This is a genomic window from Desulfocastanea catecholica (assembly GCF_054657295.1).
In genome coordinates this window covers 57,537-172,879 of sequence record NZ_BAAHYZ010000006.1, presented here as the reverse complement: position 1 = coordinate 172,879, position 115,343 = coordinate 57,537, and the positions used below count along the sequence as shown (strand labels likewise).

General features: G+C 48.7%; 102 protein-coding genes and 1 tRNA gene (2 of these 103 cut by a window edge). 59 read left to right on the top strand and 44 right to left on the bottom strand.

Annotation, left to right across the window (positions count from 1 at the left end; genetic code table 11):
* Nucleotides 1-1,124 carry the 3' end of a gluconeogenesis factor YvcK family protein gene (locus ACYQ8U_RS07765; RefSeq protein WP_459944966.1) on the top strand. Its footprint begins 1,153 nt before the window's first position, so the window shows 1,124 of its 2,277 coding nt (coding positions 1,154-2,277); its start codon lies beyond the left edge, outside the window; it ends in the stop codon at nucleotides 1,122-1,124.
* A 53-nt stretch (nucleotides 1,125-1,177) separates the two neighbouring features.
* Here the strand turns inward: ACYQ8U_RS07765 and ACYQ8U_RS07760 are convergent, their stop codons facing one another.
* Together ACYQ8U_RS07760 and hrpA are read right to left on the bottom strand one after the other, a co-directional pair.
* Entirely contained in the window at nucleotides 1,178-1,309 is a 132-nt protein-coding gene (locus ACYQ8U_RS07760; protein ID WP_459944965.1) for a hypothetical protein, read from the bottom strand.
* 8 nt (nucleotides 1,310-1,317) lie between these two features.
* On the bottom strand, nucleotides 1,318-5,073 hold the full coding sequence (gene hrpA, locus ACYQ8U_RS07755) for an ATP-dependent RNA helicase HrpA (RefSeq protein WP_459944964.1): 3,756 nt from the start codon (nucleotides 5,071-5,073) through the stop codon (nucleotides 1,318-1,320).
* A 109-nt stretch (nucleotides 5,074-5,182) separates the two neighbouring features.
* Here hrpA and galU point away from each other — a divergent pair, with 109 nt between their 5' ends.
* Both galU and priA read left to right on the top strand, forming a co-directional pair.
* Nucleotides 5,183-6,055 carry a UTP--glucose-1-phosphate uridylyltransferase GalU gene (gene galU / locus ACYQ8U_RS07750; protein ID WP_459944963.1) on the top strand — a complete coding sequence of 291 codons (873 nt, stop codon included), beginning with the start codon at nucleotides 5,183-5,185 and terminating at the stop codon, nucleotides 6,053-6,055.
* Nucleotides 6,052-8,583, top strand: a complete 2,532-nt coding sequence (priA, locus tag ACYQ8U_RS07745) for a replication restart helicase PriA (RefSeq protein ID WP_459944962.1) — start codon at nucleotides 6,052-6,054, stop codon at nucleotides 8,581-8,583. The genes galU and priA overlap by 4 nt, the downstream gene beginning before the upstream one ends.
* Nucleotides 8,584-8,604: 21 nt before the next feature.
* On the opposite strand, the gene ACYQ8U_RS07740 is transcribed toward priA, so the two are convergent.
* Complete coding sequence (locus ACYQ8U_RS07740; protein ID WP_459944961.1) at nucleotides 8,605-10,155, bottom strand: sensor domain-containing diguanylate cyclase; 1,551 nt, start codon at nucleotides 10,153-10,155, stop codon at nucleotides 8,605-8,607.
* Nucleotides 10,156-10,382: 227 nt separating this feature from the next.
* Complete coding sequence (nhaD, locus tag ACYQ8U_RS07735) at nucleotides 10,383-11,816, bottom strand: sodium:proton antiporter NhaD (RefSeq protein WP_459944960.1); 1,434 nt, start codon at nucleotides 11,814-11,816, stop codon at nucleotides 10,383-10,385.
* Between the two features lie 224 nt (nucleotides 11,817-12,040).
* On the opposite strand from nhaD, the gene nhaR reads away from it, so the two are divergent.
* Complete coding sequence (gene nhaR / locus ACYQ8U_RS07730; RefSeq protein WP_459944959.1) at nucleotides 12,041-12,976, top strand: transcriptional activator NhaR; 936 nt, start codon at nucleotides 12,041-12,043, stop codon at nucleotides 12,974-12,976.
* A 16-nt stretch (nucleotides 12,977-12,992) separates the two neighbouring features.
* On the opposite strand, the gene ACYQ8U_RS07725 is transcribed toward nhaR, so the two are convergent.
* A complete protein-coding gene (locus ACYQ8U_RS07725; protein ID WP_459944958.1) occupies nucleotides 12,993-14,039 on the bottom strand; it encodes a KamA family radical SAM protein in 1,047 nt (348 codons plus the stop codon).
* 76 nt (nucleotides 14,040-14,115) lie between these two features.
* Between ACYQ8U_RS07725 and maeA the strand changes: the two genes are divergently transcribed.
* A complete protein-coding gene (maeA, locus tag ACYQ8U_RS07720; RefSeq protein ID WP_459944957.1) occupies nucleotides 14,116-15,849 on the top strand; it encodes an oxaloacetate-decarboxylating malate dehydrogenase in 1,734 nt (577 codons plus the stop codon).
* 58 nt (nucleotides 15,850-15,907) lie between these two features.
* Here maeA and ACYQ8U_RS07715 read toward each other — a convergent pair whose 3' ends face one another.
* Nucleotides 15,908-16,108: a cold-shock protein gene (locus ACYQ8U_RS07715; protein WP_459944956.1), complete on the bottom strand. Its 201-nt coding sequence runs from the start codon at nucleotides 16,106-16,108 to the stop codon at nucleotides 15,908-15,910.
* A 430-nt stretch (nucleotides 16,109-16,538) separates the two neighbouring features.
* Between ACYQ8U_RS07715 and ACYQ8U_RS07710 the strand changes: the two genes are divergently transcribed.
* Genes ACYQ8U_RS07710 through ACYQ8U_RS07695 form a run of 4 tightly spaced genes read left to right on the top strand, consistent with a single transcriptional unit; the run spans nucleotide 16,539 to nucleotide 21,453 of the window.
* Nucleotides 16,539-17,405, top strand: coding sequence for an alpha/beta fold hydrolase (locus tag ACYQ8U_RS07710; RefSeq protein ID WP_459944955.1), 867 nt, complete (start codon nucleotides 16,539-16,541; stop codon nucleotides 17,403-17,405).
* Between the two features lie 18 nt (nucleotides 17,406-17,423).
* Nucleotides 17,424-19,058 carry a fatty acid CoA ligase family protein gene (locus tag ACYQ8U_RS07705; protein WP_459944954.1) on the top strand — a complete coding sequence of 545 codons (1,635 nt, stop codon included), beginning with the start codon at nucleotides 17,424-17,426 and terminating at the stop codon, nucleotides 19,056-19,058.
* The gene (locus tag ACYQ8U_RS07700; protein WP_459944953.1) at nucleotides 19,025-20,047 is read left to right on the top strand and encodes an NAD-dependent epimerase/dehydratase family protein; all 1,023 of its coding nucleotides are present in this window, start codon (nucleotides 19,025-19,027) and stop codon (nucleotides 20,045-20,047) included. The genes ACYQ8U_RS07705 and ACYQ8U_RS07700 overlap by 34 nt, the downstream gene beginning before the upstream one ends.
* On the top strand, nucleotides 20,029-21,453 hold the full coding sequence (locus ACYQ8U_RS07695) for a beta-barrel assembly-enhancing protease (protein WP_459944952.1): 1,425 nt from the start codon (nucleotides 20,029-20,031) through the stop codon (nucleotides 21,451-21,453). The genes ACYQ8U_RS07700 and ACYQ8U_RS07695 overlap by 19 nt, the downstream gene beginning before the upstream one ends.
* 11 nt (nucleotides 21,454-21,464) lie before the next feature.
* Here the strand turns inward: ACYQ8U_RS07695 and dusB are convergent, their stop codons facing one another.
* The 9 genes from dusB to ACYQ8U_RS07650 form a co-directional block, all read right to left on the bottom strand.
* Nucleotides 21,465-22,397: a tRNA dihydrouridine synthase DusB gene (gene dusB / locus ACYQ8U_RS07690; protein WP_459944951.1), complete on the bottom strand. Its 933-nt coding sequence runs from the start codon at nucleotides 22,395-22,397 to the stop codon at nucleotides 21,465-21,467.
* A gap of 87 nt (nucleotides 22,398-22,484) precedes the next feature.
* Nucleotides 22,485-23,006, bottom strand: a complete 522-nt coding sequence (lptE, locus tag ACYQ8U_RS07685) for an LPS assembly lipoprotein LptE (protein WP_459944950.1) — start codon at nucleotides 23,004-23,006, stop codon at nucleotides 22,485-22,487.
* A gap of 70 nt (nucleotides 23,007-23,076) precedes the next feature.
* On the bottom strand, nucleotides 23,077-25,569 hold the full coding sequence (gene leuS / locus ACYQ8U_RS07680) for a leucine--tRNA ligase (RefSeq protein WP_459944949.1): 2,493 nt from the start codon (nucleotides 25,567-25,569) through the stop codon (nucleotides 23,077-23,079).
* A 92-nt stretch (nucleotides 25,570-25,661) separates the two neighbouring features.
* A complete protein-coding gene (dnaB, locus tag ACYQ8U_RS07675; RefSeq protein WP_459945016.1) occupies nucleotides 25,662-27,047 on the bottom strand; it encodes a replicative DNA helicase in 1,386 nt (461 codons plus the stop codon).
* Between the two features lie 242 nt (nucleotides 27,048-27,289).
* Nucleotides 27,290-27,742, bottom strand: coding sequence for a 50S ribosomal protein L9 (rplI, locus tag ACYQ8U_RS07670; RefSeq protein WP_459944948.1), 453 nt, complete (start codon nucleotides 27,740-27,742; stop codon nucleotides 27,290-27,292).
* Nucleotides 27,743-27,825: 83 nt separating this feature from the next.
* Nucleotides 27,826-28,788, bottom strand: coding sequence for a DUF2232 domain-containing protein (locus ACYQ8U_RS07665; RefSeq protein ID WP_459944947.1), 963 nt, complete (start codon nucleotides 28,786-28,788; stop codon nucleotides 27,826-27,828).
* Nucleotides 28,789-28,817: 29 nt separating this feature from the next.
* Nucleotides 28,818-29,063 carry a 30S ribosomal protein S18 gene (gene rpsR / locus ACYQ8U_RS07660; protein ID WP_459944946.1) on the bottom strand — a complete coding sequence of 82 codons (246 nt, stop codon included), beginning with the start codon at nucleotides 29,061-29,063 and terminating at the stop codon, nucleotides 28,818-28,820.
* 48 nt (nucleotides 29,064-29,111) lie between these two features.
* Nucleotides 29,112-29,534, bottom strand: coding sequence for a 30S ribosomal protein S6 (gene rpsF, locus ACYQ8U_RS07655; protein WP_459944945.1), 423 nt, complete (start codon nucleotides 29,532-29,534; stop codon nucleotides 29,112-29,114).
* A gap of 210 nt (nucleotides 29,535-29,744) precedes the next feature.
* The gene (locus ACYQ8U_RS07650) at nucleotides 29,745-30,140 is read right to left on the bottom strand and encodes a MazG nucleotide pyrophosphohydrolase domain-containing protein (protein WP_459944944.1); all 396 of its coding nucleotides are present in this window, start codon (nucleotides 30,138-30,140) and stop codon (nucleotides 29,745-29,747) included.
* Nucleotides 30,141-30,428: 288 nt separating this feature from the next.
* Here ACYQ8U_RS07650 and ACYQ8U_RS07645 point away from each other — a divergent pair, with 288 nt between their 5' ends.
* The 8 genes from ACYQ8U_RS07645 (at nucleotide 30,429) to ung (ending at nucleotide 37,041) form a co-directional block, all read left to right on the top strand.
* Nucleotides 30,429-30,875: an AP2 domain-containing protein gene (locus ACYQ8U_RS07645; RefSeq protein ID WP_459944943.1), complete on the top strand. Its 447-nt coding sequence runs from the start codon at nucleotides 30,429-30,431 to the stop codon at nucleotides 30,873-30,875.
* A gap of 291 nt (nucleotides 30,876-31,166) precedes the next feature.
* Nucleotides 31,167-31,478 carry a 50S ribosomal protein L21 gene (rplU, locus tag ACYQ8U_RS07640; protein WP_459944942.1) on the top strand — a complete coding sequence of 104 codons (312 nt, stop codon included), beginning with the start codon at nucleotides 31,167-31,169 and terminating at the stop codon, nucleotides 31,476-31,478.
* A 77-nt stretch (nucleotides 31,479-31,555) separates the two neighbouring features.
* Complete coding sequence (gene rpmA, locus ACYQ8U_RS07635) at nucleotides 31,556-31,813, top strand: 50S ribosomal protein L27 (protein WP_136812474.1); 258 nt, start codon at nucleotides 31,556-31,558, stop codon at nucleotides 31,811-31,813.
* Between the two features lie 240 nt (nucleotides 31,814-32,053).
* On the top strand, nucleotides 32,054-33,058 hold the full coding sequence (gene obgE, locus ACYQ8U_RS07630) for a GTPase ObgE (RefSeq protein ID WP_459944941.1): 1,005 nt from the start codon (nucleotides 32,054-32,056) through the stop codon (nucleotides 33,056-33,058).
* Between the two features lie 62 nt (nucleotides 33,059-33,120).
* Nucleotides 33,121-34,377, top strand: coding sequence for a glutamate-5-semialdehyde dehydrogenase (locus ACYQ8U_RS07625; RefSeq protein ID WP_459944940.1), 1,257 nt, complete (start codon nucleotides 33,121-33,123; stop codon nucleotides 34,375-34,377).
* Nucleotides 34,374-35,042: a nicotinate (nicotinamide) nucleotide adenylyltransferase gene (nadD, locus tag ACYQ8U_RS07620; RefSeq protein WP_459944939.1), complete on the top strand. Its 669-nt coding sequence runs from the start codon at nucleotides 34,374-34,376 to the stop codon at nucleotides 35,040-35,042. The genes ACYQ8U_RS07625 and nadD overlap by 4 nt, the downstream gene beginning before the upstream one ends.
* Nucleotides 35,043-35,083: 41 nt before the next feature.
* Complete coding sequence (locus tag ACYQ8U_RS07615; RefSeq protein ID WP_459944938.1) at nucleotides 35,084-36,307, top strand: chemotaxis protein CheB; 1,224 nt, start codon at nucleotides 35,084-35,086, stop codon at nucleotides 36,305-36,307.
* Between the two features lie 29 nt (nucleotides 36,308-36,336).
* Entirely contained in the window at nucleotides 36,337-37,041 is a 705-nt protein-coding gene (gene ung, locus ACYQ8U_RS07610) for a uracil-DNA glycosylase (protein ID WP_459944937.1), read from the top strand.
* 9 nt (nucleotides 37,042-37,050) lie between these two features.
* On the opposite strand, the gene ACYQ8U_RS07605 is transcribed toward ung, so the two are convergent.
* The 4 genes from ACYQ8U_RS07605 to ACYQ8U_RS07590 form a co-directional block, all read right to left on the bottom strand.
* Complete coding sequence (locus ACYQ8U_RS07605; protein WP_459944936.1) at nucleotides 37,051-38,655, bottom strand: NAD(P)H-hydrate dehydratase; 1,605 nt, start codon at nucleotides 38,653-38,655, stop codon at nucleotides 37,051-37,053.
* 55 nt (nucleotides 38,656-38,710) lie between these two features.
* On the bottom strand, nucleotides 38,711-40,138 hold the full coding sequence (lptF, locus tag ACYQ8U_RS07600) for an LPS export ABC transporter permease LptF (protein ID WP_459944935.1): 1,428 nt from the start codon (nucleotides 40,136-40,138) through the stop codon (nucleotides 38,711-38,713).
* A 408-nt stretch (nucleotides 40,139-40,546) separates the two neighbouring features.
* Nucleotides 40,547-41,920, bottom strand: coding sequence for a peptidoglycan DD-metalloendopeptidase family protein (locus ACYQ8U_RS07595; RefSeq protein ID WP_459944934.1), 1,374 nt, complete (start codon nucleotides 41,918-41,920; stop codon nucleotides 40,547-40,549).
* 51 nt (nucleotides 41,921-41,971) lie between these two features.
* Nucleotides 41,972-43,471 carry an Rne/Rng family ribonuclease gene (locus ACYQ8U_RS07590; protein ID WP_459944933.1) on the bottom strand — a complete coding sequence of 500 codons (1,500 nt, stop codon included), beginning with the start codon at nucleotides 43,469-43,471 and terminating at the stop codon, nucleotides 41,972-41,974.
* Nucleotides 43,472-43,610: 139 nt separating this feature from the next.
* Here ACYQ8U_RS07590 and ACYQ8U_RS07585 point away from each other — a divergent pair, with 139 nt between their 5' ends.
* The 4 genes from ACYQ8U_RS07585 (at nucleotide 43,611) to ACYQ8U_RS07570 (ending at nucleotide 47,318) form a co-directional block, all read left to right on the top strand.
* On the top strand, nucleotides 43,611-44,495 hold the full coding sequence (locus ACYQ8U_RS07585; protein WP_459944932.1) for a glycosyltransferase family A protein: 885 nt from the start codon (nucleotides 43,611-43,613) through the stop codon (nucleotides 44,493-44,495).
* A complete protein-coding gene (locus tag ACYQ8U_RS07580) occupies nucleotides 44,495-45,616 on the top strand; it encodes an SPL family radical SAM protein (RefSeq protein WP_459944931.1) in 1,122 nt (373 codons plus the stop codon). Before ACYQ8U_RS07585 ends, ACYQ8U_RS07580 begins: the two co-directional genes overlap by 1 nt.
* Before the next feature lie 130 nt (nucleotides 45,617-45,746).
* Nucleotides 45,747-46,178 carry a single-stranded DNA-binding protein gene (locus ACYQ8U_RS07575; protein WP_459944930.1) on the top strand — a complete coding sequence of 144 codons (432 nt, stop codon included), beginning with the start codon at nucleotides 45,747-45,749 and terminating at the stop codon, nucleotides 46,176-46,178.
* Between the two features lie 207 nt (nucleotides 46,179-46,385).
* Nucleotides 46,386-47,318 carry a DnaJ C-terminal domain-containing protein gene (locus tag ACYQ8U_RS07570; RefSeq protein WP_459944929.1) on the top strand — a complete coding sequence of 311 codons (933 nt, stop codon included), beginning with the start codon at nucleotides 46,386-46,388 and terminating at the stop codon, nucleotides 47,316-47,318.
* Between the two features lie 77 nt (nucleotides 47,319-47,395).
* Here the strand turns inward: ACYQ8U_RS07570 and ACYQ8U_RS07565 are convergent, their stop codons facing one another.
* Together ACYQ8U_RS07565 and ACYQ8U_RS07560 are read right to left on the bottom strand one after the other, a co-directional pair.
* Nucleotides 47,396-47,932 carry a 3-isopropylmalate dehydratase small subunit gene (locus tag ACYQ8U_RS07565; RefSeq protein ID WP_459944928.1) on the bottom strand — a complete coding sequence of 179 codons (537 nt, stop codon included), beginning with the start codon at nucleotides 47,930-47,932 and terminating at the stop codon, nucleotides 47,396-47,398.
* Between the two features lie 15 nt (nucleotides 47,933-47,947).
* Nucleotides 47,948-49,237, bottom strand: a complete 1,290-nt coding sequence (locus ACYQ8U_RS07560; RefSeq protein WP_459944927.1) for a 3-isopropylmalate dehydratase large subunit — start codon at nucleotides 49,235-49,237, stop codon at nucleotides 47,948-47,950.
* A 222-nt stretch (nucleotides 49,238-49,459) separates the two neighbouring features.
* On the opposite strand from ACYQ8U_RS07560, the gene ACYQ8U_RS07555 reads away from it, so the two are divergent.
* The 10 genes from ACYQ8U_RS07555 to ndk all read left to right on the top strand — a co-directional run bounded on the left by ACYQ8U_RS07555 (nucleotide 49,460) and on the right by ndk (nucleotide 60,826).
* Nucleotides 49,460-51,262, top strand: coding sequence for an extracellular solute-binding protein (locus ACYQ8U_RS07555; protein ID WP_459944926.1), 1,803 nt, complete (start codon nucleotides 49,460-49,462; stop codon nucleotides 51,260-51,262).
* Nucleotides 51,263-51,371: 109 nt separating this feature from the next.
* On the top strand, nucleotides 51,372-51,848 hold the full coding sequence (gene tsaE, locus ACYQ8U_RS07550; protein ID WP_459944925.1) for a tRNA (adenosine(37)-N6)-threonylcarbamoyltransferase complex ATPase subunit type 1 TsaE: 477 nt from the start codon (nucleotides 51,372-51,374) through the stop codon (nucleotides 51,846-51,848).
* 89 nt (nucleotides 51,849-51,937) lie between these two features.
* The gene (locus tag ACYQ8U_RS07545; RefSeq protein ID WP_459944924.1) at nucleotides 51,938-53,650 is read left to right on the top strand and encodes a YcaO-like family protein; all 1,713 of its coding nucleotides are present in this window, start codon (nucleotides 51,938-51,940) and stop codon (nucleotides 53,648-53,650) included.
* A complete protein-coding gene (locus tag ACYQ8U_RS07540; RefSeq protein WP_459944923.1) occupies nucleotides 53,650-54,237 on the top strand; it encodes a histidine phosphatase family protein in 588 nt (195 codons plus the stop codon). Before ACYQ8U_RS07545 ends, ACYQ8U_RS07540 begins: the two co-directional genes overlap by 1 nt.
* Before the next feature lie 4 nt (nucleotides 54,238-54,241).
* Nucleotides 54,242-54,781, top strand: a complete 540-nt coding sequence (cobU, locus tag ACYQ8U_RS07535) for a bifunctional adenosylcobinamide kinase/adenosylcobinamide-phosphate guanylyltransferase (RefSeq protein ID WP_459944922.1) — start codon at nucleotides 54,242-54,244, stop codon at nucleotides 54,779-54,781.
* Nucleotides 54,782-54,813: 32 nt separating this feature from the next.
* Nucleotides 54,814-55,881 carry a nicotinate-nucleotide--dimethylbenzimidazole phosphoribosyltransferase gene (cobT, locus tag ACYQ8U_RS07530; protein WP_459944921.1) on the top strand — a complete coding sequence of 356 codons (1,068 nt, stop codon included), beginning with the start codon at nucleotides 54,814-54,816 and terminating at the stop codon, nucleotides 55,879-55,881.
* Nucleotides 55,882-55,895: 14 nt separating this feature from the next.
* Entirely contained in the window at nucleotides 55,896-56,675 is a 780-nt protein-coding gene (gene cobS, locus ACYQ8U_RS07525) for an adenosylcobinamide-GDP ribazoletransferase (RefSeq protein ID WP_459944920.1), read from the top strand.
* Nucleotides 56,676-56,695: 20 nt separating this feature from the next.
* Nucleotides 56,696-59,260, top strand: a complete 2,565-nt coding sequence (locus ACYQ8U_RS07520) for a cobyric acid synthase (protein ID WP_459944919.1) — start codon at nucleotides 56,696-56,698, stop codon at nucleotides 59,258-59,260.
* A 28-nt stretch (nucleotides 59,261-59,288) separates the two neighbouring features.
* The gene (gene cbiB / locus ACYQ8U_RS07515) at nucleotides 59,289-60,278 is read left to right on the top strand and encodes an adenosylcobinamide-phosphate synthase CbiB (RefSeq protein ID WP_459944918.1); all 990 of its coding nucleotides are present in this window, start codon (nucleotides 59,289-59,291) and stop codon (nucleotides 60,276-60,278) included.
* Between the two features lie 134 nt (nucleotides 60,279-60,412).
* On the top strand, nucleotides 60,413-60,826 hold the full coding sequence (ndk, locus tag ACYQ8U_RS07510) for a nucleoside-diphosphate kinase (protein WP_459944917.1): 414 nt from the start codon (nucleotides 60,413-60,415) through the stop codon (nucleotides 60,824-60,826).
* A gap of 85 nt (nucleotides 60,827-60,911) precedes the next feature.
* Here ndk and xseA read toward each other — a convergent pair whose 3' ends face one another.
* Nucleotides 60,912-62,261 carry an exodeoxyribonuclease VII large subunit gene (xseA, locus tag ACYQ8U_RS07505; protein WP_459944916.1) on the bottom strand — a complete coding sequence of 450 codons (1,350 nt, stop codon included), beginning with the start codon at nucleotides 62,259-62,261 and terminating at the stop codon, nucleotides 60,912-60,914.
* A 137-nt stretch (nucleotides 62,262-62,398) separates the two neighbouring features.
* Between xseA and ACYQ8U_RS07500 the strand changes: the two genes are divergently transcribed.
* Both ACYQ8U_RS07500 and ACYQ8U_RS07495 read left to right on the top strand, forming a co-directional pair.
* Nucleotides 62,399-63,094 carry a tetratricopeptide repeat protein gene (locus ACYQ8U_RS07500; RefSeq protein ID WP_459944915.1) on the top strand — a complete coding sequence of 232 codons (696 nt, stop codon included), beginning with the start codon at nucleotides 62,399-62,401 and terminating at the stop codon, nucleotides 63,092-63,094.
* Nucleotides 63,095-63,150: 56 nt separating this feature from the next.
* Nucleotides 63,151-64,353, top strand: a complete 1,203-nt coding sequence (locus ACYQ8U_RS07495) for a DegT/DnrJ/EryC1/StrS family aminotransferase (RefSeq protein ID WP_459944914.1) — start codon at nucleotides 63,151-63,153, stop codon at nucleotides 64,351-64,353.
* Between the two features lie 77 nt (nucleotides 64,354-64,430).
* On the opposite strand, the gene ACYQ8U_RS07490 is transcribed toward ACYQ8U_RS07495, so the two are convergent.
* Nucleotides 64,431-64,793, bottom strand: a complete 363-nt coding sequence (locus tag ACYQ8U_RS07490; RefSeq protein WP_459944913.1) for a cell wall hydrolase — start codon at nucleotides 64,791-64,793, stop codon at nucleotides 64,431-64,433.
* A gap of 379 nt (nucleotides 64,794-65,172) precedes the next feature.
* Here ACYQ8U_RS07490 and ACYQ8U_RS07485 point away from each other — a divergent pair, with 379 nt between their 5' ends.
* Nucleotides 65,173-65,589, top strand: a complete 417-nt coding sequence (locus ACYQ8U_RS07485; RefSeq protein WP_459944912.1) for a secondary thiamine-phosphate synthase enzyme YjbQ — start codon at nucleotides 65,173-65,175, stop codon at nucleotides 65,587-65,589.
* A 73-nt stretch (nucleotides 65,590-65,662) separates the two neighbouring features.
* Here ACYQ8U_RS07485 and lpxC read toward each other — a convergent pair whose 3' ends face one another.
* Together lpxC and lpxK are read right to left on the bottom strand one after the other, a co-directional pair.
* On the bottom strand, nucleotides 65,663-66,652 hold the full coding sequence (lpxC, locus tag ACYQ8U_RS07480) for a UDP-3-O-acyl-N-acetylglucosamine deacetylase (RefSeq protein ID WP_459944911.1): 990 nt from the start codon (nucleotides 66,650-66,652) through the stop codon (nucleotides 65,663-65,665).
* Nucleotides 66,653-66,832: 180 nt separating this feature from the next.
* Nucleotides 66,833-67,924, bottom strand: coding sequence for a tetraacyldisaccharide 4'-kinase (lpxK, locus tag ACYQ8U_RS07475; RefSeq protein ID WP_459944910.1), 1,092 nt, complete (start codon nucleotides 67,922-67,924; stop codon nucleotides 66,833-66,835).
* A gap of 179 nt (nucleotides 67,925-68,103) precedes the next feature.
* Between lpxK and ACYQ8U_RS07470 the strand changes: the two genes are divergently transcribed.
* The 8 genes from ACYQ8U_RS07470 to ACYQ8U_RS07435 all read left to right on the top strand — a co-directional run bounded on the left by ACYQ8U_RS07470 (nucleotide 68,104) and on the right by ACYQ8U_RS07435 (nucleotide 75,435).
* A complete protein-coding gene (locus ACYQ8U_RS07470) occupies nucleotides 68,104-69,234 on the top strand; it encodes a branched-chain amino acid ABC transporter substrate-binding protein (protein WP_459944909.1) in 1,131 nt (376 codons plus the stop codon).
* Nucleotides 69,235-69,310: 76 nt separating this feature from the next.
* The gene (locus ACYQ8U_RS07465; protein ID WP_459945015.1) at nucleotides 69,311-70,213 is read left to right on the top strand and encodes a branched-chain amino acid ABC transporter permease; all 903 of its coding nucleotides are present in this window, start codon (nucleotides 69,311-69,313) and stop codon (nucleotides 70,211-70,213) included.
* Between the two features lie 11 nt (nucleotides 70,214-70,224).
* The gene (locus ACYQ8U_RS07460; RefSeq protein WP_459944908.1) at nucleotides 70,225-71,448 is read left to right on the top strand and encodes an ABC transporter permease subunit; all 1,224 of its coding nucleotides are present in this window, start codon (nucleotides 70,225-70,227) and stop codon (nucleotides 71,446-71,448) included.
* Nucleotides 71,445-72,239, top strand: a complete 795-nt coding sequence (locus tag ACYQ8U_RS07455) for an ABC transporter ATP-binding protein (protein ID WP_459944907.1) — start codon at nucleotides 71,445-71,447, stop codon at nucleotides 72,237-72,239. The genes ACYQ8U_RS07460 and ACYQ8U_RS07455 overlap by 4 nt, the downstream gene beginning before the upstream one ends.
* Nucleotides 72,232-72,939 carry an ABC transporter ATP-binding protein gene (locus ACYQ8U_RS07450; RefSeq protein WP_459944906.1) on the top strand — a complete coding sequence of 236 codons (708 nt, stop codon included), beginning with the start codon at nucleotides 72,232-72,234 and terminating at the stop codon, nucleotides 72,937-72,939. The genes ACYQ8U_RS07455 and ACYQ8U_RS07450 overlap by 8 nt, the downstream gene beginning before the upstream one ends.
* Nucleotides 72,940-73,005: 66 nt before the next feature.
* A complete protein-coding gene (locus ACYQ8U_RS07445) occupies nucleotides 73,006-73,986 on the top strand; it encodes a Gfo/Idh/MocA family protein (protein ID WP_459944905.1) in 981 nt (326 codons plus the stop codon).
* 11 nt (nucleotides 73,987-73,997) lie between these two features.
* Nucleotides 73,998-75,143, top strand: a complete 1,146-nt coding sequence (gene lpxB / locus ACYQ8U_RS07440; protein WP_459944904.1) for a lipid-A-disaccharide synthase — start codon at nucleotides 73,998-74,000, stop codon at nucleotides 75,141-75,143.
* Nucleotides 75,136-75,435: a Smr/MutS family protein gene (locus tag ACYQ8U_RS07435; RefSeq protein WP_459944903.1), complete on the top strand. Its 300-nt coding sequence runs from the start codon at nucleotides 75,136-75,138 to the stop codon at nucleotides 75,433-75,435. Before lpxB ends, ACYQ8U_RS07435 begins: the two co-directional genes overlap by 8 nt.
* A 16-nt stretch (nucleotides 75,436-75,451) precedes the next feature.
* Here ACYQ8U_RS07435 and ACYQ8U_RS07430 read toward each other — a convergent pair whose 3' ends face one another.
* Genes ACYQ8U_RS07430 through queD form a run of 3 tightly spaced genes read right to left on the bottom strand, consistent with a single transcriptional unit; the run spans nucleotide 75,452 to nucleotide 78,177 of the window.
* Nucleotides 75,452-76,477: a molybdopterin-binding protein gene (locus ACYQ8U_RS07430; RefSeq protein ID WP_459944902.1), complete on the bottom strand. Its 1,026-nt coding sequence runs from the start codon at nucleotides 76,475-76,477 to the stop codon at nucleotides 75,452-75,454.
* Nucleotides 76,478-76,504: 27 nt separating this feature from the next.
* Nucleotides 76,505-77,782 carry a Vi polysaccharide biosynthesis UDP-N-acetylglucosamine C-6 dehydrogenase TviB gene (gene tviB, locus ACYQ8U_RS07425; RefSeq protein ID WP_459944901.1) on the bottom strand — a complete coding sequence of 426 codons (1,278 nt, stop codon included), beginning with the start codon at nucleotides 77,780-77,782 and terminating at the stop codon, nucleotides 76,505-76,507.
* Nucleotides 77,779-78,177, bottom strand: a complete 399-nt coding sequence (gene queD, locus ACYQ8U_RS07420; RefSeq protein ID WP_459944900.1) for a 6-carboxytetrahydropterin synthase QueD — start codon at nucleotides 78,175-78,177, stop codon at nucleotides 77,779-77,781. The genes tviB and queD overlap by 4 nt, the downstream gene beginning before the upstream one ends.
* Nucleotides 78,178-78,215: 38 nt before the next feature.
* Here queD and ACYQ8U_RS07415 point away from each other — a divergent pair, with 38 nt between their 5' ends.
* The 5 genes from ACYQ8U_RS07415 (at nucleotide 78,216) to ACYQ8U_RS07395 (ending at nucleotide 83,167) form a co-directional block, all read left to right on the top strand.
* The gene (locus tag ACYQ8U_RS07415; RefSeq protein ID WP_459944899.1) at nucleotides 78,216-78,554 is read left to right on the top strand and encodes a hypothetical protein; all 339 of its coding nucleotides are present in this window, start codon (nucleotides 78,216-78,218) and stop codon (nucleotides 78,552-78,554) included.
* Nucleotides 78,555-78,664: 110 nt separating this feature from the next.
* On the top strand, nucleotides 78,665-79,474 hold the full coding sequence (locus ACYQ8U_RS07410) for a tRNA1(Val) (adenine(37)-N6)-methyltransferase (RefSeq protein WP_459944898.1): 810 nt from the start codon (nucleotides 78,665-78,667) through the stop codon (nucleotides 79,472-79,474).
* 42 nt (nucleotides 79,475-79,516) lie between these two features.
* Entirely contained in the window at nucleotides 79,517-81,049 is a 1,533-nt protein-coding gene (locus ACYQ8U_RS07405) for a YifB family Mg chelatase-like AAA ATPase (RefSeq protein ID WP_459944897.1), read from the top strand.
* Entirely contained in the window at nucleotides 81,003-82,802 is a 1,800-nt protein-coding gene (locus ACYQ8U_RS07400; RefSeq protein WP_459944896.1) for a hypothetical protein, read from the top strand. The genes ACYQ8U_RS07405 and ACYQ8U_RS07400 overlap by 47 nt, the downstream gene beginning before the upstream one ends.
* Nucleotides 82,802-83,167 (top strand): hypothetical protein, encoded by a 366-nt coding sequence (locus ACYQ8U_RS07395; RefSeq protein ID WP_459944895.1) that lies wholly within the window; start codon nucleotides 82,802-82,804, stop codon nucleotides 83,165-83,167. Before ACYQ8U_RS07400 ends, ACYQ8U_RS07395 begins: the two co-directional genes overlap by 1 nt.
* A gap of 132 nt (nucleotides 83,168-83,299) precedes the next feature.
* On the opposite strand, the gene ACYQ8U_RS07390 is transcribed toward ACYQ8U_RS07395, so the two are convergent.
* From ACYQ8U_RS07390 to ACYQ8U_RS07370, 5 genes are all read right to left on the bottom strand, one after another.
* Nucleotides 83,300-83,797: a deoxycytidylate deaminase gene (locus tag ACYQ8U_RS07390; protein WP_459944894.1), complete on the bottom strand. Its 498-nt coding sequence runs from the start codon at nucleotides 83,795-83,797 to the stop codon at nucleotides 83,300-83,302.
* Nucleotides 83,794-84,639, bottom strand: a complete 846-nt coding sequence (locus ACYQ8U_RS07385) for an alpha/beta hydrolase family protein (protein WP_459944893.1) — start codon at nucleotides 84,637-84,639, stop codon at nucleotides 83,794-83,796. The genes ACYQ8U_RS07390 and ACYQ8U_RS07385 overlap by 4 nt, the downstream gene beginning before the upstream one ends.
* Before the next feature lie 163 nt (nucleotides 84,640-84,802).
* Nucleotides 84,803-84,879: transfer RNA gene (locus ACYQ8U_RS07380), tRNA-His, on the bottom strand.
* Between the two features lie 68 nt (nucleotides 84,880-84,947).
* Nucleotides 84,948-85,598 carry a zinc ribbon domain-containing protein gene (locus ACYQ8U_RS07375; RefSeq protein ID WP_459944892.1) on the bottom strand — a complete coding sequence of 217 codons (651 nt, stop codon included), beginning with the start codon at nucleotides 85,596-85,598 and terminating at the stop codon, nucleotides 84,948-84,950.
* 134 nt (nucleotides 85,599-85,732) lie between these two features.
* Nucleotides 85,733-87,430, bottom strand: a complete 1,698-nt coding sequence (locus ACYQ8U_RS07370) for a prephenate dehydratase domain-containing protein (protein WP_459944891.1) — start codon at nucleotides 87,428-87,430, stop codon at nucleotides 85,733-85,735.
* Between the two features lie 173 nt (nucleotides 87,431-87,603).
* Here ACYQ8U_RS07370 and ACYQ8U_RS07365 point away from each other — a divergent pair, with 173 nt between their 5' ends.
* Nucleotides 87,604-90,558 (top strand): DEAD/DEAH box helicase, encoded by a 2,955-nt coding sequence (locus ACYQ8U_RS07365; RefSeq protein WP_459944890.1) that lies wholly within the window; start codon nucleotides 87,604-87,606, stop codon nucleotides 90,556-90,558.
* On the opposite strand, the gene ACYQ8U_RS07360 is transcribed toward ACYQ8U_RS07365, so the two are convergent.
* The 3 genes from ACYQ8U_RS07360 to ACYQ8U_RS07350 all read right to left on the bottom strand — a co-directional run bounded on the left by ACYQ8U_RS07360 (nucleotide 90,559) and on the right by ACYQ8U_RS07350 (nucleotide 92,869).
* Nucleotides 90,559-91,011 (bottom strand): SH3 domain-containing protein, encoded by a 453-nt coding sequence (locus ACYQ8U_RS07360; protein WP_459944889.1) that lies wholly within the window; start codon nucleotides 91,009-91,011, stop codon nucleotides 90,559-90,561.
* A 137-nt stretch (nucleotides 91,012-91,148) separates the two neighbouring features.
* Nucleotides 91,149-92,072 carry a S66 peptidase family protein gene (locus ACYQ8U_RS07355; protein ID WP_459944888.1) on the bottom strand — a complete coding sequence of 308 codons (924 nt, stop codon included), beginning with the start codon at nucleotides 92,070-92,072 and terminating at the stop codon, nucleotides 91,149-91,151.
* Entirely contained in the window at nucleotides 92,069-92,869 is an 801-nt protein-coding gene (locus tag ACYQ8U_RS07350) for a type III pantothenate kinase (RefSeq protein ID WP_459944887.1), read from the bottom strand. The genes ACYQ8U_RS07355 and ACYQ8U_RS07350 overlap by 4 nt, the downstream gene beginning before the upstream one ends.
* Before the next feature lie 156 nt (nucleotides 92,870-93,025).
* On the opposite strand from ACYQ8U_RS07350, the gene cutA reads away from it, so the two are divergent.
* The 3 genes from cutA (at nucleotide 93,026) to ACYQ8U_RS07335 (ending at nucleotide 97,709) form a co-directional block, all read left to right on the top strand.
* Complete coding sequence (gene cutA, locus ACYQ8U_RS07345; protein ID WP_459944886.1) at nucleotides 93,026-93,352, top strand: divalent-cation tolerance protein CutA; 327 nt, start codon at nucleotides 93,026-93,028, stop codon at nucleotides 93,350-93,352.
* A gap of 403 nt (nucleotides 93,353-93,755) precedes the next feature.
* Nucleotides 93,756-95,591: a DNA topoisomerase IV subunit B gene (locus tag ACYQ8U_RS07340; RefSeq protein ID WP_459944885.1), complete on the top strand. Its 1,836-nt coding sequence runs from the start codon at nucleotides 93,756-93,758 to the stop codon at nucleotides 95,589-95,591.
* Between the two features lie 69 nt (nucleotides 95,592-95,660).
* Entirely contained in the window at nucleotides 95,661-97,709 is a 2,049-nt protein-coding gene (locus ACYQ8U_RS07335) for a DNA topoisomerase IV subunit A (protein ID WP_459944884.1), read from the top strand.
* A gap of 120 nt (nucleotides 97,710-97,829) precedes the next feature.
* Here ACYQ8U_RS07335 and miaB read toward each other — a convergent pair whose 3' ends face one another.
* From miaB to ACYQ8U_RS07305, 6 genes are all read right to left on the bottom strand, one after another.
* Entirely contained in the window at nucleotides 97,830-99,200 is a 1,371-nt protein-coding gene (miaB, locus tag ACYQ8U_RS07330) for a tRNA (N6-isopentenyl adenosine(37)-C2)-methylthiotransferase MiaB (RefSeq protein ID WP_459944883.1), read from the bottom strand.
* Nucleotides 99,201-99,206: 6 nt separating this feature from the next.
* Nucleotides 99,207-99,437 carry a DUF4911 domain-containing protein gene (locus ACYQ8U_RS07325; protein ID WP_459944882.1) on the bottom strand — a complete coding sequence of 77 codons (231 nt, stop codon included), beginning with the start codon at nucleotides 99,435-99,437 and terminating at the stop codon, nucleotides 99,207-99,209.
* Between the two features lie 117 nt (nucleotides 99,438-99,554).
* Nucleotides 99,555-101,000, bottom strand: a complete 1,446-nt coding sequence (gene purB / locus ACYQ8U_RS07320) for an adenylosuccinate lyase (RefSeq protein ID WP_459944881.1) — start codon at nucleotides 100,998-101,000, stop codon at nucleotides 99,555-99,557.
* 512 nt (nucleotides 101,001-101,512) lie between these two features.
* On the bottom strand, nucleotides 101,513-103,192 hold the full coding sequence (gene recJ, locus ACYQ8U_RS07315) for a single-stranded-DNA-specific exonuclease RecJ (protein WP_459944880.1): 1,680 nt from the start codon (nucleotides 103,190-103,192) through the stop codon (nucleotides 101,513-101,515).
* The gene (miaA, locus tag ACYQ8U_RS07310) at nucleotides 103,189-104,148 is read right to left on the bottom strand and encodes a tRNA (adenosine(37)-N6)-dimethylallyltransferase MiaA (protein ID WP_459944879.1); all 960 of its coding nucleotides are present in this window, start codon (nucleotides 104,146-104,148) and stop codon (nucleotides 103,189-103,191) included. Before miaA ends, recJ begins: the two co-directional genes overlap by 4 nt.
* Nucleotides 104,145-104,648: a ComEA family DNA-binding protein gene (locus ACYQ8U_RS07305; protein WP_459944878.1), complete on the bottom strand. Its 504-nt coding sequence runs from the start codon at nucleotides 104,646-104,648 to the stop codon at nucleotides 104,145-104,147. The genes miaA and ACYQ8U_RS07305 overlap by 4 nt, the downstream gene beginning before the upstream one ends.
* A 145-nt stretch (nucleotides 104,649-104,793) precedes the next feature.
* Between ACYQ8U_RS07305 and ACYQ8U_RS07300 the strand changes: the two genes are divergently transcribed.
* From ACYQ8U_RS07300 to rlmN, 4 genes are all read left to right on the top strand, one after another.
* On the top strand, nucleotides 104,794-105,264 hold the full coding sequence (locus ACYQ8U_RS07300; RefSeq protein ID WP_459944877.1) for a tRNA (cytidine(34)-2'-O)-methyltransferase: 471 nt from the start codon (nucleotides 104,794-104,796) through the stop codon (nucleotides 105,262-105,264).
* A 94-nt stretch (nucleotides 105,265-105,358) separates the two neighbouring features.
* On the top strand, nucleotides 105,359-106,447 hold the full coding sequence (gene serC, locus ACYQ8U_RS07295; RefSeq protein WP_459944876.1) for a 3-phosphoserine/phosphohydroxythreonine transaminase: 1,089 nt from the start codon (nucleotides 105,359-105,361) through the stop codon (nucleotides 106,445-106,447).
* An 11-nt stretch (nucleotides 106,448-106,458) separates the two neighbouring features.
* Nucleotides 106,459-107,328 (top strand): radical SAM protein, encoded by an 870-nt coding sequence (locus ACYQ8U_RS07290; RefSeq protein WP_459944875.1) that lies wholly within the window; start codon nucleotides 106,459-106,461, stop codon nucleotides 107,326-107,328.
* Nucleotides 107,325-108,386 (top strand): dual-specificity RNA methyltransferase RlmN, encoded by a 1,062-nt coding sequence (gene rlmN / locus ACYQ8U_RS07285; protein WP_459944874.1) that lies wholly within the window; start codon nucleotides 107,325-107,327, stop codon nucleotides 108,384-108,386. Before ACYQ8U_RS07290 ends, rlmN begins: the two co-directional genes overlap by 4 nt.
* Before the next feature lie 56 nt (nucleotides 108,387-108,442).
* Here rlmN and ACYQ8U_RS07280 read toward each other — a convergent pair whose 3' ends face one another.
* Both ACYQ8U_RS07280 and ACYQ8U_RS07275 read right to left on the bottom strand, forming a co-directional pair.
* Entirely contained in the window at nucleotides 108,443-110,056 is a 1,614-nt protein-coding gene (locus ACYQ8U_RS07280) for a DUF445 family protein (RefSeq protein ID WP_459944873.1), read from the bottom strand.
* Entirely contained in the window at nucleotides 110,037-110,696 is a 660-nt protein-coding gene (locus ACYQ8U_RS07275; RefSeq protein ID WP_459944872.1) for an HAD family hydrolase, read from the bottom strand. The genes ACYQ8U_RS07280 and ACYQ8U_RS07275 overlap by 20 nt, the downstream gene beginning before the upstream one ends.
* Nucleotides 110,697-110,887: 191 nt before the next feature.
* Here ACYQ8U_RS07275 and ACYQ8U_RS07270 point away from each other — a divergent pair, with 191 nt between their 5' ends.
* The 4 genes from ACYQ8U_RS07270 to ACYQ8U_RS07255 all read left to right on the top strand — a co-directional run.
* On the top strand, nucleotides 110,888-111,535 hold the full coding sequence (locus ACYQ8U_RS07270) for a succinate dehydrogenase cytochrome b subunit (protein ID WP_459944871.1): 648 nt from the start codon (nucleotides 110,888-110,890) through the stop codon (nucleotides 111,533-111,535).
* A gap of 89 nt (nucleotides 111,536-111,624) precedes the next feature.
* Nucleotides 111,625-113,553, top strand: coding sequence for a fumarate reductase/succinate dehydrogenase flavoprotein subunit (locus ACYQ8U_RS07265; RefSeq protein WP_459944870.1), 1,929 nt, complete (start codon nucleotides 111,625-111,627; stop codon nucleotides 113,551-113,553).
* Nucleotides 113,554-113,605: 52 nt separating this feature from the next.
* Nucleotides 113,606-114,361: a succinate dehydrogenase/fumarate reductase iron-sulfur subunit gene (locus ACYQ8U_RS07260; RefSeq protein ID WP_459944869.1), complete on the top strand. Its 756-nt coding sequence runs from the start codon at nucleotides 113,606-113,608 to the stop codon at nucleotides 114,359-114,361.
* Between the two features lie 140 nt (nucleotides 114,362-114,501).
* Nucleotides 114,502-115,343: the 5' portion of an NAD(P)/FAD-dependent oxidoreductase gene (locus ACYQ8U_RS07255; protein WP_459944868.1), read on the top strand. The gene runs 190 nt beyond the window's last position; the window shows 842 of its 1,032 coding nt (coding positions 1-842); it begins with the start codon at nucleotides 114,502-114,504; its stop codon lies beyond the right edge, outside the window.

The following is a 115,343-nucleotide window of genomic DNA, read 5'->3' as shown; positions in this document are numbered from 1 at the left end:
CCGATCCGCAGCGAAAATTTCATGTCTCCGACATGATTCGAGCCTATGAAAAAAACATTCCCGGCGGCACAAAGGGACTGTTCAACGAGGTCCTGTGCATATCTCTCAAGGATATTCCCGCTTCCGTCCTGCAGCGGTATGCGGTGGAAGGAAAAATCCCGATTTTTTTAGACAGGGAGCAACTCGCCAAGCAGAAGTATATCCCCGTGGAATGCGGTGTCTATTCCCTGGATGCCCTGGCCGAAAGAGGGGTCATTCAGCATGATCCTGACACCCTCGCCCTGGCCATTAAAGGTCTGTACAATGGTCGGAGCTGTTTTAGCGAGACGTTACATGAATCAGCACATCACGCAGAACCATTGTCAACACCCTTCGAGCCTCCGAAGGCCGGCCATATCCAGCCCTTTCAGAGATACATCGGCATTATGGCACGATTGAATTGCCTGAAGATTTCCTTTATCGGGGAAGAAAACCAGGGAGAAGAAGAATTGCAAGCAACTCTCGGCGATATTCTCCTGGATCACCCCATTATTCCCCTTCGTCACCTTGACTATTTTGCAGGACTCCACTGTATCGGCCGGGAACATTGGCACCGAGACCAGCAATGGGACAATGTCTTCTCTTTTTTTGACCCTGAAGACAAGTGTATTAAAATAAGAGCGGATCAAATTTTCATCAGAGAAAAACTTGAAGTGGCATTGATGATCGCCCTGGGAGAGTCACTGCTTGGCAACTATGCCGAGAAAAAGATGATGAAAAAAGTGGAAGTAGACGGAATTCGTCTAGGCAGGGTGTATCATCTTTTTCTTAGACCAGAAAAAGAGAGAGACTGTTTTTTGAGCCAGGAGCAGTTGTCTGCCTTTCTTGTCCAGGCACGGATGTGTCCAACCAAAGATGAAAATCATTACACCCGTTTGATCAATAATCATGAGGCATTCACGCCGCCAGGCTTATTGATGGGACTCATGTATGCCTGGTATATTGACAATCGTTTTGCCAGCCATATCGAGTACAAGATGTCGGTGATGAAAATCAAGCAGACGGATCTTATTCCAGAGCAGTTGAGAATGGCTGACAGACGACGAAAAATGATTGCCTTTTTTAAAGAGATTGTTTTCCGGTAAGAAGGTATCAACGATAGTTTATGACTACCCATGTGAAAAGGTGAAAATTACTTTCAGGGCCGTTTGCCGCCGTTCATGAGCACGATGCCTGCAACAAAAGCGATGATGCCGATCACTGCATTATTGCCGTGTATCAAGATAAGGGAAGAGAGACAGAGCAGCACGCCGATGGTAACTTTATGCATAGCACCCTTTAACACCGCGCGAGTGTTACGCTCCATTGCTGATCAAGTTTTTTCGGGGAAACCGGTGCACGGGTTTTAATTTCCGGTGAAAAAAGAGAAATCCTGTATTCATTGACCAGATCCCGAAAGCACAGCAGGTGTTCGACTGCTTCTTCCGGGAGCTCTTCCTTTTTAGCCATCAGTTGATGCAATTTTTCCAGATACGGCTGAAGCTGCGCTGATTTCTGGCCGTCCTTGGCAGGATTTGCATGGAACCTCTCCAGGCGTACAAGAAGACTTTGCAGCTGTCTATCGATATTCTGCACATCCAGAGGCTCTGTGGTGTCCAGGAGCAGATCCACCGGGAAAATATCATTGAGGTGGGCGTGAAAATCCGCCTGCTTCCAGCTGGGAAAATGCAGCCTGGCATCCTGGGCGAAGATTTTGCTGATGGCATCGACCACGGTTCGTCTCTTGCGCACAAGCGCCATCAGCCCATGGCAGATTTCCTGACCGGCGGCATAAAAGCCCCGGGCCTCGATGTCTTTAATATTTTTCAAGAATATTGCTTCAGAGACGATCTCCTTGGGGATTGGACCAAAAAGTACACAGAGAATACAATCGAGCAGTCTGGAGATCACCTCTTTGCGGGTCTGGCCGATACTCATCAGCCAGATGGAGGAGGGGCCGGATAATGCGGTGGTGCACAGCTTCTTCAATGCCTTGTATTGGTTGCCAAATTGCAGAGCATACAGATACAGGTTGCCTTGCCTGTTCAGTTTCTCGGCGACTCTTTTGTCCTGTTCAAAGGTGAGTTTGACACAGCCGCCCTCCGGCTGGGCGATGAGTACCGGGTAGAGCAGGCCGGCAATTTCCCCTTGCGGCGTATAGGTCGGCACGGTGTCGGGAAGCCCGGAAAAATTCCAGCTCGTATGGCTGCCGCCCGCCCAGCGCTGTATCACTTCCTGTTCCGCACCGCGTAGAGCCCGCCCCGGTGCCGAGGGCTGGTTGCCCATCCGCGGGTCAAGCAGGTCTCGTAAATTACGTCCGGCGCACAGCTCCTGGCCGGCAGCGTCAAAGAGGAGAAACCGAGGCTGCAGGTGCGGAGGCAGATTGTCCGACCAGTCGGAACGTCGAATCAACAGTTTAAACATTTTCAAAATGGAGGTTTCCAGCGCTGAATACAAGGAGCCCCTGCCGTACTCCATATCATCGAGCAATCTGTTTACCGTGTCACTGATCGGCACCAGTTTTTTTCTGATGCCTTTAGGCAGTGCTTTGAGCAGGAAGGTCAGTTTTTCCTGGAGGAGGCCGGGAACGAGCCAGTCAAAGGCATCGGCGGCAACCGTAGTGGCAAATTCAAAGGGCAGTCGAAAGGTGACGCCGTCTCTCTCTGACCCCGGTTCAAAATGGTATTCCAGGCGAAGCTGCATGCTGCCAAGAGAAAAGGTAGGGGGATAATCAACCAGTTCCTTTTCTTCAAGCCGGCGCAGCAGCACATCATCGTCTTGCATCAGCAGGAAGGACTTGCTTCTTTTTTTCTTGAGAAACCGGTTAAAGGTCGTCTGGTCATAGACGTCAAGGGGGATTCGCTCCGCATAAAATGCATGCAGGGTCAATTCGTCGGCAACAATACTTCTCACCCGCAGTTTTTCTTCGGCGTCCTGCCATTTTTGTATCAGTGCCAGGTTGTGGTCGAGAAAATGATACGAGCCGTTGAGCTGACCGGTAACGAGTGCCGCCTGGATAAAAATGTCCCGGGCCTCGCTGATATTTTTTTTGTTCCTTTTGCCGTAGTTCACCTTTCGGCCGGAGGCGATAATCAATCCAAAGAGAGAGACCTTTTCGTCGGCAATGACCTGTCCGGTTTTTTTCTGCCAGTGGGCATTGGACCAGGAATATTTGCAGAGATGCGCGGCCACCGATTCGATCCAGTCCGGTTCTATGGTGGCCACGGTGAGTGCGTAGAGTCTGGTCGTTTCGAGAAACGATGCCGCCACCAGCCACTGGCCGCCGGAGGTGAACTGATGGGAGCCGGGAAAAATCATCAGCTCTTTATTATGCGTGCCCTGATACAGACGGCCCTGTTTTTTTATGGCCAGATTGCGCAGAAAGCCGGCAAGAAAAGATTTATGGATCTGCTCGTAGGAGGCGTCGGCGACGTTGTCGACAAATCCTTCCCGTCGGTCGAGGATCCGCGTTAACTGGGTGTGCAGATCGAACCATTCGCGCATCCGCTGGAAGGACAGAAAATGGGTCGTGCAATATTTTTTCAATTTTGACCAGGATTTGGTGCTGTTCTCCACATCGTGAAACTGATGCCATATGTTCAGGAGGACCATGAAATCGGAGTGCGGATGGCCAAATTCCCGGTGGGCGGCATCCGCCTCCTTTTCATGGTCGGCCGGCCGGATGCGCGGATCCTGAATGGCCAGTGCCGCTGAGATAATTTTAATCTCCCGAAGACAGTTGTTTTCTTTTGCCTCGATGATGATTCTGGCGATACAGGGATCAATGGGCAGATCGGCCATGATCCGTCCCCGTGCGGTCAGCTGCATCTTCTCGTCGATGGCGCCGAGCTCCCGCAGCAGCCGATAGCCCTCTCGGATGGCATTTTTATAGGGCGGATCAAGAAAGGGAAATTTTTCCGGGTCACCGAGGTCAAGAGATATCATCTGCAGGATAACCTCGGCAAGATTCGAGCGTTTCAGCTCCGGCAGGGTATATTCGGGCCGGTCGAGAAAATCTTCCTCGGAATAGAGGCGGATACAGATGCCCGGCGCGACCCGGCCGCATCGACCTTTGCGCTGGTCACAGCTGGCACGCGAAATTCTGCTGACCGGCAGACTGGTGGTTTTCGCCCGAACGTTATAGGTGGAAATACGGGCGAGACCACTGTCAATAACATAGCGGATACCGGGAACAGTGACGGATGTTTCGGCGACGTTGGTGGCGACGACAATCTTCACCTGATTGAAGTGCTGAAAAATTCTTCGCTGATCACCAGCCGGCAGGCGACCGAAGATCGGCAGGATCACCGCCTGGGAGATTTTTCCTTCGAGCAGCCGGCAACAATCGCGGATATCCCGTTCCGTCGGTAAAAAAACGAGAATGTCTCCTTTCGGTTCACGATGAAAAAGGTCGCAAACGGTTTGTACGCAGTGCTCCAGTTCGCCATCCTTTTCACCTAAGACATCTTCTTGTGGGGGATTGTAGCGGACGATGACCGGATAGGTGCGTCCTGAAACGGTGATGATCGGCGCGTCATCAAAATGAGTGGCAAAGGCGGCGGTATCGATAGTCGCCGAAGTTATAATAATCTTGAGATCATTGCGTCGGTGCAGCAGCTGTTTAATGTATCCGAGCAGAAAATCAATGTTCAGGCTTCTCTCGTGGGCCTCATCAATAATAATGACACCGTATCTGGATAATAGTCGGTCGTGTCGGGTTTCCGCCAGGAGTACGCCGTCGGTCATAAATTTGATCTTTGTCGCCGGCGTTGTATAATCATGAAAACGAATTTTATACCCGACCATATCGCCCGCCGCTCCCAGCTCTTCTGCGACCCTGGCGGCGACGGTCGATGCGGCAATTCGTCTTGGCTGAGTGCAGCCGATAAGTAAATTGTTGTCTGGAAGGGCCTCAAGACACATCTTGGGCAGTTGTGTCGTTTTTCCTGACCCGGTATCCCCGGCAATAACGACGACTTGATTGTTGATTATGGCCTCGATAATAGCACTTTTATTATCGATTATCGGCAGGTTCTCGGGGTAAAAATAATTCATGAAAAAAATAGATGTCGTCTTTATTGTGTGTTAAGTCACTGGCAGAGGTTTGTCCGGTGAGATACCATATACCTTCTGCATTTCTATTACTTTAAAAATTGAGGTTACTATGAAAGTTCGTAAAGCCGTTATTCCTGTTGCCGGTCTCGGGACCAGATTCCTTCCAGCGACAAAAGCAATTCCCAAGGAGATGCTCACTATTGTCGACCGTCCGACTATACAATACATAGTTGAGGAGGTTGTCGCATCAGGAATTGATCAGATTATTTTTGTCACCAGTGAGGGAAAATCAGCAATTGAAAACCATTTTGATTACAACTTTCACCTCGACGCAGTTCTGAAGGAAAAAAATAAAACGATTCTCGGCGAAGAACTGAACAATATTTCCAATCTCATAGATATCGTCTCGGTGCGGCAGAAAAAACCCCTTGGCCTGGGCCATGCCATCTGGACGGCGCGTAATGTCGTTGGTAATGAGCCCTTCATGGTCCTGCTTGGTGACGACATGGTCCTCAGTAAAGTCCCCTGTGCCAAGCAACTGCTCGGTCTTTTTGATGAAGTCGGTGAGTCTATTGTCGCCATTCAAAGGGTGCCGATGGAGGAGACCTCGCATTACGGTATTGTCGAAGGAGAAAAGACCGATCGGGAGAAAACCTATAAAGTCAAACGCATGGTTGAAAAGCCCGCCCCCGGTACAACCGACTCGGATATGGCTATTATCGGCAGATATATTTTAATGCCGGAAATTTTTGATATTCTCGACAAGACCACGCCGGGTCATGGCGGCGAGATTCAATTGACCGACGCACTGCTCGCCCTGACCAGAAGAAGGGCCATGTATGCCCAGGAATTTGAGGGGACGAGATTTGATGCCGGCGATAAAATGGGCTACCTGAAGGCAATTATTGCCTATGGACTCAGGCATCCAGCCCTCGGCAAGCAGCTGAAGGCCCACCTCCAAGAGGTTGTCGCGACTTTATGATGCATGTGGAAGTTGCGATAGCCGCTCCCCTTGAACAGACCTTGACATACGCTGTAGCAAAGAGTGCAGAACAGGGGGATTGCCTCGCCGGCCAGAAGAGCTATGTCGGTCGACGGGTGCTGGTATGGCTGGGTAAGCGGAAGGTGACCGGTTATGTGCTTGCCGTTGTGCCCTCTGTAGAAGATCCTCCCTACCGAATAAGAGAAATAAGCACCTTTCTCGATACCTATCCTCTGTTTCATGAGAACAGTGTGCCGTTTTATAGATGGGTGGCCAATTATTATCACTATCCGCTGGGGCTGGTTATCAAAACAGCCTTACCTGGCGGGCTTGCACCAAAGAGCGTTAAAAAGCTCATTTTACAGGCTCGACCCGACCAATTTTTGGCCTTTTTCCCGGCCAACATGCCCCGGTGGGGGCAAAAGCTTTCCACCCAGGGTGAACTTGGGGCGCTGGAAACCGCAGAGATTCTGAGAGACCGGACGGGAAAAAAAGTAGTGGCTCGTCTGCTCGAAAAAGATGCGGTCAGCATCGAAAACAGCATGGCTGAGGATGGCGTGCGGGAAAAACGTGAGCTCTGTTATGGGCTTGCCTTACCGGATTTTCCTACTTTGCATGAAACGGCGACAAGTCGCGAGGATGTGAAAGAATATCAGCAAAAAATTAAGCGGGAGATGGGACTTGACCTCAAACTCTCGGAGGTCAAGGCGCTGCAGCGCCTGCAGCATCTTACTGAAAAAACCAACCGCCAAACCATCGCCTTGAAAGATCTGCGCCAGGACTACGCCGGTGCGGCAAATGCACTGATAACACTGGAAGAAAAACAGCTTGTCGTTCGTTGCAGGGAAAGGGTCTTTCGCAGCCCTTTTGGCGAACAGCTGCAACACTATCCCCGCCCTGATCGTCTCACCGAAGAGCAGCAAACCGTGCTGGACCGCCTGCGGCCGGCAATCAGGGCCAAAAAGTTCAGTCCCTTTCTGCTGCACGGGGTGACCGGTTGCGGTAAAACCGAGGTGTATCTCAGGGCGGCGGAAGAGACCCTGGCGCAGGGCCGGGATGTGATAATTCTCGTCCCGGAAATTGCCCTGGCCACCCAGCTCGAGGCGCAGCTGCTGTCAAGATTTGGTGATCTGGTCGTCCTGCTGCACTCAGGAATGTCGGCATCGGAACGATTCGATCAGTTTTATCTGGCCCTGACTGGCAAGGCAAAGGTGGTTATCGGCGCCAGGTCCGCTCTTTTTGCCCCCGTCCGAGATCCTGGATTGATCGTTGTTGATGAAGAGCACGATGCCGGTTTCAAACAGGACGACAGTTTTCGTTATCATGGTCGCGACCTTGCCGTATTGCGGGCAAAATACCATGACGCCGTAGTGATTCTGGGTTCGGCCACGCCTTCGATCACCAGTTATGCGCATGCGCAAAGGGGCAAGTATTCCCTGCTGACCATGAAGGATCGGGTGGGAGACCGATCTTTACCGGCAGTCTCCATAGTTGATCTCAACAAAAACGAAGCAAAAGAAATTAAAGGTATCATTAAACAGCAGCTGCAGGAAAAATTGACCGAGAACCTGAGCCGCGGCAAGCAGAGTATCCTGCTGCTGAACCGGAGAGGCTTTTCCGCTGTGGTTATATGCAGGGATTGCGGCACACCGGTACAATGCAGTCATTGTCATGTTTCGCTGACGCTGCATAAGGGTAAAAATAAACTCATCTGTCATTATTGCGGCTTTACCGTGGCCGAAAAAAGTGTCTGTCTGCAATGCAGATCGACCGACCTGGTCCCGGCCGGATTCGGCACCGAACGGGTGGAAGAGGAGGTCCGGGAGCTTTTTCCTGAAGCGCGAATTACACGACTCGATTCCGATACGGCCTCCGATCGAAAAAAATTTCTCTCCATTCTGGCCAAAATGCACGAGGGGCACATTGACATCCTCATCGGCACCCAGATGATCGCCAAGGGGCACCATTTTCCCAACGTAACCCTCGTCGGCGTCGTCTGGGCCGATGGGGGAATAAGCATGCCGGATTTCCGGGCTGCGGAGAGAACTTTTCAGCTCATCACCCAGGTGATCGGCCGGGCGGGAAGGGGAGATGCGGCGGGTGAAGTCATCATCCAGACCATGCGTCCGGATCACTATGCGATTGTCTATTCACGGGATCACCAGTATGGCAAAATGTTTGCCCACGAGATGAAGCTGCGACGGCACCCGGCCTTCCCGCCGTATCTGCGATTGACCGCTCTGCGGCTCCAGGGGCGGGTGGAAAAAGAGGTGCAGCAGACGGCGGTACGTCTTGCCGGATTTTGCCGACAAACGGTCAAAAAAGAAAAACTCAAAATTGATACGCTCGGCCCGGCCCCTGCACCTATTGACAAGATCAAGGACAATTATCGCTGGCAGATCCTTTTAAAGGGCGGTGATACCGAGCAAATGCACGGACTGTGCATGGCCATAAAAAGTGTGCGGCAGGAACTGGTCGGACGCCAGTGCACCTTGGCAATCGATGTCGATCCGGAAAATATGATGTGATAGTGCCTCATGTGCCATGCCTCAGAAAGCGTACCATTTTTTTTTCGGACTATAGCCGACAACCCTGTTCCGTCCTTTCTCCTTTGCCTCATAGAGCGCTTGATCGGCTTGATGGATCAAATCGTTTTTGTTGAAATTATCCACTGTGGCCGGAGTGCCGCATGCCTGTCCGAAACTTGCCGTGATGTGGTACTTCTCCCGGCTGTCGTGAAAAGTTGTCTGTTCAATGACAGAACGTAATTTTTCTCCGACGATTAACGCATCCGCACAACTCGTCTCCGGCAGGACGACAACAAACTCTTCACCGCCGTACCTGGCCAGGGTGTCGTATTGTCTGATGTTCTCTTGTATGATCCTGGAAAATTCCGCTAAAATATAGTCACCTGCTTGATGACCATAGGTATCATTGACCAGTTTGAAATGATCGATATCAATGAGAAGAATTGAGATCGAGGTCTTGTGTCGCAGTGCCCGGTTAATCTCCTGATCTAAAATATTCTGAAAATATCTATGGTTATAGACCCCGGTCAGGCCATCGATATTGGCCAGATTGTCGAGTATCTTGTTTTTTTTCTCCAGCTCCTTCGTCAGATCTTCAAGGTGGATTTTAGCCAGGGTAAGCTGTTTATTCCTCTGGTCGTAGTCGAGATTTATCAGACTCAAACGACTATTGGCCTCCTGAAGTATTTCATGCACTGATTTGGTGGCTGTTATTTTCACATTGAAAGAGGTCCCGGCCTCCTTAACCTTTGTATGGACCTGAGCGAGAATAGTCTCGATGTTCTCCGCTGTCAGACCGAGTAATTTTCCCGCTTCCTTACGAAACTTTTTGTGATACATTTCCGGATGTTTCGAATAAAGGATATTTACCAAGATATCAGTAAGGTAGCCTGCTCGGACCGTTGCCCTGATCGAGACGTTTCTGCCGAGATATTCTTCAGGATGATGATGGTACTGCAGAGGAATGAGCAATACCTCCGGAAAACCCCAGTGCCGAGCCACTTCTACCCCGACCACGGTATGGTCGATGCCGAAAATGGTTTCTTCCGCGGCAAGCGTATGCTGTTGTGTGCCCTCGACGGCCTGAAGAACCTTGTCGTACTCCCTGGGAAAAGATCTCGCCAGGGTAAGTTCCCCCAGGTTCTGCAGCAACCCGGAAACAAATGCCTCCTTTGTATCCGCTTCCTCGGTGTGTTCGAGAATAAGCTTGGCCGTCACCGCTGAAGCCAGTGACTTTTCCCAAAAGGCTTCAAAATTAAAGCGACTTTTGACTGTATCGGCTTTCATAGTCAAAAAAGAAAGGGACAGCACCAGGCTGCGTACGGCATCCATTCCCAGAAGACTGACAGCCTGTTTAATCGAACCTATCTGCTGCGGAAAACTGTACAAGGCGGAATTGGCTACTTTCAGAATGTTCGCTGAAAGTGAAATATCCTGGGAAACCAACGCACCAATGTCGGCCAGGGTAGTCTCTTCTTTGGCAGTGAGGGTGATCAGTTTCGAGGCGACCGTGGGTAATATCGGCAATTCATCAGAGAGGAGGATATTTCGTAGAAGTTCATCTTTATGCATAACGGTTTTCCGGGTGGTTTGATTATTGATTTACAATCAAAAGTAATCTTCAGAAAATTTTATAATTTCCTGAAGATTATTATCAACTTTTCCCGGAAAAAGAAAGGAAGGAGGAGACGGTAAAGGTAGAAGGTGTCTTGACCCTTCTCACGCAGCCAGCGGCTGAAACTATCGGCTTCATCGCGTGAGAAGGGGAGATGGCATAAGAGCCGGTAGTGCACCCGCTGCTACATCAACGAGCCATTGATGAGAAAATGCACGTAGATACTCGCGGCGTAGCCCAGACCAATGACCGGCGTCCACTTGAGATGGCCAAAAAAGGTGTACTGGCCTCTTGCCTGCCCCATGAGCGCCACACCGGCCGCGGAGCCGATGGACAGAAGACTTCCGCCAACACCCGCCGTCAGCGTAACCAGCAGCCACTGGCCTTGAGACATCTCCGGCATCATGGTCAGGACGGCAAACATGACCGGAATGTTATCAACGATGGCCGAGAGAATTCCGACCATGATATTTGCCGTTGTCGGGCCCCAGTCCAGGTACATCAGATTGGATACGAGACCTAGATAGCCCATGAAACCAAGACCGCCGACACAGAGAATAACACCATAGAAAAAGAGCAGGGTGTCCCATTCCGCCCGGGCAACCCTGGCAAAAACATCGAAAGGGATGATCTGACCGATGCGTTGTTCGGCTTTTACCGGGTCATACGTCTCTTGCCTTCTGACATGGGTTTTATTCAGGTAGAAGCCGAACATTTTCAACAGCGACAAACCGGCCATCATACCGACCACCGGTGGAAGCTGTAAGAAATTATGAAAGCCTACGGCAGTAGCGATGGTCCAGAGAAAAAGACCGATGATGACGAAGGCCCCACGCTTTAATTTCAAGTCCTCAAGGCCGGTTGCCGGCTGCTTGTCTGCCACGGCAAAGCTCATTATCACTGCCGGCACCAGCCAGTTGACCACTGACGGCACAAATAAAACTAAAAATTCCTGGAACTGAACAATGCCCTTCTGCCATACCATAAGCGTGGTAATGTCGCCAAAAGGGCTGAAGGCGCCACCGGCGTTGGCGGCGACGACAATATTGATACAGGCCAGGCCGACGAATTTTTTGTCCTCCTTGCCGATGGCCATCACCACGGCACACATAAGCAGTGCGGTGGTGAGATTATCGGCAATCGGCGAGATGAAAAAGGCCAGAAGACCGGTAATCCAGAACAGTTTCTTGAAAGAGTAGCCGGCATTGACCAGCTTTACCCGGAGAACCTCGAACACCTGCCGCTCTTCCATGGAATTAATGAAGGTCATGGCCACCAGAAGAAAGAGAAACAACTCGGCATATTCAAGAATATTATGCCGAATAGCTACCTCTGCCGCATGGTTGATGCCGTTCATCGCATAAATCAGGCCGATTATGCCCCAGATAATACCGGCGGCCAGGAGAACCGGTTTCGATTTCCGCATATGGGTCATCTCTTCGAGCATGACAAAGAAATACGCCACGACAAAGACGATCAAGGCGATATATCCACCCCAGTGATTGGTAAGATTCAACGCTTCCTGGACCACTCCCGGCTCAGCGGCGAAGGCTGTTCCGCAAAACCCCAGGGAGAAGAGAAAAACGGTGAAATAATAGAAAAGGCTCCGTCCACGCATTGCCGAACTCCTGTTAAGTTTTTTTGATTATTTTGCGTTTTGCGGTACGATTTGATGAAAAAAAAATGTTCTGAAATTGATCTGTAATCTTTTCAGCACCATATGATAAAGCTAAAAAAAGATGAGGTCAAGTGAATAAATGTGCTATTATAGTTCGAAAAAATCGAATCGTGAAATAGTATGGCAGAGCAATACAGCGCAACATCCTGAGGAATTAGTGAGTAATGGAATGGCTTAATTATCATCACCTGTTTTATTTTTGGACGGTTATGCAGGAGGGAAGCATCACCGCAGCCGGCAGGAAGCTCAATCTGGCCCAGTCAACGGTAAGCTCCCAATTATCCACGTTCGAAGAAATGTTAGGTGCGAAACTTTTCAAACGCGTCGGCCGAAATCTCGAACCTACCGATATGGGACATCTTGTCCATAGATATGCGGATGAGATATTTTCCCTGGGTCGAGAAATGCTAGAGTCGGTGCGGGGGCAATCGGCAGCTGGTCCGATATCCCTTAAGGTAGGCCTTGTCGATATGGTGCCGAAACTTGTCGCCCGTAAACTTCTTGAACCGGCGGGCAAGTTGTCTGAACGGGTCCGGCTGATCTGTCATGAAGGCAAGGATGAGCAGCTGCTTGCCGACCTGGCGCTGCATAAACTTGATATGGTCCTCACCGAGACGCCGCTTCGTTCAAGCTTAAGTATCAAAGCGTACAACCATCTCCTGGGGGAATGCGGAGTTTCTTTCTTTGGCGTGGAAAAAATGGCAAAAACCCTGCAGCGTAACTTTCCGCATTCTCTCGACGGGGCACCCATGCTGCTGCCGATGGCCATGAGCTCCCTGCGCGGGATGGTCGACCAGTGGTTTGAAAGTATTAACGTTCACCCCATAATAATCGGCGAGTTTGATGACAATGCACTGCTGGCGGTGTATGGACAGGCCGGCGAAGGCGTCTTTATGGCGCCAACGGTTATCGAGAAGGAGGTTGAACTGCAATATCAGGTCCAGGTGCTTGGCCGGACAAATAGAATCAGGGAAAAGTTTTATGTTATTTCGGTGGAACGGATTATCAGGCACCCGGCAGTAGTGGCTATTTCCGAGGCTGCGCATCAAAACCTCTTTTTTGATGCAGCGCAACAACCATACGAGCAACCATTGGCTTAAATCTTAGCGGCCTGTATCACCCGCAGTCGGCCTCTGGATAGGTACAGACTACCCCCTGGTAATTCTCAAAGACAAGGGTATCGCCCTGGGCAAGGATATATTGCGGGGTAAGGGGAATTTTGCCTTTGCCCTTTGGTCCGTCAAGGGCGTAGGTGGGAATGGCCATGCCTGAGATATGTCCGTAAAGTTGACGCATTATGGCGATCCCGGTAGCAGTCGGCGTTCGGAAATGGTTGGTTCCCCGGGTGAGGTCGGCCTGAAACAGGTAGTAGGGCTTCACCCGGATGCGCAACAGGGCGAGAAAAAGTTTTTTAAGTGTTTCTGCATCATCGTTGACGCCTTTTAAAAGGACCGTCTGGCAGCCGAGCGGGATACCGGCGTCGGCAAGCATGGTGCAGGCCAGACTCGACTCCGCAGTGATTTCAGCAGGATGATTAAAATGGGTATTAATATAAAGAGGGTGATACGCTTTGAGGAGAGTAACAAGTTTAGCGGTAATGCGCATGGGCAGAACCGAGGGTACCCTGGTGCCGATGCGGATGACTTCGATAGAGGGTATTGAACGTAGGTTTCTCAGAATCGCGGCGATCTCCTCATCCGGCAGGAGAAGCGGATCACCGCCTGAAATGAGGACCTCCCGGATAGCCGGATGGCATCGCAGGTAGTCGTAGCCGGCTTGCAGCGTCTCGGGACTGATCTTCATTTTTGCAGTGCCGACTTTACGATTTCTTGTGCAGAAACGGCAATACATCGCACAGGTATTCGAAACAAGAAGCAGCGCTCTATCCGGATATTTGTGAACGAGATTGGGCACCGGGCTGAGATTTTCTTCATCCAGTGGATCTTCCTCACAGACCCCGTCGTTTATCTCGGCGACATCGGGAACAGCCTGCTTCCACATCGGATCACCGGGATGGTGCATTAATTTTAAAAAATATGGATTAATGCGCATTGGAAAGTTTGCTATTACCTCACGTAATGCGTTACTATCACAATCCAAATGCTCCTGCAGGCCATCCAGGGTGGTTATGCTGTTCTGTAAAATTATTTGCCATGGTTCCATGGCCGGACATTATGGAGCAAAGAAGAGCACTTGTCAATTGCACATTTTATTTTTGAGATGACCAAGGGGGCTGAGTATGTCGACAAATCTGTATCGGTTCAAATACGACGAATATGGCAATACACGTGAAATTGTGGTGTATGCCAGCGGTTCCGCTGCCCGCTCCTGCAGCTATATAAATAAGGGAACAGCATTCAGCCTTGAAGAAAGAAAATCGTTGGGGCTGGAGGCGACGCTTCCCCCCGGTCTGAGAAATCTTGAGGAACAGATTGAAGGTTCTCGGGCCAAGGTGAATGAAAAAATCGATGACATCGAAAAATTTATCTTTATTCGTTCAATGTTTGACCGTAACGCAACACTTGCCCACGCTCTTATACAAAGTGACATCAAAAATTTTATAAAAATCATCTACACTCCGACTATCGGCCTGGCGGTACAGAAATATTCATCCATGTTCCGGCAGGCCAACGGCCTGCACTTTTATCCTGGCAATATCGACGGGGCAGAGGATATATTACGACGGTTCGCTCATCGGGATATCCGCGTGGCTGTGGTCACCGATAACCAGGGGGTGCTCGGTATCGGTGATCAGGGTGCCGGAGGAATTGCCGTCTGCCTCGGTAAGTTGATGCTCTATACCCAGGGTGCGGGCATTGCCCCCTGGCATTGTTTGCCTATCTCTCTTGATGTCGGTACCAATAACGAAAAACTGCTTGATGACAAGAAATATCTCGGCTGGCGGCACAGACGACTGGAAGGAGAAGAATACTTGTCGTTTATCGGTCGATTTGTCAGGGCTTTCAGAAATGTTTTCCCTAACGCTCTTTGCCAGTGGGAAGACTTTTCTCAGCAGAACGCCTTTAGTATTCATGACGCCTTCGTCGATGAACTCATCTCCTTTAATGACGATATTCAGGGTACAGGCGCGATCGCCCTGGCGGCTCTTTTGTCGGCCATGAAAATCAAAAATGAGAAACTCGCCGACCAGCGCATCCTCATCCATGGCGGCGGTGCAGGGGGGGTGGGGATCGGTGAGCAGATCATGCTGGCCATGATCGAGGAGGGTCTGTCGCAGAAAGAGGCCTTGGCCCGTATCTTCATGATCGATTCGAAAGGCCTTATCTCCAGCTCGAACAAGGAACTGCATAAAAAGAAATTTGCCAAAGATAAGGCCCGTCATCCCTGGCTTGGCGAAATTGACAGAATCGATATCCCGGGAATTATCCGCAAAGCTGGGATCACCACCTTGATCGGCACGACCGGGCAGGATTTCTTTTTTAACAAGGATGTCATAAAAGAAATTAAGAAAAACAGCACTCGGCCACTTATCCTGCCGCTCTTTCAACATATTTCAACGCCCCAGGTTTTTTGCGAGAATATCAGTAAATGGAGTGAGGAGGGGTTCCTGGTGGCCACCGGAAATCCCTGCGCCACCCTGGAAAGTTTGGAAAATGCCTGCCACATTGGTCAGTGCAATAATGCCTTTGTTTTTCCCGGCGTCGGACTGGGCGTTCTCGCTTCAGGTGCCAGGGAAGTGCTGCCGGAGTTTTTTACCGTGGCAGGCAGGGCGATTTCCGATATGATGTCTGAAGAACAACTGCAGAAGGGACGGCTGGTACCACCTATCGATGATATCCGTAACGTAGCCAGAAAGGTTGCCGTGTCGGTGGCTATGTGCGCAGTAAGAAAAGGGGTCAGCAGACCGTGCGTCTACTCTGATTTTCAGCATAACGATGATGAAGCGAGGATGAGTATGCTCATCGACCGGATCAGATGGAATCCTGAATATCTGCCACTAGTTTCCATGTAAACAACAAAGCCCCCGGTACATAGCTGCACCGGGGGCTTTGTAACTGATATAATAATAACTAAATTTTCTGAACGTTATCAGCGGCAGGACCTTTCGGGCCATCTACTATCTCAAAGGATACCCGGGAACCTTCTTCAAGAGACTTAAAGCCTTCAGTTTTGATAGCGGAATAATGGACAAAAACATCTTGTCCACCATCTTGTTCGATAAAGCCAAAACCTTTTGCGTCATTAAACCACTTCACTGTACCTTCTGCCATTGTACTACTCCTTTTGTACGCAGTTCAATTTCGAACCGTTAATATATTTCCAACCACTCACTGGTCAGACATCGTTTGTTGTGTAGAAAGAGAAAAATCCCCGCCATTTCCATGTTGGTTTGTGTATTTTTCATTCGTCAATACAAAACGATTTGTACCACAACAAGCAATTCGTTTAGCACGTCTGCCCATTAAATGCAATAAATAATTTCAAAATGAGCTGTCATCCCACACGGATAGGAATTTTTCTTATTTTTTATGGCCGAGGCTTTTCTATTGTGCCTACGCCGGGTGAAATCGCGCTATGAAAGCGAGAGCGCAGTCGGTAAAAACGATAAAGAGTTGACACCCTAATTGCCTGGAGTATAAGTTTACACCCTTGTATGCGATGAGGTTGCATAATTATCTCAACGGAAAAATTTTTCAAGCGGTGTCAAAGACGGTGTACCCTGACTATCCATTTACCTCCCACTATCTCGACCTCGATGGTGGACGACTGCATTACCTTGATGAAGGAGAAGGTCCGGTGGTTGTCATGGTACATGGCAATCCCACCTGGTCCTATTATTTCCGGCATGTTATTTTACAATTACGTGAAAATCATCGGGTCATAGCCCTTGATCATATGGGCTGCGGTCTCTCCGATAAGCCGCAGGACTACCCCTATTGTCTGGCGCAGCACATTGCCAACCTGGAATCTCTGCTCAGGCATCTGCAGATAGGCCGTTTTTCCCTCGTCGTTCATGACTGGGGCGGCGCGATAGGGATGGGCTGCGCCGTTAACCATATCAATCGTATTGATAAAATAGTGGCGATGAACACTGCTGCCTTTCGTTCGACCCGGATACCACGGCGCATCCAGCTTTGCCGCCTGCCAGTGCTGGGTGAAATACTAGTCCGTTTGTTCAATGGCTTTGCCTGGCCGGCCACCTTTATGGCGGTGCACAACCAATTGGCGCCGGACGTGGCCAAGGCGTATCTTGCACCCTACAACAGCTGGCAAAATCGAGTGGCCGTCTACAATTTTGTCCGCGATATTCCGCTTGCACCGCGCGACAAAAGCTATGCCCCCCTTGTCGATATCGAAAAACGGCTACACCTTCTCCGCGATGCGGCTCTGCCCGTGCTTCTTGTCTGGGGAGGCGGTGACTTCTGTTTCAACGAAGAATTCTTCCTGGAATGGCAGAAACGCTTCCCTGATGCCAAGAGTCACTATTTCGCCGATGCCGGGCATTATCTTCTCGAAGATAAACAGGCAGAACTCGTGCCGATTTTTGCGTCGTTTTTTCGGGAATAAACGTTTGGGAGAAAAGAGGTGGCAATAAATATAGCCGAAACCTTTGTGGACGTTGCCAGGGAACACGGCGATAAAACAGCGGTGATCGAGGCTCGAAGCGGAAAGAAAATTTCTTTTCATGAGCTCAACAGCAAAGCTGACGCTTATGGGCATTTTTTTGCCGGGCAGGGGCTGCGCCCTGGAGATATCGTCATCCTGATGGTTACGCCATCCGTTGACTTTATCTGCCTGACCCTGGCTCTTTTTAAAATCGGCACCCCCATTGTCCTTATCGACCCGGGCATGGGCTATAAGAATCTGCTGCGCTGTATTGAGCGAGTTGCCCCGAAATTTCTTATAGGTATCCCCAAGGCGATTCTTTTCTCAAAAATATTTACCACACCCTTTCAAACCGTGGAGAAGACATTTTGCTGCGGCAACTCTTTCGGTCTTTTCGGCGGTGATATTTCAAAACTAAGCGAAGATGCCGGAAAAGAATGTCCCGTCTATCGACCCACAGCCTCGGATCTTGCGGCTATTATATTTACCACAGGTTCTACCGGTCCTCCGAAGGGTGTACGGTACGAGCATTCGATCTTCAGTGCCCAGCTGCGCTTGATAAAAGAATATTATGGTATTGGCCCGGCCGATGTCGATCAGCCGGCCTTTCCGCTGTTTGCCCTTTTTTCGGCGGCACTTGGCGCCTGTGCCGTTCTTCCCGACATGGACCCCACGCAACCGGCCCGGGTCGATCCGGAAAAATTCATTGCCTCCATTAAAAAACACCGGGTGACCTATTCCTTTGGCTCCCCGGCCATCTGGAATGTGGTGAGCAGGTATTGTCTGGAACGGAAGATAGTGCTCGACTCGGTCCGGAAGGTATTGATGGCCGGGGCCCCAGTGCCATACGAGCTGTTGCAGAGGGTGCGGGATATACTGCCTGCCGAGGCTCTGGTCTTTACCCCCTATGGCGCCACGGAAAGTCTGCCGATTGTCTCGATAGAAGGCCGCGAGGTGGTCGGCGAGACCTGGCAGCAGAGTCGGCTGGGCAAGGGAACCTGCGTTGGACGCCCTTTACCTGGTATTGACATTAAGATTATTGCCATCGCCGATGAAGTTCTGCGTGAGCTGACCGGAGATATGCTTCAACCTGTCGGCAAAATCGGCGAAATTATTGTCCGTGGCGATGTGGTGACCAGGGCGTATGAAAATAATCCACAGGAGACTGAACTGGCAAAAATAGTCGACGGCAATACATTCTGGCATCGGATGGGTGATGTCGGCTATCTCGACAATGCCCATCGCCTTTGGTTCTGCGGCAGACGCGCCCATCGAGTCGTGACGGAAGAGACAACCCTTTATTCCGTGCCATGCGAGGCGATAATCAACGAACATCCTGATGTCTGCCGCAGTGCCCTTGTCGGCATTAAAAACAGCCGAGATTGTTATGAAACCATACCGGTCATCATTGTCGAGCCGAAGAAGGATCGCAGTATCAATAGTAAAAAACTGCTGGCAGAGATAAAGAAGATAGCCGAACAGTCGGAACTTACCCGGGATATCAAACATTTCCTGATTCATGAAAACTTCCCGGTCGACATCCGGCATAACGCAAAAATATTCCGCGAAAAACTGGCACTATGGGCACAAAAGAAACTTTCTCCCTGTCGATAAAAAAGGCACTGGTTACCGGTGGAGGTGGCTTTGTCGGCAAAGCGATTGTTACACGACTTCTTCAGCAGGGCATTGAAACTGCCGTAGTTGGCCGACATCACTATCCTGAGATAGAGGCGCTGGGGGGCACATGTGTTGTTGGCAATGTCAGCGATGGTGCGATAATGGACCGCGCCGCTGCAGGAGTTGATATTGTTTTTCACGTTGCCGCCCTGGCCGGAATCTGGGGATCGTGGAAAGAGTATTATACAACCAACGTCCTCGGTACCGAGGTCGTTATCGGCAGCTGCCAAAGAAACGGCGTCCCCATGCTGGTCTACACCTCTACGCCCTCCGTGGTCTTTAACCGTACCGACATCAACGGCGGCGATGAAAGCCTCCCCTATGCCGCCGAGTATCTTTGTCACTATGCAAAAAGCAAAGTCATCGCCGAGCAAAACGTACTTGGTGCCAATTGTCCAACACTACTGACCTGTGCCATCCGGCCGCACCTCATCTGGGGGCCGGGGGATCCGCATCTTCTGCCGCGTCTCCTGGCAAGCGGCCGGAAAAAATTACTTAAAAGGGTGGGGGACGGTTCCAATCTGGTGGATATTTCTTATATTGATAACGTTGCCCATGCACATCTCCTTGCCGCCAAAAACCTTTGTGAGCAGGGGACAGCGGCCGGAAAACCTTATTTCATCAGTCAGGGAGAACCGGTGAATCTCTGGGACTGGATAAATGACTTGTTTACGGCAATGGGTATCGACAGAGTACAGTCAAGTGTCTCTTTTCCGTTTGCATATCGCCTAGGTGGTTTGTTGGAGGCCTGCTACAAAGTTGCCAGATCAGCAAAAGAGCCAAGAATGACCCGCTTTCTCGCCGAACAATTAGCAAAATCACACTATTTTTCCATAGAAAATGCCCGGAAAGATCTGGGCTATGCCCCTGTCATTTCAACGAGTGAGGGATTACGAAGGACCGTATCATGGCTGAAGGCGCAATAAAAAAAATTAAAAATGTCTTTGTCTGGTTTCTGATCAGTGTGATTTTTCAATTTTTTACCGTGACGCCGGGGTCGGCATTCACCATCGGTGACGAACGGGAGATTGGCGAAAAATTACTCTACTCGGTGCGATCTGCATTTGAGCTGCTAGACGACCCTGATATCACCCAGTATATAACAAAACTCGGTCAGGATGTTCTGGAAGTAGCAGGAATTCAATACTTTGATTATCATTTTTTTGTCATAGACAATAAGGAATTCAACGCTTTTGCTGCACCGTCCGGATTGATTTTTTTCCATTCCGGCCTGATTGGCACCATGAACTCTGAGGATGAACTTGCCTCTGTTCTCGCCCATGAGGTCGGTCATATCGTCAAGCGTCATCTTGCATCGCGAATGGAGAAAGGAAAATATACCAGTATTGCCTCGTTAGGTTTAGCCCTGGCGGCATTGGCTTTTGGTGGAGCGGCCACCCCGGTTCTTTTGACCGGGGCACTGGCGACGGGACAAAGTCTTAACCTGCATTTCAGTCGCCAGGATGAGGAAGAAGCGGACCTCATGGCCTATGATTGGCTGAAAAAACTTCATCGAGATCCGGCAGGACAGGTGAAGATGCTCGAATCCATGCGACGGATAGCTCGATACCGCAGTGAGAAACCACCGCAATACCTTCTTACCCATCCCAATCCTGAAGAGCGCCTCAATTACATAGAATCATTGATTGATATGGACAGGGAACACCTGCAGGAAACGACACAAGCCACTGACGATTTCGAGTTTCTCCGGTTTAAATATCGTATTCTCGCCCAGGTAAAAGAGTCCCGGGATCTGAGGGTGTCCCTGGCAAACATCATCGCGGATAGCCGATCCGGTGCATTGCAGAAGATGATGGCCCAATACGGCCTGTCGCAAATTGCCAAATACGAAAATGACTACAGCAAAAGTCTCACCCTTCTGGATAAAGTTATAGCTTCTCTCCCGGATAAAAATATTCTCAAGGTTGATCGAGGGACTATCCTCTTTGCCGCCGGACATTTTGAAGAGGCCGAGAAAACCCTGAGAATGGCTCTGGCGGTCGATGGCTCGGATATGTATGCTACATTTACCTTGGCTAAGCTGCTCTACAGGACCGGTCGGCTTGGTGAGGCGGAGAAATATTTTCAGATGGTGAGGTATGAATTACCAGAATATTCACAAATATATTTCGAACTGGGGCAAATCGCCTCCGACAATAAACTCGTCGGCAATGCGAACTTTTATCTCGGGAAGTATTATCTCTACGAAGGCAAGATCGATCTGGCTGAGGGAAATCTCAGGAATGCCCTTCGGCAAGGCACCTCCTTACCTGCGGCAATGCAGGCAGAAAGTAAAGAGCTGCTGGAAAAGATAAAAATGTTGAAGAAATAAACGAGGCAGCGCTAAAGCCGGAATGGCGCCAGCTGTTGTTTTAAGGTAGCCAGGTTCGGTGCCGCGAAAATTGCTTGACGAAGCGCCGAGCTTCCCGGGAGTCCTTTGAAGTAGCGGCACATATGATTTTTAACGTACCCAAGAATCCTTTCCGCCGGTAAAAATTGTTCTATCAAGGCCAGATGAGCGTGTGCACCTGCGATAATCTCCCGTACCGTCTCCGGTCGTCCCACCGGCCGGAAAACCCATGGGTTACCAAGTGCGCCGCGGCCTATCATTACCCCGTCGCAACCGGTTTCCTCAAGCATCTGTTGCCCCTCCTGATAGGAGAGTACATCCCCGTTGCCGATGACCGGAATAGAGACCGCTTTTTTCACTTGTGAAATTACCTCCTTATCAATATGACCGGAGAATCCCTGGGACCAGGTCCTGGCGTGAACCGTGATAGCCGAAGCGCCGCACCCTTCAAGCATTCTGGCGAAGGCCGGAGCGTTGATGGAGTGGCTGTCTTTGCCTGACCTGATTTTTACCGTCACGGGCAGAGATACCCGTGATACGATCCTGGTCAAAATGGCTTCAGCCAGACGCGGATCGGCCATCAGCGCTGCTCCGGCCCCTCGCTTGGTGACCTTTCTCACCGGACAGCCCATGTTGATGTCAAGCATATCCGGGCGAAAAGAGGCCATTATCTCCGCAGCGTCCGCCATCACCTCCGGGTCGGCACCGAAAAGCTGGAAAGCGACAGGTCGCTCTTCGGCAATAGAGGCGAGCATCCGCAGGGTGTTTTTCTGTTGATAGACAAGACCATGGCAGCTGATCATCTCGGAAACGCAGTATCCAGCGCCGAATTGTCGACAAAGAAGTCGAAACGGCAGATCGCTGTATCCGGCCAGTGGGGCGAGAACAAAGGGTGATGCAAAGGAGAGATGATTAATGTGCAGCATGATGCGTAGGGCGCAGGCGAAAGAAAGAGAAAAGGGGCAGCGCCGCAAAATGGCGCTGCCGTGCTTTTTCAGGAGGTTGCCGCTATTTTATAAGGTCGATAAGCGGGAAACCGTGCGCTGGTAAATTTTCTTTGACAGGTCTTCAATGATCGTTTCCAGAGCTTTTCTCTCGTTATCACGATTTGCGGTATTGCTGGTTGTCACCAGATATTCCTCTGTCCATAGCTCCCCTGGTGTTTCGAGGATGATTTTTTTCGAGGCTATTTCCTTGAGGATGTAACGGACCTTCAGTCGTACTTTTACTTCGGTGGTTCTACTCTTTTCGCCATACGATAAACTTGGCAGTTCCAGAGAGACGATTTCTCCGGCCAGGATAAGGTCTGCGCCCTGTTTTTCCCGCACGGTGGTTATGGCACCGGATTTCTGGAACCATCTGGTCAAGGATCGGTAGAGTTCTGAATTAAGTCCCAGCTCACTGGTTCTATTTTTCCATTCGGTAAGATAGATGGTTTTGGCCGGCCCGCTATAGACATTGGGATTATGGTATCCGCAGGCAGTAACCAGCAGGGCCAGAACCAGCAGGGGAAAAAATCGACAGACCGTTTTCACTTTTTATCACCCTCGTTGTTAAGAAATTGTTTTACATATTCGACGAACATTCAAACCGGAAAACCTGGTATCAAACGACAATATTCACCAGCTTTTTCTGAACGACAATAGTCTTTTTTATCGGCTTGCCGTCAATAAATTTCTTCGTGTTGTAGTCAGCGAGTGCTTTTTCTATCAGGAAATCGTCGGCAACGTCGGCATCCACCTCAAGGCGCGAGCGAACCTTGCCATTGACCTGAATAACGATGGTCAGCATGTCCTCCTTGGCCGCTTCCGCATCGAATTTGGGCCAGGACTGGCTTTCCATGGAAGTGCTGTTGCCTATCCGCTGCCACATTTCCGCGGCAAAGTGCGGGACCATCGGGGAGAGCAGCAGCAGGAGAACGGAAATCGCCTGTCGGATAACCTCGGGTTCGACGTCCTGTTGCTTTTGCTCGCCGACAGATGCCGAAAGGACGTTGTAAAGCTCCATCATTGCACTGATAGCCGTGTTAAAATGAAAGTTCTGCTCTATATTTTCGGTGACCCGTTTTATCGTCTGATGGGTTTTACGGTGCAGCGCCTTTCCCGGTTCGGTCAATTGTAGAGGAATCTCAGCAGAACATTCCGCCATATCACCGCAGGCCAGGATCAGTCGATAGACTCTATTGAGAAAACGGGAAGATCCTTCAACCCCCTGGGCACTCCATTCCAGATCCCTCTCCGGCGGAGCGGCGAACAGGCTGAAAAGCCGCACTGTGTCGGCGCCGTACTCGACAATAAGGTCATTTGGATCGACGACATTGCCCTTGGACTTGGACATCTTTGAGCCATCCTTTATAACCATGCCCTGGGTGAGGAGATTGGTGAACGGTTCATCGATAGCCAGATGTCCGAGATCCCGCAGAACTTTGGTAAAAAAGCGCGAGTACAATAAGTGGAGAATGGCATGTTCCACCCCGCCGATATATTGATCGACCGGCAGCCAGTAGGCGGCTTTTGCTTTTTCGAGGGGGGCTTCGGTGAATCTCGGGCAGACATATCTGGCAAAATACCAGGATGATTCCATGAAGGTGTCCATGGTATCGGTTTCTCTTTTTGCGTCCTTGCCACACTTGGGGCAGGTGGTAGCAATAAATGAAGGCCGTTGGTGCAGGGGCAGGCAACCACTGCCGGCCTCGGGATCCTCCGGCAGCACGACGGGCAGATCACCTTCCGGGACAGGCTGAACGCCGCAGCTGTCACAGTGGATCATGGGAATGGGCGCACCCCAGTAACGTTGTCTGGAGATGCCCCAGTCCCTCAGGCGATAAGTGACATGCGCTGCGCCGAAATTATGCGCTGTGGCGTAGTCGATTATTGCTGCCTGGGCGGCGACAGAATCCATGCCGCTGAACTGGCCGGAATTTCGTAAAACACCGGGACCGGTAGAGGCCTGTTCCATCTTTTCCGGATCAAGCTCAACATCGGCCGGGATGACCACCGGGCTGATTTTCAAATCATATTTCCGGGCAAACTCAAAATCCCTTTCGTCGTGGGCAGGTACCGCCATGACTGCGCCGGTGCCGTACTCGATCAAAACGAAGTTGGCCACGTAGATGGGGATCTTTTCGCCGTTAAACGGATTGGTGCAATACCGGCCGGTGAAGATGCCTCTTTTTTCCAGCTCCGTCTCGACCGATTGGCGTTGTTTCTGGTTGAGGATTTCCTGGGTAAACTCGCGGATTTCCTGTTCCCGGTCGGTACCCGCTATGAGGGTGTCGAGCAGTGCATGTTCCGCGGCAATGGACATAAAGGTTACCCCGAAGATGGTATCCGGCCGGGTGGTGAAAATGGAAATCGTACAGTCGAGACCATCGACGGCAAAGTCACAGGTGAGGCCGGTGGATTTGCCTATCCAGTTGCGCTGCATGGTCAGTACTTTTTCCGGCCAGCCACTCAGTTGATCGAGATCCTTCAGGAGCTCTTCGGCGTAATCGGTGATTTTAAAAAACCAACCATTCATCTTTCGCGGATAAACCGGTTCGTCACAGCGCCAGCATGCACCATCGATGACCTGCTCGTTAGCAAGCACGGTCTGACAAGATTCACACCAGTTCACCGTGGTCACTTTCTGATAGACAATGCCCTTTTTATACATCTCGATAAAAAGCAGCTGTTCCCATTGATAATATTTCGGGTTGCAGGTGGCAATTTCTCTGGACCAGTCGTAGGAAAGACCGAGCTGACGCAGTTGGTTGCGCATATAATCTATATTTGCGTAGGTCCAGGTGGCCGGATGGGTGTTATTTTTCTGGGCAGCGTTTTCCGCCGGCAGACCAAAGGCATCCCAGCCCATGGGATGCAGAACGTTATAACCGCGCATGCGTTTGTATCTGGCCACCACGTCGCCGATGGAATAGTTCCGAACGTGACCCATATGTATCCGGCCTGAGGGATAGGGAAACATCTCCAGCACGTAATATTTTTCTCTGGCGTCGTCTTCGGTGACGTTATAAACCTCACCTTCTTCCCATATTGTCTGCCATTTTTTTTCTATGGTTTTAAAGTCGTACTTGTACGAACCGCCGGTTTCTTCAGTCATGTGCTGGCCTCAAAATACAGTTGTTAAATTATTCCCCTGACTGCCTGGGAAAATTGTGATTTTTGTAAAAATAATTCCGTATAGTATCAGAGTTAGATGAATCCTTGCTGATCATCATAGTTACTCATATTTTCAAACATGGTAAATTCTTTAATAAATGTCAATCGAGCAACACCGGTTGGTCCGTTTCTCTGTTTACCGACGATAATTTCCGCCGACCCTCTCTCGGGATTGTCTTCTGCTTTATTGTATACCTCATCCCGATAAATAAAGCATATAACATCGGCATCTTGCTCAATGGCCCCTGATTCACGGAGATCAGACATCATCGGGCGTTTATCGGTCCGGCCTTCCAGGCCTCTGTTCAGCTGTGACAGGGCAATAACCGGCACAGCGTGTTCCTTGGCCAGGGCCTTGAGGGAACGAGAGATGTCACTTATTTCCTGGGTACGGTTTTCCGTGTTTCGCCCGCGCATCAGCTGCAGGTAGTCGACAACAATCAGGCCAATGTCGTGCTGTGACGCTAACCGTCTGATTTTGGCGCGCATTTCCAGGACGGAGATGGCCGCGGTATCGTCGATAAAAATTGGCGCTTCCGATAACATGCCCACCGCCCTGGTCAGTTTCGGCCAGTCATCACTGCGCAGTTTTCCGGTCCTGATGCGCTGGGAATCTATGCGGCCGACGGAACTCATCAGGCGCATGACCAGCTGCTCTTTAGACATCTCCAGGCTGAACACGGCGACACCTATTTTTTCTACAAGGGCGGCATGCTGCGCTATATTCATGGCAAAGGAGGTCTTGCCCATGGATGGCCGGGCCGCGACAATGATGAGATCGGAGCGCTGCAGTCCGGCAGTCATTTTATCAATTTCAGAATAGCCGGTAGGTACTCCGGTGATCATTTCCTTTCTTTTGTAAAGCTGTTCGACCGTGGCAAAGGCTTTTGGCACAATCGATTTCACATGGGTGAAATACTGATCGCCCTTTGTCCCGGCTATATCAAAGATGGCCTGTTCCGCATCATCAACCAGCACATCGATGTCATTTTGCTCTTCGTAACAACGGGCGGCGATGCTGGTATTCACCGAGATGAGCTTGCGCAGAATGGCCTTTTCCCGGATTATTTTTGCGTAACTCGTTACATTGGCGGTTACCGGTACAATCGAGGTCAAGGACGCCAGATATGTCGGCCCTCCAGCTTGATCGAGCTTATTGATGTTTTTCAGTAAATTTGAGACGGTAAGGAGATCCTGCGGCTCATTTTTTTCAAAAAGCTCAATCATCGATTCATAGATAAGACGATGGCTGTGTTTATAGAAATCTTGCGGAGTAAGAATTTCAAGAACGGCGCCAAGAAGGTCGGCCTTGATAAGGATCGATCCGAGCACCGCCTGTTCGGCTTCAACATTTTGTGGCGGAATTCCTGAGGGAACTATTGATCGGGCAGGGTCGGGTAATGGATTGAAGTCATTCATCATTCGTCAAAGATAAAAGATCGTGCTTCATTTACTGAAGATGTATTCATGGCCCTCAGGGAGGCGATAGGCGCCGAAAAAAATAATCCGCGGCGACGTTTTCCAAAGATGGCACATTAAACAAAAACACACCATGAAGGTCAAGCCTCTAGGTGTGTTTTCATTTTCGTATAAACGGCGGCAAGCCGTGTCGCTAGGCAGCCGGCGTATTGCCGACGCAGATGCCTCTGCTCCAAAAGACCTTAATGTGTCTTAAGAGGAACGACGTTTACCGTAAATTCAGCAGTGACGTTGAAACCGACCTTTACTTGAATTTTAGTTTCCCCGAGGGTCTTGATGGGTTCATTCAGTAAGATCTGTTTTTTATCCAGTTCCACGTTGAGCTCTGCCAGTTTCGCACAGATGTCGGCAGTAGTGACGGAACCGAAAAGTCGCTCGTCTACGCCGGCGAGTTGTTCGATAACGACAGTCAAGCCGGAGATTTTCTTGGCAGTATCCTCGGCCTGTTTTTGATTTTTAGCTCGTCGAGCTTCAATGTCGGCTTTGTTCTGTTCGAGAATTGCCAGGTTTGCCGCTGTTGCCTGAACGGCTTTTCCCTGGGGGAGAAGATAATTGCGACCGTATCCGGGTTTAACGGTTACCACATCGCCTTCCAGACCGAGGGAGCTGATTGATTTCTTTAAAATAAGTTCCATATTATTAAACTCCTGAGAATATAGGTCTTCTAAATCCGCTGGTGATACCAGTATCACTGTGCAGATTTATAGTATTGCCTGGGTCAATTTACTGTTTCTTGTTTCAGTTTGCGAAAATCAAACCATATATCGGCTATGCCGCATATCAGCAGGATTAATGTTCCAAATGACTGAAAGACGAGCATAATATAAAAAAATGATCTGAGCAGCAGGGGCACATTCCATTTATGCATGAAAAATATAGCTATCGACATGCCCTGAAAGCAATAAACAATACTTAACAAAATGAGACTGTTGATCGCAACGGGCCTTAACAATTCAATCGGCAGGAGAGAAAAGATGCCTGCTCCGATTACGACCCAGATTACTTTCTCCGGCAATTTCCAGTAGCGACAGTTTACCCATGGCGCATTGCCGCTGGTTCTGAGCAAAAGCATATTGCCCAGCACCATCGTAAGCCAGGTGATAAACAGAATAAAACTCCCGAGAACGGAGGGCATTATCATCGGGACAATAACCCTCATCCGCTGGAGAGTGGCCTCCAGCATTACCAGAGTGTCACCGGAAATATCGCTACTTTGCCGGTAATAATCTATTGCTTCGCCGATGCCATCATCCAGGGAACGCACCAGCTGTGCATACGCCGACATTTCCGCCCCCAAAGAGAGCACGGTAAAGATGGCTATCCAGCCACCTGCCAGAGCAAGGGAACTTTTCAGCCCGCTCAGTGCAGGGGAATCTTGTCGTTGTGCCGATATAAAAAGCACATATCCGCAAAGCAGCAGGGTTGCAGAAAATACAAAAAGTTCGAAGTTTCGTAACAGAAGATAGACGATAAGAGAGAGAACGACTGCGGTAAGCAGAAGCCTTTTTCCGGTATATCCTCCATACGTGCCAAGAGTGTACAAGACCAGCAGAGGCAAAAATAAATGCGACCAGCCAAACAGAGACCATTGCACTCCCGGCAGCATTATAGCCAACGAAACAAACAGAATGATTCGAATGATTCTGCCTAAACTCGGCTGCTCATTTCCCTGACTAGCCACCTTGAATTCCCTGCAAATAAACGGAATAGTTATCCCTGGGTTGATCCTGAGTAGGGTAAAAAGGCAATCTGCCTTGCCTGTTTGATAGCCTCGCACAGCTGACGCTGATGCGTCGCACAGGTGCCGACAATCCTGCGAGGAATGATTTTCCCTCTCTCAGAAACGAAATTTCTCAGCGTTTTTACATCTTTATAGTTAATAGCCAGGTCTTTTTCACCGCAAAACCGGCATGATTTCTTGCGAGTAAAAAGTTTCTTTTGTGGTCTTTGCGCCATGATATTACCCTCCGGGGTAAAAGATCTTCAGAATTTTCCGAGTGACTCTTACTCAGTTTCTTCAGTGATATTTTCTTCTTCAGCATCGTCGGAATCGGTTTCTTCCATTTCTTCATTCTCGACCTGGGCAGTTGCTTTCGCTGATATTTCCGCCAGTGCGTCTTGAATGTTTTCTTCGGTCATGGAATCTGCAGTCTTGATGGTCAGATACTTTAATATGGCATCATCAATCCTGAATTTTCGTTCGATTTCTGCAACAGCTGCTGGAGTACCGGCGAAGTCACAATACACATAATAGCCCAGGCTTTCCTTTTTAATCAGATAAGCCAGTTTTTTCATGCCCCACTTATTCAATTCAAGAATTGTTCCCTTTTCATTGAGAATGATCTGAGTGGTGGTGTCAATAACTCTGTTAATCTCATCTTCGCCGATATTGGGGCGAAGTATGAAGATTGTTTCATACCTGCGCATGCGTTCCTCCTCGTGGACGTATGTTTTTTTGCCGAGCAGCTGCTCGCACAATTTTCGGCCCTCGCACTTGATAATAGCCTTGGCAGAGAGCAAGAAGGACATAATAACACGTTGTTATTATGCATATACTGGAGGTGACACAGGGGATTGACCTGTGTCATTTGCCTCTCAGTAAAAAACTGACTATAATACATAGCAGGAGTGGTTGTGTCAAAGGGTATTTTTTTTCTTTTCCTCTGCTTTTATGGCGTTCCATTGGGCCGTCAGTTGTTCTTCGTTTTCATACGGTTTGCCGGCAAAAACGTGCGGGTGTCGGCGAATAAGTTTTTTGTTGACTGTCCGTATGACATCGGAGAGTTGAAACTCGTCATGATCATGGTGTATCTCGGCAATCATAATTATTATATATAGTAAATCGCCCAGCTCCTCACAGACATTAACCGGGTCATCGTTGCGGATAGCATTGTCTAGCTCCTGACATTCCGACTTGAGGTGTTTGAGCAGAGAAAATGGTGTCTGTCGTTTGTCCCAGGGGCAGCCGGCTTCTCCCCGGAGGGCGGTGATGGTGGAAAGGAGTTCGGATAATTCACGAATATACTGTGTCATTTGTTTTGCGGGTGTTAGGTTTTGTAACGGGATAAAATTTAATGAAAAAAGTTGAAGAAAGCAGAAATTATACAATTTTCTTAGGTGTATCCACGAAAAAAGAGTTGACATTCCACTCCTAACGAACTACTTAGCTTTGCTGGAAGGTGTTGTCAGGTTTTGTGCATTTGCTTACACACGATACCATCTTTTTTGAAAATGTACATTTGTTTGAAAATGTGCGCTTGTAATGAGGGAGAAGGTTCCCTCACTGAAAAATGAGTACTAACACAATATTGAGGTAAGTTCATGGAAGACGATAAAAGACAAAAGCTTCTCCTTGAAAAGCATAAAGATATCGCAAGAATAGACCAGGAGTCAAAAAGAACTCATGGGTGGTATGTCAGGGTAAGATTTTTAGGAAGAACCCATTCAAAGTTCTTTTCGGACAGAAAATGCGGTGGGCGATACTCCAGCCTGTTATCGGCAATTACCTGGCGCGATAAGACAGAAAAAAAACTTGGCAAGGTCAGGACAAACAAGCATATGGTTACTGTCAGCAATTCAGGGACCGGTGTTGTCGGAGTTCGACTCAATGATAAACTCAACAGGTATGAAGTAAGTTGGGTGACACATCAGGGCAAGCAGGGGAAAACGTCTGTTTCTATCTCAAAACATGGAAAAAAAGCTGCTTTTTCAAGGGCTTGTTCGATTCGTGCAGAGAAAGAGAAAGCCCGTCTGGAATACGGCGGTTAATATGTTTTTAGAGTAGATACACAGGTTCGATGAGCAGTACGCCCTTTTGCAGGACAATCGACAGGTCAAAAGAGTCAGTCGCACTACACCGTAACACTGAATGAAGGCATCAGCCGTAGGCTGAATATCCACTTGCTGTTTTTTCACCTGGAAACCGTGGGAACATCAAAAATACCGGACAACGTTTGAATTGTGTTGACAATAACAGCACATTCAGGTTAAGTACCGGGTTCTTGTGATGTTACATGGTTCTTTCGACAATAGAGAAGATTTACTCAAAGAGGTTCATATATGTATGCTATAGTTCGTACAGGTGGAAAACAATATCAAGTCGCGTGTGGTGATCAGGTTCGGGTGGAGAAACTCGAAGGCAATGTTGGTGACAATGTAGATTTACTTGATGTGCTCATGGTTGTCTCCGGAGACGATGTGAAAGTTGGTCAACCCGTTCTGGAAAATGCGAAGGTCACTGCCAAGATAGCGGAACAGGGAAGAGCAAAAAAGATCATTGTCTTCAAGAAGAAGCGCCGCAAGGGATATCGATTGCGTAATGGACACAGACAGTCGTACACCGCATTGAAAATTGAAGAAATTTCCGCGTAATTGCCATTCGTGTAATAATTACGGGTACAATACTATATCAACGGAAGATATTTTCCGTCGAAGAAAAGGAGTGGGAGATGGCTCATAAGAAGGCAGGTGGTAGTTCAAGAAACGGTCGTGACAGTGCCGGACAGCGCCGCGGCGTCAAACGATTCGGCGGTCAGGTAGTAAAAGCCGGTAACATCTTGGTTCGTCAACTTGGGACGGTTATTCATCCGGGAACCAACGTTGGCTGTGGACGGGATTATACGCTTTTTGCCAAGATTGAGGGTGTTGTGACATACGAAGAATTTGGTAAAAACAAAAAACGAGTGAGCATTTATCCTGTAGCCTGATGAATCTCCGGGAGATGTTCTCTTGTTTGGTCCGAGAAAATCTCGCCGAGGAAATTATTACCCCTTCAGCGGGTACTACAGATCGGCCCGCTTGTCGGGGATAGTTTTATCGAATATCGTTTCCGGATATATTGCAATTTTCAATATACTCCGGGAGTTTAAACTCGACCTCAATCATGCATTGATGGTCGAGTTTTTTTTATTCAGGATTTCGCAAATCGAAATCCTGTGGGTAGCGTGATGGCATTTATTGATGAAGCAAAATTCTTTGTGAAAGCAGGGGATGGCGGTAACGGGTGTGTAAGTTTCCACAGAGAAAAATTTGTTCCCAAAGGTGGGCCGAACGGTGGCGACGGAGGGCGAGGCGGCAGTGTCATAATTCGGGCAACGAATTCGCTGAATTCGCTGATTGATTTCCGTTTTCGTTCTCATTTTAAAGCCGAGCGAGGGGTACACGGCAAGGGAAAAGATATGCACGGACGGGCGGGGAAAGATTGTATTATTGATGTCCCCGTAGGTTCGGTAATTAAAAATTCCGAAACTGGTGAGGTGCTGGCGGATATCGCGGTGGATGGAGAATCGATCGTTATCGCCAAAGGAGGTGCCGGAGGGATGGGCAACCCTCATTTCGCCAGTGGTACGAACCGTACGCCGAGGGTTGCCACCAATGGGGAACTCGGCGAAGAATTCTGGCTGAAAATTGAGCTCAAGCTCATCGCTGACGTCGGATTGGTCGGCCTGCCCAATGCCGGCAAATCAACGCTGTTGTCCGTCCTCTCCGCGGCAAATCCGAAGATCGCCTCCTATCCGTTTACCACCCTGGAACCGCAATTAGGGGTATTGCAATATAAATATTTCAAACCCTGTATCATTGCCGACATCCCCGGACTCGTTGAGGGCGCCCATGACGGCATTGGCCTTGGGCATAAATTTCTTCGCCATATTGAACGAACCAGTATGCTTCTTCATGTGATTGATGCAGCTGACGAAAACGTTTCGAAAAATTTCGAAATAATTTCTAATGAATTGCTCCAATATAAAGAGGAGCTTGCCGATAGGGTCCAGATTTTGGTATTAAATAAACAAGATCTGATGGACGAGGCAGATCTCAAGGAACTGGAAAACTCTTTCCAACAATTGGGGCAAAATGTTATTACTGTCTCTGGAGTCACCGGAGAAGGAATTGATTCTCTCAAGAAAACCGTCGTAGAAACCCTGGAGCAGCTCAACAGCGCGCAGGGCTGATCCCGGACCCGGCAAACAGGAAGATTGACAGCCAATGTTCTTAAACCTAAAAGGACACGTAGATGAAACTTGAGCAAACTGTCAGCGAATTGGCGAAAAGGGCAAAGGTTGCTGCATCATCTTTGATGGCACTGTCCACAAAGAGCAAAAACAGCGCTCTGTCGACCGTCGCTGAACTCCTGAATCAGCAAAGGCAGCATCTTCATGAAGAAAATAATAAAGACTTGCAGGCCGGGCAAGCTCAGGGGCTTGCTTCGACCATGCTCGATCGGCTGCGGTTGTCCGATGCGGTCATTGACGCGATGATCACCGGGCTGCATGAGCTCTGCGCTCTGCCCGATCCGGTCGGTTCAATAGAAAATCTGGTTAAGCGACCAAATGGTCTGCAGGTCGGGAGAATGCGCGTGCCTCTGGGGGTGATTGCCATGATCTATGAATCCCGTCCCAACGTTACCGTGGACGCGGCCGCACTCTGTCTCAAGACCGGCAATGCAATAATACTGCGCGGAGGATCAGAGGCTATCCATTCCAACCTGGCCCTTGCCGCGATTCTCCAGCAGGCACTGAGCATGCACGACATTGACCAAAATGCAGTGCAGATTATCCCCGTAACCGATCGCCAGGCGATCAATCATCTGCTGACCCTGGATGCGCAGATAGATCTTGTCATCCCCCGTGGCGGCGAAGGCTTGATTCGCTTTGTCTCAGAGACATCGAGAATTCCCGTTCTCAAACACTATAAAGGCGTCTGTCATCTGTTTGTCGACAAAGATGCCGATTTAGAAAAAGCAATTCCGCTGATTATTAACTCCAAAACCCATCGTCCGGGAGTATGCAACGCCCTCGAAGGACTGCTTATTCACAGCGATGTCGCGGATAAATTCCTGCCGACGATAGCCAACGCCCTCGTTAATCTAGGCGTTGAGCTGCGCGGATGTCCGCAGAGTGTGAAAATTTCAAGTAAGGTGCAACCCGCCGGGGAAGAGGACTGGGGCACCGAATTCCTTGATTTGATCCTCTGTGTGAAGGTCGTTCAGAGCTTCGCCAAGGCAAAAGAGTACATCCGCCAGTACGGCTCGCAGCATACCGAATCAATTATCACTGAAAATTACTCTACCGCCCAGCGTTTTATTGCCGAAATTGATGCCTCCGCCGTTATGGTAAACGCTTCAACGCGTTTTAATGATGGCGGCCAGCTCGGCCTGGGTGCGGAAATAGGCATAAGTACCACCAAGCTGCATGCCTACGGGCCAATGGGGCTCGAAGAACTGACAACCCGGAAATTTGTCGTCTATGGTCAAGGGCAGGTCAGAGAGTGACAGGGCGGAAAATCGGCTTGCTCGGCGGAACCTTTGATCCGGTTCATTACGGCCATTTGCAGTTTGCCGAGGCGGCATTGCAGGAATGCCGCCTGGATAAGGTCGTTTTTATTCCTTCGGCCGAGCCCCCCCATAAAAACGGCGCTTCGATAACATCGTTTCGACATAGACTGGCTATGCTCATCCTGGCCGGACAGGGTATACCCAGTTTTGAGTGTAATGCCATAGAAGAAAGACTGCCAAAACCATCCTATACCATTGATACCCTGAAAGTGCTTCAGAAGCATTATGAAGTTGATTGTCGGTTGTATTTTATGATTGGCGCCGATGCCTTTCTTGATTTTCTCACCTGGAAATCACATCAGCAGATTCTCCAGTCGGTGAATATTCTTCTCGCCTTGAGAAAAGGATATAATGTTGACCAGCTGACACTGCTGCTAAAAAATTTGGGATATAAGCCCGATGATGGACTCTGGACGGCCGGCTATGGTAAACAGGATATCCATATTTTAAAAAGGACACCTGATGACCACAGTTCCTCAGCTATCAGGACGATGATCGAAAAAGGAGCGCCAGTTGACCGTTTCCTGCCTGAAGCAGTTCTTGAATACATCCGGAAAAATAAACTGTATCATGCAGCGAATAGAGCAAGAACAACTCCTTGACCGACAAGATTGTCCGGCAAGTGCTAAGTGGAATTATCTTTATGCAAACAGAACAAAAATGGCCGATTCCGGCAAAAATATCGCTACTCATTGTCGACGACTCGCTGGTGTTTCGTAAATTCTTGGGAGATATCTTCGACGATTGTGCAGATGTAGTCGTTGTCGGCGAGGCGCAGAATGGCATTGAAGCTCTGGATATGATACTCAAAACGAGACCGAGTGTCATTTTTCTGGATATGGAAATGCCCCTGATGGATGGAATGACCGCCCTGCAGCATCTGATGATTCATCGGCCGACTCCGACGATTATGTTTTCAAGTCTTACCGAACGAGGGACCGCCCGATGTTTTGATACCATGAAAAATGGCGCCATAGATTTTGTCTGCAAGGATTTTATTTTCCAGAAAAACAACGTGGCAACCTATAAAAAACTGCTCATCGACAAGGTGAGAAGAGCTGCCCGGGTAAAAATTAAAGCCAAAGAACCGGTCTTTACAGCGACATTAGCGGCAAACTGTGCACCTGTTACCGAGCAGAGAATCGTTTTTTGTGAAGAGTGCGGCAACCGTCAGGGAGTCGTTGTTACCAGAAACCAGCCCCTGCAGCCTCTACTCTGTTCCCAGTGCGGCGATAGCATAGACCTGAGTTTATCCGCGCAGTCACAATACCGCCGCAGCACCTTTATCTCCGTTCTCGGCGGGGGGGAAGGCTGTTTCTCTAATCTGTTGCAAATAGTTCCTCAGCTTGGTGCCGAAATGGGTGGTGCGTTACTTGCTGTTGTTCATCAGAACAGTGAACATGTCAATGCATTTGCTGAATATCTTGACGCGATATCGCCGATAAAAGTGATACGGGCCAGAGAGGGTATCAATATTGAAGGCGGAACTTGCTATATCGCCTCCGGTTCCGACTATTTGAGTCTTAAACCGTACAGTGCCCAGCTGACCTTGCAAAAGGTAGCAAAAGGATCATTGAAAGGCGGCCCTCTCGACATTCTTCTAGCATCAGTCAGCACCATCTTTAAAAAAAGGGCTGCTGGAATAATACTTTCCGGCGACGAAAACGATGGCGAAAGGGGTATAGCCATCCTCATGAAAAATGAGGGCTCGCAGGTCATTCTTCATGAAGAGGAATGTTATTGTAAAAACATGGGTCGACAGATTACGACAAATTGTCATATATCAAAAACCTCTGCATTGGATAGCATCGTTGATACCATCAGACAAAAACATTGTCAGGCGAAACATGATAGCCTTGCCGGTTGAAGCCACATTGTTCGTCCAGGATAAGGCAAATGGACAGTAGATTAACACCGGGGAAAGAAAAAAAAGCCCTTCTCTGGGAGGAAACTGTTCCTCTTATGCAACAGGGACTGCATAAAGAATTGCTCAAAAGTGCCTACGGCAATGCAACAAACGGTGAAAGGATCTTTCCACTGCGGGAGAATGTTTTTGCGGCAATGCGACTGACCAGCCTTGAACAAACCAAGGTGGTCATCCTTGGTCAGGATCCCTATTTTAATGAGCATCCCGGCAAAGGCCCCGAAGCCCACGGCTTGTGTTTTTCTGTACAAAATGGAATTCCTGTCCCGCCATCCCTGCGCAATATTCTGCAGGAAGTGAACAACAGCGTGTACAACGGCCGAAAAGTCAGTGTCGACAGTGATCTGACCCGATGGGCAAGACAGGGTGTCTTGCTGCTCAATGCCAGCTTGACGGTAATGGCCAGGCGTCCGAATTCCCATGCAAATCTTGGTTGGCAACTCCTTACCGATGATGTCATCTCAACTATTTCAAGGGAGAAAAAGCATGTTGTTTTCATGCTTTGGGGGGCCTTTGCCCAGAAAAAAAAGGCACTGATCGACCACAGCAAACATCTTATCCTGGCCACCAGTCATCCCTCACCTCTCTCCGCCCATCGTGGCTTTCTCGGCTCGGGAATCTTCGTGAAATGTAATGAGTATCTCCAAAAGCACCATATCCAGCCCATAGAATGGTGAGGGACGAGATTATTGCATGGCGAGATGCTCCTTCACAACATACGGAATCATATCGGCGACCTCAGAGGCGAGAAAGCCTGAGCCACATTTTTCATAGAGTCTATCCGCGGCAGCCCCATGCAGATAGACACCGGCCACTGCAGCATCCAGGGGAGCCATCCCCTGACACACCAGAGCTCCAATAACGCCACTGAGAACATCGCCCATGCCTCCGGCTGCCATTCCCGGATTGCCGGTGGTATTGATAATGGCTGCGCCGTTACTTGCGGCAATTATGGTGCCCGCTCCTTTAAGAATAAGCACAATGTCGTGAGCGTCGTTTTTAAACAGGTCGCAACCCAGGCGAGCGGCCTCCAGTCGATTGTCCTGAATACTGTCGATTGATTTATCGAGTAATCGGGCCAGTTCGCCGGGGTGTGGCGTAAAAATCCTTGGTCCGGCGGGAGAGTGTAATTTGTTGCGATATCCGGCAAGAAGGGTAAGTGCATCGGCGTCCAGAATAACAGGGCACCTGGCGGTGAGGTAGATTTTCAGCACAAGTTCAGCGGTATCCGGATCTTTGCCAATGCCGGGTCCAAGGACGACTGCCTGTTTTACCGCGATATTTTGCGAGATGACATGCCAATCGGCAACCGACAATGACTGGGAACTGTTTGGCAGGGGAACTGTCATCGCCTCGATAAGTGTCGTCTCAAAAACAGCATTGAGATCATGCGGTACACAGAGACTGACCAGACCAGCACCACTGCGCAGAGCACCTTTCGCCGCAAGTACGGCAGCCCCTGTTTTGCCTGCCGATCCTGCCAGTAGAAGGAGGTGTCCATGGCTGCCTTTGTGGGAGGCCTTTTTTCGCCGCAAAGGCTGCGACAGGGTGGTGAAAGTGTCGGCGGTCGCGAGCTCTGTGGTTATGTCGGCGCGGTCAACAGCTTCCCGGGGGATGCCGATGTCAATTATCTCCAGTTTGCCCGTCAAGGAAGAGCTGCCATGGATGAAGTGACCGGGTTTGGCACAGCAGTATGTTGCCGTATAGTTCGCCCGTACGCAGGTGCCGAGTATTTTTCCGGTATCGGAATCCATGCCGGAAGGAGTATCTACCGAAACGACCGGGGCATTATGGCCAAAACCCGAGGTGTTGATAAGGTTGATGGTGTCGGCAAAGTGGTCGGTTACCTCCCGACAGAGGCCAATGCCGAAGATTGCATCAATGATAACATGGCAGGACAAGCCCCTTGACTCCAATTGTTTATAGAGGACAGGAATGGTTTCCACCCGTGCGGCATTGTCGACCACATGAAAGGGCAAGCGGAGTTTTTTGACGATGTGTAGATTAACCGCGGCATCTCCCTTGAGGCTATCTGGATTGACCAGGAAAAAGAATACCGGCTGACAGCCCCTTTGATGCAGATGTCGACCGATAACCAATCCATCCCCGCCATTATTGCCGGGACCAATAAATATTAAGGCAAAGGTGTTTGCACAGGGCCCCAGTTCGTTTTCGATCATCCTCACTGTGCCGAGGCCGGCATTTTCCATCAGCACGACACTGGGAATGCCAAAAAAATCACTCGCCGAATGATCGAGATTCTTCATTTCCAGGGCAGTGGGCAGTTTCATAGAGTTCTCCTTTGGTCCAGGGCAAATGCTTGTTGCCCACGGTTATGGTCAAGGTTTATTCCTCGATGCGGTCCCGGCAAATTTTGCATGGTGCAAAACCGGCTGCACGGGCGACATGAACATCCTTAAATTCCAGGGTGCAGTGCCTGCAATGGTAATGTTGACAACCCGGCAGATGAAACACCCGTTTTTGGGCATCGCCGCGCAGCGTGTTGCTGTGGGCAGATAAGGCAGCCATCTCTTCAGCATCGGCATTTTCTTTGCTACTATCTCTGAACCTGCGCGATACTCTTTGGTAAATGACCTGCAATGGTGATGTCACTTTGGAGGATATCTTCGCCAGGAAAGCGGTCAGGGCAACCGGAAAAAGCGGCTGTTCATTGGCTATCCTGATTATCCAGAAAAGAGCCAGAGCAAAGAAAAAACCATTTGGACTCCACATTGCCAGCCACACCGGGACAACCCCTTGTTCCGCCAAGGCCTTGCCGAAGGTAAAGAAAACATAATAGAAGACAAAGATGGCCAGGCCTGCCTGAATGCCGATAGCCTTTTTACCTGGCCTTGCCTGCAGTCCCAGGGGAAGACCGATGAGGCTTATTATCAGACAGCCAACCGGCAGGACGAGCCTTTTATGAAATTCTATCAGAACCGTCCGTCTCTCCTGGACATTTTCCTTGGCCTGTTGTGCTTCCATACGCAACTCGGCCATGGTCAGAGCGGTTTTTTTCAGGCGAGCGGCTTTGGCGTCGGGAAGTTGCAGGGGAATATTAATCTGATATTGATTGAATTGGACGATCTGGGCATTATCAACTCCCGGCTTGTGCAAACTGCCGTTGCTCAAGGCTATGGAAACCATCATATTTTCGATGCTGCTGTCCATCTGCCCTGTCGACGCCATGGTGACAATGGGATTGTCGACGCCCCGCATATCGGAAACCCAGACGTCGGTCCACTCACCGGTGATTTTATCAATTTTATCGACATAGACAACAACATCACCAAGAGCCTCGGTGAACACATGTTCCTTGATGCCGCTGCTGATTTTTTCCTTAAGGAGCTGGTAGGAAAGTTGTTTCATGGCGACAGCGCTCTGGGGAATCAGTTGTATTGACACAAAGCCGGTCAGCAGGGCAATGAGGCCGGCGACAATGACGACCGGCGGCAGGATCTGGTATATGCTGATCCCGCTGGCCTTTAAGGCGAGGATTTCCGAATCACTGGACAGCCTGGCAAAACCGATGGTTATTCCCAGCATGGCTGCCATGGGAATCGAATAAAGAAAAATATTCGGAAACAGATAGGAGAAAAGTCGAATAAAATCCGCCAGTCCTATATTGAGTTCGAGCACAAAGTTAAGAAAGGGAATGAGTTTGACCAGAAAGAAGACACAGTTCATTATTAGAAAACTGGCGAAAAATGGCCCGAGCATTTCCGTTGCCAGGTAGCTGTAGATTAGTTTTGGTGTTTTTATGTACAATTTCATGGTGACATCGGCCGCTCAGATACAGAAAAATAATTATACACTGATTTTGTGTTTTCCACGAAAATGCTGTATAAAACGATGGTTCTTTTCGGCAGGGGTGTTGTCAACCTGCTCTAACGTTTATTCATTCCAGTCCAAGCAGCTCGACAGCCTGGGCAAAAAAGGCCAATCATGCATTTATTTGAAACAGAAGATGGAGACAAGTGGGTCTGCGTTACATGCGGAGTCGAAGAAGAGCCGATGATACGTGAGAAAAATTGGCGCTGGTGTTTCGATAAACACGATCAGACTCTTCGCTGTTCACTCTGCGGCCATCCAGACTATGATATCGAGGACTGACAGGAAGTACGACACATAAAAGGTCAAGTCCTTTCTTTATCGTGTTGCCGGCCCTGGACGCTGAAACGCTTAAAATTTCGAAGCAGTTATTGGGGCTTCAATGGTAACGGTCACCCAATGCTGATCCCACCACTCCTTTGGCGTGACGAATACCCCATGCACCAGCATAGAAAAATGCAGGTGATCGCCGCCGGCCATGCCAGTCGTACCGGTTAAACCAAGAACAGTTTTCTGGTCAACCATGTCGCCGGGAGCAACATTCATCTGACTCAGGTGGGAATAGAGACTGAACACCCCCTGTCCGTGATCGACCAGCACCATGTTGCCATAGATGCCGAGATAGTCGGCAAAGATAACGATTCCCCGGTTGGCCGCCCTGACATCAGCCCTTTGGGTTGAGGCGATATCCATACCGAGATGCACCTGTTGATCAATATTCTTGCCTTTATAGTGGTAGGTTCTATGATCAGCAAATCCGGCCCGGGCACTCCCCGGCATGCGGTTGAAACTTCCCTTCCAGAGTCGCTCGGAGTGCGGTTTTTTGCATAACTGGGCGATTTTCTCATTGTTCTGGTCTCTGATGGCAGAGTTGGAAAAGAGGTATTTTTCGATAAAATCACCTTGCATTTCCGGATAATATTGCTGAAATTCCGGAATCTTAGTCTCTAGAAACCCATCGCTGATGGTAATGCTGTCGCGTTTTTGGTCTGCCTGTTGATAAACCGCGGTAAAAGGGACAATGCTGTTATTACCGGCTGGGTCCTCTGCCGAAACGTTCAAGCGTTCTATTTTTTCGGTATCAAAGGGCAACGAAAAAAAGGAGATATAGGTATCCTGCCGACCGTTACCAAGAGGAAATCCGGGATTAAAGATACCATTCATGTCTATGCCATGACGACTTTCCTGGTCGGAAAGGCGGTAAATTGCAATGCCTGTCCCGCCGGGTGAAATATATTTTTCACTGTGCAGTATTTCAATACGCGGAGGGATCGTATCGACGGTGACCACTTTAGTGGCTGTTGCGGTGTTGCCCCGTAACCAGCCACGCAAGGAAAAATCGGTAGCTTCAATCATAATGGACATGGGACCATCGGTAAAACCTTCTTTCTTTACGTCAAAAGTGATTGTTCTGGTGTCCTGCTGTGGACCAACCGCGCCGGTATATTTTGTTCTGGGATTGGACACGGTATGCAGCAATTTTTTCACATCATCCTGTATTCCCCACACGTTAATGGTGTGAATGCCACTCTTTGTGTCGATGACCGTATATTCAATCCTGCCATTGTTGCCGACAAAGGCACTGGACTGCTCTAGATTGATAACCGGCTTTTCACCTTCGAAAAAAAGAATAAAAACCGCTGCTCCAGCAATGAGGAGCATAACGAAAAAAACGGTAAATAAAACACGAGATCCTTGTAATTTTTGTCTGTTACGAAACGCCATTGTCTAACATTATCCTTATATGATAGTTTATCGGGAGGTACAAAGAGCTTACTAGCGCTGCCATATAACCTCGTATTTCTCGATATGGAGGTCTTTTGAAGGAGCGACAATGATTCTTTTGCCGATTTCTTTTTCTACCTTGGCCTTGGTCAACTCTTCCTCATTGTTGAGCATGTCGGCAATTCTGGGATGTACCTGCAGGGTAATATTTCCACCCTTGTGTTTCTTGGAATTCCTGTTGATCTTTCTGAAGATATCATAGCAGATGGTTCGACGGGATTTAATCATGCCCTCGCCGGCACAGTAGTGGCACGGTTCACACATCAGCTGGTGCAAGTTCTCACTGCTGCGTTTTCTGGTCATCTGCACCAGGCCGAATTCAGAGAGTTTCAGAATATTGTTTCTGCTTTTATCTTTTTTTACCGCCTCTTTGAATGTAGTATATAACTGCTCACGGTGGCTATCGTCTTCCATATCGATAAAATCGATGATAATAATCCCACCGATATTTCTTAAGCGCAGCTGATAGGCTATTTCGACAGCGGCTTCCATGTTGGTTTTGAAGATCGTGTCATTGAGGTCATTCTTTCCAACATATCTTCCCGTATTAACGTCAATTACTGAAAGTGCCTCAGTACTCTCGATAATGATATATCCGCCGGATCGCAGCCATACTTTCTTTTCAATGGCCCGGGAAATTTCCACTTCGATATTATAGAATTCAAAGAGTGGAGTAACCTCTTCATACAGGGATATTTTGTCGATCAATTGGGGGGCAAATGTTTTTGCATGACGGAGGATCTTTTCGTAGGCAACCGGATCGTCTATGATCAGGCTATCAACGTCCATGGTAAAAAAATCTCTGATGCAGCGCAGGGTAATATCCAGATCTCTATGCACAAGTGATCGGGATTCCATGTGTTCCGCCTTGTCGACAATGTCATCCCAGAGCAGCATGAGAAATTCCATGTCGGCCTCGAGTTCTTCCCGGGTAGCATGTTCCGCAACGGTACGAACAATAAATCCTGTCCCTTGAGGTCTGATTTCTTCGATCTGCGCCTTGAGCCTGTCTCGGATCCCTTCATCCTCAATTTTACGCGAAATACCGATATGATCGGTTTGCGGGATAAAGACGAGGTTGCGACAGGGGAGGGTGATGTGGCAGGTCAATCTGGCCCCTTTCGTGCCTATGGGATCTTTGCTGACCTGTACCAGGATATCCTGCCCCTCTCTGAGGAGGTCTTCAATATGCAGCCCCTGGGTTCGAATATTGGTATTTGCGCAATCGGTGATACAGGGATCGTAGTCGGATGACGGCGAGGAGGCAACGCAGACATCATCCACATAGAGAAATCCGGTACGTTCAAGACCGATATCGACGAAAGCAGCCTGCATTCCCGGAAGGACACGGACGACCTTACCTTTGTATACATTTCCCATGAGACCCTTTTCCGTTGGTCTCTGCATGTGAAATTCGCTGAGGTTGCCGTCTTCTACAAGCGCAAGGCGAACCTCATAGCTTGTAGCGTTAATGAGTATTTCAGTGGTCATTCTAAAGCCGTTTAAATCAAAATTGAAACTTCCCTGCGGGAAGGAGTATATTTTTTCAAATATTGTAGTATACATTATAGACAACGAAAAGTGCCATATGTAATAATATTTTTATATGCCTGCCCCACAACACAAAAAGATGAAGTGCTGTCCGGTATCAGTGGTTATTCCGACTTTCAATCGACGCTCGCTGCTCAAGCGGGCGATTGATTCGGTATGCAATCAGACGGTGCAATGTTCCGAACTCATTGTTGTTGACGATGGTTCAACGGATGACACTGCGGAATTGCTCAGAGATTTAGCGAGTTCCGCAAAAATAATGTGCAAAGTCTACTCCCAGGACAACAGCGGCCCGGCTGCGGCGCGCAATTATGGAATACGTCAGGCAATGTTTCCCTACATTGCCTTTCTCGATTCAGATGATCACTGGCAGAGACGAAAGCTCGAAAGGCAATTTCAATATCATGTCGATAATCCCGCCTGCCGGATCAGTCATACAGGTGAGACATGGCTGCGCAGAGGCCAACATCTGAATCAGAAAAAGAAACATATTCCCGGCAACGGCGATATCTTCGCCCAGTGTCTCCGACTCTGCGCGGTGGGCATGTCGACGGTCATGATGAAAAGAGAACTGTTTGACCAGGTTGGGTTTTTCGATGAATCCCTGCGATGTTGCGAAGATTACGACCTGTGGTTGCGGATAAGTTGTCGCTATCCTTTTCTTCTCGTGGATAAACCACTGACCGTCAAAGAGGGCGGGCGGGAAGATCAGGTCTCCTCGCAATACGCTCTTGGTATGGACCGGATGCGCATATACAGCCTGAGAAAACTGCTCGATTCCGGACTGCTTGACTGCCGGATGCACCTCATGGCATTGCAGGAGTTGAAGAAAAAAATCACCATATTCGGCAACGGTTGCCTGAAACATAACAAAATGGAGCTTGGTCGTGCTTTTCTGGACCTGATTCCTGTTTACGAAGAGAAGGCCAGGAAAAATTTTCCAATGCTCGGGGAGCGTTCTTGATGCAGCAACACAGTTGGAAGGACTCATCTTACTATATTAACCAGATTTACGTCGAAGAATCCTGTCTGCACCTCGATTACACCCAGGAGATCATCCGTCGGGCGCAACTTCCCTGGTCGGTAGTTCCCGACCGGCAAAAGCCGAACAGCCTCGCTGATGAGTATGTCGAGAACCTGTCCGCCGGTAAGCGACAATTGTATCTCTGCATGAACAGAGGCGTTTTTTTTAAGCCTTGCCCAGGAACGCGTGAATACCAGTGCTGTGATTATCAGGTGCTCAACACCGGTACTAACTGCCCCATTGACTGTGTCTACTGCATTCTGCAGGCCTATCTCAACACCCCCTGGCTTACGTTCTATGTCAATACAGAGCAGCTTTTCAACGAACTCAACGAGTCGCTCTCAGCCCAGCCAGAACTCTTTTTCCGCGTCGGTACCGGCGAGTTTACCGATTCGCTGGCCATAGACCGCTTAACCGGATTGAGCAGGCGGCTCGTCCCGTTTTTTGCACAACGGGACAACGCCGTACTCGAGTTAAAGACCAAAAGCGCGATGATCGACAACCTCGTCGGCCTGCAGCATAACGGCAGAACCGTCGTTGCCTGGTCGCTGAACAGTCCATCCATCATGAAAAGTCAGGAAATACGCTCGGCAACCCTGCAGGAAAGGCTGGAGGCGGCAAGACAATGTGCCGAATGGGGCTATAAACTGGCATTTCATTTTGACCCGATCATTGAGCATCGCGGCTGGCGTGAAGGGTATGCAGCAACAATCGATGCGCTTTTTGCCACCGTACCGGCAGAGGCGATAGCCTGGATATCCCTTGGCGCCTTGCGCTTTCTCCCGAGTTTAAAGGAGATAGGCATCAAACGCTTTCCTGCTTCGACAATCTATTTCAATGAGTTTATCCAGGGACTGGACGGTAAATTGCGCTATTTCCGTCCGAACAGGGTTGAGATGTATCGAAGTATCTATCGATACTTGCAAGAAAAAGCCGCTTCGACAACCTGTATCTATTTTTGTATGGAAAGTGACGAAATCTGGCAGGAGGTCATGGGCTTTGTCCCTGCAGCGCAAGGTGGGTTAGCGAAGATGCTTGACCGGGCAGTACGGGGAAGCTGATCGCCTCGCCGCCTTGCCCCGCCCAAGATTATGCAAATTTGACCTTGTTCTTTCTCTATTCTCGCGTATATTGGCAATATTCAAACAGAACGACTGTTTTTGTAACTCTCTTAACTTAGAGGATTGTATCATGATAAACAAGGTAATACTGATAGGCAATTTAGGCGCGGACCCGGAGATGCGTTATACGACCAGTGGGACTGCGGTGGCCACCCTCAGGTTGGCAACGAGCAGGAAATGGAAAGACAAGGACGGCAATCCGCAGGAAGAGACGGAATGGCACCGGGTCATTGTCTGGGCGCAAGCTGCCGAATTCTGCAGCAATTATTTATCAAAAGGTTCGAAAATCTACGTTGAAGGTCGCTTACAGACGAGGAAATGGCAAGACCAGAGCGGCAATGACAAATATACGACTGAAATAATAGCAAATACTGTCCAGAATCTTACTCCGCGAGGAAGTGAAGGCGGCGGTGGCGGCGGTTTTCAGGAACCACCTCTGCCACCCGAACCTTTCGGAGGATCGATGGGGGGAAGCGGCACCGGTGAAGACGTGCCTTTCTGAACAAGTGGACGGGTCTTTGTCGTTTCCTTAAAGAATCTACAAAAAGGAGCAATGTTCCTGCAGTGAACGTGCTCTTTTTTTTTGTCGAAGACCGCATTGCTCAGCCCAGAAAAGTTGATTGACTGTACATGGAACAATTCCTATTGTTCAGACACGATTATAATGTTTTTTTTCTTTATTTCTGTTCATCTAGACTAGATTGCCGCTATGGATTACTACGAAACCCTTGGGACAAAAAAAGGCTCTACCCCCACTGAAATAAAAAAGGCCTATCGTAAACTCGCCCTTAAATATCATCCGGATAAAAACAAGGGCGATACAAAAGCGGAGGAGAAGTTTAAAGAGATCAGCGAGGCGTATGCCGTGCTGTCCGATCCCGAGAAGAAAAAACAGTATGACCTCTACGGTTCCACCAATTTTCATCAACGATATTCCCAGGAAGACATCTTCAGAGGATTTGACCTCAATGACATCCTCCGGCAGTTCGGCGTCGGCGGTTCGGGACATGGCGGCAATTTTCGATCGACCATGGGAGGAAACGGGCGCTTTAATTCATTTTTCAGCCAAGGCAATGGCGGCGGCGGTTGCGGTGGAGGAGGGTGTCGACCGGCCCCGGAAAAAGGGCAGGATATGACCTACCAGATCAATGTCACCCTTGATGAGGTTCTCAATGGTGCCGAAAGAACGATCACCCTGCGTAAAAACGGCACTTCTCACAATGTGGCGGTGAAAATCCCCAAAGGTATCGAAGAAGGGAAGAAATTGCGCCTGCAGGGCAAGGGCGGCAGCTCAAAAAACGGTGGCCCTCCAGGAGACCTGTATCTCAAAGTTGAAATTGCCGCCAACGATACATTTTCCAGAAGCGGCGATGATCTTATCGTGCAGAAACTGATCTCATTCAGCGAGGCCTGTTTTGGTACCAAAATGGAAGTGGAAACGCTGGAAGGCAAAAAGTTTGTAGTAAAGGTGGCTCCCGGAACGGTGCATGATTCCCGTCTGAGGATCCGAGGCTATGGCTTACCGGTCGGCCCGCTGGGAGAACGCGGAGATCTTTATGTCAGAATCGGCGTCAAAGTTCCCAAAGAACTGACCGATGACCAGAAAAAAGTTATAGAACAGCTGCAGGCTGCGGGTCTGTAACCGTCTTTCACACGGCTAAAAAGTAAAACAATGAAAAATGCGCCTTGACGGTCAACCGTCAAGGCGCATTTTTTTTGTTAATAATTATTATCCGCGTAGGTAAGCCAGCCACCCGAGGCGACCAGCTTTTTATCAAAAGAATTGAGCTCAAAAGAACAGGTTACTTCTTGTTGTTTGGAGACATCCGAAACCGCCGTCAATTGTCCTTTGGCAAGATCTACTGCAATTGTAATATTGCCGTGCATCGCAAAAAGAGTATCGAGCTGCTTTTTATCCAGTTCTATGGCGAGAATACCGCAGTTGAACATATTTTGCCGGAAGATTCTGGCAAAGCTCTCGGCAATAACCACGTTTATATCGTTTACTTCAAAGGCCCAGACCGCATGCTCCCGTGAGGAACCGCAACCGAAATTAGCCCTGGCCACAACAACTTCGGCATTCTTCATCTGCTTCGACTGAGAATCAAAAGGCTTGCCGTCCAGGAGCAGATCCTCCAGGAGATGCGGTTTTAAGGCCGTTTTAGAGATTTCCGTCAGGTATTTTGCCGGGATGATCTCGTCCGTGTTGATATCATTTCTGTCGAGAAAAACTGCAGGACCACCAAATTCTTTCATTGTTACCACCTCAGCTTATATTTCCTTGATCTCTCGTGGATCGGTCAGTACTCCGGTCACCGCGGCCGCTGCAGCAGAAAATGGACTCAGCAAATGCACCATGCCACCTTTTCCCATACGTCCGTTGAAGTTACGGTTTGTGGTTGAGGCGCAGACCTCGCCCTCGGCGAGAACACCGGCGCTCATCCCGAGACAGGCGCCGCATGTTGGGTTGAGTACGCAGAACCCTGCATCCATAAAGATTTTGATGAGGCCTTCGTCAAGAGCCATGCTGTAGATATGCGGCGTTGCCGGGGTGACAATGCCTCTGACTCCGGCAGCCAGTGTTCGGCCCTTGAGGATTGATGCCGCGTCCCGTAAATCCTCAATCCTGCCGTTGGTGCACGACCCGATATAGACCTGGTCGACCGGTGTGCCGGACATCTCGGCGATATCACGGACCTTGTCCGGTTTGAAGTCAAAGGTGACCTGGGGAACAAGAGTACTGACGTCGAGTTCAATCGTTTCGGTGTAGACAGCGTCGGCATCGGAATGCCATTTCAGGTAATCGGCCACCGCGGCATCGATGGTTGGATAGTCACCTTGGATAAATGGCCAGAGATATTCTGCAGTTACCCGATCAGGCAGACACATGCCGCAGGTCGCACCCGCTTCGACGGCCATATTGCACAGGGTCATCCTGGCCGCCATGGAAAAAGCCTCAACCACTGGGCCGGTGAATTCAATGACCCGGTCGGTAGCGCCGTTAACGGTAATGCGTTTTATGATGGACAGGATGACGTCCTTGGCGGTTACCCGTGGCTGCAGGGTGCCGGTAATATGGATCTTCATGCTTTGCGGGGCACGGAACGAACACACCCCCTTATAAATACCCACTTCAAGGTCGGTGGTGCCGACACCTGCGGCAAAGGCCCCGAAAGCTCCGTGGGTGCAGGTGTGCGAGTCGCCCATGATAACCGTATATCCAGGTCGGACAAAGCCTTTTTCGGGAAAAAGCGCATGGCAGACACCATTGGCACCGACATCAAAAAAATCCTTGATGTGATGTCTTTTGGCCCAGTCACGCATTATTTTTCCCTGCGTTGCCGTCTTGGAATCCTTGGCGGGGGTAACATGATCAATAACCGCCTTGATTTTGGTGGTATCAAAAACCTGATCCATGCCTTTTTCGATGAGATCCATGATAGCGATCGGGGTGGTAATTTCATGGCACATCACCACATCCAGATCAAGCACCATGTTGTCCGGGGATGGTTTATCGCGCAGATGTGCGGCAAATATTTTTTCGACTATGGTCTGTCCCATTGTATTGCTCCGGTAGAAAAAAGGGAGGTGATTTTTTTCAGGGCGTATCCCTTCGGTATGCATGCAGCAGATTTCCTAGGAGAAATCGTTTATGGCTGCACGTTCCAAGGTTAGACATACTACACAAACAGTGGTAATATTGCCAGCATATTATAGACAACACCAGGGAAGTCGACCGCGCGGAAACACTCTTCCGCTACCGAAAAGGGAGCTCTACAATCAATGACCGTAACCTTAAACAAAAGATTTTTGCTGTTTTTTTTCATCACCCTGTTTTCAAGCTCACTGACCTTCGGCAGCGAAGGGGTGTCCCTAGATGGAACCCTCAAATATACAAAAGGATTTACTCAGTTCGACTATACCTCCCCCGATGCCGTGAAAGGCGGCAAACTCATTTTGCATGACATCGGCAGCTTTGACAAGATGAACCCATTTACCCTGAAAGGTTCCTCCGCCTATGGCCTGGAAGAGCTGGTTTTTGAACCACTGGCCAGCGCCAGCCTTGATGAACCCTTCTCGCAATATGGACATATAGCTGAAGACATCGAGGTTGCGACGGATAAAAAATCGGTCACCTTCACCCTTAACGCATCGGCAAGATTTTCCGATGGCAGTCCGATAACAGTTGAAGATGTGGCGTATTCGCTTGATATGATAAAAAGTGATCAGGTCCACCCGCAATTCAACTACTATTATGAAGATATTGCCGGCTACGAGCTGCTCGGCGACCGGAAAATCCGTTTTAATTTTAAACGGCCAAATCGCGAACTGCACATGATTGCCTCCCAGATAAATATTCTGCCGAAAAAATATCATCGCCAAAACGGCTTTGGCGAGGAAACCGGCCAGGCGAAAATCGCTTTTCCGGTAGGCTCCGGTCCGTATGTGGTGACCAATATCAATATCGGTAAATCGATCACCTACAAGAGAAACTTACAGTACTGGGCGAAGGATCATCCAACCAGGAAAGGGATGTTTAATTTCGATGAAATTGTTGTCAAATATTACAAGGACCAGATAGTGGCCCTTGAGGCCTTTAAGGCCGGGGAGTTCGATTTTATCTCCATCAATATCGCCAAACAATGGGCGAGGGATATGGAAGGCAAGAAGTTCACCGACGGTACACTCATCAAAAAAACATTTCCTCATTTAAACAATGCCGGCATGCAGGGTTTTTTGATGAATACCAGGCGTGAGCTCTTCCAGGATCGTCAGGTGCGGCAGGCTATGGGCCTGGCCCTCGATTTTGCATGGATAAATACCTCTCTCTTTCATGACCAATATACCAGAAACAACTCGTTTTTCAGTAACTCGTACCTCGCCGCAAAAGGGATACCGGACGGCCTGGAGCTCGAATACCTCGAGCCGTATCGGAAACTTCTGCCGCAGGAAGTCTTTACGACGCCCTTATCCACCCCGGTCACCAGCGGACCGGAGGATCTGCGGAACAACCTGCTGGAGGCCAAAAGACTACTGGAAAAAGCGGGGTGGCAGGTCAAGGACGGCGTTCTCACCAATCAGGAGAACAAACCCTTTGTCTTTGACATCCTCCTTGTGTCACCTTCCTTTGAACGGGTCATGGCCGGTTATGTGAAAAACCTGAAAAAACTCGGCATCCAGGTGACATACCGGACAATAGATCCTGCTCTCTACGTGGAACGGTTGAAAACCTTTGATTTTGACATGATCGTCACATCCTATGGTCAATCACAGTCACCGGGCAACGAACAGCGAAATTACTGGCACTCGTCCTCTGCTGAGAGGGTTGGGTCTCGCAACTATGCAGGCATACGCTCTCCAGCCGTCGACGGTCTCATCGATCGGATAATTTACGCCCAGACGAAGGAGCAGCTCATTGCCGGCTGCCGGGCCCTGGATCGGGTGCTCTGGTATGGCTATTACCTGGTCCCAAACTGGTATCTTCCCGTGCATAGATTGAGCTATCAAAATAAGTTTTCCAGACCGGAGTCACTGCCGCTCTATTATGATCCATTCCAGCTACTTATGACCTGGTGGATTAAATGATCGGCAAATTATCGAAGCATGGAGGAAGACGAAAATTATAATTTTTAATGCTATTCGTGAAAAGACATGTCATACATTGCGGTTCTATTTATGAGGCGTGGAGATTTCAGTGCAGGCGATTCGAATTCAGTTAACCACTCTGGCCGACAGCGAAAAACTCGGAAGACTTCTCGGTAGCCTGGCAGGCCCCGGTGATGTGATGTGCCTTGACGGCAATCTAGGCGCAGGAAAAACCGCCCTTGCCCAGGCAATCGCCCGTGGTCTTGAGGTGCCGGATACCTGCTATGTCACGAGTCCTTCGTTTGCTATTCTCCATGAATACGAGGGGCGAATGGTCATGTATCATATGGATTTTTACCGTTTGCGGGATGCGACCGAGGTAGAGGATCTTGGCTTTGAGGAATACTTTTATCTCAACGGGTTGACAGTGATCGAGTGGTCGTCCAGGGCAATGGACATACTGCCGCATGAACGATTGGTCGTGGAAATTGTCGTCAATGACGATCTTTCCCGGACGGTTACCCTGCATGGGACAAAGAGATATGCCGAAATGCTGCACCACATCAGCCGGGAATTTCCAGGCTGACCTGCCATCATTTCGTATAACTGAGGGCTTTCTATTTACAATTATTACGCGAAAAAATGAAAAAAAAATCTATACAGTTTCAGGATTGTTTGAAAAAATTTACGGTCGACCAGGATAAGGCAATATCTCCGCAAGAGACCCTGAAGAATTTTTATGCAAAGGTTGCTTCACTTGATCTGAAAATATTAAACGAAGTACGCAGGATAGATAACGGGCGTCTGGATATCCCGGTGTTCTTCAGTGTCTGCGGCGAGGACGCCCATGCCCTGACCGGTACCAAGAAGCAGATGGGCAAGGGAGCATCGCCGATACAGGCCGAGGCCTCCGCCTGTATGGAGCTGGCCGAGCGGTTTTCTTTCTTTTCCTATAAGAATAATTCCGGTAATTTTCTTTCCGGAGACTACAAAACCATGATCAGGGCCGGATATCCCGTCCTTGATCTCGAATTTTTACTGACATCGGTGCACGACCGCCATTCTTCCGTGCACCTGCTGGAACAATTGCTTGATGATATTCCTATGCAATGGGCCTGGGGCACGAATGTGACCCAGGGAACGGAGGTGCTCATTCCCTTTTCCTGGTTTTTTGCCATCAACGAATTTAACGGCCCCTCCGCCGGCAACACCTATGAGGAAGCGGCGCTGCAAGGCATCTGTGAAATCGTTGAGCGACATGTCTGCTCTGTTGTCAACCATACGAAAAGTGTGACGCCGAGGATCAATGCGGATTCCGTACAGGATGTTGTGGCCACAGAACTCATCGACAAGTTTCGCAAGAATGGTATTGAGCTCTACCTCAACGATTTCAGCCTGGATACCGGCATCTGTACGGTTGCCGCCCTGGCCATTGACCGAGCAACTTTTCCCGGAAAAAGTGAGATTGTCTATACCGCCGGGACAACCCCTGACCCGGAAAAAGCCCTGATAAGGGCCATCACCGAGGTGGCCCAGCTTGCCGGAGATTTTAATACAGACTCAAATTATATTGCCTCGGGATTGCCCAAACCTCTTTCCATGGAAGAGGTTGACTATGTGACGGATTCCCCGACCGAGATCTTGATACAGGACATGGCCAATCTGTCGCATAACAATATCAAGGTAGAAGTAGACAATTGTATCGCCTCCCTGAAAAAAATCGGCATGGACGTGCTGATGATCGATGTCACCCACCCTGGTCTTGACATACCGGCACTGTATACCATAGTTCCGGGGGCACATTTTCGCGAGAGATCGATGATCAACGATGTCGGACTTTTTGCGGCGAAACTACTCGTTGAGCGGGTTACTGATACGGAACTGCTCGACAGAAAGCTGCTGCAGATGGAAAGCCTCCTGCCGGAAGCATACTATCTTGAGTTCTATCGAGGACGTAATTTTTCCGACATGGGATTTCCCGAAGCCGCCCTTGAGCACTTTGCTCGTGCGCTGCGCATGCGGCCCGAAGCTGAAGATTTACCCTATATATATTCTTACATGGGCAGTTGTCTGAAAGAGCTTGGCCGCTATGATGAGGCTGTTGAAATTTTACACCACGGCTTGCAGGAGGATGAAGAAAGACCGGATCTGCACAATACGCTGGGGGTCTGTTATTTCAAGATGCAGCAGTATGACCAAGCAATCCTCCATTTTCAACGGGCGGTCGAGTTAAACCCCGCCTCGGCAATCGATTACGCCAATCTTGGTGTAAATTATAATAAAATCGGTAATAAAGAGTCGGCCATCGAGTTTCTTACCTTGGCCGTTACGCTTGACCCAGACCTTGATTTTGCCCGTGATCTCCTTGCTGCTCTGGTTAAAAAATAATGGCGGCAAAAGAACTGTATTTTTTGCGTCATGGTGATACCGGGCTGCAGGGTCGCTATATCGGCAGTACCGATGCACCCTTGTCGGACAAGGGCAGGGCACAGGTACGTCAAGCGGCTGGTCTGTTACAGGCAAAAGATATCACCAGGATAGTCTGCAGTCCCATGCTTCGCTGTCGGCAAACCCTCGAACAGCTCGATCTTCCGTGTTCCTTCCGGTTCGACGAGCTGTTAAGGGAGGTTGACTTCGGCCGATGGGAAGGCAAAAAATTTCGTGAAATTGTCCAACGTGACAAAGACCTGGTTGACTCCTGGGTGAGTGATCCATCTTCATTTGCCTTCCCTGATGGCGAGTCCCTGGCTGCATTCAATAAGAGAGTCGCTGCCTGCAGAATCCTGCTGGAAAAGATGGTGGAAGAGAAAATACTGATAATTACCCACGGCGGGATCATCAGACATCTGCTCTGCCTGCTGCTGGGACTCGATGTGGAAAAATACCTGCTCTTTGAGGTCAAACCCGGCCGCGTGAGCTCAGTACAGCTCTATGACGAGGGTGGGGTACTGACCGGTTTTAATATCACAGGCTAAACATATGGCAAAAATTATCCTCATTACCGGCGGCGCGCGAAGCGGCAAGAGCTCCTATGCCCTGGAACGCGCCGAATCCTTGTCAAGCAGACGGCTGTTTGTCGCTACCTGCCCAAAAATCGACGCGGAGATGTCGGAGAGGGTCAGACGACATCAGGAGGAGCGACGAGGCAGAGGGTGGGTTACCCTCGAAAAGGAGACAGAGCTGGCCGACGTCTTTTTACAACAGACCGAGGGGTTTGATGTGGTGCTCATTGACTGCATCACCTTATGGGTCAATAACATTCTGTTTACCGATGCAGGCCAGGAGCAGACAGTCGATGACCAGCGTATCGGCGCGCTGTGTCGCGAATGGCTTGATACCACCCGCCGTTTTGCCGGAACGGTAATCTGTGTGACCAACGAGGTCGGACTGGGCATCGTCCCGGACAACGCCTTGGCCCGCAGATACCGTGATCTGGTCGGGACATGCAACCAATTGCTAGGAAAAGAGGCCGATGAGGTTATTCTCGTCAGCTGCGGCATACCTCTCGTAATAAAATAACAACAAGACAATACACAACAAAAAGAGATATCATGAGCCTTTTAGAACGAACAATAGCAAAAATATATCCGCAGGATTCCGTCAGCAGAGATGCGGCAAAAGAGCGTCTTGACAACCTGGCCATTCCCCACTGGGCCCTAGGCGATCTCATGGACCTGGCCATTGATATTGCCGGCATGATGAAGACCACTCGTCCCGAAGTGCATCGAAAGGCTATTGTGACAATGGCCGGAGACCATGGCGTCGTTGCCGAAAACATCTCCAAGTATCCCAGTGAAGTGACAGCGCAGATGGTCTATAATTTTGTTGCGGGGGGAGCCGGCATAAACGCCTTGGCAAAACAGGCCGGCGCCGAGGTCTTCGTCGTCGATATGGGGGTGGCCGCCGATCTCAAAGATCTGGTTGAAAGTAAAAAAATTATCAACAAAAAAGTTGGTCTGGGAACAGACAATATTGGTGTTGGCCCGGCCATGAGTAAGGCGATGGCCAAAAGGGCTATTGAATCCGGTATTGATATCGCCAACGAACTGTCGTCTCGTTTTGACGTGTTTGGTACCGGTGATATGGGCATTGGCAACACAACGCCGTCAACCGCCATTGCCGCGGTCTGCACCGGTAAAACTGTTGCGGAATTGACCGGAAAGGGTACCGGGCTTGATAATGAACAGATCAAACACAAGGTGCAGGTAATTGCAAGGGCACTGGCGGTGAATAAACCGGAAAGCAAGGATGGCCTTGACATCCTCGCCAAGGTCGGCGGGTTTGAGATCGGCGGCATTGCCGGGCTGATCCTCGGCGCAGCGGCAAACAGCAAACCGGTGGTGATCGACGGCTTCATCTCCACGGCGGCAGCCCTCATCGCCTATAAAGTTGAGCCGTTTGTTAAGGATTACCTCATATTTTCACACAAATCCGTTGAACCCGGCCATAAAGCCATGCAGGAGGCCCTCGGCTGTAGAAAACCCTTACTCGATTTAAATTTCCGCCTCGGGGAAGGCACCGGAGCGGCGGTGGCCATGAACCTCGTCGAAGGAGCAGTGGCCATCTTGACGCAGGTGGCAACCTTTGCCGAGGCGTCCGTGGCCGAAGCGGACAAATAATCGACAGAGGTATTATGGCCACTATCGAAAAAAAATTATCCCTTCTGTTGGTACGATTTTGCGCGGCGATTCGGTTTCTCACCATTATTCCGCTCTCATGGCGGGCCGCAGACGATGTGCAGCAATTCAATACATGTCTGGTGTTCTTCCCTCTTGTCGGCGCGTTTATTGGTATTGTCGGCTCTGCCGCGGCGTATGTCCTGCTCCTTTTTTTTCCACCGCAGGTCGTTGCCGTCTTGGCCATTGTCTATCTTGCCTTTGTCTCGGGTTTCCTCCATCTTGACGGGCTCTCCGACAGCGCCGACGGTCTGTTTAGCTCCCGTCCCCGGGAAGATTGTCTGCGCATCATGAAAGACAGCAGAGCCGGAGCGATGGGCGTTGTCGTGGTCGTCTGTGTTATGCTGGCGAAATACAGCGCCTTGAGTTCAATGGACCGGCAGATGCTCTGCCTGGCGATTTTTTTCATGCCTCTTGCCGGCAGAAGTGCCATACTTCTGTCCATGGCCGTCCTGCCGTATGCCCGCCCTGAGGGTGGACTTGGCCGGCTTTTTTATTCCGATAGCAGCAAAACCGCGGCAGTGGCAGCGTTCTGTGCACTTTTTCTGGTCCTGGTCATTCTGGCACCCTCGCTGCTCGTTGTTACGCTCATTGCCATCGCCTGCGTTAATCTGCTCTTTGGCCGATGGTGCCGCCTGCGCTTGGGCGGGGCGACCGGGGATACCCTGGGGGCGTCCTGTGAACTCACCGAGGCAGTTACCGCGCTCGCCTTTACCGCCTCCTTTTCATTCTTTTGACAGAACAATCCGGAAAAGTTATGCATACATTCGAACACGGCGGCAATATCCACAAAATACTGCGGGATTCGGCGGCAGAAGACAGAGAAATCCTCGATTTCAGCGCCAATATAAACCCCCTTGGTCCCCCGGAGTGGTTTCGTCCCCTGATAAGCAGCCAGCTGGAGTATCTGCTGCATTATCCGGATCCGGACAACACCCGTTTTATCGAGGCCATCGCCGAACATACCGGAATAGCAAAGGAACATGTTGTCGTCGGCAATGGCACGACCGAGCTGCTCTACGCCTACATGCGCACAGTTCCGTGCACAAGGGCTGTTATACCGGTACCGTCGTATGTGGATTATGTCCGGGCCGCCGAAATCGCCGGATTGGCCGTTGTGCCCTGCACCCTGCTGGAAGAAGATGATTTTACTCTCGATCTGTTGCGACTTGCGGCGATTATTCAACCACATGATCTGGTGGTCATCGCCACGCCGAACAATCCAACCGGAAAAACAGTCGACAGAGTCGCGCTTCTCGCCTTGATAATGGATTTCCCGGAGAGTTATTTCCTGATCGATGAAGCCTTTCTTGATTTCATCGAAGGTGCAAAAACAGTTGGCGCCGAGGCCCCGAATGTTTTGACCCTCAACTCCATGACCAAGTTTTATGGGGTTCCCGGTCTTCGCATAGGTTATGGCCTGGTGTCACCTGCTCTTGCCCGGCAGGTAAAAGAAAATCTGCCGCCTTGGACGGTGAACAGCCTGGCCCAGGCGGTGGGAACCGCGGCTCTTCAGGATACGGTATATCAAAATACCACCAGACAGACCTGCAGGGAATTGCGTCTGGCGCTGGAGACGGAGCTGCGGAAAATTGACGACCTGAAAATTTACAGCTCGAAGGCAAATTATCTGTTTGTCAAAATTATCGGTAAGGGAGATGCTGCGGCCCTTGCCGACTATTGCCTGAAACAGGGCATAATGATCCGTCGGTGCGAAAATTATCAGGGACTGCCGTCGGCGCATTCTTTTTTCCGGATAGCCGTTCGCACCAGGCGGGAAAATCTTCACCTTGTTGAGGTGCTAGGCAGGTATTTTTCCAAGAGTAATGGCCGGAAGAAGGTCGAAAAAAAGGCGAGGTCCCTGATGTTTCAAGGGACATGTTCCGACGCCGGGAAATCAATTATCACCGCCGCCCTGTGCCGCATCTTGTATCAGGACGGCCTGCGTGTTGCCCCTTTCAAGGCGCAAAACATGTCCCTGAATTCTTTTGTCACCCTGCAGGGCGACGAGATGGGCAGGGCACAGGTGGTCCAGGCGCAGGCGGCACGGCTTGATCCGGATTGCCGGATGAACCCGATTCTGCTCAAACCAAACTCGGATACCGGCAGTCAGATCATTGTCTGCGGCCAACCGGTCGGCAATATGTCCGTCCTCGATTACAACAGCTACAAACCAAGGGTATGGCAATCGGTATGCGAAAGCTATGACAGCCTCGCCGCAGAATTTGATGTGGTTGTCCTGGAAGGCGCCGGGTCGCCGGGGGAAGTCAATTTAAAAGCCGATGACATCGTCAATATGCGTATGGCCCGATACGCCGAGTCACCGGTTATCCTTGTCGGCGATATTGACAGGGGCGGGGTGTATGCCTCGTTTGTCGGCATTATGGAGGTCTTGGCCGAGTGGGAACGGCAGCTTGTTGCCGGTTTTCTGGTCAATAAATTTCGGGGCCAGGCCTCCCTGCTTGAGTCGGCGCACCGGTATGTGAAAATGCATACCGGCCGAGATGTTGTCGGCGTGGTGCCGTATCTGAAAAACCTCGGTCTCCCCGAAGAAGATTCGGTCTCCTTTAAAAAAGGCAGTTTCAATAAAAAGCATTCCGGGGAAGGAATTGAAATCGTTGTCGTCAATCTGCCGCATATCTCCAACTTCACCGATATTGAACCATTTCTCGAAGAACCTGATGTAACTCTTCGAATTGTCGATAAAGTATCGGATTTTGGTTCGCCCCAGGCGATCATCCTGCCCGGTTCAAAAAATGTCATCCACGATCTTCGTTTCTTACAAGAAAGCGGCTTTGCCGAAAAAATTGATCGATGCCTCGCCGACGACTGTGAACTTGTCGGCATTTGCGGTGGCTATCAGATGCTCGGCAAGGTCATTCATGACCCTTATGAGATAGAGTCCATCGACGGGCGGTTGTCCGGTCTTAGCTACCTTGATATGGAGACGGTGATCGAGCGCGACAAAAACCTCACCCGAAAAGCGGGTGTCCATCAGCTTTCCGGGAAAAAGATCTTCGGGTATGAAATCCACCATGGCGTTTCTTCTACGACCCAGGTCCCCGTACTGCACTTTGATGACGGGACAAGCTGCGGTCAGATGCAGCAGTCGGAAAAGATCTGGGGCTGCTATCTGCACGGCATCTTTGACAGTGACGAGTTCAGGAGATGGTTTATCGATCGCTTACGCCAAAGGATCGGCTTGACGCCGATTGGTGCGATACTGGCGCCCTACAATTTGGAGATCGCCTTTGATAGACTGGCAGCATGCGTGCGGGACAATGTCGATATGGACGCACTCTATCGTCTTATGAAAATATGATCGCCACCTCCTCAACCCCAAAGCGAACATGATCTTTTATCTGCAGCTTGTCGCCTCAATTCTCCTCGACGCCCTCTTCGGCGATCCACGCTGGTACCCGCATCCGGTGCGGGGGATAGGCCGGTTGTGTTCCTGGAGTGAAACCGTCACTCGGTCAATGTTCAGCAATCTCTACGTGGCCGGCTTGTTCACCGTTGCGATCGTCATCGCCCTCACCGGGGCCATCGTCGCCGGCATCCTTTTTACCGCGGCAGCATTTTCTCCGACCATTGAAGGCATTGTCGGCGTGATCCTCCTGTACACGACCATTGCCGCCAGAGATCTTCTGCGCCACAGTACCGAGGTATTTGTGCTGCTGCGAGACAAAAAGCCGCTGGAAGATGCCCGTATGGCGGTGGGCAAGATAGTCGGCCGGGATACTGCAACGCTGGATGAGGACGGCATCTGCCGGGCGACTATCGAAACGGTCGCCGAGAACATGGTCGACGGCATTACCGCACCTCTTTTTTTTGCTTTTCTGGCAAGCAGCTGTGCGCCGCTTGGCACTCTTTCACCGATCGGCTGGGCGGTTGTCGGTGCGTTTTTGTATAAGGCGGTAAATACCATGGATTCGATGATCGCCTACAAAAATGAGCGATATATCAAATTCGGCAGGACTGCGGCAAAGCTTGACGACGCGGTGAATTTCATACCGGCAAGGCTCAGCGGGGTCTGTCTGATTATGGCTGCATTTTTTTTAAAACTGGATTACAGAAAGGCGGCAAAAGTTTTCCGGCGAGACAGATTGAGACACTCAAGCCCCAACGCCGGGCATACCGAGGCCGCGGCGGCTGGGGCACTCGGGGTGCAACTTGGCGGACCTTCGTTCTATTTTAATAAAATTGTCGATAAACCTTATATTGGTGATGCGGATGTGCCCCCTGTCCCAAGCGATATTCAGAGGACCAACCGCCTGGTAATCGTCGGCTCGCTGATATTTTTCGCCTTTCTTGTCGGATTACGTATGTTGCTTATGTAATAGTATATTTTATTTAATTGAACTCGGACACCGTAACAGTGAGAGGGTTGTCACGCCTCGACGGCTTCAATCCGCTTAATTCTCAATCAGCTTAATTGGTAAGACACTACAACATTTTTCAGGAGAACAGGAATATGGAAAGAACGTTTGCTATTATCAAACCCAATGCCTTTGCCGATGGCAACAGCGGTAAAATCATCAGCCGTATCTATGAGGAAGGATTCAAGATAATCGGCATCAAAAAGCTCTATTTGAGTAAAGTGGAAGCAGAAGGTTTTTACTACGTCCATAAAGCACGACCTTTCTTTGGTGAACTGACTGATTTTATGTCAAGCGGGCCCTGCATCGTCATGGTTCTGGAGGCGGATAACGCTATTTTGAAATGGCGAAATCTCATGGGCGCAACGAATCCGGCTGATGCGGCCGAAGGAACACTGAGACGTCTGTTCGGCGCTTCTCTTGGGGAAAATGCCACCCATGGTTCCGATGCTCCGGAAACTGCAGCATTTGAGATAGGGTATTTTTTCTCAGGCCTCGAGCTTCTCTAAGAAGTGTGTCTCCCTTTCGGGCTGCCGGTGCAGGAGCGGCTCGAAAGGGATGCTGAGGTGTACTGTGCCGATATATCCCCGCAGGCTATCTCCTTTGTTTGACTATACAATCGACTTGCCCCTGATGGAGGAGAATGTTGAGCGCATCTCCGACATTTGTGTCGGTCGATCTGGTGATCACCTGGTATGACTGGTCCTTTTCATTGAATTTCCTGACAATTGAATATCCTCTGCCGAGGGTGGCGAGGGGACTGACGCTGTGTAAAAGGGTCGCCTGCTCGGCAAGAGCCATCTGTTTTCGTTCAAGTATGCGCTCTATATGATTTCTCAACTGCGTGATGAGAAAATGCAGGTGCCTTTCCTGCAGGGCAATACGGCTGGACGGGGCCTGGGCCTGCAGCCTGCGCAGCCAGGCATCCAGTTTTTTCTCTCTTGAGACAAGATTCTTCTCGATGGCCTGAAGCAGATACGACCGGCTTAACTGCAGTCGTAATGCCGAATCCCGAAAGAGATTGCTCATGTTTCCCAGCATCCGGATACTGTGTCGCAGGCGCTGGTCGAGAAATGACATTTTTCGCTGCATCCTGGTCAACAGGCCCGTCTGCAGAGTCATCAGGTGCCGGCGCAGGGTACCGGCATCGGGGACCAGTTTTTCCGCAGCACCGGTCGGGGTAGGGCAGCGAAAGTCGGCGCAGAAATCGGCAATGGTGAAATCCACCTCATGGCCGATTCCGGTGATGACCGGGATAGCCGATCGATGGATAGCCTCGGCCACCACCTCCTCATTGAAGGCCCAGAGATCCTCGAGAGACCCGCCCCCCCGGCACAAAACAATACCGTCAACGTGTTCAAGACTATTCGCCGTCTGGAGCGCCTTGGCTATTTCCCCGGCGGCATCTTTGCCCTGGACCCTGACTGGCAGAATCTGGATGTGAACCGGTGACTGGCGGATTCTGACGATTTTTAAAAAATCCTGCAGTGCGGCACCGGTTGGTGAAGAAATGATCACTATTTTAGCAGGATAAGACGGCAGGCTTTTTTTGATTTCTTCCGAAAAATAGCCTTTTTCAAACAATTTCATTTTTAATTGTTCAAAGGCCTTCTGCAGCATCCCCGTACCAAAAAGTTCCACCGAATCGACGATGAGCTGGTATTCACCACGCGGTTCATAGACCGAGATTCTGCCAAAACAGACAACATTCTGACCGTCCTGCAGGGTCAGATCGACGAAGCGTTTCTGCTGCTTGAAAAGCACCGCGCGTATCTGGGCGGAAGGATCTTTCAGGGTAAAATAGGAGTGTCCGGAATAGGGCATTTTAAAATTAGAAATTTCGCCGCTTATCCTGACGAAACGATATTGAGATTCAAGAATATTTTTAATGGAACGGGTCAATTGACTGACGGTGAGGATAGGCTCTGTTTCTACTGTGTTCATGGTCATTTTTAATTCGACAAGTGGAGGTAAAGGGGCCTTTACGCATGGACAGACATACAGCTATATATTATATTGTCCGGTTTATTACTGTACATGAATTGGCACCTTAACATAAAAATTACCTGGAGGTAAACCGCATGGCTGGTGAGAGTGCGTTTGATAAAAAACTGTCTGCCGAAACACATATGGACAAGGTTGAAGGGCTTTTGGAACATTTCAATCTTCCCCCTAAAGTTATCGACTTTATCCGAATCAATCAACGACTCATTCAGCTTGGCATAGCCGTCGTCGTTATTGCCGTGGTTTTCTGGTCGCTGTATGGCTCCTACCGTGAACGAATAAGAGAAGAGGCCTCTTCATCCCTCTCCCTCGCTCTACAAAGCGAAGAAGCTACACGGGCCGAGGCGCTCCGCGCTGTTGCCGATCAATACGCCAGCACTTCTTCGGCCCTCTGGGCCCGGGTCGAACTTGCTCATCTTGATATGCAAAAAGGGTTGTTCGATGAGGCATCAACACAATATCAAGCTATCCTGCCTGACGTAAAAAGTTCCTCTCCTCTCTACCCGTTGATCATTTTTAGTCTGGCACAGTCGCTGGAAGGAGCAAAGCGTTACCAGGAGTCCTTCAATCAGTACGATCTGTTAAAAGACATCAAGGGGTTTGAACAGGTGGCCTATACGGGGATGGGAAGAATCGAGGAAGCACAAGGCAATGGTGAAAAGGCTATCGCCATCTACAATAACTTTCTTCTCTCGCTGGGTGACGACCCTGCTTTTTCCCAGGCTCAGGCGGAGATTAATGCGAAAATTGCACGCCTAAAGGCGCAGCTGTAATCTCAAGGTATAAACATACTGTTTAAAATGAAAATAATGCATGCAAGGAGTGACTGATGCCGGGATTTGAAATATTCGGGGAAGAGGAAAAGAAAGAGATTATGGATGTTCTCGACACGGGGGTTCTCTTTCGTTATGAATTCAATGAACAGCGCAGGGGCGTTTTCAAGGTGAGGGAATTTGAGGAAAAATTCGCCAGATACTGCGGGGCAAACCAGGCGCAGGCGGTAACATCCGGCACCGCCGCGCTGAAAGTTGCCCTGATGGCCTTAGGAGTTGGTCCCGGGGATGAGGTGATTACCCAGGGGTTTACCTTTGTCGCTACCTGGGAGGCAATTCTTGAGGTCGGCGCCCTGCCGGTCTTTACTGAGGTTGACGCAACCTTAAATATGGATCCGGAGGACTTGAAAAAGAAAATCACCACCAAGACAAAATGCATCATTCCAGTCCATATGCTGGGAGCCCAGGCAAGGATCGAAGAAATAACCGCCATCGCAAAACTACACGACCTCGCGGTAATTGAAGACACGGCCCAGGCGGCAGGTGGACGAATAAAAGGCAAACACCTTGGGACTTTTGGTACCTGCGGGACCTTCTCTTTTGACGCCGTCAAGACCATTACCACCGGTGAAGGGGGAATGATTGTAACCGATGATGTCGAGCTCTGGCGGGCCATGTCGGAATATCATGACCATGGACACGATCACAAAGTTAATCCCGGGGCTCGAGGAGGGGAGGGGAGACGATTTGTCGGCTCCAACTATCGCATGATGGAACTTCAGGGAGCAATAGGCTTGGCGCAGCTGGCAAAACTCGACGGCATCGTTGCCGCACAGCAAAAGAACAAAGCGGCTCTCATGCACGCAGCAGCTGGAATCCCCGGGGTTGTCTTTCGAGAACTTGTCGATGCAGACGGCGATTCAGCGACTTTCTTAAGCTTCACCCTGCAGGATCGTGAACATTGTCAACGAGTGAATGAATCGCTCAGAAAAAGTGGCCATGGAGCGATCAATTTTGCCGAAAATACCTGGCATTTTTATCCAAAATGGGAACATTTGCTTGGCGGGAAGACGTTGACAAAATCCGGTTACCCCTTCTCTGAGCCGTACGGTAAAAAAAGAATAGTCTATGACCCTCAATTCTTGCCGCAATCGGCGGCTCTTCTGGAGAGGACACTTGTCTATCCTGTCTCAATAAAAATGTCCGATGAAAAGCTTTCAGCTATGTGTGGTGCCCTGCAGGATGCTCAAAAGGTATAGATAGAGGTACAATAAACCACTGAACTACTGAACACGGGACGGGGAAATTACTGCTCAACAGGCTCTTGCTGCTTGAGTTATTTATAGAATTTATGTGATCCGTATTGTTCAAGGTAGGTATATTCACTCGACCAGTAAGGAGTAATGCTGTCCAGATGGTAATGCGTTGCTCCCTGGGTGAAATCCTGGGTCTGCAGGGCTATATATACTGATTTCATGCATTCCAGAAATGCCTTCGGGTCATCCGGAAGGTACGATTCTTTCTGAAAGGTCCAGCTGAATTGGTACGGTTCCTGTACTATTTCCTTAATTGGCCGGTGTTTTTCATTGGCTCGATTTAAAGTGACAAAGGCCACCGCCACCTGGCCGATTTCCGGTTCCGACCGTGCTTCATGATAGACATTGAGGGTGAGCCATAAAAGGCCTTCAAGTAATGTCATAGTTTTTTCTCCTGTATTTTTCGGTATGCACTCTAACCTCAGCAGCCTGCAGCCGGTACTCTCCGATCCTCGACAAGTACAAAGAAAAAACAACAATGTTCTTTGCAGTCCTGATCATTCACTTGAAAATCCTAACCACATCCACGGTAAATAAATATTATCTAGTTCATTAATATACAGCATTTCCATGAGTCGTCAACTCTTACACGCCAACTGATAGGAATGTTTATCAACCTGACAGGTCAACGATTATAACGTTAAGTATCAATTGCTTAAGTGAAACACACGAACCTGAGGCAAGCGTATGTAAGCATGTGGAAAAGAGAGCAGAATTGATTCGCTCACCTCGTTTTGTCAATATTAACCGAGAGGTAGTTGTATGAAAGTATATGCCAAAGAGCTCCATTTTGAAGTTCCCACCAGAAGAGCATTTCTCAATATCACCGCAGATGTTGAAAGGTGTCTGGCTGAAAGTGGGATAGAGGAAGGTTTATTGCTTTGTAATGCAATGCATATAACCGCTTCGGTCTTTATTAATGATGACGAAACAGGTCTTCATCAGGACTACGAAATATGGCTTGAAAAACTAGCACCCCACGAACCGATACAGCAGTATGCCCACAACGGCTATGAAGATAATGCCGACGCCCATCTCAAAAGGCAGCTCATGGGCCGGGAAGTTGTCGTCGCCGTCACCAAAGGGAAACTCCATTTTGGTACCTGGGAACAGATTTTCTATGGTGAATTCGATGGAAAACGAAAAAAGAGAGTTCTGGTAAAAATTATCGGCGAATAGTCGTTCTGTTCTCTCTCTTCTTGTCAACCGGTGCCGGCAACAAGAGGAGAGAGAAGCAGGTAAATTACCACATCTAGGCTATCGTGGCTGAATGCATAGGCTTGCAATTGAAAAGCGGCATCAGGGCATCGCTGGCAGCCTTTGATCTCGAGGCCACATGCTGCAGGACCGCGTCGGCACCATGCTTCTTCATTTCAACAATTTCCCAGCATTCCGGAGAGGCCGCAATAACCTGCATCAGTCCTAGATGTTGGGCATGCCCGGCTTTGTATGCTTCCACATGGCCCAGAATCGGGTACCCTAAAAGGGCCAGGTCACCGACCAGGTCGAGCACCTTATGCCTGATAAACTCATCATGATATCGTAAGCCGTCTTCATTCAGGACTGATTTGCGATTCCAGTGGATAGCTATGACATTTGCGAGTGAACTGCCAAGTGCCAGGCCGTTAGCCCACAGTTCTTCGACTTGTTCTACGTACCCGAATGTTCTCGCTCGGGCTATTTCATCACCAAATCGATCGGCGATCAGATTAAAGGTATATTTTTGCTTTTTGATCAAGGTGTCATCAAAACATATTTCTCCGGTAACCTTAAAGCCATTGTATGGAGAAATAGTCAGGCGCTTGTCACCTTCGACATAGGTTACAGGTTTTGTGATACGAAGTATTTTTCTCAGCCCTTTTTGTTTTTTCTTGCCGGTTGCTTTCAGCAAATTGAAAAACGGCTCGGCACTGCCATCCATGATCGGTATTTCTGCTGAATCCAACTCAATATCAGCATTATCAATACCAAATCCATGGAGAGCGGCCAGGAGATGTTCCGTGGTAGAGACCCTGAAATGCTCATTGCCGAGGGTCGTTGCCAGTTGCGTATCAACGACTTTGTCCATATAGGCCTGAATATGGCAACTGCCGGCCATGTCGGCACGGAAAAAACGAATACCGTTATTAACCGGCGCCGGTTTGATCGACAGGTTGACGGTTCGGCCCGAGTGTAAGCCCACGCCACAACAACTCACCGATTTTTTTAAAGTATATTGGTATGGATCAATAGGTAAAGACATCGTGATTCCTCATGGAAGAAGGTTTTATACCTATTGTTGCAATTTTTGTACCGTGAGTCAAGCTGATAAAAATAAGCCAAAAAAGTAATGATATAAAATGATTAGAAAATTAGATGCACTAGTATATGCCGTCTCTTGCTGTGTTAAAATAAACACAATCCACACAAAAGTACAGTTTTTTTAACACACGTCCCGGGCGGCCGCACGTCTTGCGTCGGCAGATGCTTTTACACTCTTTTTTAATGAATCAAGAATAAAGCGGTCAAAGAATTCATCCACCTTATGTTCAATATGCAGGACATAGAGAGGTAGCTGTAGAGAAAGACTGCGGAGTTTTACAAAATCCTTTTCTGTCGTCACCAGGCTTGTTGCACCGGCCTCGACGGCTTTTTGACAAATATTTGCGACCATGGTCTGACTGTATTGAACATGATCTTTGAATGTTTGAAAACCCCTCAGCTGTATACCCAGGTCAGTAAGCGATTTTTCGAACCTGGAGGGGTTGGCAATGCCGCAAAATCCAAAATATTTATGTGTGCCATGTTTTGTTACGACGCTACCGTCCGATCCCTGAAGTCGAGAAGTGTTTGCATTTGATATGAACACCGGTCTGTCCGGAAATTTTTGCTGCAAAAGTTCGGAAAATTTTTTCGTTCTCTCATGATTGGTTTTTGTTTGTCCAGTCAAGAGAAAAGCATGACAACGATGCAGCGCCGAAATTGGTTCTCGCAAGGGTCCTCCAGGGAAGACACGACTGTTTCCCGCAAGGGCAGTGCCATCAAAAAGTACAATATCAATGTCTCTTTTTACGCCGAGATGCTGGAAGCCATCGTCAAGAATTATCACGTTACTGGAAAATTGCTCAACTGCCTGGCGACAGGGGAGAATACGACGGGTTCCGGTCAATACAGGGACCCCGGGTAAAGATTCTGCCAGCATATACGGTTCATCACCGGCGAGAAGTGCGGTAAGAAATATATTTTCACCGTCGGAAACAATATTGACCACCTCCCCGGCCTTTCCTCCATGTCCTCTGCTGACAATAGCGGGATGATAGCCATTTGCAGACAACAGTCTGGCGAGATGTTGCACAGTGGGGGTTTTGCCGCTGCCGCCGAGAACGAGATTGCCGATGGAAATAACCGGGATCGATAGTTCATGCCGACGAAATACCCCTGATATGTATAGTTTTTCCCGTGCTTTCATCACGGCACTGTAGAGAGGCGCGAAAGGACGGCCAAGGGGAAAAAAAAGCTCCAAACCTTTTGACATGGCTTTTTGTAATGAAATTGATTACTGAAGAGGATGTATCCAACTTGAGATTATGCAAAATGTACAGTAAAAGACTAATATCATGACTTCGTGGCATATGCTCGCTCTTTTCTTAGGGATTTTTGAGAAAATCACCAAAGAAAGGAATAATTTAATCAATAACTTTGAGGGAGGAAGAGATGAAGTATACTCTAAGTGGTAAATTGCTTTCAACTGCAGCTTGTGTTTTGTTAGCTCTATCGGCACCGGCACTTGGTGTAGCCGGGGATACAATTAAGTTTGGTGTGGCAGGTCCCCACAGTGGCGACCTTGCGTCCTACGGACTCCCTTCAGTCAATGCCGCTAAACTCGTTATTGATAAAGTGAATGCCAACGGCGGAATCAACGGCAAAATGGTAGAAATGCTCGTTGAAGATGATGTCTGCAAACCCGAAATTTCAACCAATACGGCAACCAAGCTTGTCTCGGACGGGGTTGAGGTTGTCCTTGGACATATCTGCTCCGGAGCAACAATTGCGGCGATGCCGATCTACAAGGAGTCCGGGATACTGGTCATGTCCCCATCCGCGACCAGTGATGAGTTGACCCTAAGTGGTGACTATCCGAACTTTTTCAGGACAATCGCTCCTAATGCCGCCCAATCCCCGGCTATGATCGATTTTGCCACCAATAAACTCGGTCTTACAAAAATCGCCATTATCCATGATAAAGGGGATTATGGTAAACCGCTTGCCGAAGGTGCTAAAAAACATGTCGAACAAACCGGAAAAGGTGAGGTCGTTCTTTTTGAGGGCATTACCCCCGGTGCCATGGATTATTCCGCCATTGTCCAGAAAATCAAACAATCCGGTGCGGAAGTCGTTGTCTTCGGTGGCTACCATCCAGAGGCCTCAAAAATCGTTACCATTATGAAGAAAAAACGTCTGAAGACAAAATTTGTTTCAGATGACGGTGTAAAAGACGATACCTTTATTAAGGTTGCCGGAGACGCAGCGGAAGGAGTCTATGCCACAGGTCCTCAGGATAACTCCACCAATCCCATGGCTGCTGAAGCAAAAGAAGCACATAAAGCAGCTTTCGGCAGCGATCCCGGCGCATTCTTTGAAGGTGCCTATGCCGCGACGGTGGCTATACTGAATGCAATCGAAAAAGCCGATTCAACCAAACTCGAAGACCTGAAAAAAGTTCTTCAGACGGAAAAAGTTGCGACACCGGTTGGAGACATCAACTTTGATAAAAATGGTGACGCAATCGGGGTGGGATTCTCAATGTATGTTGTAGAAAACGGCAACTATGTTGTAGTCAAATAACACCATTCTCTTAACCTCTTAATATCTGAAGTGAACATTGGGTGTCTGTTTGCTTCAGATATTTTTTTATGCCGGTATGGACTATTTCATTGAACTCTTTTTTAGCGGCTTGACCAGAGGTTCCATTTATGCGCTCATTGCTCTGGGCTATACAATGGTCTACGGTATCATCGGCCTGATTAACTTCGCCCACGGTGAAATCTATATGATAGGAGCATTCACTGCTTTTATTGTCGCCACGGTGCTGTCAATTTATGGTTTTCCCCTTTTTTCCATCGTTATCATAGCCGGGCTGGCTGCGGTGGTATGGTCAAGCTCCTATGGCTATACTATTGAGAAGATCGCCTACAAACCACTGCGGCATGCTCCCAGGTTGTCCCCGCTTATCAGTGCGATCGGCATGTCGATTTTTCTGCAAAATTACGTTTTGCTTGCCCAGACCTCCGATTTTCTTCCCTTTCCCACACTCATTCCGGATTGGGAATTTATGGAACCAATCGCCCATATCGTCGGGACCACCGATCTGGCTATCCTCGTCACCACGGTTGTGGTCATGGTGCTGCTTACCGTTGTAATCAAATTCACAAAGATCGGGAAAGCAATGCGGGCAACAGCCCAGGACAGGATGATGGCGACTTTAGTCGGCATCAATGTCAATAACGTTATTTCCGCCACTTTTATTGTCGGTTCAGCCCTTGCAGCTATCGGTGGACTCCTTATTGCTTCGCACATTGGTCAGATAAATTTTTATATTGGATTTATTGCCGGCATCAAGGCATTTACCGCAGCGGTACTCGGTGGGATCGGTTCGATTCCCGGTGCTGTCCTCGGCAGCTTTGTGCTTGGACTTACAGAAAGCTTCGCTACCGGATATGTCTCAAGTGATTATGAAGATGTCTTTGCCTTTTCCCTGCTTGTATTGATCCTCATATTCAAACCATCAGGCCTTCTTGGCAAAGCAACCAACCAGAAAGTATAAATTTGTCAGCTATGGTTTCATTAAAAGAACTGAAAAAAGGTCTTCTCACTTCACTCTGGTTCGTTTTTTTAACGTTTCCGATTATCGTTATTAAAGTAGACCCCATACAACGAACAGTCATATGGCGCTGGCACAATGCGCTCTATATGGCACTAGGGACTTTTGCTATATATTTGCTTGTCAAATACTATCAACATAGAAAAGAAAATCAGCCAAGTCGGCAGAAAAATACAGAACAGACCGAATCATTCATTCACAGCATTCTGCAAAAACCTCTGCAGCGCAAAATCCTTATTGGGTCAGTGGCAACAATTGCCGTACTTTTCCCGCATTTTTTTTCCACGTATCAGACCAATGTCATGACTACTGCCTTAATGTATGTTGTCCTGGGACTTGGTTTGAATATCGTCGTTGGCCTGGCCGGCTTGCTTGACCTTGGCTTTGTTGCTTTTTATGCCGTGGGGGCCTATTCCTACGCACTTTTAAATCTTCATTTCGGTCTCGGATTCTGGACGGTTCTGCCCATAGGGGGCTTGATAGCCGCCATGTTCGGTATTCTTCTTGGCTTTCCGGTGCTGCGGCTGCGTGGTGACTATCTGGCAATTGTCACCCTGGGCTTTGGCGAGATCATTCGTCTCATCTTAGAAAATTGGGGACAGTTTTCCAAAGGACCAAGCGGGATTTCCAATATTTCCCGTCCAGGTTTTTTAGGAATGGAGTTCAGCCTTGAGCAATCCATTCTGTATACTTATTACCTGATGATCCTGTTTGTCATTATAACAATTTTCGTCGTCAACCGACTCCAGGATTCCCGCCTCGGCCGGGCCTGGATCGCCCTGCGGGAAGATGAAATTGCCTGTCAGGCTATGGGCATCGACAAGCGCAAGACAAAACTCGTCGCCTTCTCACTCGGCGCTTTCTGGGCAGGCATTGTCGGCGTCATGTTTGCCGCCAAAACCACCTTCATCAATCCGGCAAGTTTTACCTTTCTCGAATCGGCCATCATTCTTTCCATAGTCGTGCTCGGCGGCATGGGATCAATCATTGGCGTAGTGTTCGGGGCACTGATCCTTATCCTTATGCCGGAATATTTACGGGCACTGTCGGAATACCGCATGCTTGCTTTCGGTGGAATTCTCGTATGTATGATGATTTTCAGACCTCAGGGGCTGATTTCAAATATTCGCCGTACATATAGATTTGAAAAAAAACCCAGTGATCTCAAACGTACATGATAAAACAATCGATTCTTCAGGTAACTGGTCTGACCATGGATTTCGGAGGAATTCGCGCTTTGAATTCCCTTGATCTCGATGTAAGGAGTGGCGAAATTGTCGCCCTCATTGGACCAAATGGTGCCGGCAAAACGACATTTTTTAACTGCATCACTGGAATATACACCCCCACCGCCGGGGATATTTTTCTTACCCCGCCAGACAGTTCCAAAAAAATATCTCTAAAAGGTCTCAAGCCCAATCAGGTAACCGAAAAAGGGCTGGCACGAACGTTTCAGAACATTCGGCTCTTTCCCAAAATGACGGTGCTTGAAAATGTGATGATTGGTCGGCACTGCAGGACGAAGGCATTTATTTTTGGTGCTATTTTCCGTACCGCCGCCACCCGGAAGGAGGAAAAAAGCATTATCGAGACGAGTTACTCTATTTTGGAAAAATTGGCTCTGGCTGAATTTGCCAACGAGTTCGCCGATAATCTGCCCTACGGTGCCCAGAGGCGCCTGGAGATCGCCCGCGCCCTGGCCACCGAACCCTTGATTCTCCTGCTCGATGAACCGGCGGCAGGCATGAACCCGCAGGAAACCATCGCACTGGATAAACTGATTAAAAAAATTTCACTTGACGGGCAGGCAATACTCTTGATCGAACATGACATGCAGCTGGTCATGAGCTTGTCCGATCGTATTTTTGTCATGGATTACGGCAAAAAGATAGCCCAGGGAACCCCCGCCGAAATTCGTCAAAATCCCGCGGTCATCAAGGCGTACCTGGGGGAGGAAGTCGATGCTTAAATTAGAAAACGTCCAGTCCGGATATGGCAATAAACTGGCTATAAAAGAAGTTTCTCTGGAAATTAAGGAAGGGGAGATAATCACCCTTATCGGCGCCAATGGGGCTGGGAAAAGCACCACCCTTATGACCATCTGCGGTGTTGTCGCCTGTCGCGCAGGGTCGGTAAAGTTTCAGGGAAGAGAAATCCACAAGATGGCCCCCGATGAAATCGTCAAGCTGGGCATTTGCCAGGTGCCTGAAGGACGGCATATCTTCCCGCAATTAACCGTGAAAGAAAACCTCGATATGGGCGCTTTTCTAAGAAATGATACGGAAGAGATAAAAAGAGACCGGGACTATGTGTACTCTCTTTTTCCTATTCTGGCAGAAAGGAGACATCAGGATGGCGGCAATCTTAGTGGTGGAGAACAGCAGATGCTGGCCATGTCACGAGCTCTCATGGCCAGGCCGAAGCTCCTGTTGCTCGACGAACCATCGATGGGGCTCGCTCCCCTGGTCATCAAACAGATTTTTGAAATCATCAAGCAGATAAACAAAGAAAGCAATACAACCATTTTTCTGGTTGAACAGAATGCCAATCAGGCGCTCCATATTGCCGACCGGGGCTATGTCATGGAAACCGGCAAGATCACCCTGTCCGGCCCGGCGCAGGAATTGCTCGCCAATACGGATATCCGGAAGGCCTATCTCGGCATTTAAATACTATCGTCGCTGTGCTCCCGTAGTGACCGCAGCGATAAGACTTTACAGAAAAATTCTAAAAAAATGAAAAATATAAAAGTTGGTGTTATTGGGGTGGGCTATCTCGGCCGTTTTCATGCACAGAAATACGCTTCTCTGGAAGGTGTCAGCCTGGTTGGCGTAGCCGATACCAGCGTCCAGCAGGCCGAGCGAGTGGCCGGGGAGTGCTCTTGTGCCGGTTTTAGTGATTACAGAAAATTGCTCCCCGCTGTTGATGCGGTGTCTATTGCCGTTCCAACGCCGTATCATCACCAGGTCGCCGGGGAGTGTCTTGATGCGGGCATCGATGTTCTGCTGGAAAAACCGATGACCGTTACCCTGGAGGAAGCGGATGATTTAATCGCCAGGGCTGAAGACAAACAACTCATTTTACAAATTGGTCATCTCGAACGCTTTAACCCGGCGATCCAGGCGATGGAACCATTCCTGACGACGCCTGTTTTTATCGAGAGCAGTAGAATAGCCACCTTTAAAAGCAGAGGTGCAGATGTCGATGTTGTCCTTGATTTGATGATCCATGATATCGATATTATACTCAATATTATTCACTCCCCGATCAAGACAATTCATACCGTGGGGGCCCCAGTCGCCACCGCGACAACCGACATCGCCAATGCCCGGTTGATTTTTGAAAACGGCGCGACAGCCAATGTCACCGTCAGCAGGATTTCCAGAACCAACGTACGGAAAATGCGCATCTTCCAGCCCGGTTCCTATATTAATGTTGATTTTGGCAATAAAAAGGTCATGACCATACAGCTCTCCGAGGAGCTTCTCGACAGTGGTATGCCGAAGCAGCTGGTCGAACTGCGCACCTTTGCCGACAGTGATGCCCTGCGCAGTGAAATTACCTCCTTTGTACAGCATGTCCGGGAGAGAACGAAACCGGCGGTATCTGGCGTCGAGGGACGACGGGCCCTGGCTGTCGCCCTCCAGGTTATGAAGCAGATTAAGGAACACCAGCAGCTCGACCTCTTTAAAAATTTTCTTTCCCCTAGGGCATGAGCGGCAAAATTATGATTGTCACCGGAGAGGCTTCCGGTGATCTTCATGGCGCAAATCTCGTCAAGGCATTACGCTCGAAAAATCCTCGCCTGCAGTTTTATGGCATGGGAGGAACGGAACTGGCTGCTGTTGGCGTCGAGATACTCTATGATGCAGCAAAGGTCTCGGTCGTCGGGGTATTTGAGGTTTTTTCCCACCTGAAAGATATCTGGCTGGCGCAACGGGTTTTGCGACGAAGATTAATCGACGATGCCCCGGATCTGCTCATCCTGATCGATCTGCCGGATTTTAATCTGCTCCTGGCCAAAAAAGCCAAAAAACTGGGCATCCCGGTGTTCTATTATATCAGCCCCCAGCTATGGGCCTGGCGTTCCGGCCGCATCAAAACGATTAAAGCCAGAGTGGATAGGCTCGGCGTTATTCTTCCCTTTGAGGAGGAGTTTTATAAAAAACAAGGCGTTGAAGCGCAATACGTCGGCCATCCCCTCTTGGATACGGTCAGGACCAGTGTAACGAGAGAAGAGTTTTGCCGGCTGCACGGCATCGCCCCCGGCAGCCAATGTATTGGTCTTTTTCCCGGCAGCAGAAAACGTGAAGTGTCCTCCTTGCTGCCGATCTTTTTCCGTGCTGCGAAAATTCTGCAGCACAAGTCCCAGGAAAAGATTGTTTTTTTTATTCCCCGGGCCTCAACAATAACAAAAGAGGAGATTTCAGCAGCTGGACTGCACAGCCATGAACAACAGCTCGATATCCGCATAATCGACGAAGATCGATACAACATGATGGCGGCATGCGATGCGGTGGTGACCGCTTCGGGAACTGTCACCCTGGAACTGGCCATCCTCGGAGTACCGATGATCGTCGTCTACAAGCTGGCACCGCTTACCTACCAGTTGGGAAAACTCCTTGTTAAAATAGATTTTTTCTCGCTGGTGAATCTGATAGCCGGGTATAAAGCCGTCCCGGAACTGCTGCAGCACGCAGTGACAGCCGAAAAAATCAGCGCCGAATTAACGGCGATACTGACGCTGCCCGCCCGAAAACAACAAATACAGCACGCACTCAAAGAGGTAAGAAACAAACTTGGCGGGACCGGCGCCTCGGACAAGGCGGCAACAGCCGTCTTGCAACTTATGGGAGAGCGGAGCCATGACTGACGATTATTTTAATGATATCGACCCTGTTATTGTAGAAATAGATGGCACACTTGATCTGCACCACTTTGCCCCAAAAGATCTGAAAACACTTATCCCTGATTATCTGGCCGAGTGTCAGGACAAAGGCATAATGGAGATAAAGCTTATCCACGGCAAGGGGATAGGCAATCTACGACGATCCGTGCATGCGCTGCTGCAGCGAAATCCCCTTGTCGCCGGCTACCGCCAGGCCGAACTGCACTCCGGGAGCTGGGGTGCAACCATAGTAACCTTAAAACCAAAAAAGTCGTAAGTTTCTTTGATAAGGATTATTTTCCGAAATTACAGATCGGATACCGGCAGACCTTGCAGTTTCTGCACAGCCCGCCATGACCCATCTCGGCAAATTCGTGTCGGCCTATTTTCTGACCGGTCAATATTCTCGGCAGGACCAAGTCAAAGACGGTGATCTTATGGTACATGCCACAGGCGGGGAGACCAAGAACGGGAACCTTGCCGATCATGCCGCTGAGAAACATCGCTCCCGGTAAAACCGGTGTCCCGTAAGCCACATCAATCGCTCCGGCTGCCAGTATTCCCTCGCGGGTGACATCGTCCGGGTCGACTGACATGCCGCCGCTGGTGACAATAAGTTCGGCACCATGGGCAATGCACTGACCGATCTCGTGGGCGATGACATTCTTATCGTCCGGGGCACGCCGGACCAGCGAAATCTCCGAACCCAGGGCTTTGGCCTTGGCCCGCAGTACCTCTTCAAAGCGATCTTCAATACGACCATAAAAGACTTCATTACCGGTTATCACCAGTCCGATTTGCACCTTGTGTAAGGGCAAAACCTCGATGACGGGGGTGGATGACAAGGCGATTCTCTCCGCCTCTGCTATCAGTTCCCGCGGGGCGACAAGGGGGATAAGACGGGTTGCCGCCACCGTCTCACCTTTTTCCACCGGGGTGTTATCGTGGAGCGTGGCACACATTACTTCGCCAAGCATATTGAACCTGTACAGTGATTCCTTGTTTATGCGCAGCAGGCCGTCAAGGCCGGCTTTTAGGGCAATTTTCCCTTCTGCGGGATTGTTCAGATATTCTACGCCACGGCCGGTCAGGCACCGGGCGAGTATCGCGGCCGCCTCATTTTCATGGATTTCCGAGGCGGTGAGCGAAATGATGTAGATATTATCTTTTCCCAGTTGTTTCAGATGGGCAATATCTTCCGCCCGGATGATATGACCTTTTTTAAAGGCCACGCCTTTTTTGACATCTTTGACAATCTCCGTAATATCATGGGGAAGCACCATGCCGACGGACTTTTCAACGGGTACTGATTTCAACATGGAAGAAACACCTTTAAAAAATTCAGATTAGAGACAGCCGTCAACCTGATCACGGGGAAAAAGACTTTTGACATCATAAATAACCGATTTGTCTTTGCACAACTTTCGTAACTGGCTGATGGTCATTTCGGCAAACTGCCGGTGGGCAACAGCCACAACGATGCCGCTGTAGGTGTCGTCCTGTAGGTGCTCTACCAGCTTGATGCGATATTCACGATATGCTTCATCCGACTGAACCCAAGGGTCATAGACATCAACGGTAATACCGTATTCGGCAAATTCGGAAATAATATCGATCACTCTGGTATTGCGCAGGTCGGGACAATCTTCCTTGAAGGTCAACCCCATGACCAAAATCCGACTATTGGCGGTATCAATACCTTTTTTAACCATCTTTTTTATGACGGTTGAGGCAATATAGTTCCCCATATTATCGTTTAGCCGCCTGCCGGCAAGAATCATATTGGGATGGTAGCCAACCTCCTGAGCTTTATGGGTCAGGTAGTAGGGATCGACACCGATGCAATGACCACCGACGAGTCCGGGATGAAAGGGCAGAAAATTCCATTTCGTTCCGGCGGCAGCGAGAACTTCACGGGTGTTAATGTCGAGTTTGTCAAAAATAAGGGCCAACTCGTTGATCAGGGCGATATTGACATCTCTTTGGGTGTTTTCTATGACCTTGGCAGCCTCCGCCACCTTGATGGAACTGGCCATAAAAGTTCCGGCTGTAATGATCGATTTATAGAGCTGGTCGACAAAGAGAGCTGTTTCCGGGGTCGAACCGGAGGTGATTTTAACAATTGACGGTAATCGGTGCAGTTTGTCCCCGGGATTTATCCGTTCCGGGCTGTAACCGCAGAAAAAATCCTCATTATAGCGAAGCCCGGAGCCTTTTTCCAGTAATGGCACACAGACCTCTTCCGTTGCACCGGGATAAACCGTCGATTCAAAGACGACGACATCTCCTTTGGTAAGAACCTCCGCTACCGTGCAGGATGCCCCCTCAAGGGGTCTGAAGTCGGGTCGCTTTGCCGCATCAATGGGTGTCGGCACGGCAACGATGTACACATTGCAGGCGCTGATTGCCTGCGCATCGGTGGTAAAATCGAGGTGCTGTACTTCCTTCAGTTCCGCACTCGATACCTCAAAGGTTGAGTCAACACCGCTGCGGAGCTCGCTGACCCGGCTGCTGTTCAGATCAAAGCCGATTGTCGGATATTTTTTGCTGAATTCCACCGCCAAGGGCAGGCCGACATACCCCAGGCCTATAATGCAGAGCTTAACATTTTCAAGTGCATTCATACCGGCAGCGATCCCCCACTGGTCTTATCCCCATAATAGGTCAACCCCTGGGTGTCGGTTTCAAGAACCGTGACACTAGACAGGGAATGATGGTCATTTAATAAGCGTGACTCGACTTCATCATAAATAAATCTGGCAATATGCTCAGACGATGGGTTTCTATCCTGGAAATAGGGCAGGGTGTTCAAATCATGATGATCCAGTTTGTCGATCACTTCCTTGACGATTTTCTTTAAGACCTTGAAATCAATTCCCATGCCATACTGATCAAGTTCTGTTGCGCGAACTGTCACCTTGACCTTCCAGTTATGTCCGTGGGGCTTCTCGCAGTCGCCTGGATAATCTCTCAGGTGATGCGCTCCGGCAAAATGTGTATCAATGAATATATCGAACATCTTTATCTCCTTGTAGAATGGCGGTACGCCAAACATGAATGGGCAGGCAGGAATACAACTTCCGGGCAAACTTAATACTTTCCGACCTTTTTATCACCTACTATTTCAAAAGCTGGAACGCGGAAAACAGACAGGTTCACGGCGAGAAAAAATTCTTCTTTGCACTTTATAAGCAATGTGAGCAATACAAGGGTATTGAGCTTTTTCTCTATCGCCTTTCCGTGGATGCGCACCGCACCAACGCCGTCGTTGCCAAACCAGAAAAGCCGCCTTTGCCGGAAGGTCAAACAGGGGCATCCGACAATTTGTCTCTTCAGTCTCCGGCAATCGGTTTTTTTAGTTGTTTTCGCATAGGTTGCTTGATATCCTCCAAATAATTAAAGCCTCCGTTTTGGGTGAGATTCTCACAAACAGGGATTCATACCGTGACGAGGCTTTTTTGTTTTAATTTATTAGTATAAATATAAAGTTACAATATTATCCAATCGTGGTTGATGCTGTCTTCAACCCGGAAAACCGAATCAAGCCATTGACCGACCTGCATCCTCTGCACATTTGTGATACCATAAGTCGTGATAATCTCTTTGATGGCGAGCTGATCTGCTATCAACATCAAAAGGGGTACCGCTTCTCCGTTGATTCTGTGCTTCTCGCCCATTTTGTCGAAGTCAGGCAACAAGACCGCATCCTCGATCTTGGCACCGGATCCGGCATTATAAGCATGATTTTACTCTACCGATGGCGGGACCGGGTGCACGAGGTGTGCGGCATAGAAATACAGCAGGGTCTTGCCGATCTGGCCAGAAAAAATTTCCAGGCCAACGACCTTGAAGGTCTCGGTAATATTATGCAGGGCGATATTAAAAAAATAGGGACACTGACTAAAGCGGAAGCATACGATAGAATTGTCTGCAACCCTCCTTTTTATTCTCCGATCTCTGGACGGACAAACAGGAATCGGGAAGCGCAACTGGCCCGCCATCAGATCCTGGCAACGCTGGAGGATTTTCTCTCTGCCGCAGTCTTTGCGGTAAAAAATGGCGGAACGGTTTCTTTTATTTATCCAGCCGAGCTCCTCTGCGAATTTGTTTTTATTGCACAAAAATGTCGCCTTGAGGTTAAAAAAATTCAGCTTGTTTACAGTTATCCCCATAAAAGTGCGCCCGCCCGCCTGGCGCTGGTCCAGTGTTTAAAAAACGGCGGAACGGGCAGTGAGATTCTGCCGCCTTTATATATATATTGTCAGAAAAACGGTGAATTTTCCTCGGAAATGCAGCAATTTTACAGAAAAAACTAACAAGTATCGTCAGACGTTGACTACGAATGTGCTCCCTTATTTATGCTTGCCAAAATAACAAGTTGCTCTGTACTGGGCATTGACGGATGGTTGATCCAGGTCGAAGTTGACGTTGCCAACGGTCTGCCGATGTTTTCCACCGTCGGACTTCCTGACAGTACCGTCAGAGAAAGCAAGGACCGGGTAAAAGCAGCCATTAAAAACTGCGGCTACCAGTTTCCTGCCAGAAAAATAACGGTGAACCTGGCTCCGGCGGACATACGCAAGGAGGGTGCCGGGTTTGACCTGCCTATTGCCATCGGAATTCTTCAAGCCACGGAAGCCCTCGAAAAGAAAAGAACAGGGCAATACTGCATCGTCGGTGAGCTCTCCTTGGACGGCGGGGTGCACAGGGTGAACGGACTTCTGCCGATGATCCTCACGGCCAGAGCACAGGCCCTCACCGGCATTATTATCCCAAAGGAAAATAGTGACGAAGCGCAGATCGTCCCGGATGGGATCGATATCATCCCCGTTTCCTCGCTGCAGCAGGCGGTTGAGTTTCTCGCCGGTATGGATGTAGCCGGACCACTACAAGTGACGGCATTGCCGGAAATGGTACAGCGTGCACCACATGGTGTCGATTTCTCCGATATCAAGGGACAGACCCACGTTAAAAGAGCTCTGGAGATTGCTGCGTCGGGCGGACATAATATTTTGTTAACCGGTCCGCCAGGCTCCGGAAAAACCATGCTGGCCCGGCGTTTTCCGACCATTCTACCGGAAATGACCCTGAATGAAATACTCGAAACGACAAAGATATACAGTGTGGCCGGAAAAGTTTCCGAAAAGAATCTCCTGTTGACGACACGCCCCTTTCGCGCGCCGCATCATACCATATCGGATGCGGGACTCATCGGAGGCGGGGCTCTGCCGCAGCCCGGGGAGGTCTCCCTGGCCCACAATGGCGTGCTCTTTCTCGATGAATTGCCGGAATTCAAAAAACATGTCCTGGAAGTCCTGAGACAGCCGATTGAGGATGGCGAAGTGACAATTGCCCGAGCCAACATGACACTGACCTTTCCTGCCCGCTTCACCCTTATTACCGCAATGAATCCCTGTCCCTGCGGGTTTTTTGGTGACAGTCGCAATCGATGCACCTGCACCGAAAGGGATATTAAACGCTACACCGGAAAAATATCCGGGCCTCTCTTAGATAGAATAGATCTTCATCTCGAGGTGGCGGCGCTCGACTACAAGGAAATGAGTGACACTGCGCGCGGGGAAAGTTCACAAAAAATCAAGGAACGGGTCGACCAGGCCAGAGCAGTCCAGGGAAAGCGATTCGCCGACGAAACCGGGAAATATTGCAATAGCCAGATGAACAGTACATTAGTTGAGAAATATTGTGTCCTTGACCAGAAATCCTCAAATCTTCTCGAAAAAAGTGTCAACCGACTGGGCCTTTCGGCCAGGGCCTACCATCGCATCTTGAAGATGGCCAGGACAATAGCGGATATGGCCGCTTCAGAGGCTATCCAGCAGGCACATGTGGCTGAGGCTGTCCAGTTCTGCCGAACGAACCATCAATCCTGATTGCATTATGAAAAGCAACACCTATGCCGCTGTTCTCGCCATGCTTCTATTGGTTGTCTATCCACTGGTCAACGGCATTCAAACTGATGGCGCCAGGAATATGGCCAAATTCATTCCAGATAACGAACTGTTGTACTTTGAACAGCACCATGGTTCACTGGCCCTGAAAGAATTCATCAGGTCACCGTTAGGCAAAAAAATTGCCACTATTAATCTGTTAAAAACCGGCAAAAAGATCAGTTTACCTGATTCGATGCTTTTGCCCATCGAAGAAGGGCTCGCTGCATTGAGCGCAATCAAGGACGACAAACTCTTCCATGAGATTCTCGGCAACAAATTTGCCATCGCCATTCTTTCTCCAGTTGAACTGCAGCAATATATCGATGTCAAAGACTATTTAAAGGAAAACACTCTTGTCGTCGCCAGACCCAGACACAGTGCCGAGGACTTTCCATTCTTGGCCGAAAAATATAGCAATTATGTGGAAATGTATTCTGTTTCCAGTGCACAGTACGGCAATCACCACATCAAGCGAATGCACCTGCAGGGTCATTTTTTTTCACTGGTGACCATTGAGGGGGTTTTCATAATGAGTCTGAGCGAAAAGCAATTGCGACGTTGCATAGATATCTATGATGCAGAATTGCCCTCCTTAGCGAACAACAAAGCTTTTTCAGCAATGAAAAAGAGTTTTAAAACGCCGGACCGCTTTTTTTATCTGCCCGTAGATGATGCAAGAAAATTTGTTACAGAAACAGTCATCAATCGTGCTTTTCCAGGCAAGGAGCTGTTGCTGAAAGAACTGGCAACAACCGTCGGTTTCACCCATTTCGGCTACGGCTCCTGGAATAAAAGAAAAAGCGTCATTGATAAGGTGCTGGTGCAGTACAAGAGTGATGAAGTAAACAGTGTTGTGAGCAATCACATCAAAGCAGCGCCGATTCACTGCTCCATGTTGTCTCTGACCACTGAAAACCCCATGGCTTTCTATTGGTCCAATACTCTTAAGCTAAAAGATTTATTAGGGTATTTTGACAAACACAAAGAGCTGGCGCCACACATCGAAAAACTGTGGACCACCGTGGCAGGCATCACCGGAAAAAATGCCGAAGAAATTTTTTCATTTTTGGGAGAAGAGATCAGCCTGGTCCTAGAGCCTGGGGTGCCGGATGAATTCTTTGCCGTTCCTCTTGGCATGGTTTTTCTGCGGATCAAAAATGTGCCGCAACTCAGGACCGTTATGGAGCAATTAATTGATGCCTACAATCTTCCGATAACTGTAAAAACATATGGACAGATTCGCTATTCGTATTGGACGCCCTCACCCCAGGATGGTCTGCAGCCTCTGTATGGGTTTTGGGAGGATTTGTTTTTTTTCGGCAACAGCCCAAAATTATTAGAAATGATTGTTGACAGAAAAACCGACGATTTTTCACTGCTGGATAATGCGGCCATTAAAATACTTGATCCCGGTTTCACCGGGAAAAACAACTCTATTACCTATCTCAATAACGTGGAACTCCTTAAGGTGGTGCAACGATGGCTGGGCCTTCTCGGCATGACTCTAGCCATTGAGGATCGAGAAAAGGCCTATAAAGTACGTACGGTTTTAAACGAGATAATCAATCCCTTACTCGATGGGATAAGCATGTATGAAAAAAGTTCCACTCGCAGTTTCTTTACACCGGAAATGGTGGTCATTGACTCTATTACCAATAAAAACACGAGTCCCCTCAAAAAAAGGATCAACTGATGCACAAAATTGTCGAGGAACTCAAGCAATTGATTCCTTTCAAAGATACGACCGATAGAGGGGACATACTTCTCATCGCGGCAAAGGAACCACACCTTCTCGTTTATGCACGTGTCAATGACATTGAAAGAGACACCAGCCGTAGGGATGAGTGGTGGCATCTCCACCTGACCATGTTGTCGATACCTTTACAAAAAATAACCTGGACCCTGCGGACGGATCAGATGACCGGAAAAGAGATTTTTACCATGGGAGGGGAGGAGCGTTTCGTCAAGGCGGTAGACTTCGGCGAACAGCCGGCCTCCAGCCCAGTTGGCTTGCGCACGTCAAAGAAAAAGGTTTCCACTCTGAAAAGAATCAAGTGATCTCAGCTACCCTCAAATGGCTATCCTCTATTGGCTGCCCTCTATTGGCATCGACAGATAGGCAGCAAGTCACCACCGGAACGGTGTTGCGAACGAAATCATCTGCGAGTTTTTAGAGACTTGTCATGAATCCTATAACTCCGGGGGAACAAAACTGACGATGATGCTGTCAAGCTTGGTCGTAAGCTGCCTGTAACTGATATGCGGCGAGGTATCCAGCATGATTTTTGAGGCCTTGACCTGATCCGTATCTTTATACTTATCGGAGAGATAAATAATTTCACTGATACCGGCCTGGATTATCACTTTGGTGCATTCGTTGCAGGGAAAGAGGCCGACATAGATGCGGCAGTTTCTGAGGTCAGTGGAAATTGAGTTTAAAACCGCGTTCAGCTCGGCATGGCAAACGTAGGGATATTTGGTGTCGAGATATTGTCCCTGCCGTTCCCAGGGCAGCACATCATCGGAACATCCCAAGGGAAAGCCGTTATATCCGACACCGACAATTTTATTCTGATCGTTGGCCACACAGGCCCCGACCTGGGTATTGGGGTCTTTACTTCTCTGGGCGGAGAGGAGGGCCACCGCCATGAAATACTCATCCCAGGAGAGATAATTTGTTCGTTTCATGATACCTGGTTTTTTCGCTTACTTTTATGATCTCTTCTTTTTTGCCGCCAGGTGTTCACACCAGACACCGTATCGATAAACTGTTTAATCGTCTTGATATACAGCTCGCCGCCGGTCTTGCCCACGGTATGGTGTTCCGCTCCGGGAATGACAAAGAACTGTTTGGTCCTGGCTCCGCTCGATGCCTGAAGCTTTTCGGCCTCGGCAATAGCTACCAGCCCATCGCGGGCACCATGAAAAATCAGTGTCGGGGTTTTGATTTTTTCGATCTTTTCTAAAGTATTAAATCCTTCTTCTTCGGTAATGTCCGCCTGTGCGGTGCTTTCGCCAAGGGCGCCAAGAAAAGAAGATGTATCACAAATGCCACTTTCCACAATCAGTCCTTTAATCGAATCCCCATTTTTAACGACAGTGTCTATGGCGCAGGTTGAACCAACGGACTGTCCCATGATGAAATAAGGCCCGAGACAACCTCTACCGGCCAGCCAGTCGAAGGCCAGGTGCAGTAGTTTTTCAGAATCCGCATACATGGCAGAGACCGAAGGTGAGCCGCTATTTTTCCCGCAACCACGATACGAGGTAAGGAAGATATTCATTCCCTGCCGGCAATAATCTTGCGCAACCCCGTCAAAGGAATGGCCGTCGCCCGCCGTCGCGGGATAGACGAAGAGGACCGGTGCATCTTGAGCTGCAAAATAGAATCTGCACTGTAAAGCAATACCTGGTTCTGTCTCAAAGAGAACATCTTCCGCCCCGGCAGGGCAGGGGGACTGAACACAGTTTTCCCTAGAAAAAAGCAATGCAGTTACTTCAGGTCGGTCGATTTTTCTGTGCGGATTCATTGGCATACACTATAGGATGACTATGAAAAAAGCTATTTGATGGACGAATAAACGAAACGACGCACAACGTTTTGCGACAACACTGGAAGAAAAACAAAAATACCCTGATGCACTATAAAAAAACGGGTATCAGAATAATACCGATACCCGTTTTTATTATGCGTGGGGTGAGCGAGGGGACTTGAACCCCCGGCCTCCTGGGCCACAACCAGGTGCTCTAACCAATTGAGCTACGCCCACCACAAATTACGTTGTGTTGAAAAACCAGTGTTATATACTCGTTCAGGTCCGCTTTTGCAAGGGTTAAATCATTCCAGGTTTTCTTTACAGTACATGCATTTTATTGCCTGCGCCTTGACTATTTCCAGGCAATGCGGGCATTCTTTCTTGAAATTTCTTTTCAGCAGTTCCGTTATCGCCTGATTAACTTTATGTTCTATGGCCGGATCCCTGAAGGTATGGTTTCTCAGTGCATCTATGCAGGATAAGTCATTGAGTTCAAGGAGGTATTCTGCAGCAGAAGTACGGCTACTTTTGGTCGCCCCTTCGTCGAGGAGAAGGGTCATCACCGGCTGAAGATTCTTGTCGGCGACGCAAGTCTTGAGCTTTTCGGCGGCCTCCTTTTCCTGACGGAATCGTACATTCTGATTTTTCAGCTCCTCCCTGTCAATAACGCAGGCTTTAAATGCATCGGCATTGCCGACCATCATATAATTACCTTCGGGACTACCTGGAAGCTCCATATATCGATAAGAGGCGTGATGTCCATGTTGCGCTTCGATCTTGTCCCAGCCCTTTATGAACGGTGGACAGGCATCGTTGAGGCAGATAAACAGGATGTCCGACCCCCAACCTAGTCCATCCCCCACATGAATAGGTGGTGCTTCACAGCAGGATAGGGTCTGTTTGCAATGCGGACAGGTTTTCACCTCGTCCAGATAACTTGAATCTTGAAACATAGTACTGCTCCTTCAAAAAGATTACAACCATCCGCTAGAAGATCCTCGGTATCCCCTGTAACAGACGGTATTGAAAATTTGATTTTTTACAACTCACAATATGTAAGCATCTCCGGATAGAATGACAAAAAAAATCAACCAACTTTCATGCTTGGTTGGCTCATGATGTCATCGACGGCTTTTGCCTGTTTCATTCGCGACTGAAGAAAAGCATCCGACATGATCGCCTTATTGGTGTCCATTATATCTGCAAGCTCGGCAATTTTTCCCTGTTCCGCCAGATTGATAAGTTGAAGAATGTTTTCGGCAAAACTTCGTACAATTTTCCTGCCGTCGCCGGCGGTCGCCATGATTTCGGCATAGGTACGCGGATTTTGATTGTGAATCCGGGCCATGGCCAGAATGCCATAGAGCGAGGTCAGCGTCGAATGACTGCTGATGTCGTCGCAATTGATCCGGTGATCTCGCAGAGTCATACCCAGGGCGACCGATATCGTTGTCGGAAGTTTCTGGCTGACGCCCATCAGCAAATCGTGTTTTTTTGCACTATCGTGGTTGATATCCGCACCGTGTTTGTACAAGAAGGCTTCAAACTCACTGCAAAAGCTTCCGCTTCTGTGGGTGCGGACGACGGCGGCATTTTTGTCCTTCATGGTCAGAGCCTGGGGCCCCCAGAGGTTGTGGACAAACATCACTTCAACGCCCTGACTTGTTGCCTGCAGGGCAGTGCCAATGGTATTCTCTGATTCTCCGGCAAGTATAATTAACGCCTGCCCAGCTTTTAACAAAGGGCCAAAGGTTTTAATGACCGGAGAGGTTACGGAAATTGGCACGCAGATCAGGACAACATCGACTTTTTCAACCATTGCCTCAGGCGTAAGCGGCGTGTTTCGACCGGTAATAAACGTCTTATAGCCCTCGTTGGCCAGTCGATCGGCAAACCATTTGCTCATGGCACCGCTGCCGATAAAACCAAACGATTTGATCTTTTTTACCCGCATGTCTACTCGCGGAAAAGAGCCGAGAATTTTCAGGGCATCCTCCTCCTGGATGACGGTCGACTCAATTGTATCGAAGGCGTTTTTTACAAGCGGCGTGTCTCTATGCCCCTCAATCTCGACATAAATGCGCAGTTTCTGGGTCTGAACATCATTTTCCGACTGCAGATCGAGAATGTTGATGCCACGTCGGGTAAATTCACCCAAAATATCGGCGAGCATGCCCACCCGGTCCCGCAGCGGGCGGGTGATTACGGCTGTTGCGTCATAGCCTGAAGCTTTCGCCGGCTCTCTGCCGATTATGGCAAATCTTGTCCGATTGTGCGAAACTACCTCGCGGGCCCAAAGATTAAAACCGTGTTTCTTCACCAGCGCTTCCGATTCAATGACGGCATATTCCTGCTTATTTTCCCGACGAATTGCAGCCATAGCCTGTTCAATGTCATGCACAGCCATAAGGGTGGCATCAGGGTAATTTTCATCAATGAATTCATCGCACTGACGGAACACCGAACTTCTCCCGACGATTGTGGTGATGGCTGTATCTCTTTGTTCGGGTGCGAAAAGAGCACCCAAAGAGAGATGAATCGGCAGCACGACGTTATCGATCCAAGAGCCTTGATGCAGTTTGGCCATCAGCCGGAAATACTCTTTCACCTCACCCTCACGCGTGTTATACACAGGGATAAGGGCATACTTAACTTTCCCCTCGCTGAATGCGGTGAATATATCGGCGATTCGATTATACAGCAGTATTTCAGCATTGGGAGCATACTGACGGGAGGCCTGATAGCTGTCCGAACCGACAGGCCCCAAAGTGGCAATGGAAGGCATGAATATGTGTCCTTTGAGGTTATTTCAACCCGACAAACGGGGCAATTTTCATCGGCAAGCGGGGTTTATGGTTGTCGACCCGATCCTCTAAAAAGTGGTGCGTCGACCAAATTATACATTCTCCGCCATTTAAGCAACATTTATAAACGTTCAACGGCCCTGTTGTCTTCTCTATGATTCCAGATATAAATGAATATTTATCTTCCCTGAAGAGTTCAGCAAAATTTGGCCCCCAGGTAGTGTGTCATCGGGAGTTTGCCGCCCAAAATGCCCAGTACGCTGCTGACTTCCCACCACTGGATCCTGCGCTGCAATCCAGTTTGGTCCAGTCGGGAATAGCCAGACTGTACAGTCACCAGCACCAGGCCATCTGCTCGGTCCTCAAGGGCAATGATGTCCTGGTGGCGACGCCCACCGCCTCCGGCAAGAGTATGATATACAATCTGCCGGTATTACACGATCTTTTCAGTGGTAGTCCGGGACATTCTCTCTATCTTTTTCCGCTGAAGGCGCTGGCGCAGGATCAGCGTAATGTGCTGGAAAAATTACTGTACAACCTGCCGGCCGCCATACAAAAACAACACCGCAACCTCTCTGCTCTATTTGATGGCGATACAACCAGTTACAGTCGCAGGAAAATCCGGGACACCCCGCCTCGCGCTCTGTTCACCAATCCCGAGGTGGTGCACCTGTCGCTTTTGCCCTACCACCAGAACTGGAACGAATTTTTCAGCAGACTGCGCTATGTCATTATCGATGAGGTACACTGTTATCGTGGAGTACTCGGCAGCCATATGGCCTGGGTTCTTCGTCGTCTACAGAGGATCGCCGCCTTGTATGGGGCGAATCCCACCTTTATCCTCCTTTCAGCCACCATCGGCAACCCCAAGGAGTTGGGTGAACTCCTTCTGAACAAACCGGTAGAGGTGATCAGCACGTCCGGAGCTCCCCAGGCCGAAAAAAATATGCTTTTTCTTAATCCCTGGGATAGTGCCGCCTACACGGCAAGCCAGCTGCTGGAGGCGGCAGTGAAACGAGGTCTGCGGACAATTGTCTACACTCAATCCCGCAAGATGACGGAATTGATCAATATCTGGACCGCGCCTCGCCTTGGCCCCCTCTCGGCAAAACTCAGCGCCTATCGTGCCGGTTTTTTACCGGAGGAACGCCGGGAAATTGAGCAGCAGCTCTTTTCCGGTGAATTACTCGGAGTGATTTCAACCTCGGCTCTCGAACTCGGCATAGACATTGGCGATCTGGACCTGTGCATTCTGGTTGGCTACCCAGGTTCCATCATGGCCACCTGGCAGAGGGGAGGGCGGGTTGGTCGCAGTCTGCGGCAATCGGCGATTATTCTCATTGGCCAGGAGGACGCCCTGGATCAATATTTCATGCGACAGCCGGATGACTTTTTCACACGGTCTGCCGAATCGGCAGTGCTTAATCCGGAAAACAGTACCATCATGGGGCAGCATCTGCTCTGCTGTGCGGCAGAAAATCCTTTAAGAAATAATGAAATACTGCTGCAAAACAAGACGATAAAATCTACTATTGAGGTGTTATCTAGATCGGGAGGTTTACTGCAAACCGCCACGGGAGGGGTGTGGATCTCGGCAAGAAAATTTCCACAGCGGCACACCAGTCTTCGTGGAGGTGGAAAAAAAATGTCGATAATCGACATGGAGAGTGGGGAAGTCGTCGGAGAGATTGATACGGTGCGAGGCATGAAGGAGTGCCATCCGGGGGCTGTGTATCTGCATCGGGCCACGTCATGGCTTGTCGACACCTTTGATCTTTTGGCAGGGGAGGTTGTTGTCCATAAAGAAACGCCAAAATTCTTTACCAGGCCGACGACGGAGAAACGAACGGAGATTCTCGAAGTGCTCGAAAGAAAAACCTGTTTTGGGGCGCAGGTGTCTTTTGGCCGGGTGCGGGTGACGGAGAAAGTAACCGGTTACCAAAAGCGACACAGTGTTACGCAAAAATTGATCTCGACCTTTGCTCTCGATGTACCTGAACAGATAATCGAAACCGAAAGTGTATGGATAGATATCCCCCAGGACACTGTTATTTTTCTTGAACAGGGAAAATACCATTTTATGGGGGCCATTCATGCCATGGAGCATGCGATGATCGCCCTGTTTCCATTACTGGTGCTCTGCGACCGAAACGATATCGGTGGGATTTCCTGTCCGTTGCACGAACAAACGGAGATGGCCTCTATTTTTGTTTATGATGGCTATCCAGGTGGGGTTGGTCTTGCGAAGGAGGCTTTTGCCAAAATGGACAGCCTGCTGCTGCAGACAAAGAAAACCATCGCCGCCTGTGGCTGCAGTACCGGGTGTCCTTCATGTGTTCATTCGCCCAAATGCGGATCAGGGAATCGGCCTATCGACAAAAAAGCCTGCCTTGTTCTCCTTGCAGAAATTCTCAAACATGGGCCGGGGAAAAATGACGATGTCATTTCGCTGCCGGAGTTCACCGCATCAGCGTTACCTTCTCAGCCATTGCCGGAAAAAAGAAAACAACGCCGGCAGGGACTTGATGCCTTGCCGGCAAAATTCGGGGTATTTGATCTGGAGACAATCCGTTCCGCGGAGGAAGTCGGGGGGTGGGGGCAGGCGCACCGGATGGGTGTTGCCGTAGCCGTGGTGTACGATTCGGAAATAAACGATTTTGTCAGCTATCTCGAGCACGAAGTAGAGATGCTCGTCAGCCATCTGGCAAGCTTTGATCTTATTGTTGGTTTTAACAATAAACGTTTTGATAACAGGGTATTATCGGCCTACACCGAGACAAACCTCGCACTCCTCCCAACGCTTGACCTTCTGGAGGAGATCCATATGTATCTCGGATACAGGTTAAGCCTCAATCGTCTCGCCGAACAGACCCTGGGCACAAAAAAAACGGCTGATGGTCTCCAGGCACTGGCCTGGTACAAGGAAGGAAGGATCGATTTGATCCAGCACTACTGTAAAAAAGATGTACAGATTACCAGAGACATTCTCTTTTACGCCTTAGAGCAAGGGTATCTTCTTTTTGCCAATAAAGCAAAGCAGATAGTACGACTTCCCCTTGCTCTGGATGCTGCAATAGAAAAAATTTTAAAAAATGCTGCATCAGTCTGATTATTGTGGCCAGAGCAAAGAACTGTAGATCCACCCTATCGTCCCGCTGCTGTGGCGAACCTTGGTCCATCCACCTTTTTCCGAAATTCGGGTCAGCACCACGCCTCGCTCTACATCAGCGACGACCGCTTCTTTGGTGGACGGACCGGATCGCATGTTGATACTCTTTTGGCCGTTAACAATGACGGTATCGGCTTTTTTGACAATGCTGGTATGAACCCAGCCGGCATCATTTTCAAAATCAGTGACCTTGTACCATTCGCCTTCTTTCTTCTCGACTTTCAGTGGATAGCCCTGAAAAAGTTCCATGGCGGCAGGATAATTAGTGCCGGGGCCACTCCTGACGTTGGCATTGTCGGTGGTTATCGACAAATACTCCGCAGCAAAGACCGAAGTAGAGGCGAGTAAACAGGTGCATCCAAGAACAAGGAATATTTTTGATAGTTTTTTCATGTGTACTGGTAGTGTAATTTTTTTCTTTATTTATCTAAATTAATGAGCACGTTACCTGCTCAATCGTATAGCCAACCCTCTTTTTATAGCATTATTAGCCGCTCAAGTCAAACAACATATCCAGGCAAACCCATAGATTACAGGAAGAGCAACCTCGGGCTGTTCCTCTCCATCACTGCCGGCGCACCAAGAGCAAAAGTAAGGCTGCCGGGATAATGTCCTGATGGAAAATTTCCCCAGATCGGCAGCACACGATCGGAACACAGCTCCAGAACCCTGTCCCAGATAGATCGCCGGTAAGACATTGCATCAATTTCGCCGGTATGGATTGACATCGAAAATTTCCCGAGAATCAGTCCAGCAATCTCATCCAGCTTGCCTGCCAGTTTTAACTGGGTGAACATACGATCGATTTTGTAGGCCGGCTCGTTAATATCTTCTAAAAAAACGATTTTATTATCCCAGGAAAAATCATAACGGGTGCCCAGCAGGCTGACCATGCTGGCAAGATTTCCACCAATCAAGGGGGCACAGACCTTCGGTCCATCACGCAGGACCTCAATACGGCTTGGCCCAATGCTGTGCGCTGTTGTATTGGTCAGGCAAAAGGACAGGCTGGCCAGGGCGTCTTCGGTGGCTTCCCCCAAGGAAGTCACAACAGGACCGTGCAGGGAGACCAGCCCGGCCTGCGCATACAGATAGTTCTGGAGTATGGTAATATCGGAAAAGCCGACGAGAACCTTCGGATTGCCGGCCACCAGAGCAATATCGATTGTATCCAGCATCCGCAGGCAGCCATATCCGCCCCGCATGGCAATAATGCCTCTCACCTCCCTGTCCTGCACCAGACGATGAAACTCCTTTCCCCGATTGTCATCGCTGTCTGCCAGATAGTCCGGTCCAGGCCAGAGCTGGGGCGGATATTTTACTCGAAAGCCCATTTCTTCCAGCACCCTGACCCCTCGCATAAATCGTGTGGCGTCCTGCAATTGCCCAGCCGGGGCAAAGATGCCGACACAGTCACCTTTTTTTAAAGGAGAAGGGGAGAGCGGTGGCCTCATCGCTGCATAATCCGGTCGTATATTATTTGCAATCCGTACAGCGTCAGCATCGGCTCGATCACATCGATCGAGGAGCTATAGGGCGCTATGAGCTGGGCCATGCCGCCGGTGGCGACAACCTTGAACTCTTCCCCGGGTGTGGTCACCATGTCGTTTCGTAGACCCTGAACCAGACCATCAATCATCGCACCATAACCATAAAGAATACCACTTTTCATCGCCTGCACAGTTGTTTTGCCGATAATCGACGGGGGAGGATCGGAGACATCAATATGCGGCAGGTTGGCCGTCTTGGTCGCAAGGGCCTCGAGGGAAATGGCAATGCCGGGGAGGATGGTCCCGCCAAGATATTCACATTTTTCCGTCACACAATCAAAGGTAATGGCCGTACCGAAATCTATGACAATCTGTTTGCATTTATTGAGATTCCAGGCGGCGATCGCGTTTACCAGTCGATCGGCCCCGACCTCAGCCGGGTTGTCGAGCAAGACGCTGATCAGATCTTTGATCTTATCCACCTTGACGACCAAAAGGCCCTGTTCGAGGTGATCGGAAAAATGTTTTTTACAACAGGCTATCCAGGCGGACTGCAGAATCGGCACCACACTTGCGATGATGATTCCTTTAATTTTTTCTTTCTCTATTCCGGCCATCGCAAACAGGGTGTGGTAACGAATTGCCAACTCGTCGGCTGTACTCTTGGCGTTGGAGTTTAAACGCCAGTGGCCAATGAGTGTATTGTTTTCGTACATGCCCGTCACAGTATGTGAATTGCCGATATCAACCACCAAAAACATAGCACACCCTCTTGTTGAATGAAAAGTTTTTCGCCCTTGGCTTTGCATTGCCAGACAAGATATTATAATAGATGACAAAAGAAAAGAGTTCTTGGCGGTTGCAATGCAATATTTCGTTTTTTCGCAACCGGTGGCCTCAAATCTGAGAGCAATATTATGCAACCAATTATTCTGATATCGACAACTCTTGAAAATAAGGCTGATGCGGAGCGTATTGCTGTTTTGTTTCTTGCCCGTAAGTTGATTGCCTGCGCCCAGATATCCGGGCCGATCACCAGCATCTACCGGTGGCAGGAGGTGGTAACCAACGGAACCGAATTCGCTTTAAGCCTGAAAACAACCCCCGAATGCACCGAGACGGTTAAGGCACTGTTAATTAAGGAACATCCTTACGATATTCCGGAAATTATGGTACAGGAAATTGACCATTCCAGTCATGACTATGCCCAATGGGTTTATGGAGAAGTGCAGCAATGTCGGTAAAAGAAGGTAAAGGTGGTTACAGAAAAAGAAAAATAGGCACATATGTTTGCCATTGCTGTAAACAAAAACAGGAATTTTGCTGGAGTTGTCCCTGTGGATTTATGATCTGCAAAGACTGTTTTGAAGAGAACAAATGGGGAATCAGTAACGGACCCACCTGGATATGTCCCGACTGTGAACGTATTCGCATGATGTAGGTGCAATGCACTCAGGTATCCGGTTGGATTGCATTGAATCTCAACTCAGCCAGCTGAGGTGACAACCCAATATTTGCCTCTCCTCTGAAAGGATATGCAGCCTCCCTTACGCTGGCTTGCCTGTTTATCTCTGTTGCGTATTGCCCAGAAATACAATAATATGCCTCGTTATTATTAATCTTTTCTCTGCGTCGGGCCGCACTATAATGAACATATCTACACATAGTTACGATGAAAGCAAAATAAAAACTCTGAGTTCTTTGGAGCATATCAGAAAACGACCTGGTATGTACATTGGTCGACTGGGGGATGGCTCAAATCCCAATGATGGGGTTTATATACTTCTCAAAGAGGTAGTGGATAACTCCGTTGACGAATTCATCATGGGGGCGGGGAAGAAGATCCACATTCTCATCAATGCCGATGGTTCAGTGCAGGTGAGAGATTTTGGCCGGGGCATACCGCTTGGCAAAATTGTCGATTGCGTTTCTACTATCAACACCGGTGCGAAATATAATACCGATGTTTTTCAATTCTCCGTCGGCTTGAATGGCGTAGGCACGAAAGCAGTTAATGCACTTTCTGATGTTTTCACAGTAAAATCCTATCGTGACGGAAAATTTGCTTCTGCTGTTTTCCATAATGGCAAACTGATTGAACAGAAAGAGGGCGATACGGAAGAAAAAAATGGCACACAAATTCATTTTTTGCCATCCAAGGAAATGTTCCCCAACTTCACCTTCGATCTTGCCTATGTCGAGCAGCGGCTCTGGCGATATGCCTACCTGAATGCCGGATTAAAGATCTACCTTGACAAAAAACTCTATTTCTCCTCCAAGGGATTGCTCGACCTGCTGGATAAAGAACTCGATGGGGCGGAACTGTATCCGCCAATTTACTACCGAGATAACACCCTCGAATTCGCTTTTTCCCACACGGATTCTTTTAGTGATTGCTATTACACCTTTGTCAACGGAACCTACACCAATGAAGGCGGTACCCACCTCTCTGCCTTTCGGGAGGGTCTTCTCAAGGGAATCAACGAGTTTTCCGGTAAAAAATTTGTCAACACCGATGTTCGGGATGGGGTTATCGGTACCCTGGCCATTAAGATCAAAGATCCCGTTTTCGAGTCGCAAACGAAAAACAAACTGGGCAATACGGAAATAAGATCGTGGGTCGTCAACACGGTGAAGGATGCTGTCTCCAGTGCACTCTACAAAGACACCGAATCCGCACAGATACTGCTCGACAAGATTCTCAGAAACGAGAAAGTCAGAAAAGAATTACAGAGTGTTCGAACTGAAGCCCGAGCCAATGCCAAAAAAATTGCCTTTAAAATAGACCAGCTGAAAGACTGCAAATACCATCCCTCGCGGACAAAACCTTCTGAAGAGGGCAAAGAAAACATGGTATTTATTACCGAGGGGCAGTCGGCGGCCGGCTCGATAGTTTCATCGAGAGATCCACTTACCCAGGCAGTTTTTTCGCTGAAGGGCAAACCTCTGAATGTCTTTGGCCAGAAGATGACCACCCTCTATAAAAATGAAGAAATGTATGCCTTGATGCGGGCCCTGAATATCGAAGACTCGATTTCAAACGTCAGGTTCGACAAGGTTATTATGGCAACAGACGCGGATGTAGACGGACTGCATATCAGAAACCTGCTCCTTACTTTTTTCCTGCACTATTTTGAACCCCTGGTGAAGCTCGGCCATATTTATATTCTGGAAACTCCAATATTCAGGGTGAGAAATAAAAAAGAAACAATTTACTGCTACTCGGAAGAAGAAAAAAAGATGGCGACCAAAAAACTCAAAGGTCCAGGAAATGCGGGATCGAATGTAGAAACCACTCGATTCAAGGGACTCGGGGAAATATCGCCGAAAGAATTCAAACAGTTTATCGGTCCTGATATTCGCATCAAAAATGTAACGCTTGATTCTTTAAGTGAGGTGAACAAGGTGCTTTCTTTTTATATGGGCAAAAACACTCCCGCGAGACGCCAATATATAATGGAAAACCTGGTTATTGAGAGCTAAATGCTACAATCATCATATCTTATCCACTCATCACAAAAACAAGCCATCAATTAATTTCTTTGCAAATATATGGAAACTCACCCCGGTAAGCTGCATCGGTTGTTCGACAGTAATTTTCTTGAATACACCTCGTATGTGATTCGTGAAAGGGCTATTCCCTCTATTGAGGATGGCCTGAAGCCGGTACAACGGCGTATTTTGCAGACGTTGTCCAATATGGAAGATGGCCGGTTTCACAAGGTCGCCAACCTGGTTGGCGAGACAATGAAGCTGCATCCCCACGGAGACCAGTCGATATTTGCCGCACTCGTCAATCTCGCCAACAAGGGTTTCCTTATCGAAAGACAGGGGAATTTTGGCAATATTTACACAGGAGACCGTGCCTCTGCTGCGCGATATATCGAGTGCCGCCTCTCACCGCTGGCCAAGGACGTTCTCTTCAATAAGGATCTTACTGAGTATGTTGAATCCTATGACGGCAGAATGTTGGAACCGGTAACACTTCCGGCTAAAATCCCTCTCCTGCTTCTCATGGGAGCCGATGGTATTGCCGTGGGCATGGCCACCAAGATCCTTCCCCACAATTTTTGCGAACTTCTGCAGGCTCAAAAAAAGATTCTGGTCGGAGAAGAATTCATCCTCTATCCTGATTTCCCGCAAAAAGGTCTCGTCGACGTCAGCAATTACGACAACGGAAACGGGAAAATCAGGTGCAGGGCAAGAATGGAAGAATTGAATGAAAAAACCATTATCATTAGGGAAATCCCGTTTACCACAACAACACAATCTCTGACGGATTCAATTGAAAAAGCGGCTAAAGCCGGCAAAATCAAAATCGTCTCAATCAACGATTATACCGCTGAGAATGTCGAGATAGAAATTAAATTAGCCAGAGGGGTGTATGCTCAGGATACTATTAAAGCGCTGTACGCTTTCACCGATTGCGAGGTATCCATAACCCCGAATTTGACTCTCATCAACGGAAGCACACCGGAAACTTCAACGGTAAGCGACGTCCTGAGATACAATACCCATAAACTCAAACGCGATCTACAGAGGGAGTTGGAAATTGAACTGGCCCGCTTCGAGGACAAGCTACACGCAAAACTGCTCGAACAGATATTCATCGAAGAAAGACTCTATAAAAATATCGAGGAAGAAACAAGCTACAAGGCGGTAGTAAAAAGTGTCGACACCTCGCTGGTCGCGTATGCAGACCAGCTTATTCGCCCTGTTACCAAAGACGACATCGAAAAGCTTCTAGAGATCCGAATAAAGCGCATATCTCGATACGACATCAATAAACAGCAAAAAGAGATCAGGGATATCCGAAAAAACATGGCGGATATCCGGAATTCTTTGAAAGATATGGTCGCTTTCTCACTCTCTTTTCTCGATAATCTGCTCGCGAAATACGGCCAATCCCGCCCGAGAAGGACGGAGATTACCAGCTTTGCCGAGGTGAGTTTCAGAAAAGCTGCCATCTCCAACCTGAACGTTTTGTATAATCGCAAATCCGGTTTCATGGGCTACCAAATCAAGGAGGAAGAAGACCCCAAAGAAGATCTGACCGTAACCTGCTCCGAATACGACAGGCTCTTTCTTATCTACAGCAGCGGTCTCTATAAAATCATTCCCGTTACCGAAAAGCTCTATGTCGGAAACGACTTGGAGTGGTTTGGTGTGGTTGAAAAGGAAACTATTTTTAATATCATCTATCGGGATGGTGCGGAAAATTTTGGCTATGTAAAACGCTTCAAAACACCGAGCTTTATCCTCGAAAAAGAATATCGGCTCTTTCCGGAACACAAAAGATCGAAAATACTGCTGTTGACCTTTGGTGATAATAATTTTGCGAAAATCAACTTGATGCCGTCATCGAGAGCGAGGACGAATAATCTGGAAATTGCCTTTGATGACTATCTTATTAAGAATGCATCCGCCAAAGGCAAGCGTGTATCCAATCGCGTCATCAGAAGAGTTTCAGCGACGAACGGCATCAGTCCCGAACAGACCAGACACAATTTACCGTTACCAGGGCTCGATCGTATTCCGGAAAGGAACCGGGTGGATGATGAGCCAATGGAAATAGACGACACAGACGAAGGCAACGATTAAAAAGCTAAAAAATAGAATCAACATTACCTCAACCTCCTCGCGAAAGTACTAAAAAGAGCACCCGACAAGCGTGTATAAAAAAGAATCCTGGATTGTTTCCCGTTCACCGGGGAGTTAATGTTATTCCTCTGCTTTTCCCTTCAGAGAATGTTGTCCGGCAAAGAGAATCCTGGCATGAACAATTTCACCGGGTGCACAGGACAGATTTTCTTCAAAGTGAACAATGTGATTGGTGTCTGTTCGACCCTTTGCTCCTGCATCACCGACTTCTTCAATCATAACCCGTTTTATCTGGCCGACGTATTCCTGGTTCCGCTGAAGACTTATTTCATCCTGCCGGCTTTGAAATCGGGCGAGTCTGGCGGATTTCACCTCCTCATCAACTTTTTCAGCAAATTCACTTGCCCGGGTACCCGGCCTGTCGGAATATTTAAAAGAAAACGACCCATGAAATTGTACCTTTTCAAGCAAGTCCATTGTTCCGTCAAAGTCTTTATCTGTCTCCCCAGGAAAGCCAACGATAACATCAGTAGTCAAGGCGATATGCGGACAATATTGCCGAAGTTTATCCACTTTTTCCTTATATTGCGCAACGGTATATTTGCGATTCATTCTCTTGAGAATTTCATCGGAACCAGCCTGGACGGGTAAATGAAACTGTGGGCAAAGATTGTCAATGTTTTGAAAACACTGCATGAGTTCGTCGGTAAGATCCTTGGGATTCGAGGTAGTAAACCTCAATCGCGCCAGGCCATCAATCCTGGCCACCTGTTTCAGAAGGTTGGCAAAAGTATAATTTTCTTTGGCCGTAGTCACCTGATTTGTTTTGCCATAGGAGTTAACATTTTGCCCAAGGAGAGTAATCTCCTTGACCCCTGAGCCAACCAAAACTTTAACTTCATCGATTATATCATCGACTTTACGCGATACTTCTCTTCCTCTTGTGTAAGGCACGACGCAGTAGGTACAGAAATTATTACATCCCTGCATTATGGTCACAAATTTCCTGAAATGAGTAACCTGCTGCGAAGGAGCAGAGAGAATGTCTGGACTGCCGGGACGAGACACCTTCGGCAGAAATCGAGGAATATCATAATTATCAATTAAATTGGTGACGACTTTCCCCCGGCCATTTGCTTCTTTTTCCAGCAATGCCCCTATATTGTAGATATTCTGCGTGCCGATAACCAGGTCAACATGTGGCATTTTTTTTACTATTTGGGCGCCTTCCTGCTGTGCGACGCAGCCTGCAACACAGATTTTCATCTCAGGGCGTTCGAGCTTTATTTTCCGAAGGTAGCCAAGCATGCTCATAACTTTTTGCTCTGCTTTGGCCCGGATAGAACAGGTGTTGAGGATGATCAGATCTGCACCATACATATCCATCCCCTCAACATAACCATAATTTGCAAGGGATTGGGCCATTATCTCCGAATCTCTTTCATTCATCTGGCAGCCGAATGTTTTAATAAAAAAAGCTTTTTGTTTCATACCCACCTACATAACCTGCGGAAGAGCAATATTTGGTTTTGATATATAATCTGCAATACTCCCTAGAAGGCCAAAAAGATCTGCGGCCATTTCCTCTGGATATCGCAGAACGACAACCCCGTCTACACCCTGAAAACTCGAAAGGATTGCCAAGTTATCGTATCCCTCGAGAATAAATTTCAAAAAATGAAATTTTCCCGGTGAAATGAGCAGATACACCTCACGTAATCTAGCCATTATAGTTTCCTAACACCCCACAAGAAGGTATAAGTGCCTTGGCGATTGTTTTAAGTTCCTCATATCAAAACACTCTCGAAATTTATTTTTTTATGACAGACCTTCTGGAGTAAGGCACTAAACAGCGAGGGTGGCGTCGATTTTTTTCATTTTCCCGGCATTTATCTCCAGAAGAGGGGAGACAACTTCCAGGATGAATTCCTCTGTCTGCTCCTTCGCGCGACCGGTAAATTGTGAATAATCACTGACCATGGCCTCAAGTTCCTGCAGAGAGAAGGGGACACGATCGTCTCCGGCCAATCGGGCGAACAGGTCGTTTTCCTGGCCTTGCTCCTTGACAACCTTGCCGGCCGCCAAAGAATGCTCCTTAACAACTTCGTGCATTTCCTGCCGACTTTCACCTCGTTTGACCGCTTCCATGAGTATTTTTTCGGTGGCCATGAAGGGCAACTCAGCCATCAGATGTTTCTTGATTTGCGCTGGGAAAACAACCATATCTGAGGTTATATTAATAAACAACTTCAAGATAGCGTCTGCCAGAAGAAAGCTCTGTGGGATATCCATTCTTCTTATGGCAGAATCGTCCAGGGTCCTTTCAAACCATTGATTACTGTAGGTCGAGGAAAAATTCTGCGGCAGGGCCATTAACTTCCGAGCCAGGCCGGTAAGCCTTTCAGATCGCATAGGATTTCTTTTATATGCCATGGCCGAAGATCCGGTCTGGTTCTTTTCAAACGGTTCTTCCTGTACTTTAAGATTTGACAGAAGCCGAAGATCAACAGCGAACTTATGGGCAGTAGCGCCGATTCCGGCCAGGGTTTCGGCGAGTTTCATGTCGAGCTTTCGCGTATAGGTCTGTCCGGTGACCGCAAAAGTATCGGTAAAACCTAGCTTGTTTGCCACCAGAAGATCGAGCTCACGAACCTTTTTATGATCGCCCTTGAATAACTCTAAAAAAGTAGCCTGCGTACCAACGGTACCTTTGGCTCCACGTGCCTTGATGTGGTCGAGATAGGTATCAATATAGTCCAAATCCATTATCAGGTCCTGAAGATACAGGGTATTGCGCTTGCCGACGGTGGTCGGCTGAGCCGGCTGGTAATGCGTAAAACCAAGTGTTGGTAACGCCTTGTATTGTATGCAAAACTTTGAAAGATTTTTGATAACCTGCAGCACAGAGGACCGAATGTACTGCATGGCAGACCGCTGAATCAGAAGATCTGTATTGCAAACAACAAACTGAGAAGTCGCCCCAAGATGAATAATACCTGCGGCCTTTGGACATTTGAGGCCAAATTCGTAGACATGGGCCATAACGTCATGGCGAATTTCTTTTTCTTTTTGTGCGGCCAGGTCGAAGTCTATGTTGGAAATATTTGTCCGCATCTCGTTTAACATTTCTTCGGTGACGAGATCGGTCAGACCAAGTTCAAACTGTGCCTCGGCAAGGGCCAGCCAACATTTGCGCCAGGTAGTGAATTTAGTCTTTTCCGAAAAAAGCTGCTGAATTTCGAGGCTGGTATAACGACTGACAAGTGGCTCTTGATAAATTTCACGGGACATAAGGCGCTCCGAATGACATTAGTTATATATAAACAAATACCTGAGTAGAAAGAGTTAGGAGCCGTTCCAGGTTTACCTTTGGCCATTTTATTTGTTCGACAACGGCTTAGTTACTGAAAATCTGGGCAAGGTATTGGAAAAGCCTGTTTGACCATGCCATCTATAGCATCTTTACCCCCAAAAAAAAACCCAGGATATAGCTCTTTTCGCCGATGTAACCCACCAAAATAACCTTCCATCAAATATGTCGCATAATGTATATTATGTTTATATAAATTATTGTTGTTTGAATACAGACCATTATCTTGTTTAAATGATGAACATTACCCTGATGTTCAAGGAAATTTATAAAATGAATATTCTTCTAGAAATGAACGGGTGCATACTCCCCTCGACAAACATTGCCTATACCGGACTTAAACAAAAACCTGAGGTTTTCAAATCGGCTTGAATGTTTAGTTCCCGAGACTGGCGAAATTGATTTTTTTGTTGTTTTTTTAATTTTTACTCTCTTAAAGAGAGATGACCCTTATTTGCCAGTTGACGGTACCGCGAAATCTGTTCATTGTCGGAGTGTAAGTCATATTTCTTTTCGGTTGCTTCTGGACATCATCAAGATGTTTTCCCAGGCTAAAGCCAATTCCTTTGACATTGCTATATTTTCCCCGAATAGTGACCTGTAAGTGTTCGGAATTAGGTCCAACAGCTCGAGAATCAATTATTGTCACTGCCGGATCCTGAAAAATTGGCTGTGGATTTCCAGGACCAAAAGGCTCCAAAAGCCGCAGGCAATTCAAATGGTTATTATCCATTATTAACTCGGTGGAACAACGGATATCATAAGTTTTTCTTGTTGCGACACGCCTCTCGTGCATTGCCTGTCTGACAAAGCCGCAGAAATCTGTCTCAAAACCGACAATATTATCGAGAGATACGGTCAAACCGGCGGCCATTTCATGGCCACCAAACCTTTTAATCCATTTCGCGCATTGGGTAAATATACCGACGATATTTACACCTTCGACAGATCTCGCTGAGCCAGTAAAAAATATTTGCCCATCAGGATGGGTATTTTTTGCAAAAACAATGGCTGGAACCTGAAACATATCAACCAGCCTCGATGCAACTATCCCGGCTACACCTTGATGGAGATCCCCTTTCACAATGACACATTTGTCCCGTTCCACCAGCGCAGCGTTTATCGAAGTTAAAGCTATTTCTAAGTTGTCACTGCTGATCTTTTTCCTTTCCGTGTTTAATTCAGTCATCTGTTGCGCAAGTTTTACAGCTCTTTTGCGATTTTGAGTTGTCAGAAGTTCAACAACAAGTTTACTCTTTCCCAGTCTACCGGCCGCATTTATTTTTGGTCCGAGCAGATAGCCAATGTCCTCAGAAGTGATATGACCTCCCAAAATTTCGCAAGACTCGAGCAGTTCCTGTAAGCCGATAAATTGCGGTTCCAGCAGCGCCTCAAGTCCTCCTCGCACTAAAATTCTGTTGGTGTCGGTGAGGTCGACAACATCGGCTATTGTGCCAAGTGCCACAAATGCTAGATATCGCTTGAGGTTAATTTTACCTGTCACATCAAGTCCACAACTATGCGCAGAAAGTTTCGCCCGAATTCCGGCTGCCAGGTAAAACGCAACCCCTACCCCGGCAAGGTGTTGACCGTGAAAACCACAGGAGGGTTGCGATGGATTAAGCACAAGACAGTCCGGTATCGACTCTTCGGGCAGGCTATGGTGGTCTGTTACAATAACCTTTCCACCGATTTTTTTTATAATTTCTATCTGTTGAAAGTTCGAAACACCGCAGTCCACCGTAATGAGCAGAAACTCGTCAGACAGAATGTTGCTTCTTCGGTCGAGAAACCATTTTGAGTTCAGTCCATACCCTTCGGTTAATCTGTCTGGAATATGCCACGTAACTTCCGTTCCCAATTCCCGAAAAAAATTTACCAGAAGTGCTGTTCCCGTGGTCCCGTCAACATCGTAATCGCCCCAGATAATAATTTGCTTCTTTGCTGTAAGATATTCCACCGCCAGTTCCGCTGCCGCCGGAAGATTTTTCATCAATTGGGGTTGCGGCAGGTCGGCCAGCGCTGGATGGAGAAATTTGGCGGCCGCTTCATCCCCTACTATTCCTCTTGCTTCGAGGTATTCTCTATAGACGGCCGGAATGTTTTTGTTCATAATTCCATCAAAGATTGTGTGGTAAACCAGTCGTCAACAATCTGGAGAATTTTTTGCTTTTCTGCGACATCAAACCACTGCAGGGCGGTGAGTTTAGAAAACCAAGTGTACTGCCTCTTGGCATATCTCCGTGTATCTCGGGCAAGAAGCCGTACCGCCTCTTCCTTGGTCCAGCGACCTTGTATGTAATTGATAATGTGCCGATACCCTATCGAACCAAATGGTTTTAAATTCGGATCGTAGCCCATGTCCAGCAGTCCTCGAACCTCCACTTCCAGGCCATCTTCAAGCATCATGGTACATCGTTTGTTTATCCGCTGGTAAAGATGTGTTCGATCCGTGGTCAGCCCTATTTGCAGGGCATTCTTCAAGAGTACGCTCGGGGTCTGTTGCTGGTGGGTTTCTATATGTTTTGACCACGGTATACCTGAAACATAAAAAACCTCCAGGGCCCGCAATAATCGTTGACTGTCATTGACATGGATTCTTTCGGCGGAAAATTTGTCACATAGATATAATTCTTCATGTAATTTCGATGCTCCTTCGGCAACCAATCTCTCTTGTAATATCCGCCTGGTGTCCTCATCAACAGGAACCCCCGGGAAGATGCCCTCAAGCAGGGCTCGCAGGTAAAGACCGGTTCCTCCGGTCAGTAAGGGGATTTTTCCGCGGGAGTGTATATCTCGTATGGCTCGCAGTCCATCGGCCGCAAACTGCGCCGCGTCATAATTTACATCCGGATCGACAATATCAATCAGATGATGCGGCACCTCTCTTCGCTCAGCCAGCGATGCCTTGGCCGTACCTATATCCATATGCCGGTAAACCTGCATGGAATCAACACTGACGATCTCGCAAGCATATCGACGGGAAAGGATTAATGAGAGATCTGTTTTGCCGATGGCTGTCGGGCCGACCAGGACCAGACAAGGCTGTACTATTGGTTCAGGTATCACGGCACCTCTATAAATGTTAATTCAGTCGTTAAACTGGCGGCACGCCGAGCACCTATTCCATGTAAATTTTGTAGATCCAGACTATTTTTCAATGGGCCGAACTGTTCACGGTATGAAACAATCGTGTCGGCCAGTGCAGGTCCGATACCTTTGATGGTCATGAGTAACTCCTTGTCTGCACTGTTGATTGGCACCGGCAGAAAGAAGAAGGGAGTGTAAGGTGCCGGAACAGGTGTATCACCCCGGCCTGAACCTTTTGCCACAACTATCTGATTTGGTTGTATAAAATCAAGATACTTGTGTGGTCCATTGCCCATTTTTTCTTTTAATAAAGGGCAATGGGGAACAGCCATCAGGTCATAGAGCAAAAGACCGAACAGCAGGCAAAGCATTACCGTTAAACGGCCGTCCCCTGAAATAGCCCGTTGCAAATCACTCAAAATCACACCCACCGCTTCGGCGAAATGGTTGGTCGTCCAAACGACCAACCATTTCGACACATTAAAATTGACAACCTGCCTCTGAAAATACAACTTTTACTGCCGTCAGGTCGGACGCCTGCTTTATTTTCGTTGTTTTCGTCAAGTGCAAGAGGTATATAGCATACTCTTGTAATCATTAATAACAGTCCTGCGGTTTCCTGACATGAATACTCCTCGCCCCTTCAATATTGTTCTCGTGGAACCTGAAATTCCCCCGAACACCGGTTCCATAGCCAGACTTTGTGGAGCGACAAATTCGATACTGCATCTGATACATCCTCTGGGATTTTCAACCGATGATAAACATCTTAAACGTGCCGGCCTCGATTACTGGCAACATGTTGACATTCGCCATTGGGAAAACCTCGACATATTTCTGCAGGCCCAAAAAGAACTTGAACTCTTTTTCTTTACCACCAAAGTCACTAAAGTATACAGCGAAGCACATTTTACGCCAGGATGCTTTTTAATTTTCGGAAAAGAGACAAAGGGCTTACCGGCAGACATACTTCACTTGTATCAAGACAGATGCTATACCCTGCCGATGGAAAATCCCCATATCCGCAGCTTGAACCTTGCCATGACTGCCGGCATTGTCTTATATGAGGCAGTCCGACAATGTTCCGACAAATAACAAAATTCACAGGTGTTCGCTGGAAAATTTGACCAAATTTAATTGATTCCTCTTTATCTTCCAATTTAAAAACCAACCACAGGAGAAATGACCAATGGCTGATCGTGTATTTAATTTTAGTCCCGGACCTGCAACACTCCCCTATGAAGTATTGCAGAAAGCCAGCCAGGATATTGTTAATTTTCAGGAAACTGGTATTGGCCTTATCGAAATCAGTCACCGCTCAAAAGAATTTATGGCGGTGGCCGATGCAGCTGAGGCCAGCCTGCGTGAGCTGATGCATATTCCAGACAACTACAAGGTCTTGTTTCTGCAGGGCGGCGCCTCAACTCAATTTTTTATGATTCCTATGAACCTCCTGGGCAAAGGGAAAAAGGCCACCTACCTCAATACCGGTACCTGGTCGAAAAAGGCCATCAAGGAAGCACAGCTGTTTGGCGAAATCGAGGTCGCCTTCTCGAGTGAAAAAAGCAATTTTAATCGGGTGCCGAAGCATGATGAATATACCGTTGCTGAAGACTCTGAGTATCTGTACTACGTCACCAATAACACCATTTACGGGACTGAATTTGCTGAAACGCCGGTGAGTGAAAAGATGCTCATTAGTGATATGAGCTCAGATATCCTGTCACGCCCGGTGGACGTCTCCAAATTTGGTCTTATTTTTGCCGGAGCTCAGAAAAACCTCGGACCAGCGGGAGTCACCATTGTCATCATTCGAGAAGATCTGCTCGACAGGACACCGGCCGGCACCCCAACCATGCTCGCCTACAAAACCCATGCAGACAAGGGATCCATGTTTAACACCCCTCCCTGTTTTGCTATTTATGTCGTCGGCGAAGTATTGAAATGGCTGAAAAAAATTGGCGGTGTTGCAGCGATTGAAAAAATCAACCGAGAAAAGGCAGACCTCCTCTATGGTGCGATAGACAGCGGCGATTATTATCGGGGACACGCGGAAAACGATTCTCGATCACTCATGAACATCGCTTTCAACCTGCCCACCCCGGAACTCGAGGCAAAATTTATTGCCAAAGCTACGGCAATGGGCCTCAACGGTCTGAAGGGGCATCGCTCAATCGGCGGTTGCCGCGCATCTATTTACAATGCTTTTCCCGTCGAAGGTGTCGTCAAGCTCGTTGCGTTTATGAAGGATTTTGCGGCAAAAAATCCGGCGGCCTGAAACGAGTTCTTATGAATTATGTAGGTCATGTCATCCGACCGCCCAGCGAGGCGAACGCCATCATTCTCCAGGTGACGGTCGGATGTTCCTATAATAAATGCACCTTTTGCGGTGCTTATAAAGATACTGCGTTCCAGCTGAAACCAATAGAGACGATTGAAGCCGACCTGGCCTTCGCCAAAGTGCATTGCCGCAGACACAATCGTCTTTTTCTGGCCGACGGCGATGTGCTGATACTGTCACAGAGAAGGCTTGTCCAGCTTTTCCGCAAGATTCATCAGCATCTTCCCTGGATAAACAGAATTTCACTGTACGGCAATGCCAGATCCATACGAAATAAAAGCAGTAAGGAGCTACTGGAACTGAAATCGATGGGTCTTGACCGCGTTTATATGGGGCTTGAGAGCGGCTGCGATACGGTTTTGCAGCATGTTAACAAAGGAGAGACCGGACAAACCATGACGGCAGCAGGGAGAAAAATAAGGGCGGCCGGGATTTTTCTCTCGGTGACTACCCTTCTCGGCCTTGGCGGCATCGCTTTATCATCTGAACACGCGACGCGGACAGCGGAAGTGTTAAATAAAATGGCGCCCCATCAGATTGCCGCCCTCACCCTGATACCACTCGAAAACACCGCACTCGGCAAGGAGGTGGCTGCCAATACATTTATCTTGCCGACCGCCACGGAAATATTGCACGAACTCAAGCTGCTCATTGCCCATTTAGATGGCATCACGTGTCAATTCCATGCCAATCATGCCTCAAGCTATTTGCCCCTTGCCGGCCGACTGCCGCGCGACAAGGACACCCTGCTCGCGGCCATTGATATGGCCTTGACGGGGGCCATTCCTCTAGTCCCTGATTACCGGAGGGCGCTATGAGTATTGCACAGAAAACAGATTTGAAAAACCTCACCCAGGAAGGTCTCATTGAGTACGCCGAGAGCCTCGGACAACCGGCATTTCGTGGTAAACAGATAATGGGCTGGCTGTATCGACCGGGAATTGCTGCATTTTCCCAGATGACCGATCTTGCCAAGGTCTTCAGGAAGTTATTAGAAGAAAATGCCTACATTTCTCAATTCTCCGACACCATCATTGAAAAGGCCAGCGACGGCTGTGTCAAATTTGGTTTCCGGCTCAGCGATGGATATCTTATTGAATCAGTGCTTATCCCGGAGCCGGACCGAAACACCCTGTGCATTTCCTCCCAGGTGGGTTGCGCCATGGGCTGTGCCTTCTGTCTCACCGGCACCATGGGCTTTACCAGAAACCTCACTCCTGCGGAAATTGTCAATCAGATATGCGCCGTACGGGATTATCTGCTGACCCAACCTCCGGGAAGTCTTCTTGGTCCCGATCATGTCACCAATGTTGTCTATATGGGCATGGGCGAACCACTCAACAACCTGGACAATGTTCTGGCTTCTCTGTCTATTATTATGGAACAGAAGGGACTGGATATTTCCGGCAGAAAAATAACCGTCTCAACCTGCGGAATAGTACCAAAGATCAGAGAGTTTGGCGAAAAATCTCCAGTCAATCTCGCCATCTCGCTGCACGCAACAAATGATGCGGTGCGCAGCAGTTTGATGCCGGTGAACAAGCGCTATCCCCTTGATGAACTGCTCGCCGCCTGCCGTGACTTTCCCATGCCGAAAAGAAAGAGGATAATGTTTGAATACACCCTGTTACAAGGTATCAATGACTCCAGTGCCGATGCCCGCGAGCTGGCCCGAAAACTCCGGGGCATTCCCTGCAAAATCAATCTGCTCGCCTATAACGAGTCTCCGGCTCTGCCATTCTCAAGCCCGTCGAGAGAGAAGCTGCTGATCTTTCAGAAAATACTCATCGATGCCCATTACACCGTATTTATCAGAAACAGCCGCGGCACGGATATCTCTGCCGCTTGCGGGCAACTTGCAACGGGTGAACATTGACCGCGGGATTCGCATCGAACCCCGCCTTCCACCGGTGTTACCCCCTGGGCGGGGCGCTATAAGCCATACAAAATCACAATATTCAGACAACCTATCAAAAACCCCAGCAGCGCCCCGAACAGGTTGATATATTTGAACTGTTCCTGCATGATTGACAAGAGAAGTCCTTCGAGTTTCAAGATATCAAGAGAATTGACCTTTTCCCTGACAATTTCACGAATATTTAATGATTCAACCAGGCCGGGAACCTCGTTTTCCAGCATTGTTGAAGCCATCTTTTGCAGGGATTTCGCCCAGCCCTCTCTCACCCCGGCAGGAACAAGCCTAGCGAGCTTGCCAAGTCGTTTCTGCATGAGCGATTCAATAAGGGAATCGACGATACAATCAATGGTTTTCAAGGTATTCTGGGCCTGTAGAAGCTCGCGTATTTCTTTTTTCAGCCAGTCTTTGCTGGCAAACATCGCCTGCTCACCAAGTAAATCGATGAGGACCTGCCGTAGACTAAGCGCACCGGAATCGATATGATTTTCAATAGTTGTTTTGATCATGGAGGTAAGCGTTGCGGTTACCTGCTCACCACGTATCAAACTCAAGAGTTGCTGTGTACACTGGGAGCAGAACTCTTCGACAGCCGCTTCATTTTCCGTTTTGATGTAACTGACTATCGGTCTCTGTGCAAATTCACGGCTTCTTTCCTGTAAAATGGCGGCAACACGCAGCTGTACTTCCTCCGACTGGAGCCAGGCAACGATAGCATCATTTTTTTCAAGAAGATATTCCTGTATTCTCTCCTCGACCGTCTCCATCGGCAAAAACCCCCGGACCATGTCAGCCATCGAGCCAAGGGAATTTATAAAATTATCAACACCGCCGCAGGCACCTTTAACTATTTTATCACGAACATCCGGCTCACTGACAAGTAATGCAATCTTTGCCAGGAAGGCCGGCACCTGTTTCTCTATCATTGCCACAGACAGTTCGTGCAGGGAGGCCGGTAGAATATCCGCAAGTGACTTTTCCTGCTGCAACGTACTGTAGACCTTCTGATGGACAAAATCTTCCACCCATTGTTCCATTGCCTCGCCGGCAAACATTCTGGAGATATTTTTCTCGACAAAGCCGTACGACTGTTCACGGCTGGTGCCGCAAATAACTGCACCGATGTCCTGTTCAAGAAATACATCCAGTCGATGATCAATTGCCGCATCGACGGTATCGGCAAATTCCTGCGAGTGAATAAAGGTATGAATGTGTTCTTTCAGCTGATAACGTATCGTTCTGGTGCCGATATCAAAATAAACCTTAAATTTCTGCGGAACAGTCGAAGCGACGGTACCCAGATCCTTTTGCAGCACCCCATCCACCCTCTTCTGGATAAGATGATAGAGATGCTTCTGGAACACTTCATGCTGCAGCCCTTTGCCTATTTCTTTGCTGGTAAGGAGGTGATCGCCAACGACTTCTCCCATGTTCACAGCCAGTTCAAGTCGCTTGGCAGGAATAACACCTGGGGTCATCGGTACCCTGAATGCGCCGATCTTCCAGGCTTTTAACGGACGAAAGAGCATTCTGATAGCTATTCGATTGGTCAGATAACCAATGAAGGCTCCGACCAAAGGAGGGGTGAGATATTTGACATAGGGGAGCAATTCAGGTGAAAGATAGGACATATTGTTGCAACTCCAAAGGATTATGAACGACTATATCAGCGTTGTTTTCAGTGAGTTCCTGCACACTCCGAAATCCCCAGGAGACTCCGGCCGTCATCATATCAGCAGCCTTGCCGGTTTTAATATCCACGCCTGAATCGCCGACAAAAAGCGTCTCCTGCGGGCGAACATTGAGCTGTGCGGCTATCGCCAGGGCAACGGTCGGATCCGGTTTTTTCGGAACCCCCTCCCGTTGGCCATGTACAATGGAAAACTGTCCCCGGGGGAAAAATTCATCGACGAAAAGTTTGGTGAATGCATCGGGTTTATTGGATAAAACAGCTAATTTTACGCCGTGCATCTTCAGCGTCGCTACCATATCATTAATGCCTGCATAGGGGCAACTTTTTCTCTTCCAGTTGCGCGAGTATCGTTCTTCAAATGATGCACAACATTTTTCAACAAGAATCGCTTCTGTTCCAACCGGGACAATTCTCTTTATCAGTGTGTGTAGACCATCACCGACAAAATTTCTATAAGCAACCGTGGGATGTGTTGGAAATTCATACTCTCGGAGCAGTTCATTACAGGTGTCCGCAAGGTCGGTCAAGGTATCAAGAAGAGTGCCGTCTAGATCAAATATTATTGATAAGCAAGTCATGTCACAAGGTATTAAAGGGATTATGGGCAGTTAGTAAGAATGTTTGACTAAGTGGTAAGTGTTAGAGCAAAAAATGTCATCACCCTAAAAGGAAAAAACCAACATTTCTATTTCTTTTTTAATTTTTTTTTATATTATCAGGACAATCAAAAAATTACAGTAACTCATAAATTTTCACCGAAGGTGTGCTTATGTGGTTTGTCAGGTTTTTAACGTCCTCAATCGGCAAGAAATTCTTAATGGCAACCACCGGGTTGTTGTTATTTTTATTTCTCTGTACCCATGTGGCGGGTAATGCCACAATCTTTATGAGCAGTGAGGTTTTTCAGAGCTATGCTGATGAGCTTCACAGTCACCCACTGATTGTTCTTGTTTTCAGTTTATCGCTACTTCTGGTCTTTTTAGCCCATATCGCCGTCGGCCTCTTCCTCTTCTTTGAAAACCGACAGGTAAGCAATTCCCGCTACGCCGTGACCACGCGGGTTGTTAAAAACTCGTTTGCCTCGGCAACGATGCCCTACACGGGACTCTTCATTCTTGCCTTTCTTTTTGTACATATTTTCGGATTCACCTTCTCTCCTGCACATACACCGATATCGGTTACCGTTCAAGAGCTGTTGAGCAATTTCTTTTACGCACTCTTTTACATTGCAGCCTTCATTGCCTTGACCATTCATCTCAGTCACGGATTCTGGAGCATGCTGCAGACATTTGGCGTGAATCATCCCCGTTACAATACGCTTATCGCCCGACTTACTCTTATTATTCCACTGTTTTTCCTGTTAATTTTCGGAGGCATTGCCTTCTACTTCATGAGCGGACTCGGGGCATCATATTAAGAATAGTCCCACTCCAGGTATGAAAAATATGTGCAACTGAAAGTTGTTAAGGAATTTCACCTAAAGAAACTAGCCAAGGTTTTGAAAATATGGAACTTAATTCTCGTGTACCTTCCGGTCCTCTTGAAGAAAAATGGAATAATCACCGTTTTTCCAATAAACTTGTCAATCCTGCCAACAGAAGAAAATTCAGTGTGATAGTCGTCGGCACCGGCCTTGCCGGAGCCTCCGCCTCAGCTACCCTGGCTGAACAGGGGTATCAGGTGAAAACATTTTGCATCCAGGACAGCCCGAGACGTGCCCACTCCATTGCCGCGCAGGGAGGCATTAACGCTGCCAAAAATTACCAAAATGATGGCGATTCAGTACACCGCCTGTTCTATGATACTATTAAAGGCGGTGACTTTCGGGCAAGAGAAGCCAACGTCCACAGATTGGCTGAGGTAAGCACGGAAATCATTGATCAATGTGTCGCCCAGGGCGTTCCATTTGCGCGGGAATATGGCGGCACACTGGCCAACAGATCTTTTGGCGGAGCCCAGGTTTCAAGGACATTTTATGCCCGTGGGCAAACCGGTCAGCAACTCCTTTTAGGTGCATACGGTGCACTGTCGAGGCAGATTCACGCCGGCAAAGTAAAGATGTATACCCGTCGGGAAATGATGGACGTGGTCGTGGTCGATGGCCGAGCCAGAGGAATCACCACTCGAAATATCATGACCGGTGAGATCGAAAGTTTCTCTGCCGATGTGGTCATTCTGGCCACCGGCGGCTACGGTAATGTCTATTTCCTCTCGACCAATGCCATGGCTTCCAACGTTACCGCCGCCTGGCGAGCTTACAAACGTGGAGCTGGATTTGCCAATCCTTCCTTTGTGCAGATTCATCCGACCTGTATTCCAGTCCATGGGGATTACCAGTCCAAACTCACCTTGATGAGTGAGAGTCTTCGCAATGACGGCCGGGTCTGGGTGCCCAAAAAGATAGGTGACACACGTAAACCAGTTGATATTCCCGAGGCTGAACGGGATTACTACCTTGAAAACAAATATCCAAGTTTTGGTAATCTTGTTCCCCGTGATGTCGCTTCAAGAAATGCCAAGGAACAATGTGACCTTGGAAAAGGTGTTGGCGGAACCGGACTTGCTGTCTACCTCGATTTTTCTGAGGCCATCAAGCGCGATGGGAAAGACACTATTTTCAAGAAATACGGCAATCTGTTCCAGATGTATGAAAAGATAACCGATAGCAATCCGATGATCGAACCGATGATGATCTACCCGGCGGTACACTACACCATGGGGGGACTCTGGGTCGATTACGATTTGATGACGACCATTCCCGGTCTGTTTGCCATCGGAGAATGTAATTTCTCCGACCATGGCGCCAACCGACTCGGCGCCAGTGCCCTAATGCAGGGGCTGGCCGATGGCTACTTTGTTATTGCTACCTCGGTTGCCCACTATCTTGGGACCAATACCCTGACCAAAGTCAGTGAACACGACACGCCCTTTATTGATTCAAGACGAGGGGTGGAAGACCGGATCGCAAAATTGCTGAAAAACAGTAGCGGTGGCCCCGCAGGGAAGTTTACCGTTGATGAAATTCACAAGGAACTCGGTAAATTGATGTGGGACAACTGTGGTATGGCCAGAAACAAGCAGGATCTGGAAAAAGCTCTACTGGAATTGCCGCATATCAAACAGAAATTTTGGGATTATGTTTATATTCCCGGCACACCAAAAGAAATCAATCAATCTTTGGAACGGGCTGGTCGTGTCGCCGATTTTCTGGAATTTGCCGAAATCATGATCAGAGATGCCCTGGCCCGGGAGGAATCCTGCGGCTGCCATCTCAGAGAAGAGAGTCAGACCGAAGAAAATGAAGCAAAACGGGATGATGCTAACTACTCGCACGTTTCCGTCTGGGAGCATCTCGGCGAAGAAAAAGAGCCGGCAATGCATAAAGAACAACTTACTTTCGAATTTGTGACTCCCAGTCAGAGAAGTTATAAGTAAGGCTCCTGAGATTTACGGAGACTTTAAACTGAACTCTTAAGGTATAGACAACATGAGCAGCATTAACCTGACGCTAAAGATCTGGCGACAAGCGAATAGTGACGCACTGGGCAATTTGGAGATGTATACTCTCGACTCCATCAGCACGGATATGTCGTTTCTCGAAATGCTTGACGTACTTAATGAAAAACTCACTAAGGAAGGAAAGGATCCTGTTGCCTTTGACCATGATTGTCGCGAAGGTATTTGCGGAATGTGTGGTGCGATTGTTGATGGTGTCGCCCATGGGCCTGAAAAGGAAGTTACTCTTTGTCAACTGCACATGCGACATTTTCAAAGCGGCGACACGATCGTCATTGAACCCTTTCGATCAAGAGCCTTTCCAATCAAAAAAGACCTGCTTATCGATCGTTCCGCATTAGATCGTATAATCCAGTCAGGGGGCTATGTCTCGGTCAATACCGGGGGAACTCCAGACGGCAACAGCATTCCCATCTCCTCGCAGCAGGCCGAACTGGCTATGGACGCGGCAGCGTGTATTGGTTGTGGCGCCTGTGTCGCCAGTTGCCCAAATGGGGCAGCCATGCTCTTTGCCAGTGCAAAGATTTCCCAGCTTTGCCTACTGCCTCAGGGGCAGGTCGAACGCAAGCAACGCGCTTTGGCGATGGTGGCGCAAATGGATGAGGAAGGCTTTGGTAATTGTACCAATTACAAGGAATGTGAGGCGGTCTGTCCAAAAGGCATATCCATTCGAAATATCGCCAGATTGAATAAAGAGTATCTCAAGGCCATGCTCACCGAGGGATAGATCACAATTGCTAGAATTTGGTTACAGCTGTTAACCTGCTCAGCGCTTCTCCTGGCACCGAGCAGGTTTTTTTATCGCCAACACTTTGTCGTTTAATCTCGAACAGTTGCATTTTCTCGCAACCAGATACCATATTTCCTATGGCCTATGATGTTATTATTGTTGGTGCAGGCCCGGGGGGCCTGGCGTGTGCCGAGATCACCGCTTCAGAAGGGCTGAAAACCCTTGTTCTGGAGCGTAAGCAGGTCATCGGTAAAAAAGTGTGCGCCGGAGGCGTGACCTGGAACGGTCTGGTAAAAAAAGTGCCGATCGCTCTCTCCGAGAGGCAATTTGCCACCCAGCATATTTTTACCCGCCATCAAAAAATCACTGTTGCTGCATCAACACCAATAATAGCCACGGTCAACCGCGAAAAACTTGGCCAGGAGATGGGGCGTAAGGCAATCCAGGCTGGAGCGGAGATACGCCTTGGCTGCCAGGTCACGGCAATCAACGGCAACACAGTTAATTTTCTGGATATTTCGACAAAGAAAGTGCAGCAGCTGAGCTTCTCCTCCCTGGTCGGGGCTGACGGATCGTCTTCTCTGGTCAGACGGCATCTCGGAATTCCTGTGCGTAATATCGGCATTGGTATCAACTATCAGCTCTCCGGTAAGTATCCGGATATGGCATGGCACCTCGACAGCGCTTTATTTAAAAGCGGTTATGCCTGGGTTTTCCCTCATCAAGAGACCGTATCTGTCGGGGCCTATGTTGATGCCAGAGTAATGCAGGCAAAAAAATTACAAGAAAATCTCTTTAAATGGGCGAAAAAGTCCGGTTACCCGCTTTCTACCCAGAAGGGAGAAGCAGAACGTATAAATTTTGATTACCGCGGCTTTCGGTTCAAAAATATTTTTCTCATTGGCGATGCCGCCGGGCTGGCCTCAGGACTGACGGGAGAAGGCATCTACCCGGCGATTGTTTCAGGAGAGGAGGTAGC

Bases quoted from the DNA above. Each gene is read 5' to 3' on its own strand.
- ACYQ8U_RS07760 (WP_459944965.1), bottom strand. From the start codon at position 1,309: ATGCATAAAGTTACCATCGGCGTGCTGCTCTGTCTCTCTTCCCTTATC.
- hrpA (WP_459944964.1), bottom strand. From the start codon at position 5,073: ATGAATTATTTTTACCCCGAGAACCTGCCGATAATCGATAATAAAAGT.
- galU (WP_459944963.1), top strand. From the start codon at position 5,183: ATGAAAGTTCGTAAAGCCGTTATTCCTGTTGCCGGTCTCGGGACCAGA.
- priA (WP_459944962.1), top strand. From the start codon at position 6,052: ATGATGCATGTGGAAGTTGCGATAGCCGCTCCCCTTGAACAGACCTTG.
- ACYQ8U_RS07740 (WP_459944961.1), bottom strand. From the start codon at position 10,155: ATGCATAAAGATGAACTTCTACGAAATATCCTCCTCTCTGATGAATTG.
- nhaD (WP_459944960.1), bottom strand. From the start codon at position 11,816: ATGCGTGGACGGAGCCTTTTCTATTATTTCACCGTTTTTCTCTTCTCC.
- nhaR (WP_459944959.1), top strand. From the start codon at position 12,041: ATGGAATGGCTTAATTATCATCACCTGTTTTATTTTTGGACGGTTATG.
- ACYQ8U_RS07725 (WP_459944958.1), bottom strand. From the start codon at position 14,039: ATGGAACCATGGCAAATAATTTTACAGAACAGCATAACCACCCTGGAT.
- maeA (WP_459944957.1), top strand. From the start codon at position 14,116: ATGTCGACAAATCTGTATCGGTTCAAATACGACGAATATGGCAATACA.
- ACYQ8U_RS07715 (WP_459944956.1), bottom strand. From the start codon at position 16,108: ATGGCAGAAGGTACAGTGAAGTGGTTTAATGACGCAAAAGGTTTTGGC.
- ACYQ8U_RS07700 (WP_459944953.1), top strand. From the start codon at position 19,025: ATGGGCACAAAAGAAACTTTCTCCCTGTCGATAAAAAAGGCACTGGTT.
- ACYQ8U_RS07695 (WP_459944952.1), top strand. From the start codon at position 20,029: ATGGCTGAAGGCGCAATAAAAAAAATTAAAAATGTCTTTGTCTGGTTT.
- dusB (WP_459944951.1), bottom strand. From the start codon at position 22,397: ATGCTGCACATTAATCATCTCTCCTTTGCATCACCCTTTGTTCTCGCC.
- leuS (WP_459944949.1), bottom strand. From the start codon at position 25,569: ATGACTGAAGAAACCGGCGGTTCGTACAAGTACGACTTTAAAACCATA.
- dnaB (WP_459945016.1), bottom strand. From the start codon at position 27,047: ATGAATGACTTCAATCCATTACCCGACCCTGCCCGATCAATAGTTCCC.
- rplI (WP_459944948.1), bottom strand. From the start codon at position 27,742: ATGGAACTTATTTTAAAGAAATCAATCAGCTCCCTCGGTCTGGAAGGC.
- rpsR (WP_459944946.1), bottom strand. From the start codon at position 29,063: ATGGCGCAAAGACCACAAAAGAAACTTTTTACTCGCAAGAAATCATGC.
- rpsF (WP_459944945.1), bottom strand. From the start codon at position 29,534: ATGCGCAGGTATGAAACAATCTTCATACTTCGCCCCAATATCGGCGAA.
- ACYQ8U_RS07650 (WP_459944944.1), bottom strand. From the start codon at position 30,140: ATGACACAGTATATTCGTGAATTATCCGAACTCCTTTCCACCATCACC.
- ACYQ8U_RS07645 (WP_459944943.1), top strand. From the start codon at position 30,429: ATGGAAGACGATAAAAGACAAAAGCTTCTCCTTGAAAAGCATAAAGAT.
- rplU (WP_459944942.1), top strand. From the start codon at position 31,167: ATGTATGCTATAGTTCGTACAGGTGGAAAACAATATCAAGTCGCGTGT.
- rpmA (WP_136812474.1), top strand. From the start codon at position 31,556: ATGGCTCATAAGAAGGCAGGTGGTAGTTCAAGAAACGGTCGTGACAGT.
- obgE (WP_459944941.1), top strand. From the start codon at position 32,054: ATGGCATTTATTGATGAAGCAAAATTCTTTGTGAAAGCAGGGGATGGC.
- ACYQ8U_RS07625 (WP_459944940.1), top strand. From the start codon at position 33,121: ATGAAACTTGAGCAAACTGTCAGCGAATTGGCGAAAAGGGCAAAGGTT.
- ACYQ8U_RS07615 (WP_459944938.1), top strand. From the start codon at position 35,084: ATGCAAACAGAACAAAAATGGCCGATTCCGGCAAAAATATCGCTACTC.
- ung (WP_459944937.1), top strand. From the start codon at position 36,337: ATGGACAGTAGATTAACACCGGGGAAAGAAAAAAAAGCCCTTCTCTGG.
- ACYQ8U_RS07605 (WP_459944936.1), bottom strand. From the start codon at position 38,655: ATGAAACTGCCCACTGCCCTGGAAATGAAGAATCTCGATCATTCGGCG.
- lptF (WP_459944935.1), bottom strand. From the start codon at position 40,138: ATGAAATTGTACATAAAAACACCAAAACTAATCTACAGCTACCTGGCA.
- ACYQ8U_RS07595 (WP_459944934.1), bottom strand. From the start codon at position 41,920: ATGGCGTTTCGTAACAGACAAAAATTACAAGGATCTCGTGTTTTATTT.
- ACYQ8U_RS07590 (WP_459944933.1), bottom strand. From the start codon at position 43,471: ATGACCACTGAAATACTCATTAACGCTACAAGCTATGAGGTTCGCCTT.
- ACYQ8U_RS07585 (WP_459944932.1), top strand. From the start codon at position 43,611: ATGAAGTGCTGTCCGGTATCAGTGGTTATTCCGACTTTCAATCGACGC.
- ACYQ8U_RS07580 (WP_459944931.1), top strand. From the start codon at position 44,495: ATGCAGCAACACAGTTGGAAGGACTCATCTTACTATATTAACCAGATT.
- ACYQ8U_RS07575 (WP_459944930.1), top strand. From the start codon at position 45,747: ATGATAAACAAGGTAATACTGATAGGCAATTTAGGCGCGGACCCGGAG.
- ACYQ8U_RS07570 (WP_459944929.1), top strand. From the start codon at position 46,386: ATGGATTACTACGAAACCCTTGGGACAAAAAAAGGCTCTACCCCCACT.
- ACYQ8U_RS07565 (WP_459944928.1), bottom strand. From the start codon at position 47,932: ATGAAAGAATTTGGTGGTCCTGCAGTTTTTCTCGACAGAAATGATATC.
- ACYQ8U_RS07560 (WP_459944927.1), bottom strand. From the start codon at position 49,237: ATGGGACAGACCATAGTCGAAAAAATATTTGCCGCACATCTGCGCGAT.
- ACYQ8U_RS07555 (WP_459944926.1), top strand. From the start codon at position 49,460: ATGACCGTAACCTTAAACAAAAGATTTTTGCTGTTTTTTTTCATCACC.
- ACYQ8U_RS07540 (WP_459944923.1), top strand. From the start codon at position 53,650: ATGGCGGCAAAAGAACTGTATTTTTTGCGTCATGGTGATACCGGGCTG.
- cobU (WP_459944922.1), top strand. From the start codon at position 54,242: ATGGCAAAAATTATCCTCATTACCGGCGGCGCGCGAAGCGGCAAGAGC.
- cobT (WP_459944921.1), top strand. From the start codon at position 54,814: ATGAGCCTTTTAGAACGAACAATAGCAAAAATATATCCGCAGGATTCC.
- cobS (WP_459944920.1), top strand. From the start codon at position 55,896: ATGGCCACTATCGAAAAAAAATTATCCCTTCTGTTGGTACGATTTTGC.
- ACYQ8U_RS07520 (WP_459944919.1), top strand. From the start codon at position 56,696: ATGCATACATTCGAACACGGCGGCAATATCCACAAAATACTGCGGGAT.
- cbiB (WP_459944918.1), top strand. From the start codon at position 59,289: ATGATCTTTTATCTGCAGCTTGTCGCCTCAATTCTCCTCGACGCCCTC.
- ndk (WP_459944917.1), top strand. From the start codon at position 60,413: ATGGAAAGAACGTTTGCTATTATCAAACCCAATGCCTTTGCCGATGGC.
- xseA (WP_459944916.1), bottom strand. From the start codon at position 62,261: ATGAACACAGTAGAAACAGAGCCTATCCTCACCGTCAGTCAATTGACC.
- ACYQ8U_RS07500 (WP_459944915.1), top strand. From the start codon at position 62,399: ATGGCTGGTGAGAGTGCGTTTGATAAAAAACTGTCTGCCGAAACACAT.
- ACYQ8U_RS07495 (WP_459944914.1), top strand. From the start codon at position 63,151: ATGCCGGGATTTGAAATATTCGGGGAAGAGGAAAAGAAAGAGATTATG.
- ACYQ8U_RS07490 (WP_459944913.1), bottom strand. From the start codon at position 64,793: ATGACATTACTTGAAGGCCTTTTATGGCTCACCCTCAATGTCTATCAT.
- ACYQ8U_RS07485 (WP_459944912.1), top strand. From the start codon at position 65,173: ATGAAAGTATATGCCAAAGAGCTCCATTTTGAAGTTCCCACCAGAAGA.
- lpxC (WP_459944911.1), bottom strand. From the start codon at position 66,652: ATGTCTTTACCTATTGATCCATACCAATATACTTTAAAAAAATCGGTG.
- lpxK (WP_459944910.1), bottom strand. From the start codon at position 67,924: ATGTCAAAAGGTTTGGAGCTTTTTTTTCCCCTTGGCCGTCCTTTCGCG.
- ACYQ8U_RS07470 (WP_459944909.1), top strand. From the start codon at position 68,104: ATGAAGTATACTCTAAGTGGTAAATTGCTTTCAACTGCAGCTTGTGTT.
- ACYQ8U_RS07465 (WP_459945015.1), top strand. From the start codon at position 69,311: ATGGACTATTTCATTGAACTCTTTTTTAGCGGCTTGACCAGAGGTTCC.
- ACYQ8U_RS07460 (WP_459944908.1), top strand. From the start codon at position 70,225: ATGGTTTCATTAAAAGAACTGAAAAAAGGTCTTCTCACTTCACTCTGG.
- ACYQ8U_RS07455 (WP_459944907.1), top strand. From the start codon at position 71,445: ATGATAAAACAATCGATTCTTCAGGTAACTGGTCTGACCATGGATTTC.
- ACYQ8U_RS07450 (WP_459944906.1), top strand. From the start codon at position 72,232: ATGCTTAAATTAGAAAACGTCCAGTCCGGATATGGCAATAAACTGGCT.
- ACYQ8U_RS07445 (WP_459944905.1), top strand. From the start codon at position 73,006: ATGAAAAATATAAAAGTTGGTGTTATTGGGGTGGGCTATCTCGGCCGT.
- lpxB (WP_459944904.1), top strand. From the start codon at position 73,998: ATGATTGTCACCGGAGAGGCTTCCGGTGATCTTCATGGCGCAAATCTC.
- ACYQ8U_RS07435 (WP_459944903.1), top strand. From the start codon at position 75,136: ATGACTGACGATTATTTTAATGATATCGACCCTGTTATTGTAGAAATA.
- ACYQ8U_RS07430 (WP_459944902.1), bottom strand. From the start codon at position 76,477: ATGTTGAAATCAGTACCCGTTGAAAAGTCCGTCGGCATGGTGCTTCCC.
- tviB (WP_459944901.1), bottom strand. From the start codon at position 77,782: ATGAATGCACTTGAAAATGTTAAGCTCTGCATTATAGGCCTGGGGTAT.
- queD (WP_459944900.1), bottom strand. From the start codon at position 78,177: ATGTTCGATATATTCATTGATACACATTTTGCCGGAGCGCATCACCTG.
- ACYQ8U_RS07415 (WP_459944899.1), top strand. From the start codon at position 78,216: ATGGGCAGGCAGGAATACAACTTCCGGGCAAACTTAATACTTTCCGAC.
- ACYQ8U_RS07405 (WP_459944897.1), top strand. From the start codon at position 79,517: ATGCTTGCCAAAATAACAAGTTGCTCTGTACTGGGCATTGACGGATGG.
- ACYQ8U_RS07400 (WP_459944896.1), top strand. From the start codon at position 81,003: ATGTGGCTGAGGCTGTCCAGTTCTGCCGAACGAACCATCAATCCTGAT.
- ACYQ8U_RS07395 (WP_459944895.1), top strand. From the start codon at position 82,802: ATGCACAAAATTGTCGAGGAACTCAAGCAATTGATTCCTTTCAAAGAT.
- ACYQ8U_RS07390 (WP_459944894.1), bottom strand. From the start codon at position 83,797: ATGAAACGAACAAATTATCTCTCCTGGGATGAGTATTTCATGGCGGTG.
- ACYQ8U_RS07385 (WP_459944893.1), bottom strand. From the start codon at position 84,639: ATGAATCCGCACAGAAAAATCGACCGACCTGAAGTAACTGCATTGCTT.
- ACYQ8U_RS07375 (WP_459944892.1), bottom strand. From the start codon at position 85,598: ATGTTTCAAGATTCAAGTTATCTGGACGAGGTGAAAACCTGTCCGCAT.
- ACYQ8U_RS07370 (WP_459944891.1), bottom strand. From the start codon at position 87,430: ATGCCTTCCATTGCCACTTTGGGGCCTGTCGGTTCGGACAGCTATCAG.
- ACYQ8U_RS07365 (WP_459944890.1), top strand. From the start codon at position 87,604: ATGATTCCAGATATAAATGAATATTTATCTTCCCTGAAGAGTTCAGCA.
- ACYQ8U_RS07360 (WP_459944889.1), bottom strand. From the start codon at position 91,011: ATGAAAAAACTATCAAAAATATTCCTTGTTCTTGGATGCACCTGTTTA.
- ACYQ8U_RS07355 (WP_459944888.1), bottom strand. From the start codon at position 92,072: ATGAGGCCACCGCTCTCCCCTTCTCCTTTAAAAAAAGGTGACTGTGTC.
- ACYQ8U_RS07350 (WP_459944887.1), bottom strand. From the start codon at position 92,869: ATGTTTTTGGTGGTTGATATCGGCAATTCACATACTGTGACGGGCATG.
- cutA (WP_459944886.1), top strand. From the start codon at position 93,026: ATGCAACCAATTATTCTGATATCGACAACTCTTGAAAATAAGGCTGAT.
- ACYQ8U_RS07340 (WP_459944885.1), top strand. From the start codon at position 93,756: ATGAACATATCTACACATAGTTACGATGAAAGCAAAATAAAAACTCTG.
- ACYQ8U_RS07335 (WP_459944884.1), top strand. From the start codon at position 95,661: ATGGAAACTCACCCCGGTAAGCTGCATCGGTTGTTCGACAGTAATTTT.
- miaB (WP_459944883.1), bottom strand. From the start codon at position 99,200: ATGAAACAAAAAGCTTTTTTTATTAAAACATTCGGCTGCCAGATGAAT.
- ACYQ8U_RS07325 (WP_459944882.1), bottom strand. From the start codon at position 99,437: ATGGCTAGATTACGTGAGGTGTATCTGCTCATTTCACCGGGAAAATTT.
- purB (WP_459944881.1), bottom strand. From the start codon at position 101,000: ATGTCCCGTGAAATTTATCAAGAGCCACTTGTCAGTCGTTATACCAGC.
- recJ (WP_459944880.1), bottom strand. From the start codon at position 103,192: ATGAACAAAAACATTCCGGCCGTCTATAGAGAATACCTCGAAGCAAGA.
- ACYQ8U_RS07300 (WP_459944877.1), top strand. From the start codon at position 104,794: ATGAATACTCCTCGCCCCTTCAATATTGTTCTCGTGGAACCTGAAATT.
- serC (WP_459944876.1), top strand. From the start codon at position 105,359: ATGGCTGATCGTGTATTTAATTTTAGTCCCGGACCTGCAACACTCCCC.
- ACYQ8U_RS07290 (WP_459944875.1), top strand. From the start codon at position 106,459: ATGAATTATGTAGGTCATGTCATCCGACCGCCCAGCGAGGCGAACGCC.
- rlmN (WP_459944874.1), top strand. From the start codon at position 107,325: ATGAGTATTGCACAGAAAACAGATTTGAAAAACCTCACCCAGGAAGGT.
- ACYQ8U_RS07280 (WP_459944873.1), bottom strand. From the start codon at position 110,056: ATGTCCTATCTTTCACCTGAATTGCTCCCCTATGTCAAATATCTCACC.
- ACYQ8U_RS07275 (WP_459944872.1), bottom strand. From the start codon at position 110,696: ATGACTTGCTTATCAATAATATTTGATCTAGACGGCACTCTTCTTGAT.
- ACYQ8U_RS07270 (WP_459944871.1), top strand. From the start codon at position 110,888: ATGTGGTTTGTCAGGTTTTTAACGTCCTCAATCGGCAAGAAATTCTTA.
- ACYQ8U_RS07265 (WP_459944870.1), top strand. From the start codon at position 111,625: ATGGAACTTAATTCTCGTGTACCTTCCGGTCCTCTTGAAGAAAAATGG.
- ACYQ8U_RS07260 (WP_459944869.1), top strand. From the start codon at position 113,606: ATGAGCAGCATTAACCTGACGCTAAAGATCTGGCGACAAGCGAATAGT.